Annotated in this window: 99 protein-coding genes and 2 tRNA genes; 51 read left to right on the plus strand and 50 right to left on the minus strand. The window is 36.2% G+C overall.

Annotated elements, in window-relative coordinates; genetic code table 11:
* Positions 1 to 118 precede the first annotated feature (118 nt).
* Positions 119 to 1,069, minus strand: a complete 951-nt coding sequence (locus H6W52_RS09785; RefSeq protein ID WP_116098379.1) for an isopenicillin N synthase family dioxygenase — start codon at positions 1,067 to 1,069, stop codon at positions 119 to 121.
* A gap of 85 nt (positions 1,070 to 1,154) precedes the next feature.
* Between H6W52_RS09785 and menD the strand changes: the two genes are divergently transcribed.
* Positions 1,155 to 2,831 carry a 2-succinyl-5-enolpyruvyl-6-hydroxy-3-cyclohexene-1-carboxylic-acid synthase gene (gene menD / locus H6W52_RS09790; RefSeq protein ID WP_116098377.1) on the plus strand — a complete coding sequence of 559 codons (1,677 nt, stop codon included), beginning with the start codon at positions 1,155 to 1,157 and terminating at the stop codon, positions 2,829 to 2,831.
* On the opposite strand, the gene H6W52_RS09795 is transcribed toward menD, so the two are convergent.
* Positions 2,828 to 3,454 carry an aminotransferase class IV gene (locus H6W52_RS09795; RefSeq protein WP_116098375.1) on the minus strand — a complete coding sequence of 209 codons (627 nt, stop codon included), beginning with the start codon at positions 3,452 to 3,454 and terminating at the stop codon, positions 2,828 to 2,830. The genes menD and H6W52_RS09795 overlap by 4 nt on opposite strands.
* Complete coding sequence (locus H6W52_RS09800; RefSeq protein ID WP_116098373.1) at positions 3,438 to 4,415, minus strand: aminodeoxychorismate synthase component I; 978 nt, start codon at positions 4,413 to 4,415, stop codon at positions 3,438 to 3,440. Before H6W52_RS09800 ends, H6W52_RS09795 begins: the two co-directional genes overlap by 17 nt.
* Positions 4,416 to 4,462: 47 nt before the next feature.
* On the opposite strand from H6W52_RS09800, the gene H6W52_RS09805 reads away from it, so the two are divergent.
* From H6W52_RS09805 to H6W52_RS09820, 4 genes are all read left to right on the plus strand, one after another.
* The gene (locus H6W52_RS09805) at positions 4,463 to 5,185 is read left to right on the plus strand and encodes a hypothetical protein (protein ID WP_116098371.1); all 723 of its coding nucleotides are present in this window, start codon (positions 4,463 to 4,465) and stop codon (positions 5,183 to 5,185) included.
* A gap of 74 nt (positions 5,186 to 5,259) precedes the next feature.
* Entirely contained in the window at positions 5,260 to 5,997 is a 738-nt protein-coding gene (locus H6W52_RS09810) for a beta-carotene 15,15'-monooxygenase (RefSeq protein ID WP_116098369.1), read from the plus strand.
* A complete protein-coding gene (locus tag H6W52_RS09815; protein WP_116098367.1) occupies positions 5,997 to 7,082 on the plus strand; it encodes an AI-2E family transporter in 1,086 nt (361 codons plus the stop codon). The genes H6W52_RS09810 and H6W52_RS09815 overlap by 1 nt, the downstream gene beginning before the upstream one ends.
* Before the next feature lie 13 nt (positions 7,083 to 7,095).
* A complete protein-coding gene (locus H6W52_RS09820; protein ID WP_185216661.1) occupies positions 7,096 to 7,350 on the plus strand; it encodes a DUF3820 family protein in 255 nt (84 codons plus the stop codon).
* A 52-nt stretch (positions 7,351 to 7,402) separates the two neighbouring features.
* Here H6W52_RS09820 and uvrB read toward each other — a convergent pair whose 3' ends face one another.
* From uvrB to H6W52_RS09860, 8 genes are all read right to left on the minus strand, one after another.
* The gene (gene uvrB / locus H6W52_RS09825; protein WP_116098365.1) at positions 7,403 to 9,394 is read right to left on the minus strand and encodes an excinuclease ABC subunit UvrB; all 1,992 of its coding nucleotides are present in this window, start codon (positions 9,392 to 9,394) and stop codon (positions 7,403 to 7,405) included.
* 163 nt (positions 9,395 to 9,557) lie between these two features.
* Positions 9,558 to 10,970: a M56 family metallopeptidase gene (locus H6W52_RS09830; protein ID WP_116098363.1), complete on the minus strand. Its 1,413-nt coding sequence runs from the start codon at positions 10,968 to 10,970 to the stop codon at positions 9,558 to 9,560.
* Positions 10,967 to 11,341 carry a BlaI/MecI/CopY family transcriptional regulator gene (locus tag H6W52_RS09835; protein ID WP_116098361.1) on the minus strand — a complete coding sequence of 125 codons (375 nt, stop codon included), beginning with the start codon at positions 11,339 to 11,341 and terminating at the stop codon, positions 10,967 to 10,969. The genes H6W52_RS09830 and H6W52_RS09835 overlap by 4 nt, the downstream gene beginning before the upstream one ends.
* 497 nt (positions 11,342 to 11,838) lie before the next feature.
* Entirely contained in the window at positions 11,839 to 14,274 is a 2,436-nt protein-coding gene (locus H6W52_RS09840; RefSeq protein WP_108411544.1) for a TonB-dependent receptor plug domain-containing protein, read from the minus strand.
* Between the two features lie 278 nt (positions 14,275 to 14,552).
* On the minus strand, positions 14,553 to 15,710 hold the full coding sequence (locus tag H6W52_RS09845) for a pyridoxal phosphate-dependent aminotransferase (RefSeq protein WP_116098357.1): 1,158 nt from the start codon (positions 15,708 to 15,710) through the stop codon (positions 14,553 to 14,555).
* A gap of 1 nt (position 15,711) precedes the next feature.
* Positions 15,712 to 16,797 carry an FAD-dependent oxidoreductase gene (locus H6W52_RS09850; RefSeq protein ID WP_116098389.1) on the minus strand — a complete coding sequence of 362 codons (1,086 nt, stop codon included), beginning with the start codon at positions 16,795 to 16,797 and terminating at the stop codon, positions 15,712 to 15,714.
* A 201-nt stretch (positions 16,798 to 16,998) separates the two neighbouring features.
* Positions 16,999 to 17,616 carry a DUF502 domain-containing protein gene (locus H6W52_RS09855; RefSeq protein WP_076391288.1) on the minus strand — a complete coding sequence of 206 codons (618 nt, stop codon included), beginning with the start codon at positions 17,614 to 17,616 and terminating at the stop codon, positions 16,999 to 17,001.
* 11 nt (positions 17,617 to 17,627) lie between these two features.
* Entirely contained in the window at positions 17,628 to 18,209 is a 582-nt protein-coding gene (locus H6W52_RS09860; RefSeq protein ID WP_076391290.1) for a tRNA-(ms[2]io[6]A)-hydroxylase, read from the minus strand.
* Positions 18,210 to 18,361: 152 nt separating this feature from the next.
* Here H6W52_RS09860 and H6W52_RS09865 point away from each other — a divergent pair, with 152 nt between their 5' ends.
* Positions 18,362 to 18,604 carry a hypothetical protein gene (locus tag H6W52_RS09865; protein WP_116098355.1) on the plus strand — a complete coding sequence of 81 codons (243 nt, stop codon included), beginning with the start codon at positions 18,362 to 18,364 and terminating at the stop codon, positions 18,602 to 18,604.
* On the opposite strand, the gene H6W52_RS09870 is transcribed toward H6W52_RS09865, so the two are convergent.
* Together H6W52_RS09870 and H6W52_RS09875 are read right to left on the minus strand one after the other, a co-directional pair.
* Entirely contained in the window at positions 18,601 to 19,692 is a 1,092-nt protein-coding gene (locus H6W52_RS09870; protein ID WP_116098353.1) for an acyltransferase family protein, read from the minus strand. The genes H6W52_RS09865 and H6W52_RS09870 overlap by 4 nt on opposite strands.
* A 110-nt stretch (positions 19,693 to 19,802) precedes the next feature.
* Positions 19,803 to 20,690, minus strand: a complete 888-nt coding sequence (locus tag H6W52_RS09875) for a metalloprotease (RefSeq protein WP_116098351.1) — start codon at positions 20,688 to 20,690, stop codon at positions 19,803 to 19,805.
* Positions 20,691 to 20,872: 182 nt separating this feature from the next.
* On the opposite strand from H6W52_RS09875, the gene rplU reads away from it, so the two are divergent.
* From rplU to H6W52_RS09890, 4 genes are all read left to right on the plus strand, one after another.
* Positions 20,873 to 21,262: a 50S ribosomal protein L21 gene (rplU, locus tag H6W52_RS09880; protein WP_076391298.1), complete on the plus strand. Its 390-nt coding sequence runs from the start codon at positions 20,873 to 20,875 to the stop codon at positions 21,260 to 21,262.
* Positions 21,263 to 21,291: 29 nt separating this feature from the next.
* Positions 21,292 to 21,549, plus strand: coding sequence for a 50S ribosomal protein L27 (gene rpmA, locus H6W52_RS09885; RefSeq protein ID WP_047399085.1), 258 nt, complete (start codon positions 21,292 to 21,294; stop codon positions 21,547 to 21,549).
* 199 nt (positions 21,550 to 21,748) lie between these two features.
* Positions 21,749 to 21,913 carry a bacteriocin-like protein gene (locus tag H6W52_RS21440; RefSeq protein WP_273137011.1) on the plus strand — a complete coding sequence of 55 codons (165 nt, stop codon included), beginning with the start codon at positions 21,749 to 21,751 and terminating at the stop codon, positions 21,911 to 21,913.
* 57 nt (positions 21,914 to 21,970) lie between these two features.
* Complete coding sequence (locus H6W52_RS09890) at positions 21,971 to 22,156, plus strand: bacteriocin-like protein (protein ID WP_116098349.1); 186 nt, start codon at positions 21,971 to 21,973, stop codon at positions 22,154 to 22,156.
* Positions 22,157 to 22,196: 40 nt separating this feature from the next.
* Here the strand turns inward: H6W52_RS09890 and H6W52_RS09895 are convergent, their stop codons facing one another.
* From H6W52_RS09895 to H6W52_RS09915, 5 genes are all read right to left on the minus strand, one after another.
* Positions 22,197 to 24,722, minus strand: coding sequence for a DUF5686 family protein (locus H6W52_RS09895; RefSeq protein WP_116098347.1), 2,526 nt, complete (start codon positions 24,720 to 24,722; stop codon positions 22,197 to 22,199).
* 247 nt (positions 24,723 to 24,969) lie between these two features.
* Positions 24,970 to 25,043, minus strand: a tRNA-Asn gene (locus tag H6W52_RS09900).
* 210 nt (positions 25,044 to 25,253) lie between these two features.
* Positions 25,254 to 25,327 (minus strand) — tRNA-Asn (locus H6W52_RS09905).
* Positions 25,328 to 25,407: 80 nt separating this feature from the next.
* Positions 25,408 to 26,757: an RIP metalloprotease RseP gene (gene rseP, locus H6W52_RS09910; protein WP_116098345.1), complete on the minus strand. Its 1,350-nt coding sequence runs from the start codon at positions 26,755 to 26,757 to the stop codon at positions 25,408 to 25,410.
* Positions 26,758 to 26,861: 104 nt separating this feature from the next.
* The gene (locus tag H6W52_RS09915) at positions 26,862 to 27,302 is read right to left on the minus strand and encodes a DUF6646 family protein (protein WP_116098343.1); all 441 of its coding nucleotides are present in this window, start codon (positions 27,300 to 27,302) and stop codon (positions 26,862 to 26,864) included.
* A gap of 294 nt (positions 27,303 to 27,596) precedes the next feature.
* Between H6W52_RS09915 and H6W52_RS09920 the strand changes: the two genes are divergently transcribed.
* Positions 27,597 to 28,349, plus strand: coding sequence for a nitrilase family protein (locus H6W52_RS09920; protein ID WP_116098330.1), 753 nt, complete (start codon positions 27,597 to 27,599; stop codon positions 28,347 to 28,349).
* 60 nt (positions 28,350 to 28,409) lie between these two features.
* Here H6W52_RS09920 and H6W52_RS09925 read toward each other — a convergent pair whose 3' ends face one another.
* The 3 genes from H6W52_RS09925 to H6W52_RS09935 form a co-directional block, all read right to left on the minus strand.
* Positions 28,410 to 28,709, minus strand: a complete 300-nt coding sequence (locus tag H6W52_RS09925; protein WP_116098328.1) for a thioredoxin family protein — start codon at positions 28,707 to 28,709, stop codon at positions 28,410 to 28,412.
* 181 nt (positions 28,710 to 28,890) lie between these two features.
* On the minus strand, positions 28,891 to 30,300 hold the full coding sequence (locus tag H6W52_RS09930) for an MBL fold metallo-hydrolase (RefSeq protein ID WP_116098326.1): 1,410 nt from the start codon (positions 30,298 to 30,300) through the stop codon (positions 28,891 to 28,893).
* A 119-nt stretch (positions 30,301 to 30,419) separates the two neighbouring features.
* Positions 30,420 to 31,472: a hypothetical protein gene (locus H6W52_RS09935; RefSeq protein WP_116098324.1), complete on the minus strand. Its 1,053-nt coding sequence runs from the start codon at positions 31,470 to 31,472 to the stop codon at positions 30,420 to 30,422.
* A gap of 131 nt (positions 31,473 to 31,603) precedes the next feature.
* Between H6W52_RS09935 and H6W52_RS09940 the strand changes: the two genes are divergently transcribed.
* From H6W52_RS09940 to H6W52_RS10010, 15 genes are all read left to right on the plus strand, one after another.
* Positions 31,604 to 33,136, plus strand: a complete 1,533-nt coding sequence (locus H6W52_RS09940) for a helicase HerA-like domain-containing protein (RefSeq protein ID WP_116098322.1) — start codon at positions 31,604 to 31,606, stop codon at positions 33,134 to 33,136.
* Between the two features lie 116 nt (positions 33,137 to 33,252).
* Positions 33,253 to 34,476 carry a PolC-type DNA polymerase III gene (locus H6W52_RS09945; RefSeq protein WP_116098320.1) on the plus strand — a complete coding sequence of 408 codons (1,224 nt, stop codon included), beginning with the start codon at positions 33,253 to 33,255 and terminating at the stop codon, positions 34,474 to 34,476.
* A gap of 247 nt (positions 34,477 to 34,723) precedes the next feature.
* Entirely contained in the window at positions 34,724 to 35,923 is a 1,200-nt protein-coding gene (gene lysA / locus H6W52_RS09950; RefSeq protein ID WP_185117447.1) for a diaminopimelate decarboxylase, read from the plus strand.
* Between the two features lie 158 nt (positions 35,924 to 36,081).
* Entirely contained in the window at positions 36,082 to 37,815 is a 1,734-nt protein-coding gene (locus H6W52_RS09955; protein ID WP_116098318.1) for a thiamine pyrophosphate-dependent enzyme, read from the plus strand.
* A gap of 83 nt (positions 37,816 to 37,898) precedes the next feature.
* Positions 37,899 to 38,387, plus strand: coding sequence for an energy transducer TonB (locus tag H6W52_RS09960; protein ID WP_116098387.1), 489 nt, complete (start codon positions 37,899 to 37,901; stop codon positions 38,385 to 38,387).
* Between the two features lie 17 nt (positions 38,388 to 38,404).
* A complete protein-coding gene (locus H6W52_RS09965) occupies positions 38,405 to 38,821 on the plus strand; it encodes an energy transducer TonB (protein WP_116098316.1) in 417 nt (138 codons plus the stop codon).
* A complete protein-coding gene (locus H6W52_RS09970; RefSeq protein WP_116098314.1) occupies positions 38,814 to 39,542 on the plus strand; it encodes a hypothetical protein in 729 nt (242 codons plus the stop codon). The genes H6W52_RS09965 and H6W52_RS09970 overlap by 8 nt, the downstream gene beginning before the upstream one ends.
* Positions 39,543 to 39,663: 121 nt before the next feature.
* Complete coding sequence (gene miaB / locus H6W52_RS09975) at positions 39,664 to 41,103, plus strand: tRNA (N6-isopentenyl adenosine(37)-C2)-methylthiotransferase MiaB (protein WP_116098312.1); 1,440 nt, start codon at positions 39,664 to 39,666, stop codon at positions 41,101 to 41,103.
* A 3-nt stretch (positions 41,104 to 41,106) separates the two neighbouring features.
* On the plus strand, positions 41,107 to 42,216 hold the full coding sequence (locus H6W52_RS09980) for a YhcG family protein (protein WP_116098310.1): 1,110 nt from the start codon (positions 41,107 to 41,109) through the stop codon (positions 42,214 to 42,216).
* Positions 42,200 to 42,631, plus strand: coding sequence for a hypothetical protein (locus tag H6W52_RS09985; RefSeq protein ID WP_116098308.1), 432 nt, complete (start codon positions 42,200 to 42,202; stop codon positions 42,629 to 42,631). The genes H6W52_RS09980 and H6W52_RS09985 overlap by 17 nt, the downstream gene beginning before the upstream one ends.
* An 88-nt stretch (positions 42,632 to 42,719) precedes the next feature.
* The gene (locus H6W52_RS09990; protein ID WP_116098306.1) at positions 42,720 to 44,012 is read left to right on the plus strand and encodes a sigma-54 interaction domain-containing protein; all 1,293 of its coding nucleotides are present in this window, start codon (positions 42,720 to 42,722) and stop codon (positions 44,010 to 44,012) included.
* Between the two features lie 18 nt (positions 44,013 to 44,030).
* The gene (locus tag H6W52_RS09995) at positions 44,031 to 44,720 is read left to right on the plus strand and encodes a hypothetical protein (RefSeq protein ID WP_116098304.1); all 690 of its coding nucleotides are present in this window, start codon (positions 44,031 to 44,033) and stop codon (positions 44,718 to 44,720) included.
* Entirely contained in the window at positions 44,710 to 45,258 is a 549-nt protein-coding gene (locus H6W52_RS10000; protein ID WP_116098385.1) for an LptE family protein, read from the plus strand. Before H6W52_RS09995 ends, H6W52_RS10000 begins: the two co-directional genes overlap by 11 nt.
* A gap of 1 nt (position 45,259) precedes the next feature.
* A complete protein-coding gene (locus tag H6W52_RS10005) occupies positions 45,260 to 47,608 on the plus strand; it encodes a hypothetical protein (protein ID WP_116098302.1) in 2,349 nt (782 codons plus the stop codon).
* A 16-nt stretch (positions 47,609 to 47,624) separates the two neighbouring features.
* Complete coding sequence (locus H6W52_RS10010; protein WP_116098300.1) at positions 47,625 to 47,816, plus strand: hypothetical protein; 192 nt, start codon at positions 47,625 to 47,627, stop codon at positions 47,814 to 47,816.
* Between the two features lie 35 nt (positions 47,817 to 47,851).
* Here the strand turns inward: H6W52_RS10010 and H6W52_RS10015 are convergent, their stop codons facing one another.
* The 4 genes from H6W52_RS10015 to H6W52_RS10030 form a co-directional block, all read right to left on the minus strand.
* A complete protein-coding gene (locus H6W52_RS10015; protein ID WP_116098298.1) occupies positions 47,852 to 48,460 on the minus strand; it encodes a DUF4126 domain-containing protein in 609 nt (202 codons plus the stop codon).
* A gap of 126 nt (positions 48,461 to 48,586) precedes the next feature.
* Positions 48,587 to 48,961 (minus strand): ribonuclease P protein component, encoded by a 375-nt coding sequence (rnpA, locus tag H6W52_RS10020; protein ID WP_116098383.1) that lies wholly within the window; start codon positions 48,959 to 48,961, stop codon positions 48,587 to 48,589.
* A 100-nt stretch (positions 48,962 to 49,061) separates the two neighbouring features.
* Entirely contained in the window at positions 49,062 to 49,787 is a 726-nt protein-coding gene (locus H6W52_RS10025; protein WP_116098296.1) for a ThiF family adenylyltransferase, read from the minus strand.
* Positions 49,780 to 50,406, minus strand: a complete 627-nt coding sequence (locus H6W52_RS10030; protein ID WP_116098294.1) for a TatD family hydrolase — start codon at positions 50,404 to 50,406, stop codon at positions 49,780 to 49,782. The genes H6W52_RS10025 and H6W52_RS10030 overlap by 8 nt, the downstream gene beginning before the upstream one ends.
* A 98-nt stretch (positions 50,407 to 50,504) precedes the next feature.
* On the opposite strand from H6W52_RS10030, the gene H6W52_RS10035 reads away from it, so the two are divergent.
* The 10 genes from H6W52_RS10035 (at position 50,505) to H6W52_RS10080 (ending at position 60,308) form a co-directional block, all read left to right on the plus strand.
* Complete coding sequence (locus tag H6W52_RS10035) at positions 50,505 to 51,134, plus strand: TetR/AcrR family transcriptional regulator (protein ID WP_087708520.1); 630 nt, start codon at positions 50,505 to 50,507, stop codon at positions 51,132 to 51,134.
* A gap of 103 nt (positions 51,135 to 51,237) precedes the next feature.
* The gene (locus H6W52_RS10040; RefSeq protein ID WP_087708522.1) at positions 51,238 to 52,233 is read left to right on the plus strand and encodes an outer membrane protein assembly factor BamD; all 996 of its coding nucleotides are present in this window, start codon (positions 51,238 to 51,240) and stop codon (positions 52,231 to 52,233) included.
* Positions 52,234 to 52,274: 41 nt separating this feature from the next.
* Entirely contained in the window at positions 52,275 to 52,598 is a 324-nt protein-coding gene (locus H6W52_RS10045) for a DNA-directed RNA polymerase subunit omega (protein WP_034681463.1), read from the plus strand.
* 123 nt (positions 52,599 to 52,721) lie between these two features.
* Positions 52,722 to 53,924, plus strand: coding sequence for a bifunctional phosphopantothenoylcysteine decarboxylase/phosphopantothenate--cysteine ligase CoaBC (gene coaBC / locus H6W52_RS10050; protein WP_116098292.1), 1,203 nt, complete (start codon positions 52,722 to 52,724; stop codon positions 53,922 to 53,924).
* Between the two features lie 36 nt (positions 53,925 to 53,960).
* A complete protein-coding gene (locus tag H6W52_RS10055; RefSeq protein ID WP_108409108.1) occupies positions 53,961 to 54,869 on the plus strand; it encodes a DUF4835 family protein in 909 nt (302 codons plus the stop codon).
* Positions 54,870 to 54,931: 62 nt separating this feature from the next.
* Positions 54,932 to 56,581, plus strand: a complete 1,650-nt coding sequence (locus tag H6W52_RS10060; RefSeq protein WP_116098290.1) for a DNA repair protein RecN — start codon at positions 54,932 to 54,934, stop codon at positions 56,579 to 56,581.
* A 301-nt stretch (positions 56,582 to 56,882) separates the two neighbouring features.
* Positions 56,883 to 57,323: a hypothetical protein gene (locus tag H6W52_RS10065; RefSeq protein ID WP_123891963.1), complete on the plus strand. Its 441-nt coding sequence runs from the start codon at positions 56,883 to 56,885 to the stop codon at positions 57,321 to 57,323.
* Positions 57,324 to 57,391: 68 nt separating this feature from the next.
* Positions 57,392 to 58,858, plus strand: coding sequence for a DUF5687 family protein (locus H6W52_RS10070; RefSeq protein WP_116098286.1), 1,467 nt, complete (start codon positions 57,392 to 57,394; stop codon positions 58,856 to 58,858).
* 1 nt (position 58,859) lies between these two features.
* Entirely contained in the window at positions 58,860 to 59,591 is a 732-nt protein-coding gene (locus H6W52_RS10075; protein WP_116098284.1) for an ABC transporter ATP-binding protein, read from the plus strand.
* 84 nt (positions 59,592 to 59,675) lie between these two features.
* Positions 59,676 to 60,308, plus strand: coding sequence for a nitroreductase family protein (locus H6W52_RS10080; protein ID WP_116098282.1), 633 nt, complete (start codon positions 59,676 to 59,678; stop codon positions 60,306 to 60,308).
* Between the two features lie 56 nt (positions 60,309 to 60,364).
* On the opposite strand, the gene H6W52_RS10085 is transcribed toward H6W52_RS10080, so the two are convergent.
* From H6W52_RS10085 to hemA, 8 genes are all read right to left on the minus strand, one after another.
* Positions 60,365 to 60,685, minus strand: a complete 321-nt coding sequence (locus tag H6W52_RS10085; RefSeq protein ID WP_116098280.1) for a type II toxin-antitoxin system RelE/ParE family toxin — start codon at positions 60,683 to 60,685, stop codon at positions 60,365 to 60,367.
* On the minus strand, positions 60,682 to 60,918 hold the full coding sequence (locus H6W52_RS10090; protein WP_116098278.1) for a hypothetical protein: 237 nt from the start codon (positions 60,916 to 60,918) through the stop codon (positions 60,682 to 60,684). The genes H6W52_RS10085 and H6W52_RS10090 overlap by 4 nt, the downstream gene beginning before the upstream one ends.
* Positions 60,919 to 61,024: 106 nt before the next feature.
* Positions 61,025 to 62,062 (minus strand): uroporphyrinogen decarboxylase, encoded by a 1,038-nt coding sequence (gene hemE, locus H6W52_RS10095; RefSeq protein WP_108408911.1) that lies wholly within the window; start codon positions 62,060 to 62,062, stop codon positions 61,025 to 61,027.
* A 40-nt stretch (positions 62,063 to 62,102) separates the two neighbouring features.
* Positions 62,103 to 62,786, minus strand: coding sequence for a uroporphyrinogen-III synthase (locus H6W52_RS10100; protein ID WP_116098276.1), 684 nt, complete (start codon positions 62,784 to 62,786; stop codon positions 62,103 to 62,105).
* On the minus strand, positions 62,786 to 63,445 hold the full coding sequence (locus H6W52_RS10105; RefSeq protein ID WP_116098274.1) for a peptidoglycan recognition family protein: 660 nt from the start codon (positions 63,443 to 63,445) through the stop codon (positions 62,786 to 62,788). Before H6W52_RS10105 ends, H6W52_RS10100 begins: the two co-directional genes overlap by 1 nt.
* The gene (locus tag H6W52_RS10110) at positions 63,445 to 64,026 is read right to left on the minus strand and encodes a DUF1287 domain-containing protein (protein ID WP_116098272.1); all 582 of its coding nucleotides are present in this window, start codon (positions 64,024 to 64,026) and stop codon (positions 63,445 to 63,447) included. Before H6W52_RS10110 ends, H6W52_RS10105 begins: the two co-directional genes overlap by 1 nt.
* A 42-nt stretch (positions 64,027 to 64,068) precedes the next feature.
* On the minus strand, positions 64,069 to 64,980 hold the full coding sequence (gene hemC / locus H6W52_RS10115; protein ID WP_116098270.1) for a hydroxymethylbilane synthase: 912 nt from the start codon (positions 64,978 to 64,980) through the stop codon (positions 64,069 to 64,071).
* On the minus strand, positions 64,967 to 66,241 hold the full coding sequence (hemA, locus tag H6W52_RS10120) for a glutamyl-tRNA reductase (RefSeq protein ID WP_087708547.1): 1,275 nt from the start codon (positions 66,239 to 66,241) through the stop codon (positions 64,967 to 64,969). The genes hemC and hemA overlap by 14 nt, the downstream gene beginning before the upstream one ends.
* Before the next feature lie 394 nt (positions 66,242 to 66,635).
* Here hemA and H6W52_RS10125 point away from each other — a divergent pair, with 394 nt between their 5' ends.
* From H6W52_RS10125 to H6W52_RS10150, 6 genes are all read left to right on the plus strand, one after another.
* Positions 66,636 to 67,661, plus strand: coding sequence for a rod shape-determining protein (locus H6W52_RS10125; RefSeq protein WP_027381028.1), 1,026 nt, complete (start codon positions 66,636 to 66,638; stop codon positions 67,659 to 67,661).
* A 27-nt stretch (positions 67,662 to 67,688) separates the two neighbouring features.
* Positions 67,689 to 68,543: a rod shape-determining protein MreC gene (mreC, locus tag H6W52_RS10130; RefSeq protein WP_076391391.1), complete on the plus strand. Its 855-nt coding sequence runs from the start codon at positions 67,689 to 67,691 to the stop codon at positions 68,541 to 68,543.
* The gene (locus H6W52_RS10135; RefSeq protein WP_116098268.1) at positions 68,536 to 69,042 is read left to right on the plus strand and encodes a rod shape-determining protein MreD; all 507 of its coding nucleotides are present in this window, start codon (positions 68,536 to 68,538) and stop codon (positions 69,040 to 69,042) included. Before mreC ends, H6W52_RS10135 begins: the two co-directional genes overlap by 8 nt.
* Positions 69,039 to 71,072, plus strand: coding sequence for a peptidoglycan D,D-transpeptidase FtsI family protein (locus H6W52_RS10140; protein WP_116098266.1), 2,034 nt, complete (start codon positions 69,039 to 69,041; stop codon positions 71,070 to 71,072). The genes H6W52_RS10135 and H6W52_RS10140 overlap by 4 nt, the downstream gene beginning before the upstream one ends.
* Positions 71,069 to 72,298, plus strand: coding sequence for a rod shape-determining protein RodA (gene rodA / locus H6W52_RS10145; RefSeq protein ID WP_116098264.1), 1,230 nt, complete (start codon positions 71,069 to 71,071; stop codon positions 72,296 to 72,298). The genes H6W52_RS10140 and rodA overlap by 4 nt, the downstream gene beginning before the upstream one ends.
* A gap of 116 nt (positions 72,299 to 72,414) precedes the next feature.
* Positions 72,415 to 72,993, plus strand: a complete 579-nt coding sequence (locus H6W52_RS10150; RefSeq protein ID WP_116098262.1) for a pentapeptide repeat-containing protein — start codon at positions 72,415 to 72,417, stop codon at positions 72,991 to 72,993.
* 360 nt (positions 72,994 to 73,353) lie between these two features.
* Here H6W52_RS10150 and H6W52_RS10155 read toward each other — a convergent pair whose 3' ends face one another.
* Positions 73,354 to 74,067 carry a C40 family peptidase gene (locus H6W52_RS10155; protein ID WP_116098260.1) on the minus strand — a complete coding sequence of 238 codons (714 nt, stop codon included), beginning with the start codon at positions 74,065 to 74,067 and terminating at the stop codon, positions 73,354 to 73,356.
* Between the two features lie 443 nt (positions 74,068 to 74,510).
* Complete coding sequence (locus H6W52_RS10160) at positions 74,511 to 76,706, minus strand: glutamine synthetase III (protein WP_076391403.1); 2,196 nt, start codon at positions 76,704 to 76,706, stop codon at positions 74,511 to 74,513.
* A gap of 387 nt (positions 76,707 to 77,093) precedes the next feature.
* Between H6W52_RS10160 and H6W52_RS10165 the strand changes: the two genes are divergently transcribed.
* The 4 genes from H6W52_RS10165 to H6W52_RS10180 all read left to right on the plus strand — a co-directional run bounded on the left by H6W52_RS10165 (position 77,094) and on the right by H6W52_RS10180 (position 82,058).
* Positions 77,094 to 78,785, plus strand: a complete 1,692-nt coding sequence (locus H6W52_RS10165; protein ID WP_116098258.1) for a DUF6909 family protein — start codon at positions 77,094 to 77,096, stop codon at positions 78,783 to 78,785.
* A gap of 198 nt (positions 78,786 to 78,983) precedes the next feature.
* Positions 78,984 to 79,451, plus strand: coding sequence for a DUF1572 domain-containing protein (locus H6W52_RS10170; protein ID WP_116098256.1), 468 nt, complete (start codon positions 78,984 to 78,986; stop codon positions 79,449 to 79,451).
* A gap of 14 nt (positions 79,452 to 79,465) precedes the next feature.
* A complete protein-coding gene (locus H6W52_RS10175) occupies positions 79,466 to 80,104 on the plus strand; it encodes a hypothetical protein (RefSeq protein WP_116098254.1) in 639 nt (212 codons plus the stop codon).
* A 112-nt stretch (positions 80,105 to 80,216) separates the two neighbouring features.
* Positions 80,217 to 82,058: a M1 family metallopeptidase gene (locus tag H6W52_RS10180; protein ID WP_116098252.1), complete on the plus strand. Its 1,842-nt coding sequence runs from the start codon at positions 80,217 to 80,219 to the stop codon at positions 82,056 to 82,058.
* 117 nt (positions 82,059 to 82,175) lie between these two features.
* On the opposite strand, the gene H6W52_RS21445 is transcribed toward H6W52_RS10180, so the two are convergent.
* Both H6W52_RS21445 and H6W52_RS10185 read right to left on the minus strand, forming a co-directional pair.
* Positions 82,176 to 82,376 carry a bacteriocin-like protein gene (locus tag H6W52_RS21445; RefSeq protein ID WP_410500324.1) on the minus strand — a complete coding sequence of 67 codons (201 nt, stop codon included), beginning with the start codon at positions 82,374 to 82,376 and terminating at the stop codon, positions 82,176 to 82,178.
* A gap of 152 nt (positions 82,377 to 82,528) precedes the next feature.
* Positions 82,529 to 83,131: a hypothetical protein gene (locus H6W52_RS10185; RefSeq protein ID WP_116098250.1), complete on the minus strand. Its 603-nt coding sequence runs from the start codon at positions 83,129 to 83,131 to the stop codon at positions 82,529 to 82,531.
* A 146-nt stretch (positions 83,132 to 83,277) separates the two neighbouring features.
* Between H6W52_RS10185 and H6W52_RS10190 the strand changes: the two genes are divergently transcribed.
* On the plus strand, positions 83,278 to 84,036 hold the full coding sequence (locus H6W52_RS10190; RefSeq protein WP_116098248.1) for a type III pantothenate kinase: 759 nt from the start codon (positions 83,278 to 83,280) through the stop codon (positions 84,034 to 84,036).
* Positions 84,037 to 84,106: 70 nt separating this feature from the next.
* Here the strand turns inward: H6W52_RS10190 and H6W52_RS10195 are convergent, their stop codons facing one another.
* From H6W52_RS10195 to H6W52_RS10240, 10 genes are all read right to left on the minus strand, one after another.
* Positions 84,107 to 84,538, minus strand: a complete 432-nt coding sequence (locus tag H6W52_RS10195; RefSeq protein WP_116098246.1) for a nucleoside deaminase — start codon at positions 84,536 to 84,538, stop codon at positions 84,107 to 84,109.
* A complete protein-coding gene (locus H6W52_RS10200) occupies positions 84,539 to 85,168 on the minus strand; it encodes an energy transducer TonB (protein ID WP_241277893.1) in 630 nt (209 codons plus the stop codon).
* Positions 85,169 to 85,222: 54 nt separating this feature from the next.
* Positions 85,223 to 86,143, minus strand: coding sequence for a helix-turn-helix transcriptional regulator (locus tag H6W52_RS10205; protein WP_116098244.1), 921 nt, complete (start codon positions 86,141 to 86,143; stop codon positions 85,223 to 85,225).
* 122 nt (positions 86,144 to 86,265) lie between these two features.
* Positions 86,266 to 87,999: a hypothetical protein gene (locus H6W52_RS10210; protein ID WP_116098242.1), complete on the minus strand. Its 1,734-nt coding sequence runs from the start codon at positions 87,997 to 87,999 to the stop codon at positions 86,266 to 86,268.
* 6 nt (positions 88,000 to 88,005) lie between these two features.
* Positions 88,006 to 88,233, minus strand: a complete 228-nt coding sequence (locus H6W52_RS10215) for a hypothetical protein (protein WP_116098240.1) — start codon at positions 88,231 to 88,233, stop codon at positions 88,006 to 88,008.
* Positions 88,234 to 88,248: 15 nt separating this feature from the next.
* The gene (locus tag H6W52_RS10220; protein WP_116098238.1) at positions 88,249 to 88,899 is read right to left on the minus strand and encodes a leucine-rich repeat domain-containing protein; all 651 of its coding nucleotides are present in this window, start codon (positions 88,897 to 88,899) and stop codon (positions 88,249 to 88,251) included.
* 163 nt (positions 88,900 to 89,062) lie between these two features.
* A complete protein-coding gene (locus tag H6W52_RS10225; protein ID WP_157967242.1) occupies positions 89,063 to 89,236 on the minus strand; it encodes a hypothetical protein in 174 nt (57 codons plus the stop codon).
* A gap of 162 nt (positions 89,237 to 89,398) precedes the next feature.
* Positions 89,399 to 89,617: a hypothetical protein gene (locus H6W52_RS10230; RefSeq protein ID WP_116098236.1), complete on the minus strand. Its 219-nt coding sequence runs from the start codon at positions 89,615 to 89,617 to the stop codon at positions 89,399 to 89,401.
* Positions 89,618 to 89,687: 70 nt separating this feature from the next.
* Entirely contained in the window at positions 89,688 to 90,725 is a 1,038-nt protein-coding gene (locus H6W52_RS10235) for a patatin-like phospholipase family protein (protein ID WP_108411628.1), read from the minus strand.
* Between the two features lie 191 nt (positions 90,726 to 90,916).
* A complete protein-coding gene (locus H6W52_RS10240) occupies positions 90,917 to 91,417 on the minus strand; it encodes a M15 family metallopeptidase (RefSeq protein WP_116098234.1) in 501 nt (166 codons plus the stop codon).
* A 268-nt stretch (positions 91,418 to 91,685) separates the two neighbouring features.
* Between H6W52_RS10240 and H6W52_RS10245 the strand changes: the two genes are divergently transcribed.
* Positions 91,686 to 91,988, plus strand: coding sequence for a hypothetical protein (locus H6W52_RS10245; protein WP_116098232.1), 303 nt, complete (start codon positions 91,686 to 91,688; stop codon positions 91,986 to 91,988).
* Between the two features lie 29 nt (positions 91,989 to 92,017).
* On the plus strand, positions 92,018 to 93,616 hold the full coding sequence (locus H6W52_RS10250; protein WP_116098230.1) for an IPT/TIG domain-containing protein: 1,599 nt from the start codon (positions 92,018 to 92,020) through the stop codon (positions 93,614 to 93,616).
* Between the two features lie 105 nt (positions 93,617 to 93,721).
* Here the strand turns inward: H6W52_RS10250 and H6W52_RS10255 are convergent, their stop codons facing one another.
* Entirely contained in the window at positions 93,722 to 94,468 is a 747-nt protein-coding gene (locus H6W52_RS10255) for an XRE family transcriptional regulator (protein ID WP_116098228.1), read from the minus strand.
* A 75-nt stretch (positions 94,469 to 94,543) separates the two neighbouring features.
* Between H6W52_RS10255 and H6W52_RS10260 the strand changes: the two genes are divergently transcribed.
* Positions 94,544 to 95,821, plus strand: coding sequence for a Y-family DNA polymerase (locus tag H6W52_RS10260; protein ID WP_116098226.1), 1,278 nt, complete (start codon positions 94,544 to 94,546; stop codon positions 95,819 to 95,821).
* 44 nt (positions 95,822 to 95,865) lie between these two features.
* Here H6W52_RS10260 and H6W52_RS10265 read toward each other — a convergent pair whose 3' ends face one another.
* On the minus strand, positions 95,866 to 96,441 hold the full coding sequence (locus H6W52_RS10265; RefSeq protein ID WP_116098224.1) for a YdeI/OmpD-associated family protein: 576 nt from the start codon (positions 96,439 to 96,441) through the stop codon (positions 95,866 to 95,868).
* 4 nt (positions 96,442 to 96,445) lie between these two features.
* Positions 96,446 to 97,579 carry a serine hydrolase domain-containing protein gene (locus H6W52_RS10270; protein WP_116098222.1) on the minus strand — a complete coding sequence of 378 codons (1,134 nt, stop codon included), beginning with the start codon at positions 97,577 to 97,579 and terminating at the stop codon, positions 96,446 to 96,448.
* Positions 97,580 to 97,661: 82 nt separating this feature from the next.
* Here H6W52_RS10270 and H6W52_RS10275 point away from each other — a divergent pair, with 82 nt between their 5' ends.
* The gene (locus tag H6W52_RS10275; protein WP_116098220.1) at positions 97,662 to 98,963 is read left to right on the plus strand and encodes a M48 family metalloprotease; all 1,302 of its coding nucleotides are present in this window, start codon (positions 97,662 to 97,664) and stop codon (positions 98,961 to 98,963) included.
* Positions 98,964 to 99,071 lie beyond the last annotated feature (108 nt).

Consider the following 99,071-nt stretch of genomic DNA (forward strand, 5'->3'; position numbering starts at 1 on the left):
TCTTAAATGCAGTGTTAATATACAAAGAAGGAGCGTAAAACTATACGTTTTACACTCCTTTTTTATTGGTTAATAAAAATTTAGTTTTTCAGTGACCTCCAAATTACCCGGTCTGTATTTATTTTTTAATTAATCCTAATTCAATTAATCTTTCGTGTAAAAATTCTCCTGCTGTTGTATCTTCATACAGTTTAGGATTGTTTTCGTCTACACAGTTTTCCAAAGCATTCAGTGACATTGAACTCACGGGATGCATAAAGAAAGGAATTGAATATCTTGAAGTTCCCCACAATTCTCTTGGCGGATTTACCACTCTGTGAATCGTAGACTTCAGTTTGTTGTTGGTATGTCTCGAAAGCATATCTCCAACGTTAATCATCAGTTCGTCCGGTTCTGCAATCGCATCGATCCATTCTCCCTTATGATTCTGAACCTGAAGACCTTTCCCCTGAGAACCCATTAAAAGAGTTATCAGATTAATGTCTCCATGAGCTGCAGCTCTTACTGCGTCGTTCGGCTCTTCCGTAATAGGCGGATAGTGAATTGGTCTTAAAATAGAGTTTCCTTCTGCAATTTTATCATCAAAATAAAATTCATCAAGACCAAGATAAAGCGCTAAAGCTCTCAGAACATACTGTCCTGTTTTTTCCAACATTTGGAAAGCTTCTTTCCCTACTTCGTTGAATTTTGGAAGTTCTTCAACGATTACATTATCAGGATACTCGCTTTTGTATTGGGAATCATCAGACACATATTGTCCGAAATGCCAAAACTCTTTCAGGTCTCCTTTTTTGAAGCCTTTTGCAGTCTCCTTACCGAATCCTACATAGCCTCTCTGTCCGCCAATTCCCGGAATCTCATACTTCTGTTTTGTTTCCGTTGGCAATTCAAAAAAGTTTTTTACCTCTCCATACAGTTCATCCACCAATTTGTCATCAAGAAAATGGCCTTTTAAGGCTACAAAACCAATTTCTTCATAAGCTTTTCCGATTTCATTTACAAATTTCTGTTTGCGTTCCGGGTCGCCCGAAAGGAAATCACGCAGGTCTACACTAGGTATTTTATCCATTTTTAGAAATTTACGAACTGCTAAATTACAGATTTTTAAATTAAAAACTATTTCGTGTTACGCATTTATAAATTAAATTTGTATTATGAAAAAATATTCTTCCAAAAGAAGTATTCAGATACTTGCACACCTTCTTCAGCAATACGGAATTTCAGATATCATTGTTTCCCCGGGATCCAGAAATGCACCTTTGGCGATTCATTTTTCAGAGATCGACAGTTTCAACTGTTACAGTATTGTGGACGAAAGAAGTGCGGCTTTTGTAGGAATGGGAATGGCGATGAGCGAGAAAAAACCGGTTGCAGTTACCTGTACAAGCGGTTCAGCCTCCGTAAATTATTATCCGGCGATCACGGAAGCTTTTTATTCCAATATTCCGCTTTTGGTGTTAACTGCTGACAGGCCAACGGATTATGTGGATATTTTCGACGGACAGACGATCCGGCAGAATAATCTTTTTCATCAGCATTCTTACGGAGATTTTCAGCTTTTGGAAGACGGAAAAGAAAATGCGGAAGACATTAATTTTGATATCATTAAAAAAGCCATTGAACTTTGTATTGAAAAACAAGGTCCGGTTCACATCAATATTCCTCTCGAAGAACCTTTGTATGAACTGATTTCTGAATTGCCGACTTTCCCGACGGTTGAAAGAACAATCAAACAAAAAGAATACGAAATTCCTTCTAACCTTGTGGCAGACTGGAATACTTCGCAAAGAATCATGATTCTTGTGGGAACCAAAGATCACAGTCCGGAATTGGAGAATCAGTTAACACAGTTGGTTAAAAATCATACGGTTGTGGTGTTGAGTGAAGCGAATTCAAATTTATACCACGAAAAATTTTTCAGGCATATAGACCGGTACGTTTTCAATTTCACGGAAGAAGATTTTAAAATATATGCGCCAGATTTGCTGATTACAGTGGGACAGAATGTTGTTTCCAAAAAGGTGAAACAGTTTTTAAGAAAAGCTAAACCCAAACAGCATTGGCATCTTGATCCTGTCTGGCAACCCGATACCTATTTTGCTCTGACTGAAAAAATTGAGGTAAAGCCGGAAATTTTCTTTTCTAAATTATTGAAATTCGTTAATCTCGAGCCTAAACCTTATTTTAACCTTTGGGATGTTTTAAGAGATAAAAAAGATGCAAAGCATGAAAAGTTCTTAAATTCCGTTGATTTTTCAGATTTTTATTTTTTCAATAAAACAGCACAGATTGTTCCTGAAAATTACAATATTCATTTCAGCAACAGTTCTGCAATACGCTATGCACAGCTTTTCGATTACGGCAAGAGAAGAATTTACTGCAACAGAGGAACGAGCGGAATCGATGGTTCCACTTCTACAGCAATGGGATTTGCAATCAAAAATTCTAATCCTACTTTGTTGATTACCGGAGATTTAAGTTTTTTCTATGACATTAACGGACTTTGGAATCAGTACATTCCTCCGTTTGTAAGAATCATGATTTTTAATAACGGCGAAGGAAATATCTTCAAAATTATTCCGGGACCGGGAAATGCCAATCCGAATACGTTAGACGAATTTATCGCTACAAAACATCATAAAAATGCCGAGTATTTAGCCAAACATTTCGGATTCTCCTACACAAGAGTAGATGAAGAGGTAACTTTAGACCGTGTTCTTGAAAATTTCTTTAAACCGGATGTTCAGCCTAAAATATTGGAAATCAATACGCAGGCTTTGCATAATGCAGATATACAAAAATCGTATTTTAACTTTCTGAAAGAAAATTAAAGATCTAAATATTCTTCATTTCCGGGTAAATTGATAATCCTGTCCAAAGGATAAATGAAATTTTCGTCAAAATCGTTCATCGCGTTAATGATTTGGAAATGAGAGAATTGCTTGATGTTCTGTAAAGTGATCTCGGCTTCTTTTACTTTTTTGTGTTTTAAAAGATTTTGTCTCTGTACACCATTCAGAAGGTACGTTGAAGGAGTAAACCAGTCTTTTCCTTTTAAAAATAAAAGGTTGGAGTAGGAAGTGTCTGTAATGTGATTGTTTTTAACGATGATGATTTCTTCGGCTTTGGATTTCATCTTCATTTTTTCGAGCTGTTTCCGGTCTTCAAATTTAAAAGAATAATCGTAGCTGTTGTTTTCAACCAACTGAAAATCGTCAATTTCAGGAATCGCATAAGGAATCATCTGAGTGCGGATTTTCTTATCGAGATCATACACGATTCTCAGCTTGAAAAGTCCGTCCTCATCATGCTCAAGATGTTTATAAATCTTGGCAATATCTATAGTACCTTCCTTTCCAAAATGGGCGAAAGTCTGGTCTACACGCTTTTGATGAAATTCCAATAAAAAAATTTCCTGATCTTCTACTTTAATGCTTTCAATGAATTGGGACATAGATTTTGTTTTTCATTTCCTGATATTCGTCTTCTAACCTGCTCATGTGTGTAATTCCGCCCCCGCTTTTAAAGAAAAGCTCTTCTCCTTCTTTTTCAATAAAACGGATCATCACACAACTGTCGACATTTTTTCCGTCAAACCAACCGCAAACTCCTGTATAATATCCTCTTTCATAACCTTCTGCATCCAGAATAATTTCCAGTGTTTTAGGTTTCGGAGCTCCCAAAATAGAACCTGCAGGAAGCAGTTTTTTCATGATGCTTCCCAGTTTTCCATTAAATTCAGGTTTTATGTTTCCTGAAATTTCGGAACTCATGGCATATAAATCTTTTTGCTTTGTTTTGATGAAATCGATGTATTGAAATTTGTCAACTTTCACATCATCTGCCACCATGCTCAGATCGTTTCGGAGCAAATCTACCACTGTGTAATGCTCGGCTTTCTCTTTTTTATCATTTTTAAGAATTTCCGCTGCATTATCCAGAGAGGCGTCAATAGTGCCTTTCATGGGATAGGTAAAAATTTTTCCGTCGTTGATCTTTACAAAAGTTTCAGGAGAAAAAAATACGAAAAAATCTTTATAAAAAACTTTATATTTCGCCGAAGAATGATAAAATATTTCTTTTAGTGTTAAATTCGTCTCAATTTTAGTTTTTCGGGTATAATTTACCAGATAAGAATTTCCGAAGCGAATATTTTTCTGAACTTTATCAAACCCTGTTTTAAAGCTTTCCAAAGTTTCAGGATAAGAAATCCATTCTAATTTTTTGTTTAAATGAGGCTCTGTTTGTACGGTTGAAAAGTTTTGAAAATCAATTAATAAGCCCGAATTTTCAATTTCATCTTCTTTAAAGATTTCAACATTCTCCGTAAGAAAATCAATGATAAAAAAGTAGGGAACTTTCTGTACTGAAAGTTTATCCATTTCTATAAATTTTTGATGATTCGCCGAAAACATTCCGCAAAAGTAATTATTGATGTTTACTTTTGCACAAAATTTTTTTAATGGAAAACAAATATCCACAGAAACCGGGATTAGATTTTATACTGAAGCAGGCATTTTTCTACTGGAATAAGACGCTGATTTTTCAGCTGATGTTTTCGGTGCTTTACTTTGCCATATTTTTCACCTCAATGTTTTTCTTTGCAGAAAAATTCGGAGTATTGGAGCAGCAACAGCAACTTATCGAAGCCTATCAAAACGGGATGGATGCTTATCTGGCAAAAGCGGCGGAACTTGGACAAACGGATAATTCTAGATATTTCAGCTATGCTTTACTGGGAACACTGGTTTTCCTTTACCCTTTAAATCTTGGATTTTTTCAGATTTTCAGAAAGATTGATTTAAAAGAAAAAATTGAGATCAGTGATTTACTGGCGGGTTACAACGGAACGAATTTTTTCAGATATATTTCGTACGGTCTGTTTTGGTTTTTGATCTATGCCATGATCTTCAATACCTTAATTTTGCCTGTTATCTGGGTTTGTATTACGGTTTTTGTAGCACCGATGATGTTTTTCATGAACCGAACCATCTTCGAATCGATTTCTTTAAATTTTAAAGCACTGAAGATGTATTTTCTGGAAATATTTGTGTGTGTGATGGTTGCAGTAATTTTTAAATACATAGGATTTGCCCTGTTTTTTGTAGGAGGTTTATTTACATTTCCTTTCTGGAATGCGATGATTTATTCGCTTTACAAAACCATTTTCTCCGAAAAGGAATAAATTTGGAGTGATTTTAATATTATTTCTGCCAAAAAAAGATTAATTTGGTAGTAACAACATTAAAAAATCACACCATGTCAGAATTTGATGAATTTGATCAGCAGGGTTCTGTTCCGGAAAGGAATACAGGATCTATTATTTCTCATGCTTTCGAAATCTATAAAGGAATTTTTCTTTATGCGATTGCTGCAATGATCGTTTATGTAATTGGCGATTTTGTATTACAGTCTGTTACAGGTTATAATTCCTGGGAAGGCTTTAGCGGTTTTAAAGATATTGAGGATGGCGATTTTTCTCAATATAATTATTTGACCCGACCGGGAGCTTCTTTGTATTATTCTGTTTCGAGTGTTTTTGGCATTCTGTTTTCTCCTATTTACGTAGGATTAATTTATATTGCCAATAAGTTTAATACTAAAAATACAATAGAATTTTCTGATCTATTTATCGGGTATCGTCAAAATTTAGGAAATATCCTTCTGTACTGCTTATGCACTACCATTATTTTTGGTATTTCCGCAGCACTGTGCGGGATCCCGTTCTTGTTTGTTTATCCACTTTTTCTTTTAGGTTATCCTATCCTTTTGTTTGAGAATGCAAATGCAATAGATGCAATCAGCAAGACTTTTAACATCGCAAAAGAAAATTACGGTACGTTTTTAGGTGCAGGTCTGTTGGGCGGATTAATTAGTATAAGCGGAATTGTTCTTTGCTGTATAGGCATCATAGCTACTTTTCCGTTTATCATGATCGTAATGTATTCTACTTACTGTGCCCATTTAGGAAAACCAAGACAAATAATAAACAACTAATGAATAAAAATGAACAAATAAGCAGCGTCAAAATAAAGCAGGTGTTTCTGCTGGCAATTATTTTGATATTGGCGGCATTAATCTGTTATAATCTTGCGCTTTTTATCCCTTCTGTATTGGGAGCAATCACCATATATGTGGTGTGCAGGAGATATAATTTTTATCTGCAGGAAGAAAAAAAGTGGAAACCGTGGCTTGCCTCATTAACGCTGATGTTTGCGAGTCTGGTTATTCTCATTCTCCCGATTTATTTTATAGGAGATCTTTTGATTGAAAAATTAGGAAATGCGCAGGCTTACATGGATAAGTTTAATGTATTTCTGGAAAAAATTCATACTTATATTTTCGATAAAGTAGGGTTTGATATCTTAAGCAAAGAAAATATGGATAAGCTGAAAAGCGGTGTAGGACAGTTTTCTACGAAAGCCCTCAGCGGAACTTTTAATACAATGACGGTTGTTATGTCGGTGTATTTTATTCTTTATTTTATGTTGGCAAAACCTCGTTTATTCGAAAGAATTCTATCCACTTCGGCTCCTCTGAAAAGATCCAATGTATCTATGATCGGAGAGAAAATGAGAAAGCTGATTATGGCAAATGCGATCGGAATTCCCGTTGTTGCTCTCGGACAGGGAGTTGTTGCTTTAGTAGGATACTTTATTTTTGGTGCGCCAAGTGCGGTTTTGCTTTTTGCATTAACGGCGGCAGCTTCTATGATTCCTGTTGTGGGAGCGGCAATTGTTTATGTTCCTGTCTGCGTTTATATGATTGCAGAGGGAAACACCGGAGCGGGACTGGGATTGGCTGCTTATTGTCTTATTGTGGTAGGATTAACGGATAATGTACTCCGTTTTACCCTGCTCAAAAAACTGGAAGACATTCATCCTTTAAATACGGTTTTCGGGATTATTATGGGAATGAATTTATTCGGTTTTATGGGGTTGGTTTTCGGTCCTATTTTAATTTCATTAACTTTGCTTCTGATTCAGGTATACAGAAACGAGTTTTCGGATGATGATACTCCTGAACTTAAGCTTCCGGGAAATGACAATGCTCTGGAGGATAAAATCGATTTAATGGTATAAAATGGAAGACGGAATAAACCCTGAAATTTTAAAAGAGATCTGTGTCGTAAAAATGCCTTTCGGGAAATACCAAGGAACGGTTCTCGCGGATCTGCCGATAAGCTATCTGGAATGGTTTGCCAGGACAGGAATGCCCAAAGGAAAACTGGGAATGCAGTTATCAACAGTTTACGAAATAAAATTAAACGGTTTAATGGTTTGCCTCACTCAAATGGGGGGAGAAAGTATGAATTTTGAAAAGCCTAAAAAAAAAACATATAATTTTTAGCAAAATGTTCCGGCGGCATCGAAGATCCCACCGAAACTTTTATTATCCTTTATTACTCCTTCAAAGCTGCAATTTCATCCCTTAATTTCGCGGCTTTAATAAAATCAAGATTTTTCGCAGCAGCTTCCATTTCCTTCTGTTTTTGCGCGATTACTTTTTCCATGTCTTCAGAAGTGTAGCTTGCTTTGGCTTCAGCAACTTTCTGTAAAATTTCTTTTTGGGTATATTTTTCATCCGGAAAATCTTTGCTTCTTCCCACGAGGCTTTCAGAAATCTTCTTATTTAAAGCTACCGGAACTTTGCCGTGTTCTTCGTTGTACTGCATTTGTTTTGCACGTCGGTATTCAGTCTCATCAAGCGTTGCCTGCATCGATTTTGTGATCTTATCGGCATACATAATGGCTCTTCCGTTAAGGTTTCTCGCGGCACGACCAACGGTTTGGATCATCGATCTTCGGCTTCTCAACATCCCTTCTTTATCCGCATCCAGAATCGCTACTAAAGATACTTCCGGTAAATCCAGACCTTCTCGCAAAAGATTTACCCCGATTAAAACATCAAAAAGTCCGACACGCAGATCCTGCATAATCTGGATACGTTCCAAAGTTTCTACATCGGAATGGATGTACCGTGTTCTGATCCCGAATTTGGTGAAATACTTTGTTAATTCTTCCGCCATTTTCTTGGTTAACGTCGTTACCAGAACCCTTTCATCAAGATCCGCTCTTTTCTGGATTTCTTCCATTAAATCATCAATCTGATTCTGGGTAGGACGAATTTCAATAATAGGGTCTAAAAGTCCGGTCGGACGAATAATCTGCTCAATATAGGCACCGCCTGTTTTTTCCAGTTCATAATCTGCCGGAGTTGCGGAAACATAAATAACCTGATTCTGAATCGCTTCAAATTCTTCAAATTTCAAAGGACGGTTATCCATTGCGGCAGGAAGCCTGAATCCGTATTCCACCAAAGCTTCTTTGCGGCTACGGTCGCCTCCGTACATCGCATGAACCTGCGGAACCGTAACGTGGCTCTCGTCAATCACCATCAAATAATCTTTAGGGAAATAATCCAATAAACAGAAAGGTCTTGTTCCCGGCAATCTTCCGTCGAGATACCTCGAATAATTTTCAATTCCGGAACAGTAACCTAGCTCTTTAATCATCTCCAAATCGAGTTCGGTTCTTTCCTGTAATCTTTTGGCTTCCAGTGGTTTTTCAATAGAATTGAAAAAATCAACCTGCTTTACCAGATCATCCTGAATATCACGGATTGCGCCGTTCAAGGTCTCTTTTGATGTTACAAAAAGATTGGCAGGATAAATCTGAATCTGTTCAAAAGCTCCCGTCACATTTCCCGAAACCGGATCAAAACTCTGGATTTTTTCAATCTCATCCCCGAAAAACTGAATTCTGATTGCGTTATCCGCATAAGCCGGGAAAACATCAATCACATCTCCCTTTACACGGAATGTACCTCTTTGGAACTCGTTTAATGTTCTGGAATATAGTGCATTAACTAACGAGTGGAGAAGTGCGGTTCTGGTCACTTTTTCCTCAATCGCAATGGAAATTAAAGATTTGTGAAATTCTGTCGGATTTCCGATACCATAAATACATGATACGGAAGCAACAATCAGAACGTCCCGTCTTCCGGAAAGTAAACTCGCAGTTGCGGAAAGTCTTAGTTTTTCAACTTCTTCGTTGATACTCAGGTCTTTTTCGATGTAAGTTCCGGTTGTGGCAATGTAAGCTTCCGGCTGATAATAATCGTAGTAACTTACAAAATATTCAACGGCATTTTCAGGAAAGAATTCTTTAAACTCCATGAAAAGCTGTGCCGCCAAAGTTTTGTTATGAGCTAAAACCAAAGTCGGTTTCTGTACATTCTGCACCACATTGGCAACGGTAAATGTTTTTCCGGATCCGGTAACTCCCAGAAGCGTTTGGTATTTTTCCCCGATTTCGATTCCTTCGGTGAGCTTTTCTATCGCTTGTGGCTGATCTCCTGTAGGTTTATATTCTGATTGAAGTTTAAAATTCATAAAAATTGTGATGTTATCCTAACAAAAATACGAAAGAAATATTTGACATCGGGAACTATTTCATACCACAGATTCAGCTTTAAATAAAAGTTCAAACAGATTTTATATGTAAAACAAAAACAGCACCCAATCTGAATGCTGTTTTATTTTAAAAAAATCGATCCTAATTTTGAAAAGACATCGTTAGTGGAATTCTCATTCTGTAACGAACTTGTTTTCCGTCTTTTTCAGCGGGTTTCCAAACGATGTTTTCATTGGCTTTTTTGAAAGAATTTATTGCTTCTGTATTAAATGCTTCATTGCTTCCTGATGCTTTTATATCCGCAATATTTCCGTCTTCCAGAACAGTGTAGTTGATTTCAGTTCTGTACGTTTCTTTGCTTACAAGAACTTTATTTCCGTCAAAAGATTTTGAAATATTATTCCTTAATTCATTAATCCCTCCCGGATATTGAGGAAGCAGTGTGGGCTCTTCTTTTACCGTTTCATTTGTTGTACTTTGTGAAGTTTCCTGCTTTACTATTGTGTTTTTACCCTCTTTTGGTCGGATGGTATCCTGAACTTCTTTTTCAGTATTTGCTTTTTTTAAAAGTTCTGCAACGTTCTCAGTTTCGTTATGTAAAGCATCATTTTTGAAAACATTACTATTTTCTTCATTATTTTCAATGATCTGATCTTTCACTGGTTCTGATATTGTTTCCTGTGTTTTTTCGATCATCTTTTCGATTGGAGTTGCATAGGTTCTCTGCACAAACAGTCCGAAAGCAATCATTAAAACAGGAATGCTGATTACTTTTTTTAAGTCTGCCAGCTTAGATTTTTTGGTGTTCATCATAATAAATCGTTTTTTGGTGTTTTTGAAATTGAATGTATGCGTAAGGTTATAGTTTTGGCTTGAAATAATTTCTTCCAGAATTAAATTCTGATAGTCTTTTATGGTAAAATCATTTTTTAAGACAGATTCGTCCGCCAGAAATTCATGATTGGTAATCATTGCTTTTTTGTAGAAATACACAGACGGATTGAACCACGTAAAAGCCTTTATGATTTCAACAATAATAATATCAATGCTGTGTTTCTGTTCCAGATGACTCTTTTCGTGAAGAAATATTCTGGAATCTATTTTGTTGTCAATCAGATAGTTTTTTCCTAAATAAATTGTATTCCAGAAGCTGAAAGGCGAAATAGGTTCATTTGTGATGATGATATTTTGATTCTGATAGATCATTTTTTCACCCTTCAGATTTTTAATTTTTAAATATGAAATAATAGTTCTTGTCAGGAAAATCAATGTTACGATTCCGTACAAAATCCAAATCAGATTCATCCAGTTAAAACTTTCCTGTTTCGGCGTAATGTCCATAACCTGCTGTGTTACTTCAATCGTTTTCTGCAAACGATTAAGAGGTTTTTGAGCTTCCGATTGAATGGAAATGAACGGAACGGTGTAAGAAAATACAAGAGAAAACAAAAGGTAAAACCTATTGAAGCCATACATTTTCTCCTTCTGCAAAAACACATAATATACGGTCAAAAGCAAGGAAGAACACAGAATTATTTTTAAAACAATCATCATTTTTCGTCGATTTGCTGGTCGATAATTTCACGGAGTTCTTTCAGTTGTTTTTGGGAAAGCTTTGCATTGGACGTAAAAAACGATGCAAACTGCGTTACGGAACTGTTGAAAAAACGGTCAATCATGGAAGACATTTCTTCTTTGAAATAGTCTCCTTTCGCGATCTTTGGATAATATTCGCGGGAATTTCCATACAATTTGTAGCCAACAAAATCTTTGTTCTGCATTCTTTTCAGAAGGGTAGCAATAGTGGTTGTGGCAGGTTTGGGTTCAGGGTAGGATTCTAAAATGTCCTTCATGAAAACTTTTTCTTTTTCCCAAAGAATTTCCATGAGATCTTTCTCAGAATCGGTGAGTTTTATTTCTTTCATATTCTACGAGTTGTTATTTGTTTCTACAAATGTAGAATAAAAATTTAAACAAACCAATTTTGTAATATAATTTTTTGATTTAAAGTTCTTTAATTATTTTAAATTATTGAATATAAGGTTATTAAGGTTTTTGTTTAACCGCAAAAGTCACAAAAGATGAACTAAACTTCTATTTAAAGTCAACAGTTATAAATCAAAAAGATTACAATAGTTTTTAAAAATCTTTGATTTTTATTCCTTTTGAGCGTTTTGGTTATTATAGAAATTTACTTTAACATTTTCTTTTGTGCCTTTGGTGGTTAATTGTGAAATAGTTTAAATAAGTTTTATCAATTGTTTTAATACTAGAGTGCATTGGTATAGCGAAAATTACCAAATTAATAGTTAAAATTTTAAGAATCAAAAGATTGGTTTTCTGTAAAAAATAAAAGCTCCTGAATTCAGAAGCCTTTTGTCAACAGTGGTTAAATAAAAGTTTAATGCGTTTATTATGCAGATTAAAATTTAAAATTAAATCTTGCAAAAACCTGTCTTCCTGCAAATCCCATCTGTACAGGATCAAAAATACCTCCCGATTCTGTATTTCCGGCTGAAGCCGCCTCTTTTTGCAATGTAGGATATCGGTTGAAGAGATTTTTGCTTCCGATCGTCAGATTAATATTTTTTGAAAATTCGTAGCCGAAAGAAAGATCCGCAGTTACTTTTGGATTGTATATTTGGTAATCATCCGGTCCGTTGTAGCCTACCAGAGTCACTTTATCAAATCTTACCAACTGTAAATTAGCATTGAATTTACTGATCTTATAATTCAGGTTTAAATTGATCTTCGTTTTTGGTGCAGAAGCTAAAATAAAAGCTCTTTCCCTAGGGCTGAGATAAATGTCTTCCTTTCCTTTCAGCCTGTCGGAAGTATTCACCTTTGTGATCTCCATTTCATTGTAGTTTCCGGCTAATGTTGCGGTCAGTTTTCCTTTTCCGATATTTTCGTTAAAACTTAAAATCACATCAACCCCTTTAGTTCTCGTGTCTATTGCATTGGTGAAAAACTGAGCCTGATCGATACGGTTTTCAATTAAAATATTCCCAATCGCATCATCATCCTGCGAGAAATTTCCTGTTAAAACAATTCTGTCTTTTACCTTGATGTAGTAGCCGTCAACTGTTGCTGTAAATTTTCCGGTGTTAAAGGTAAATCCTGCACTTCCATTCACAGAAGTCTCCTGTTTGAGCTGCGGAATTCCGACTGCTTTCGCCAGATTACTGTCATTAGATGCCAGTTGAATGGTTACAAGACTTCCTCCCTGAAAATTAGTAAACTGCAGACTGTAATATTTCTGAGCCAGAGACGGTGCTCTGAAGCCTGTAGAAAAAGATCCTCGGAATGCAAACTGTGGTGTTATTTTGTATCGTGTTGCCAGTTTTCCGTTCAAAGTGCTTCCAAAATCATTATAATTTTCGAATCTTCCGGCAACGCTTACCATCCAGTTTTTGGTAATATCGAGTTCAGTATCTACATACGCTGCAAAATTATTTCTGGACTTGTTAATTTCCTGAGAATATCCGGGAAAACCCTGAGAACCACCCGGTCTTACATCTCCGCTTAAAGGATTGATTACCAATAATGTTGAGGGAGTATTTGCCGTCACGACATTTCCATTCACATCATACATCGCGTAAGAAGCTTCTTCACCTTTGATAATATTGAATTTTTCGTATCTGAATTCTGAACCGAATGCCACATTCAGCCCTTCCAGAACCGAAAACTGTCGGGTTGCATTAAAACCTGTTGTATTCTGCAGCAGAGAATGTCCTCCCGCATCAAAACTCGTAGGTGATTTTACGCCTAATGTCGCATTGATGGTATGATCGATCTGATAGGTAAATCTGTTGCTTCCAAACGCATTATACGCATCCACTTCCCAGTCAGCTACTTTAAATTTTAAACCATTATCAAAAGTAAAATCTGAAATGCTTGTATCCTGAACGGGATTAAAACCATTAGGATAAACCTGCGGAATATTACCGTCTGCATCCGCGCTTCTTGTCCATGCATAAGCGTCTGTATTTCTGTGCGAAAAGCCCTGTCTGGAATAAAATTTTAAATTATCGGATATTGGAATCTCAATATTTCCGAAAAAATAAAAATTCTGTGATTTTGCATCCCCGAATCTTTGTCTCGGAGCATCATATTTTTCAGGATTGGCATTACGGATGGCATATTCTTTATTGACAAATTCTGCCGTAAAATTTCCGAACCCGCCTTTAGAGCCTATTTTTGTTCCGTAGTTTCCATAGAAATCAAAAGTATTTCCGTCTATTTTCCGGTCAGAAACCACATCTTTATCTCCCGGACTTTTAAAAAGATTCACTCCATAAAAAGCATTGCCTTCAAAACCATGATTACGGTCATTTAAAATAACGTTGATTACTCCTGCAATCGCATCCGAACCATATTGCGCCGATGCTCCGTCACGAAGAACTTCAATTCTCTTTATCGCACCTACAGGAATCGTATTCATATCCGATCCTGTATTTCCACGGCCTTTTGTACCAAAAAGATTGATTAATGAAGACTGATGGTATCTTTTTCCGTTGAGCAAAAGCAAAGTCTGATCGGGACCAAGTCCTCTTAATGTTGCAGGATCTACTGCATCCGCTCCGTCTGACCCGGATTGTTTATTGGAATTGAATGAAGGCGCTGAAAACTGTAAAAGCTGGTTAACTTCAATCTGCCCTGTTGACTGGCTTACCTGCTTAATGTCGATGATGTCAATCGGAACCGGAGTGTCTACAACTGTTCTTTTTTTATTCCGGCTTCCCGTAATGGCAACCTCATCAATTTTTCCTTCTTTTGATATGGTGTCATTAATCTGTTGAGAATACAGAACGGAAGATGCTCCAAGAAAAAAGGCACTTATGTATTTAATTTTCATATTGTATTAGATTTAAATTAGCAATTATATCAAAAATATTAATTTTTGTTTTTAAATCATTAATAAAATATGGTTTTGTTTGATAAATGTATTTAAATTAAATAAAAATTATGATATCATGGAAAAAATGAATGGTATTTTAAATAAAGAAAAAAAGTTTTCGGGAAAAAGTTTTAGCCTTTTTAATTAAATCGCAAAAGCAGTTAAGTCTGAAATTAGGGTAAGATATATTTGAAAAAAAACGGATTCAAGTTTTATTGAATCCGCTTCTGTATTTTTTAAAAACTATTGATTATTCTGTTCAGTCCTTCGGTGAGGATTTCCTGTGAGGTTGAAAAACATATTCTTACGTGTCCTTCAGCGCCTTTTCCGAACCATCGTTCCGAGCCGGGAACAATCGCTACTTTTCCTTCTTTTAAAACGTGTTGTGCAAATTCGTCACTCGACATACCGTTGTTGATTTTAGGAAAAATAACAAAAGTGGCTTCGGGAAGATTAGGAATTAAAACGCCCGAATTACTCAGCATACTATGGGCTAAATCTCTGTTGTGCTGTAAATGCGTAAGAAAATCATTAAACCACGGTTTTGCTTTATCAATGGCAACGCTTGCTGCAATCTGCGATAATGTAGAAACGCCTTCAATGGTAGAATTGAACATCGATTTTTCTGTGAAATCATGCATTAATTCCTGATCGTTACATAAAACCGCACCAATTCTCAATCCTGCAATTCCGAATGATTTTGAAAATCCGAAAACGGTAAAACTTTTCTTTTTAGCATTCTCGGAAACAGAAGAGTAGGTGTTGAATTCTTTTTTATCATACACAATATCGCTCCAGATTTCATCGCTCATCACCCAAAGATCATGAGCTGCCGCAATGTCTGCAATCTTCTGTAAAATTTCTCTGGAATATATTCTTCCGACTGGATTGTGAGGATTACAGATGCTGATGAGTTTTGTTTTCGGAGAAATTAAAGAGACCAACATTTCAAAGTCGATATCTCCGGTTTTGGAATCTACCGCGCACAATTTAATGTTTCCGCCAACCGAATCCACTGTCTTTTTGAAAAGGAAATCTACCGGATCGAAAATAATAGCTTCATCTCCGGGATTCAGTACATATTTGGCAACCATATACATTCCCATCGCGGCACTGTTTACAGCCAGCACATTTTCTGGCGTAAAGTGGCCTTTTTTACCCGTATTAAAATGCTCTGCAACACTTTTTTTGAACTCAGGAAGTCCGGAGAAAGGACCATAGCTTAAATAGCCGTCCTTAATGTATTCTATGATTCCGTTTTCTATTTCTTTAGACATTCTGAAGTCCGGATCTGCCGCTGTTAAAGGGATAATTCCTTCTTCCAGGGTTGCCCATCTTCCGTTGTAGGCTTTTCTTTTCAGTGCTTCAAAATTGATATCGTTGTTTGTAAACATTTTATTTGTATGAAATTGGTAAAGTGTTTTTAGGCTGTTCGTTCAGAGGTAAAAGGAATTGTTCCAGCAGGGCTCTTCCGTTTTTGATGTGGATTTCGATTTCAGATTTCCGGTCTTCTTCGTATTTGCTGAAGGTTTCCTGAAGATCATTTCCTTCAGCTAAAAGTTGGGTTAAAGTGAAAGAGTCTTTCAACGCTGAGGTAACTCCCTGACTTGTAAAAGGAATCAGCGGATGTGCTGCATCGCCGATGAAAACAACATTCTGATGATAAAAAGGATTTAATTTTTCCAGCTCGTAAACTCTCCAGATATGTGCGTTTTCATAGCCAGAACCTTCGATAATGGATGAAATCAGAGGATTCCAGTTGCCAAAATTATCCAACATAAACTGCTTGATGCAATCCGGAGTGTAATCTTCGTTGATGAAATGTTTGGTGATATCAAACTGGCAGTACCAAAGGATTTTTGAGGATGAAAGTTTTAAAACGCCAAAAGTAAGTCCGCCGTTTTCATGATGGAATTTCAGAAAATTGCTTTCGATTTTGCCTGCCAGTTCTTCGTTTTCAATGATGTTTACCACTTCATTTTCCAGAACAGCTTTCATGATTTCATCCTGAAAAATAGTTCTTCTGATGCGGCTTCTTGATCCGTCTGAAGCAACAACCACATCTGCTTCCAGAATAGTATTTTCGTCCAGTGTAATTTCTGCTTTTCCCTCCGAAAATCCATTCAGTGCCACAGTTGAATTGTAAGAAATTTTATCTGAAGGAATTTCTTTGGCAAGAATCTCAATCAGGGCGCTTCTGGAAACTACAAAAACATCATCCAGATCTTTTTCGGAAAGAATTTCTCCGCTTTGGTTATAATGGATGTATTTTTTCAGAAAACTTCCTTTCGCATAAAGGTCATTAATATCAATAATGGCTGAAAGATGTTCAATTCCTTCTTTGGGAAGGATAAATCCGTGTCCTTTCAGATCATTTGGGGTTCTTCTTTCGTAGAGATGATAGTCGATATTATTTTTTTCCAAATAATTTGCCATACTCAGACCGGATACACCGGCTCCTATGATTGCAACTTTGCCCATCTTTTTTATTGTTGTTAGTTTTGTTTTAATTTGTAAAATTTTCATTAAAAATGAATAATCTGCGAAAAAATTTTATTCTAAAAATCAGATGTATTCTTTTAATGAACAGGATAATGTTTTCTTTAATCTTGTAATTCAACAGATAAAGAAAATGATCTTTAAGAATATCTTTTGCGATATTTTTAAGTAAAAAAAGATAGACTATTCCGGAGCCTTGAAAATGTTATCATCGGAATGAAACCCTGCAACACCGCCGCTTACCGCAAATTTCATTGCCGAAGCCGCCGTCATCCCTACAACGGGTTTAATGTTTTTTTCTTCGGTAACGATTACCCATCCCGAAATAGCATAAGAATGGGGGAGGTATACCGCTACATAATTGTGTTTTTCAACGTCTGCCATTTCTTTTTGTGTTAAAAAACCAATTCTCCATATTTCAGGATTTTCGTTGGTTTTTACCCAGACAGGATCGTTGAATTTTTTTTTGTCTCCTACAAACGAGGACATTACATCTTTTGTTGGAGTATAAATGTGCTTTACACCGGGAGTTTTTTCAAGAAGACGATCCATAGAATCGAAAAAGAACTTTCCGACCACGAATTTGTTTCCTAAAAACCCAAGAAGTGCCGTAATTAAAATGGTGGAAATAAAAACCAGCCCCGGAATTTCCTTGGCAACAGAAGGAATAATATTATCAATAGACGTTACCACATACCAGATCACAAAGATTGTCAGTCCGATTGGACCGATAATCACGAGTCCCTGAAAGAAATTTTTCAGGAAAAAATTGGCAATATTTTCAAACGTCAGTTTTTTCAATGTATATTTTTTTATCCGTGGATGGTTTCGCCTTTTCCGTAAGACTGAATGACTTTGGCTTCATATTCCAGCCATTCTTCCCAGCGTTTGTTTACTTTTTCTTCGTCTCCGAGCTGTCTTGCAAACCCGATGAAAGTGGTGTAATGGTTGGCTTCCGAAATCATCAGTTCCCTGTAGAAGGTTTTAAGCTCTTCATCTTTAATATTTTCAGTCAGAACTTTAAATCTTTCGCAGCTTCTTGCTTCGATCATGGCTGCAAAAAGCATTTTATCGACAATAAGATCATCTCTGTTACCGCCTTTCTGGATAAAATTCACCAGTTCGTTTACATAATCGTCTTTTCGGGTGCGCCCGAAAGTATAGCCTCTTTTTTTAATAATCTCATGAACCTGACGAAAATGCTCCAACTCTTCCTGCGCAATCGCAAGAAGTTCCGTTACAATTTCCGGATATTCAGGAAGCATGGTAATTAATCCTATCGCGTTGGTAGCGGCTTTTTGCTCGCACCATGCATGATCCGTTAAAATTTCTTCGATGTTTCCTTCAGCAATATTTGCCCACCTTGGATCGGTAGGAAGTTTCAACTTAAACATGTTTTAAAATTTTCTGTAAAATTAAAATAATTTGCGATACGATTAAAGTTTATTTAAATATTCAGAACGTTTAAAAAATATTTTTCTTAATAATTTAAAAATCTTGGTATTTAATTTGTTTTAACTAAGAAACCAAATTAAAAATATAAACAATGGAAACTATTACCACTTTAAAATCTAAAGCAGGTGCTTTACTTTCAGCAATGCTTATTCTATTCATGTCGGCTTTCAGCTTTGCTCAGGAAACAGCAACGGGCGGCGGAACGGTAACTACTGAACAAACAACCACCACAACAACAGAATGGTACACCAATCCGACGTACATCATTATCGGAGCTGTTGTTTTAATCGTTATTGTTGCCCTTATTGCAAGAGGCGGAAGAAACAGAGATTAATGAGAAGCCGTTTTGCTTCTTAAAAACTCTAATATTTTCCAACCCCATTCATCAACTTTTTTCAAGCCGGCTGAAATGATGAATGCCAGAATAATATTGATCCCGTAAATTAAAATCATTAAAATCCACCAAGGCATATTTCCCTTCATTGGAACGACTAAAAAGTAAACCAGTGAAGAGCTTATCCCTTGTGCGAAATAGAAAAAGATCGCGTTTTTACCAATGTAGGTCACCACATTTTCTTTTGTGATCTTTAATCGGTTATAAAAAACAAAAAGCGTTACCAAAGAAAAGAAAGTCCAGATAATGTACGGGATTTGTGGCGGAAATTTATTTTTATTGATTTTGTAAAATATTTCCTGTCCGTAAAACCCGAACAGTCCTGCCAGTGCAACCGCAACCAATCCGTATAATACAGGAATCATCCTGTCGGGAATTTTCTTGCCTTTCATTCTGTTACCAATTAGGAATACAGTCATGTAAAAGGCAACATATCCTACCTGTCCCGAAGGATAAATTTCCGGAAAAATATTAAATAATAAGGTTAATCCGGCACAGAGTCCAATGAACCAGTTAACATGTTTCGGGAAGAATTTTAATATTAAAACTCCGAAAACCGTTAAAATATAATAGACTTTTAAATACCAGAAGCTTCCCATTACCACAGGAAAAGTATCTGCATTGATGTATTGGTGAAGATACCAGTTGCCCAAATTTTCCCATTGCGGAGCGGTAGAAATACTTGTGGTAGCATACTTCGATCCGAAGGTTGAATAAAAATTCTGCAGCCATTCCAGAGAAAAGAAAGTGAGTCCGAAAACTTTAAAGAAATAATCCAGAAAGAAGAGGAAGGTTACAAAAATCATATACGTGATCTGCAGTTTCAGCAGTCTGTACAATGTTTTTTCAATATTGGAACCGGATGTAATTCCACTTAAAGCATAAAACAGTGCAACATCGAAAACTAAAGAGAAAACCCTTACTTCCGGCTGAATATAAAACTGTCCCGACCAGAAAGCGGTATGGATAAAGATAATGGAAATGGTAGCCAGTCCTTTTGCGAAATCAATATAGAGGTCTCTGTTCATTTGTTACGTATGATGCTTCAAAAGTAAGAAACTTTACGAATATCCGGATAAAGAAAAAGAGACAGGAATAATGTCCTGCCTCCCGAGAAAGATATTTCAAAAATGATGATTTACTTTAAGTTTTTAAATTCTTCAGCAGAAATTTCGCCGGTCTGAATTTGTTTCAGCTCATCGAGATACTGCTTCATGTAAGCATCAAGTTCCGGATACTGGCTGTTTTTTGCCATTTTGTAGGTTCCGTTTAAAACTCCCTGATAATAATAGAAGAAGTTGTAATCGAAATCTGCTGCACTAAGGTTATACTGTCCTAATAAAAATCCTAAACGGACTGCGGATCTTCTCTGCGGAGGTGTTCCGTGGTGTCCCGGACTTGTGGTCTGATAATCTCCGATGCTCTGTGCAAATTCATAAGCGGCTGCAATCTGTGCAAAACTCGTCTGGTTGTATCCGTTGGGTCTTCTAAGGTAATATCCTGCAAAGCCGTCTGCTTCCAGTTCATTGGGTCTTGCTGTGGATTCTGTTACCGTAGGAAGTCCGAAAATATACTGTAACTGGTGACCATACTCATGAGCAAGAATCATCGCATTTACAATATCTCCGCCCTTTGCTTTCGCATCATAATAAATGGCATAGCCGTAATAAATTTTTCCTGTAGAATACGAAATGGCATTGTAGGTAGAGTTAAAATTTGAAGGATCATTCACAAACCTTAAAGTCGGGTTGCTTCTTCCCCACATACTGGCAATTTTTGTCATCTGAGAATTCATAAAGTTGGTATCCGTAGAATTCTGCAGCGAAGTAAGCAGTACAGATGAAGAACTCCAGTACTGATCTACGTAATAACAAACTTTTTCAAGAGCATTCGGCTGTTCCGGTTTCAGGTTTTCTGCCTGTTGTTCTGGTTGTACAGGCGTTTCTATGGTGTCGTCGTTACATGCTGACAAAGAAAGTGCAGCGATGGCTCCCAAAAGAATTGGGAATTGGATTTTTCTTTTCATATATATAAATATTTTGGTGAAAACGAAGATATAAATTTAAACGGAAATTCATATCACTTTATTGTGAAAAATTATTCAAAACATAGTTAAAATTTTATTTTAAAAAAGATTGAATTGAATTTGAACAGATTAGAAAATATTTCTTATATTTGCACCTCGAAATAACTAAAAATCTATAAACAATGTTTGCAATTGTAGAAATAGCAGGGCTTCAATACAAAGTTGAGCAAGACCAGAAGTTGTTTGTAAACCGTTTAAAAGGAGATAAAGGAGGAAAAGTATCTTTTGATAAAGTACTTCTTACTGTAAACGGAGCAATCACGGTAGGCGCCCCAGCTGTAAGCGGAATCACTGTAGAAGCAGAGATCCTGGATCATGTAAAAGCTGATAAAGTAATCGTTTTCAAAAAGAAAAGAAGAAAAGGTTACAAAGTGAAAAATGGTCACAGACAATCTTTAACTCAAATTCAGATTACTGGTATTACAGGATTTGAAGGAGCTAAAAAAGCAGAAAAACCTGCTAAAAAGACAACTAAAAAAGCTGACGCTGAGGCAACTGAAAGCGCAGAATAATTTTTTAAACCAAAAAACCTTAAAATAAAATGGCACACAAGAAAGGAGTTGGTAGTTCCAAAAACGGTAGAGAATCTCACTCTAAAAGATTAGGTGTAAAGATTTTCGGTGGTCAAGATGCTATTGCGGGTAACATCATCGTTAGACAAAGAGGTACGCAACATCACCCAGGTGCAAACGTGGGTATCGGTAAAGATCACACTTTGTTCGCATTAGTTGACGGAAAAGTAGTTTTCAGAAAGAAAGCAAACAACAGATCTTTCGTATCTGTAGAAGCAAACGCATAATTTCAGCGTTTTATAAAAATTAAAAGTCTTGGCAATTTTGCTGAGGCTTTTTTTGTGCCCTGAAATAAGGAAAAGTTAAAGTTTTTATATTTATTCAATTTAACGGGAAATATTTATATATTTGGTAACTGTCAAATAATTAATATATTGCGTAAGCCGAAAAGCAAACAGAGTAGGCGACAAATTAAACCAAACTAATATGAAAAATCTAAAAAAACTAACGAAAAAACAGCTTAAAGCCATTGCTGGAGGAGAAAGATGTCCGATTCCCGCAAATTGGTGTTACGAATGGTGTACGTGGACAGCATGGCAAAAACAACACTGTATTAATTCGGTTATTGATGTAATGCCTTGTGACTGCTAAATCTGAAACTCAAGCCTCATGTCGGGGCTTTTTGTCAACTTTATAAAATCTATTACTATGAAAAATTTTAAAAAAATCAAAAGACAGGATCTTAAAAATGTAATGGGAGGAGCTGCTCCGGATCAGGGATGTTTACCATGCGATGTGTATTGCAGCATTCCGGAAGGGCAGAGACCGCCGTGTAAAATTGTCTACATTGTAGCGCATTGCAATAGCTGCAAAGGTTATGGTGAAGAATCTTAACAAATAAAAAAACTCCTTCACGCTGAAGGAGTTTTGTATTTTAAAAACCGACCTGAAAACCCGCTTTAATTCCGAAAGTTGAAATATCCGGTCTGTTGAGGTAATTTCCGCGCCAGTTGAAATCTACCCTGAAAATTCTGAGGTTTCCGAAACCTATATTTTCAATCCCGAAACCGTATTCATAATAAACGTGTTCGCTTGGAGCAGAATATTTGAATCCTTCCACATTAATTGCTTTTGAAGCATCGCTTAATGTTCCGTAAGCTCCTCTGATGAAGGCAATTTCTCTTAATTTCAATTTCTTGATCAAAGGAATATAAGAAAGGATTTTTCCGTTAAAATGATGCTCTAAATGCAGCGTTGTATAAGTGTCTGCAACAAATTCATAATAATTAAGCTGTGCAAACGTATTCTGCGCCAGACTGTACGACTGGTTCCCCGGAATGACGTTCTGCAAAGCCAACGGAACCGTATCGAAGTTCTTTCCGGCTTCAAAGTTAATTAATGTTTTTCCCCAGCTTCCAATTAAGACGGGTTTATAGAACATGAACTGCAGTTTGTTATAATTAAAATCTGAACCGAATAATCCCTCAATTCCTCTTGTGTATTTTAAGACAATAGTCGGAGCCAAAGTTCCGTGCTCATATCGGTCGATTCCGGTTTGTGAGAATTTTGCACCCGGTCTTGCAATCAAACTTAAAGTAAAATGCGAATCGTTGGTTGTTTTTCTCAGATCTCCGTTTTTGTAATACATCAGATTAAATCCGCTCGGATTTGCCGATTTAATGCTTTGCATCGTTCCATCTAATCTGATCTGGAAGTTTTTCCATGGCTCAATAGACGTAAACAGGTTGGTTTGATTAACGGAGCTTAAAGAAGCATTTTCTCCCCTTGCGAAAAGCGTTGAAGAAGCAAACGTTCTTGCCATAATTCCGTCGTCATTTGTAAGCTGAACACCCAACTGTAAAATGTCTCTTCTTGTTCCGGCACCTACTGTAAAACGGTTTACTCTGTTAAACATGAATCTTGCTTCAGCACCATATTTCACCTGTTGGTCTTTAAAACCGTAAGCGGTGTAAAACTGAACTCTCCAAGGATCATTTCTTGTGAAATACGTTCTTGCTCCGATTCTGATTCGGTCTCCTTCCACATCATTTTTTCCGTAAACGGAGAAAATAGGACCTAAATCTATTCCTTTGGTAATGTTATAATATCCTGAACCCAATGTTTCGTAAAGTTTCACAATACGGTTGAATTTTGGGGTCTGCTGAAGCTTATCAAGCATGTCATAAATTCCCTGTTCGCTTTTTGAGAGAGAATCCGGTCTGGCTTTTACCCAATATGCATCGTCTTTTTCTACGAATTTATCATCATATTCTTCCTCGGTTCTTTTGAAAATCTTGTCTTCAAGAGGTTTGTTGAACTGATATTCCGAATAATCGACGGATCTTTTGGCAATAATGCTCTTTGAGGTTTTCTTCTTGGAAAAAGGAGTCATCTCGATCTCCGTTACAAATTTTCTTGGCAGAAAAGTGTTTTCATCGGGGTTGTCGTATTCCAGTTCTGTAGAAATCCCGTTGATGAAGTTTACGTTGATCTTTTGAGTCGATTTCAAAGTTGCCCCTAAAACTGCATAACTGTCGGTATCAATATAAAGATATCCCTGAAATGCCAAAACTTCCGTTCTTTTCGGCTGATAACGGATTTTGAAAGCGTTTTCTCCGCGCATGGAAATGGTATCAACCAAATTATAATCATACGTACTGAACCCTGTTTCTCCAACGGGACTTGGGAATCCGATGTCGAAATAATTTAACGTATTATCGTAAATATTGATATCGCGATAAAGGTTTTTTGCCGTTAAAGTAATGATCTGATTGTCCTGAAAGCCTGATGTTTTCTGAGCAGTCAAAAGCCTTTTTGATCTTTTTGAAGGTCTGTTTTCACCGTAATTTTCGTAGATCGCTTCATTGAGGAAAACAGGAAGTCCTATTTTTCCGCTTGCGGTAGAATCTTTATAATCGAAAATAAATTCGAGTTTATTAAAGATTTTTCTCTTCATAAATGCACTGTCCAGATTGTTGGCATCAAACTGAATTTTCTCGTATTCTTTATAGGTATAGGTATCGAATTTATCTAAACCGTTATTTCTTTTTCGTTCCCAGACTTTCTGCATAATGGCATAAGCGGGATTTTCTTTTTTGTTTTTATATTTCGGCTTTTCGTTGTGGATAACGACTTCCTGTATGCTGCTTACTTTTTCCTGAGCCAGTTTTACAAAAATATTGGTGGCATTTTGAGGAGTTACGTCTATACTTTCTAAGGAATAGTTTTTTCTTAAAAACCGAAGTTTATAGATTATGCTGTCCGACTGTACGGAAAAGTTTCCCGAAGTTGTGGTAATAGCAGCTTTTTCATTTTCATTGATGAAAATATCCACTCCGGAAACTTCTTTATTGGTTTTTGCATCTACAATTCTGCCGTTTGCCGAATTTTGTGAGTATACGAGATCCGCAAAAAATAGAAATAAAAAGAGGGAGTAATATTTGGAATTATTAATTAACATTTGTAGTTTCTTCAAGCTATTTGCATAAACAAAAATTATGCACTTTTATTATAAAAAAATAAATATTATTTAAACTTTTAATGGTTTAAATACAAAACTGCAAATGTAATGAAATAACACCATCTTTTTGATGGTGTTATAGTTATTGTTTTGTTAAAATATAACGATGTTTAAAATAATTATTTTTCAGTTGATCGCACTAAAAAAGGATAAATAAAAAAGACCTACATTTCTGTAAGTCTTTCTGCTCCTCCTGCTGGGCTCGAACCAGCGACCCTCTGATTAACAGTCAGATGCTCTAACCAACTGAGCTAAGGAGGAATTTCCTATTGTTTTAGTGGTGCAAATATAACAGGAATATTAATATCAAACAAATTTTTATTTTAAAAATATCTAAATTTTTCCTTTGATAATGGGTGTTTTGAAGCTATTTGACTATTTATCAGATAATTAAATTTAATGATAATTGCAAAAAAAATATTTGATGAGACCACATAAAAAAAAGACCTACATTTTTGTAAGTCTTTTTTGCTCCTCCTGCTGGGCTCGAACCAGCGACCCTCTGATTAACAGTCAGATGCTCTAACCAACTGAGCTAAGGAGGAATGTCCTTTGTTTTAAGTGGTGCAAATATAGGACGAATATTTATACCCTGCAAATATTTTTTTGAAATTTTGTAAAAATATTATAGTTTTCCGGCGAAGATCTTGAAGATGTCGCTTCCGAAGATCAGTAACATCAAGCCTAACAGGAAGATAACACCGATCATCTGTGCGTTTTCCAAAACTTTCTGAGGAACAGGTTTACCAACGATCATCTCATAAAGCGTGAAAAGAACGTGTCCTCCATCCAATCCCGGAATAGGGATCAGGTTTAGGAATGCAAGCCAAACCGAGAACATCGCAGTAAAGCCCCAAAACCATCCCCAGTCAATAGATAAACTTCCATCCTGAGCTTTAGTGACCTGCATATTTTTAATAATCGCAATCGGTCCTCCTACATTTTTGTATCCCTGAATCTTAGAATTAAACATAATTTTAAACTGCTTCACCTGCATGGTTAAAGACTCAATAGATCTTTCAAAACCTCTGGGAATAGATTCTCCGAAAGAATATTTTTTATCCGTAATAACGTTCGCTAATGCTTTCTGATCTACACCAACACCTAATTTTCCGTTTTTATCAACAGATGCAGTAATTGTTTCAGGTTTTCCGTTTCTTACAACTTCTATGTTTACTGTTTTTCCTTTATTTTCAGATAAGGAAGAACTTACTTCATCAAAATAAGGCGTCTGTTTTCCATTGATGGCAACAATTTGATCCCCTTTTTTCAGCCCTGAAGCCTGAGAAGCAGGAGTTGCCAGAGAATCGATAATCATTGGAAATCTCGGCGTAATATAAAGTTTAGCCTCTCTTTGTTTTAACACTTCTGCAACACCATCTTTATTAATAGGGAAAGTAACTTCTTTTCCGTTTCTAAGTACGGTTACTTCATCTCCCAAAAGAATATTAATAGACGCGTTTTCTAATCTTTCAGCAGGTTTTCCATCGATAGTAATGATCTTGTCACCATTCTGGAAGCCCATTTTTTTTCCGGCTTCCGTAACCCCGATTCCGTTGTTGAATTTGGTAAGATCTGTGTATGTTTCACCATTAAAAAGCGAAAGGCACGAGTAAATTAACCAGGCTAAGAAAAAGTTAACTGTAACTCCGCCCAACATGATAATCAGTCTTTGCCAAGCCGGTTTTGCACGGAATTCCCATGGTTGTGCAGGCTGTTTCAGCTGTTCGGTATCCATGCTTTCATCCACCATTCCGGCAATTTTTACATATCCTCCGAAAGGAAGCCATCCGATTCCGTATTCCGTTTCTCCAATTTTTTTCTTGGCTAAAGAAAACCACGGATCGAAGAACAAATAGAATTTTTCAACTTTGGTTTTAAAGTATTTGGCGGGTAAGAAATGCCCAAGTTCGTGTAGGATAACCAGGATAGAAATGCTCAATATAAATTGAAACAGTTTGATTGCTATTTCCATTAATGCTTTTTATGTTTAATTTGCAAAGGTAACAATTATCAAAACTATGCCAAATAAAAAAGCTCCCCGAAACGAGAAGCTTTGTCATATAATAGGATGATTTATTACAAATTAATCGAAACTCCGAGACTGCCATTGTTGCCGACTTCTGCAAAAACGCCGATTCTTTCAGTAAAAAAGTACCTCGCTCCGATATGAGCTCCCAACCCAAAATTGCTGCCTACAACTCCTACATCTGCTCCGGGATAAATATCAAGTTTTTCAGGAAGCTGTAGAGCGTCTTTCAGATGAAAATTAATTCTTCCGAACACAAAAGCACGGTTTTTATCGTCATTGTCTTTGTAATTATCAAAATAAATATTCAATCCGGCTCCTACAGAAATTAATTTATTCAATCCGTAATCATAGGTTCCTGTAATTCCTGTTCCGTAACCCCATGCGCTGAGTCCGGCATTGATTTTCTGATCTCCTTTTCCTGTCCACGCCTGAGCATTGGCAAATGTTCCCGCAAGCATGACAGCAAACATAAAAAACAACTTCTTCATAATTTTACTTTTTACTAATTATTAAAATGATTTTGCCTTTTCTTTAATTGTTGGTTAATCGCAGAGACGCAAAGTTTTTGACTATCATGACGTTTTAAGACGCAAGAAAATCATAGATTTTCACCAAGTTTACAGTGTCAAATTTTATCGAAGATAAAAACCTTGCGCCTTAAAACCATCAATTGAATAAAAATTTGCGTCTCTGCGATTAACCAACAGAAAAATATCCGCAACAAAAATAAAACCGAAATCATTGAAAAATTGTATTTTTAGGGAAGTTTTTTAACAAAGTTTATGAAGATTATAGGACTTAATTTAGATATCATCTGGAAAAACAAAGCAGAAAACTTTAACCTCATTGAAAAGGAATTACAGAATCAGGACGCGGATCTCTTTCTTTTGCCTGAAATGTTTTCCACAGGCTTTTGTATGGATGCTTCCGAAGTTTCCGATAGAAATCTGGAATCGCTGGAGTTTTTAAAAAAGATGGCTAAGGAAAAAAACGCTGCATTTTGCGGAAGTGCTCCGGTTGAAGAAAACGGAAAGTTCTACAACAGAATGTATTTTGTGCAGCCCGATTCTCAGATTGATTTTTATGATAAAAGACATCTTTTTTCTTTTTCGGGGGAAGATAAAGTGTATACTCCCGGAAAAGAAAGGGTGATTGTAAATTATCTGGGGTTCAGAATTCTTTTGCAGGTTTGCTATGATCTTCGTTTTCCGGTTTTTGCAAGAAATAATGACGATTATGATGCGGTCTTATATGTGGCAAACTGGCCCGAAAAAAGAGTAGGAGCATGGGAACATCTGTTAAAAGCGAGAGCTATTGAAAATCTGTCCTTCGTTTTTGGATTAAACAGAATCGGGACCGATGGAAATAACCTGTTTTATCAGGAAAGTTCACACTGTTTTTTTGCAGACGGAAAAGAAATTTCACAGAAAAACGGAAATCTTGTAACGACAGAATTAAATTTAGAAGAACTGAAAGATTTCAGAAGCCATTTTCAGTTTTTAAATGACCGCGATTCATTTTCAATTGAATTTTAAAGAAAATACATCAAAATTAAAGGCTAAAATTTTCTCAATCTTAGCCTTAATCTTAAATATTTAAGCATATTGTTTTAAAAGTTGCGTCAGTGTATTCACATCATGCACACCGCTCTCTTTCCACAGCATTTCTCCCTGTTTGAAGATCGCTAATGTCGGAACACCGCGAACGCCATACTGATTGGCAAGAGCGGGATACTGATCCACATCTACTTTAATAATTCTAGCTGCGGTTCCTATATTTTCCTTTACCGTATTTAAAACAGATGACTGTACTTTGCAAGGTTGACACCACGTTGCAAAAAAGTCGATAAGAACAGGTCTTTCGGAATCGATGATTTCCTGAAATGCTTGAGACATAGTTGTTGGTTTTTATTAAAAAAGAAACACTTTAGTTTAATAATCCGAAAAGCTTACTATCTAAAATCACTTAAAAAAATCGAAGGTTACCGAAAACTTTGTGCTGTTAAATGCTTTTCAGTCAATAAACTAAAGCGCTGTGACATTTATATTTAATGCAATAATTCTAAAAATCTTAATATTACATTGTTTTCGACTGACATACGAAATCCGAAGTCGGGAATTTTTCGGTTTTCTTAATTGCGCCGAAACCTCCTTCTATTTCAGTAAAGTTTCTGATTCCGTTAGAGTTAAGGATGCTTGCCGCAATCATGCTTCTGTAGCCTCCTGCACAATGAAGGAAAAAATGCTCAGAATCATCAATCGTGTGAACCCAGTCGCTGATTATATCCAAAGGTTTGTTGTAAGCATTATCAATATGTTCTGCAGAATATTCCGAGATCTTACGGACGTCAATTACTTTTGAGTTTTCATTATAAAGTTCTGCAAATTCTGCAGAAGAAATTCTTTTTACCTCATCTGTTTCTTTTCCGCTGTTTTTCCATGCTTCAAAACCTCCTTTAAGATAGCCAAGAACATTATCGAATCCAACACGGCTCAGTCTTGTGATGGCTTCTTCTTCCATGCCTTCGTCTACAATAAGCAGTAAAGGATGCTTTACATCCACAATCAGAGTTCCCACCCATGGTGCAAAATCTCCTTTTAATCCGATATTTACAGAATTCGGCACAAATCCTTTATAAAACTCTCCCGGACTTCTGGTATCTAAAATTAACGCGCCTGTTTCTTCTGCAAATGCTTCAAAGTCTTCAACGGAAACTGCCGTTAAACCTTTATCCATTACGGCATCAAGACTTTCATAACCGCCTTTGTTCATGGCAACATTCATCCCGAAATATTTCGGTGGAGCCGTTAAACCGTCTAAAACTTCGCGGATAAAAGATTCTTTATCAGGCTGATTCAAAGCATAATTTGTTCTTTTTTGATTTCCCAGAATATCAACTGTTTCCTTCTGCATATTTTTTCCACACGCAGAACCCGCTCCATGAGCCGGATAAACCGTGATGCTGTCATCCAAAGGCATAATTTTCGTGTGAAGGCTGTCATATAAAATTCCTGCAAGATCTTCCTGAGTAATACTTCCTGCTTTCTGGGCAAGATCGGGTCTTCCCACGTCTCCTAAAAATAAAGTATCTCCCGTGAAAATGGCTGTTTCAACTCCTTTTTCGTCGATCAGAAGGTAAGTGGTGCTTTCCATCGTGTGACCGGGAGTGTGAAGAGCTTTTATTTTTACTTTTCCGATTTCAAAAATCTGACTGTCTTCTGCAATAATGGCTTCAAACTCAGGCTGAGCGGTAGGTCCGTAAACAATAGGCGCTCCTGTCTTTTTGCTTAAATCCAAATGTCCCGAGACAAAGTCTGCATGGAAATGCGTTTCAAAAATATATTTTAAAGTTACACCGTCTTTTTCCAACCGATCCAGATAAGGTTTTACTTCCCTTAGCGGATCGATAATCGCTGCTTCATTCTCAGATACGATGTAGTACGCACCCTGAGCCAGACATCCCGTGTATATTTGTTCGACTTTCATTATGTGATTGTAACCGTTTTAATGTTTTATATTTGAAATACAAAAATCGTGTTTATTTTTCTAAATACCACCAAAATAAAAAATGGATGCTGATAGAATAAATCTATATAGTCTCCACATCACTGCAATCTGTAAAAAATTTTGTAGAAAATTTCATTGGTATCTTCAGAGATGTTTTTATCAATTTTAAACTGAATATAATCTGCTTTTCTGGCTTCTCCCTCCGGATAATCGATCACACCGTGATATTTTTCGTAGATATGGTCTTTCAGTCTGCCGTTTTCAGCAATTCTTGTCATTTCTTCAAAATACTTTTTTGTATCCGGATTCATCTTCCAGTCGTTCTCATGAGTTTTGTAAAATTCAAGCATTTTTTCGATAGAATAGATTTCTGAGTCTATTTTCATATCATGAAATCCTGTTAAGATTTCTTTTTTCTCAAGATTTTTAGATAACCATACAATTTTAGCCTGTGCCGCTTCAGTTATTGCTTTCGTCATCATAGAATCTCTTTTTACTGAAGACGATAAGATAATATCGGGAACTTTAAGAATGGGAAGAGTTTTTATAGAAGCCAAATCAAGGATTCCGAAATAATTTTCAACTTTGTCTTTAAGGTCTTTCAATTGATCTTTCGTCATATCATCACTGGAAACCCTTGTTTTGAAAGTCCAGCCGCCGCATTCATAAATAGAAAGAAGAGAATTTTTATTAACGTATTTTACACCGTTGAAAAAATCCTGTTGTCCCATTGCATTGTTAAATAAAGCATACACAAATCCCACTTTTAAATTTTCATTGGAAAGAGTTCCGAATAAAGGGTTTATTTCTACATGATCATTGGAGTTCTGGTTTAAAGCATAATCGTAGGTGTAAAATTCATCTCTCAGAAGCTGGTTGTCAATATATTTCTTGGGATAAATATAAATTGTGAGAACAGTTTTATTTTTTTTTGAAGTTTTCTGAATATAACTCACTCCGACATTAGTTTCGGCTGCATCATAAGAAGTAATACTTTCGCGCTGAAATCCGGACCACAGTTCAGGAAACAGAGTCTGGGTTGCTTCTTGTTTGTAATCTCCTTTTACTTTCAGCTCTAAAGGCTGTTGTCTTTTCTGTGAGAAAACAATTGTGATACTAAAAAATAAAAGCAGTTGTATGTATTTTATCATGGCTTTTTTTTAAGAATTAAACTCAGACAAAAGTATTTATAAATTATTGATAAAAGATCATGATGATATTATTAGTCTTACTAAAGAATATTTTACAAAAAACTTTATATTTATAGGTTAAAAAAGAGCAAATGGCAGACAAAACACAATTCATTGAAGAATTAAACGCGAGATACACTCCCAAAGGAGATCATATTATATTAGGAAAAGGAATGCTGGATGGCGAAGTCGTTCCGGAAGTTAATGTTACCATTCCGTTAAAAACCATCAACCGCCACGGATTAATTGCCGGAGCAACAGGAACCGGAAAAACAAAAACATTACAGGTTTTCGCAGAGCAGCTTTCGCATCAGGGAATTCCGTCTCTGGTTTTGGATATTAAAGGAGATTTTTCGGGGATCGCAGAAGCGGGAACTGAAAATCCTGCCATTCAGGAAAGATATGCCAAAACGCAGCTTCCATACAATCCGCAGGCTTTTCCTGTAGAATTAATGACCATTTCCGGCGAAAGAGGCGTGAAGCTGAGAGCTACCGTTACAGAATTCGGTCCGGTTTTATTAAGCAAAATCTTACAGTTGAATGATACCCAGCAAAGCATCATGTCGATTGTATTTAAATATTGTGATGATAAAGGTCTTCCTTTAATTGATCTGAATGACCTGAAAAAAGTTCTTCAGTACGTCACAGAAAATCCACAGGGAAAAGCTGAGCTTTCCTCTAATTACGGTTCGATAGCTTCTGCTTCTCTGGGCGCAATTTTAAGATCCATTGTTGCATTGGAACAGCAGGGAGCTTCCGGTTTCTTTGGAGAACTGAGTTTTGATGTTCACGATTTACTGGAAACAAGAGACGGAAAAGGAGTGGTAAACATTCTGAGAGTTGCAGACATTCAAAGCAAGCCGCAGTTGTTTTCAACATTTATGCTTTCCCTCTTTGCGGAAATTTACATGACCTTTCCTGAGGAAGGCGACAGCGGAAAACCGAAGCTGGTTTTGTTTATCGACGAAGCACATTTAATTTTTGATGAATCTTCAAAAGCTTTGGTTTCGCAAATTGAAACCATGGTAAAACTGATCCGTTCAAAAGGAGTCGGAATTTATTTTATTACCCAAATTCCGGGTGATGTTCCGGAATCGGTGCTTTCTCAGCTCGGTCTGAAAATTCAGCATGCATTACGAGGGTTTACCGCTAAAGATAAAAAGGAAATCTCCAAAGCAGTAGAAAATTATCCGACCACGGAATTTTACGATGCTCCAACGCTGATCCAGAATCTGGGAATCGGGGAAGCTTTTGTTACTGCTCTGGATGAAAAAGGAATTCCTACACCGCTGGTTCATACCTATCTTATTTCTCCCGAATCAAGAATGGACGTTCTGAATGACGCGGAAATTTCAGATTTAACAAAAAGATCAGCTTTAGTTGCCAAATATGATAAAGTAGTGGATAACGAATCTGCTTATGAGATTTTGGTCGGCAGAATGGAACAGGCTGCACAGGAAGCATCGCAGAGTTCTAACCAGAAGACAAAGCCGGTAAAAGAAGAACCCGGAATTTTCGAGCAGGTTTTACAGAGCAGGGCGGGAAGAACCTTCACCAGCACACTGATGCGTGAAGGAGCAAAAGCAATCCTGGGAATGCTTGGTCTGGGAGGAAGACGAAGATAAATATTTTTATTATTTTAGCAGAATTGCCTTATTTCTATTGATGTATTGGCATAAGTTATGTTTCCAGAAGTAAAGGAAATGAATCGTTAATCCAAAAGAAGTTGTAAAAAATTTAAATGTATTCAATAATAGACATAGAAAGTAATGGTGCAGGTTACAGGAAAGAATGCATTATCGATATTGCGGTTTACAGATATGACGGTCAGAAAATTGTGGACCAGTTTATTTCATTGGTAAACCCCGAAAGTGATATTACCCCTTTTGTGCAGAAATTAACCAATATTACCCCGAAAATGGTTAAAACTGCACCGAAATTCCATGAAATTGCGCGTAGAATTGTTGAAATTACGGCAAATACAACTTTAGTAGGTCATAACATAGATTTTGATTACAGAATGCTTCGCCAGTCGTTTCAAAGATTAGGCTACGAATTTAAAATCAATACTTTAGATACAATTCCTTTAGCTAAAAAACTGATTCCGGATGAGGTAAGCTATTCTCTCGGAAAACTGGTGAAATCTTTAGGAATTCCTCTAACCAATCATCACAGAGCAGAAGGCGATGCAAGAGCAACGTTGGAATTATTCAAACTTCTGATTTCAAAAGACACGGAAAATGAAATTATTCAGAAACAGCATGATGAAACCAATTCCAAGACTTACATCAACAAAATCAAGGAATTAACGCAGGATCTTCCCAATGAAAAAGGCTTTGTGTATTTTCAGAATGAAGCGGGAAAGATCATTTTTTCCGATCATGTTCAGGATATTAATAAATTTTCGAAAAAAGTTTTCAATTCCAAATCTAAAAAATGGGAAGCCATTCAGAAAGACGTTGAACAGATCAATTACGAACTCACAGGAACGGATATTATTGCCAAGCTGATTCTGAATTCAAAAGGAGTTAAAAAAAGAGAAATCCTTCCTTTCGGTCTGTATTGCAGAAACGGAAAATATGTGGTGGAAAAAAACAAGCTGAATAAACTGGAAAAACCGATTTTGAAATTCAGGTCTTTTACACAAGGCTCGAAAGCGGTACAGTTCATCGGAAAGTTCGAAGAATATAATGATATAGAAGTTTTTAAAAAGAAAATCGAATTCAGAAAACGAAATGAACTTTGGCTGGGACAAGGCAGAAAACTGGGAGAAAAACTGTTTTTGATTGTCGAAAACGGAAAAGTGGTTTCTTATGGTTTTTATGAACTTTTCACGCAGATTCAGACTTTAGGCAAGCTAAATAAATTAAAGATCGATCTGCTTTCACAGTCTGCAGACCTCGTTAATGAGCTGCAGCTGGCTTTGCTGAGAGGAGATTTTGAAACCCTGCCTTTACCGAAATAATAGAACACGACTGAATCTGAAAGGAATCATTTTAAAATCAGTTTTTTAAAAGTAAAAAAGAATTAGTATTTTTGTAAAAAATTAAAGAAAGCAATGCTAAATTTTAAACAACATAAAACCGGTAAAAAGGGAACTGTAAAGTTCTCTAAGGTTTGGAATGTATAAAAGAGTTGTATTGCATAAAAAATAATGTTAATGGCAGACTCTTTTTCCGAAGAATCTGCCTTTTTTATGCTAAAAAGAAATTATGAATTCAAAAGAATTATTAAAGATTGCCAATGAGTTTGGCACCCCGGTGTATGTTTACGATGCCGAATCCATTAAAACACAATACGAGAAACTTACCTCTTCTTTCCTAAAACACACAAAGTTTTTCTACGCAGCGAAAGCGCTTACCAATATCAACATCCTGAAGTACGTGAAAAATCTGGGAGCTTCATTAGATTGTGTATCCATCAATGAAGTAAAACTAGGTTTAAAAGCAGGTTTTCCAAAAGAAAAAATACTTTTTACACCCAATTGTGTGGATCTCGCCGAGATCGAAGAAGCGATGACTTTCGGGGTGCACATCAATATCGATAATATTTCTATTCTGGAGCAGTTCGGGAACAAATACGGAAACTCTTACCCGATTTTAGTAAGAATCAACCCGCATATTTTTGCCGGCGGAAACTATAAAATTTCTACAGGACATATCGACAGTAAATTCGGGATTTCCATCCATCAGGTTCGTCATATCGAAAGAGTGATGAAATCTACCAACCTTAATGTGGAAGGTCTTCATATGCACACCGGAAGCGAGATCAAAGATCCGGATGTTTTTCTTCAGGCTTTGGAGATCATGCTGGAATTATCCGAACATTTCCCGAATCTGAAATATCTGGATATGGGAAGTGGTTTCAAAATTCCTTATCAGGACACCGAAGAAGAAACCGACGTAAAAACATTAGGAAAAAAAGTGGAAAAAGTAATCTCCGAATTTTCAAAATCAACCGGAAAAAAATTCGAATTATGGTTCGAACCGGGAAAATTCCTTGTCGGAAAAAGCGGATATTTACTGGTGAAAGCCAACGTGATTAAACAAACAACGGCAACAGTTTTTGTCGGGGTGAATTCAGGATTCAACCATCTGATCCGTCCGATGTTCTACGATTCGTATCATGTGATCGAAAACTTATCGAACCCGAAAGGAGCGGAAAGAATTTATACCGTGGTAGGAAACATCTGCGAAACAGATACTTTTGCATGGGACAGAAAGCTTAATGAAGTAAGAGAAGGCGACATTCTGGCGTTCCACAATGCAGGAGCTTACGGTTTTGAGATGAGTTCCAACTTTAATTCAAGGTTAAAACCTGCCGAAGTTCTGTTTTTAGACGGAAAAGCACACCTTATCAGAAAAAGAGATGAATTCGAAGATCTTTTGAAAAATCAGATCGAGGTATTGTAGTTAATCCGGCTCGAAGATATATGGAAGCTCCGCAAAATGCGGAGCTTTTTTTATTGTTTTTTAATATTTATTTTACGCTCTTGGCATAATCTTTACATCTCTACATTACCAGTCCATTCCAAAATATTTCTGAAACATCAACACTAAAACATCAAAATATGGCTAAAAATATTGCAGAGCAAATTGTAGAAATGCTCGAAAACGCCAATGTGAAAAGAATTTATGCCGTTACAGGCGACAGTTTAAACCATTTAAATATAGCCGTTAAAAAAAGCAGCATCGAATGGATTCACGTAAGACACGAAGAAGCAGGAGCGTATGCCGCTGCTGCGGAAGCGGAACTGGATGGTTTTGCAGTTTGCGCCGGAAGCTGCGGACCGGGACACGTTCATTTAATCAATGGTGTTTATGAGGCACACCGTTCTCATGTTCCGATGCTGGTTATTGCTTCCACGATTCCAAGTGAAGAAATGGGGATGGATTATTTTCAGGAGACAAACACCATTAAGTTATTCGACGATTGTAGTCATTATAACCAAATGATTACAAGACCGGAACAGGTTCAGCGGACGGTACAGACGGCAATTCAGCATGCAATTTCCAAAAAAGGCGTTGCGGTAATCGGTCTTCCGGGAGACGTTTCGGAGCTGGATGCAGAAGAAGCGGTGACTTCCAATAAAATTTTCAGAACAAATCCTGTTATTCGTCCTTCAGATGAAGAATTAAAAGAACTCGCAGATTTAATCAACGACAGTAAAAAAGTAACGATCTATTGCGGAATCGGTGCGGAAAATGCCAATCCGGAAGTTGTGGAACTTTCAAAATATTTAAAAGCTCCGGTGGGATATTCTTTCCGCGGAAAAATGTCTATTCAGCCCAATAATCCCAATGAAGTAGGCTTAACCGGACTTCTGGGACTTCCTTCTGCTTATCATGCCATGCACGAAGCCGATCTTCTGATTCTTCTGGGGACAGATTTCCCTTACGAGAAATTTATGCCCGTCAAAAACAAAATTGTACAAATTGATGAAGCGCCCGAACGTTTGGGAAGAAGAGCTAAACTGGAACTGGGATTAACGGGCGATGTAAAAGAAACCATCAAAGCACTTTTACCATTATTGAAAGAAAAGACTGATGCCAATTTCCTTAAACAGCAGCTTGAGTTTTATGAAAAGGTTAAAGAAAATCAGCTTACGTATGTGAAAGATCCTGGAACCGAAAATGCCATTCAGCCGGAGTTTGTTACCCACACATTGGATAAACTGACAAAGAAAGATGCCATTTTTACGGTAGATACAGGAATGTGTTGTGTTTGGGGCGCAAGATACATCACAGGAACCGGAGAACGGAAAATGCTGGGTTCTTTCAATCACGGTTCGATGGCGAATGCGATGCCGATGGCGATTGGAGCTTCTTTAGCATATCCTGAAAGACAGGTTATTGCTATGTGCGGCGACGGAGGCTTATCCATGCTTTTGGGAGATATGGCAACGATTTTTCAGTATAAATTGCCGGTGAAAATTATTGTGTTCAATAACCGGTCTTTAGGAATGGTAAAACTGGAAATGGAAGTCGGGGGAATGCCGGACAACGAAACAGATATGGTGAATCCGGATTTTGCAATGATTGCTCATGCAATGGGATATCCCGGAAAAAATGTAAACAAACCTGAAAATGTGGAAGCTGCCATTAAAGAATGTCTTGATCATAACGGTTCTTATCTTTTAAATATTTTTACCAATCCGAATGCACTGGCTTTACCGCCGAAAATTGAAGCCGCTCAGGTTTTAGGAATGACAAAATCCATGGCTCAGCTTATGTTGGGAGGAAAAATGGAAGAAGCACTCGACACTGTGAAAAGCAATTACAAACACATTAAAGATCTATTGTAATATCCATCATCAGATAATGCTTTTCTCCCATTGGTTTAAGTATTATCTTTGTTTAAGTAAATTTAATTTTAATGAAAAATCCTATGAGAACGATACTAATACTTCTTACGTTTTTTGCATCAAATTTTGCTTTTGCCCAATTTAATGATGTAGAAGAAAGAGATGATAATTTTATGACGGAGAACAATAAAAATATTCTCAAAATAGATATAAAAGAGCCTCTGTTGCAGGTAGCCGTAAAAAACTGTAACGATTTTAAGGCGGCAAGTTTCGAAGGCGGAATTCCCGCTTACAAAGAAATGCTGAGAAAATATATGTACGATTACCTGAATACAGATTTTTATGTGCTGAACGGTGATTTCACATTTACCCTTACCGTAGACCAAAACGGAAAAGTCACCAATATCGAAGGAAGCCCGAAAGTTTCAAACAGTCATGTGTTTTTTGATGATATGAAATATGTCGTAAGAAGAATCAAGAAAAACTGGATTCCTGCAAGCTGCAACGGACAGCCTGTAACATCTCAGATCAAAATAAAAATGAATCTGTCTTCCATTGCAACAGATGTATAAGACAACTTTTAATAACCATGAAAAAATATCTTTTAATTTTACCTTTATTGCTTGTTGGCGGTAAAGGCTTTTCTCAGGAAAATACAACTCAGGTTCAGCAGACAGCGGAAAGTTACCAGAAAGCAGAATTTCCGGGAGGCGATCAGGCATTTCAGAAAGAATTCATGAATATGGTTCATGCCTATATTGATATGGCTCTGTATGCTATTCAGGGAAAAGTTACCTTTGTGTTTAATATTGATTCCAGAGGAAAAATCAGCCAGATCGATGTTCTTCCGAAATTCAAAAACAATGAAATGTTTATCGACGATATGAAATATGCGGCGAAAAAAGTAAAAGGAAAATGGACTCCCGCAAAGAAGAACGGCGTTCCGGTCGATTCAAAATTTGTTATGAAGGTGAATTTCAGTACCAATACTTACGACCATGATTAAAAAGTTTTTGATTTTTTCTGCAATCGTCATCTTTTTTGTATCGAATGCTCAGGTTTTAGATGAATATCCTAAAAATCAGGAATTTTATGAAGGCGGAATGGTGAATTTTTACAAAGAAGCTCATGATTATTTAGCAGCAGCTAACTTTAAAAAATGCAGTGATCAGGAAATTTATCAGCCAAGATTTGTGGTAACAAAAGATGCGGCTGTGAAACTGGTAAAAGACAACGACACTGCAAATATTGCAAAAAACAGATGCGCATACGATCTGTCGCTTGAACTTCTGAAAAATCTGAAACACTGGAAACCCGCGGAAGTGAAAGGTGGTAAATTCGGGGCTTTGGCAGAATTCATATTGTATCCGAATGATGTTATGGAAAATTATAAAGAAGGATATAACGCGAATAATTATGTTTTGTCTGCACAGTATCCAAAAGGGTACGAGAGATTTAGAAAGGATTTTCATGATGAGTTTATGAGTTTGTTCACAGACTATCACATTAATGGCAACGTTAATTTGGAGTTTTATATCAATCAAAAAGGAGAAATTACAAATCCCAGAATCTATCCTGAGATTTATGATCCAAAATTTAATATCGATTTTCTGAGAACTTTGTCTCGACTTAAAAAAGTCTGGAAACCGGCTTTATATTCTAATATTCCTATAAAAGATAAAATAGTTTACCCCAAGAATTTTTCTACAAATTTCTATGAAAGATAATCCTGACATTCTGTCACAATATTTTGTATCTTTGCAAATTCAATTGGTTCAAAGTTTTATGTTTTGAGTTCAAAGTGATGTGCTCTAAACCTTAAACCTAAAAACCTCAAATTCGATTATCGTGCAGGAAAAATATATAGACGAAACAAAACAGGGAGAAGCTTTTGCCATTGCGGAAAAAGCAGAAAACTCAAAGAAATTATTCTTGGAGAGCTACGGTTGTCAGATGAATTTCTCTGACTCTGAGATTGTTGCATCCATACTTAATGAACAGGGGTATAATACCACTTTAAAAGCGGAAGAAGCAGATTTAATTCTTTTAAACACCTGTTCCATCCGTGAAAAAGCAGAACAAACGGTAAGAATGCGTCTTTCTCAGTTCAAAAACCTGAAAAAAGAAAAACCGAACATGACGGTCGGTGTTTTGGGCTGCATGGCTGAAAGACTGAAAACCAAATTCTTAGAAGAAGAACAGTTGGTGGATCTTGTGGTTGGTCCCGATGCATACAGAGACTTGCCTAACCTTTTAAAAGAAACTGAAGACGGAAGAGATGCCATCAACGTAATTCTTTCAAAAGAAGAAACATATGCAGATATCAATCCGGTTCGTTTAGGCGGAAATGGGGTTACAGCGTTCGTTACGATTACAAGAGGTTGCGATAATATGTGTACGTTCTGCGTTGTTCCTTTCACGAGAGGAAGAGAAAGAAGCCGTGATCCACATTCTATTCTGGATGAGTGCAAAAGCCTTTGGGAAAGCGGGTATAAAGAAATTACCTTATTAGGACAAAACGTAGATTCTTACCTTTGGTATGGAGGCGGTCCTAAAAAAGATTTCGCCAAAGCATCTGAAATGCAGAAAGCTACAGCCGTAAATTTTGCCCAATTGCTTGATCTGGTTGCGAAAGCCGTTCCTGAAATGAGAATCCGTTTCTCTACTTCCAATCCGCAGGATATGAGTCTGGATGTATTCAGAATGATGGCAAAACACGATAACATCTGTAAATATGTTCACCTTCCGGTTCAGAGCGGAAGCAACAATATGCTGGAAGCCATGAACAGACAGCACACCCGCGAAGAATATTTAGATTTAATTAAAAAAGCAAAAGAAATCGTTCCCGAAGTTGCTTTTTCTCAGGATATGATCGTCGGTTTCTGCAACGAAACAGAAGAAGATCACCAAGATACATTAAGCTTGATGAGAGAAGTGGAATATGATTACGGTTATATGTTCGCTTACTCAGAAAGACCGGGAACTCCTGCTCACAAAAAGATGGAGGACAATATTCCGGCAGACGTTAAACAGAGACGTTTGGCAGAAATCATTGCTTTACAGGGAGAACTGTCTAGAAAAAGAATGAAATCTTATGTAGGAAGAGTTCACCAGATTTTAATTGAAGGAACTTCCAAAAAGAACGAAAACCAATGGAAAGGAAGAAATTCCCAGAATGCAGTTTGCGTTTTCGATAAACTGGAAGGTCAGAAAATTGGTGACATTGTGGACGTTTTTGTTTTTGACAATACACAGGGCACACTTTTAGGGGAAACGGTTTCAAAATAAAATATGTCTGACGATTTAACGACAAAGCAACTTTTAAATGATATTTCTGCGTTATTGGAAAATGCCAGAAATAAAGTTGTTGTTGCCGTTAATCAAACCATTGTTCTTACTTATTATGAAATAGGAAGAATGATTGTGGAAGATGAACAAAATGGGGAAGACAGAGCGGAATATGGAAAAGCTGTTCTTAAAGATTTGTCATTACATCTTACAGAGAAATTTGGTAAGGGGTTTTCTGTTTCAAATCTTAAACAAATTAGGCAATTTTATATTGTCTATTCAAAAGGACAAACACCGTCTGTCTTTTTGCAAGATTCGGATAAGCATAATGAAAAAGGACAAACACTGTCTGACGAATCGGGAGTAATAACAAATCAAAAACCAGCCCGGCAAGATTCTATAAAATTCAACCTTTCATGGTCTCATTATTTGAAGTTAATGAGAATCAATGATAGTAATGAAAGGAAGTTCTACGAAATTGAAAGTTATAAAAACAACTGGAGCCTAAGAGAATTGCAGAGACAGTATGATTCTGCTTTATATGCAAGACTGTCTTTAAGCAAAAATAAAGAAGAGATTCTTCAGCTAGCTGAAAAAGGACAAATTATAGAAAAGCCCAAAGACCTCATCAAAGATCCTTATGTTTTGGAATTTCTGGGACTGTCTGAAAAACCTCATTATTCTGAAAACGAATTAGAGTCCGAATTAATTGATAAACTGGAACATTTTCTTCTGGAATTAGGAACCGGATTTACCTTTGTTGCAAGACAGGACAGAATAACCTTTGATGAAAAGCAATTCCGTATAGATTTGGTGTTTTACAACAGAGTTTTGAGATGTTTTGTCTTAATAGATTTAAAAATCGGCGAACTCAAACATCAGGATATCGGGCAAATGCAGATGTACGTCAACTATTACGATAGAGAAAAACGCCTTGAAGGCGAAAATAAAACCATAGGCATTGTTCTTTGTCAGGATAAAAGTGAAGCTTTGGTAAGATATACTTTACCGGAAGATAACGAACAGATTTTTGCAAGTAAGTATTTTACCATATTGCCAAGTAAACAAGATTTTATTAACATTTTAAACTCAGACAATGGAAAAATTTCATAAATATTGCCTAAGTGTATTGTTGGTAATAATCTGCAGCAATATTTCGGCTCAAATTTCCAACGGAACAGCCGAAAGTGAAGACTGTAAACATCTTTATGAGCTTTATAACCGGATTTTAAATCAGGGTTATGAAGATTTGCCGGAAACCTGTACAAAAGAAAAACCTGTACAGAATATAACGATCAGCCAAAAGCATAACGCGATTGATCTTATCGGTAAAATTTTCCCATATAAGCAAAAGAACAATTTTCAACAAAATAAAACGGGAGGAGATTTTTCTGAAAAAGAAAAACATGATCAGCTCCTGAAAAATTTTGAAAAGAACCGCAGAGAAAATCTCTTTGCTGAAATTTTATATTTTAAAACCAGAGTTTCAAAAGTCAGAAATAAAGATTATTTGGACGTTGTAAGTTAAATTTAAATCCAATTATTTTTAAACTAAACAGCAGATTTACAGAGATTAATGTAAATCCTATTCAAATCAATAATCTAAAAATTTACTTATGAGCAACGAGCTTCAAAATATAAAAAACCGCTTCGGAATTATCGGAAACTTTCCGGCTTTAAACCGTGCTTTGGAAAAAGCCATACAGGTCGCACCAACCGACATTTCAGTCCTTGTGATGGGGGAAAGTGGAGTGGGGAAAGAATTTATTCCGAAAATTATCCATTCAGAATCCAAAAGGAAACATCAACCTTATATTGTCGTGAACTGTGGTGCAATTCCCGAAGGAACGATTGATTCCGAACTGTTCGGACACGAAAAAGGAGCATTTACAGGAGCTACAGCAACCAGAAAAGGATATTTCGAAGTTGCCGATGGCGGAACGATCTTTTTAGATGAGGTGGGAGAACTTCCTTTACAGACGCAGGTTCGTTTACTTCGTGTTTTGGAAAGCGGCGAATTTATGAAAGTAGGTTCTTCACAGGTTCAGAAAACCAATGTAAGAATTGTCGCTGCAACAAATGTGAACATGATGAAGGCAATTCAGGACGGAAGATTCCGTGAAGACCTTTATTATCGTCTCAATACAGTGCAGATTGATATGCCGCCCTTGCGCGAAAGAAAAGGGGATATTCATTTGCTTTTCAGAAAATTTGCCATCGATTTTGCTGAAAAATACAGAATGCCGGAACTTGAACTTGAGCCAAGTGCGGTACATTATATCGAAAATTATACGTTCCCCGGAAATATTCGTCAGTTAAGAAATTTAGTGGAACAAATGACGGTCGTAGAAAGGAACAGACACGTAGCCGTTGAAAAACTGGCGGAATATATTCCCATGGAATCACATCTTCCGATGGTTGTCAATACACCAAATACGCCAAAGCAGAACGATTTCGGAAGCGAAAGAGAAATCATGTACAAAATTCTATTTGACATGAGAAACGATATTAATGATTTAAAATCCTTAACTTCGGAATTGATAAAAAACAGAGGAACATCTGATCTGAGCAGTCACGAGAAAAATTTAATCAACAGAATTTATACTCCTGAAACACAGCAGAATGTGGCTCCCGGTTCTTTACTGTATTTTGAAAACAATAATAATCATAATCCGGTAGTTCAGAATCCGACAATTATTTCAGAGCCGGACAACAGCTACGAAGATATTGAAGATATTGAAATTGAAGAAAACAGACCCGAATCTTTATCCCTTCAGAATAACGAAAAAGATTTGATTATCAAAGCATTGGAAAAGCATAAAGGAAGAAGAAATAAGGCAGCGGATGAACTGGGAATTTCCCAAAGAACTTTGTACAGAAAAATAAAACAGTATAACTTAGAAGAATAATAAACTAAAAATTAAATCATGGTGAAAATTAATGCAAAACCGGTCAATTTCAAATTAGGAGATTACATCAGCGACGGATACGAATTCTACAAAGCAAATTTTGGAAATTTGTTGGGCGCTTTCTTCCTTGCAATGATTATGTCGATCATTCCTTTTTGCGGACTTTTGGCAGTGGGAAATTTTTATAAATATTGCCGTGATTTAAGAGCCGGAAGACAGGTAAGCGCAGGAGATATTTTCAATTTTGATAATTTCACGCCTTACTTTATGATTCAGCTTATTTTATTCGCAGGAATAATGGTTATTTATATTCCCATGTTTATCATGATGGTCGCAATGGGAGAACAGGATCCTTCCGCCGGACCGCCCGCATTTTTTTTCATTTATATGTTTTTTGTGTATGTTGGGATTTTATTTGTAGCCCTGAAAGGTTTTTATATGCCCGCTTTAATTTCACTTGCAGGAGTTACAGAGATTAAACAGGCATGGAAAATCTCTTCGGTGATGAGTAAAGGAAACCTTTGGTCCATCTTTTTATATTCACTGGCGGTAGGATTTTTATCTCAGTTAGGAGTTATAGCATGTTTTATTGGCTTGATTTTTACAATACCTTTTGCATACGCTTCTCATTATTTTGCATACGAAGATGCATTGAAGCAGGTTACTTATGACGAAATTCAGGAAATTGGAATTAAAAATGAATTTTAAAATTAAAAATATTAAAATCGTACAGCCGAAATTTTGGCTTTTGGTGCTGTGTTTATCAGTGCTGAACTCGTGTTACAGTTTTACGGGATCATCTCTTAAAGATGAAAAAACAATTCAGATCAATGAATTTCCCAACAATGCACCTTTGGTAAACCCTACATTGTCACAGCAGTTTTCTACGGATATCCAAAACAGGTTCCTGCAGAGAACGACTTTGAAAGGAACGAAGGAAAATCCGGACATTTTGGTAGAAGGTGAAATTACAGATTATTCTATTACACCCACAACCATCAGTTCCAATACGGTTTCTACCAATTCAGGAGGTGTAATACAGGAATCCCAGAATAAACTTACCATTACTGTAAAAGTTCATTACGAGAACAAACTTCATCCGGAGCTTAGTTTCGACAGAACATACAGTGATGAAGCGGTGTTCAACAGCAATCTTTCCCAGTCTGAGATAGAATCTTCTCAGGTGAAAATTGCAACAGACAGAATTATAAACAAGATATTTAACGATATTGTAGCGAACTGGTAAGATGAATCATAGAGTTTTAGAATTATTAAAGACCCCGAAAAACATTCAGTCAGAGGATCTCCATCTTCTGAAAGAAGAGATTAATTCTTTTCCCTATATTCAGAATATCAGAGCGTTGTATTTGTATGGGGTGCATCTGTATGATAAAGACAATTATCAGACAGTACTTTCTACAACAGCCGCTTATACCACAGATAAAAAAATCCTTTATCAGCTGATTAACGGTAAAATTCAGCAGAAACCAAAACCTGAAATAAAACTGGAAACGGTAAAGGAAAAAAATATTCCTTCAGAAAATCCGCTTAAAATTCTATATCAGAAAAAAGCGGGAAGTTTTCCACTTAAAAGAGAGAAAAATCCTGCAAGCGAAACTCAACCGCAAATTGTTGAGGAATCTCTACCAGCCGTTGCAGAAACTAAAGAAACAGATCGTATTCTTCCGCCTCCGAGAGAAGAAATTAAACATTTGTATGTAAACGGAGAGCGAAACAGAATTCTGTTCGAAGGAGAGGAAAATTTCCTTGAAGAAGATACTTTTGAAACTATTGATCTCGAATCCACACTGGAATCCGGTTCTATCGTAACCCAGAAAGCTGAGAAAAAAGAAGAGCCTGTTTCGGAAGAAAAACCGGCTGAAAATATTCTTCCGATTGCAGAAGAAAATGAGGAATCTGTTCCTAAAAATGCTACTGAAGAAGAAAAATCAGTTTCTGAAAATAAACCAACAGATAATTCAGAGCCGGAGTCTTATGAACAGGAAACTGTTTCTGACATTCAGGCTGATGAAGAAAATAAAACAGTAGAAGAAGAAAAACAAGAGACTTCTGAAAATGCCTTAAACGAATCTGAAAATTCAGAGGAAAAATCTTCTGAAGAAATTTCAGGTTTCACTCCTGAAACCATTATTGAAGAGGGAAATCTAAATACTGAAACTGAAAAAGAAGAAGTTTTAGACGAATCAGAATTAAGCTTCCATGAAACAGAAGCTTTCCTTCCGGAAGTACAGGTTTCTGCAAATGAATCTGTTGAAGAACCAAAAAATGAAGGCAGCCAGTCTGAAAATTCAGAAATAATTTCATCAGAAGAGTCCGCAGAATTTACGCCTGAAACGATTATTGATGAAGATGAAATTTCATCCGAGAAAGAAGAAAAGGTTGTTCAGAATGATGCTGAACTAAGTTTCCACGGAACAGAATCTTTCCTTCCGGAAGTGAAAATTCAGGCAAATACAGAAGATAAAATTGCAGAAGTACCTCAGCTTAACCTCAATAAACATGAAGATGAAATGCGCCGTCTGATTGAGGAAGTGGAGAAAAAGATGAAAGAAAAAGCGGCTGCGGAAGAACATAAAAAAGAAGAAGAGCCTGAAAATATCGGTCACGACATCAGTTTTGCCGAAACCCAAAGTTTTGAAGTAAAACCTGTTGAAACGGAAACTCAGGAAGAAATTAAAACGGAAAATCCAGTAGCAGAAAGTAATTCTGAACAGACAGAGGAACCAAAAGCCGAAGTCAGTGAAGAAAAAGAAGAAATTCCGGCAAAAGAACAAGAAGCGGAAGTTCAGTCTGCGTGGAAACCAATGTCTTTTGATTCCAATCTTCCGGATTCTCTGATCAGTAAATCTCCTGAAGTTGTTCAGCCTAAAACTGAAGAGCAGAAAGCAGATGAAGCAGCAGAAATTCTTCAATCAGAGATTGCAGAGCAGAAGCAAACAGCAGAAGCCGAAACTGAGCCGAATTCTGAGGAAGAAAGTGTAGTTTCTGAAATCTCTGAAGATGCCGTTGAACAAATCACGGATGAAAATATTTCTGAGAATTCAGAAGAAAATAAAGAGGAAGTTCCGGTAATGAACGTTTCGTTTTTCGGATCGGGATGGACGATTCCTCAACCAGAAAAAGAAAAAATGACAGAAGAACCCAAACAGGAAAGCAAAGAAGAAAAAACAGTTGAAATTCCTGTGGATAAACCTGCAAAAACAGCCAAACCGAATACCTTCGACAGCAATGTTCCGGGATTTATCAATACATGGCAGAGCTGGCTGAAAATCGACAGAACGGAAGAAAAACCTAAAGAGGAGAAACCCGATCTGAAAACAAAAGTGATTGAGACTTTTATCGAAAACAATCCGAGAATCAGTCAGTTAAAAGAAGAAAGCACTTTTGTCGTGAAAGAAAAAGGAGACGATATCTCGCATTTGATGACAGAAACACTGGCAAATCTTTATTTTGAACAGAAATTATATACCAAAGCCATAAAAGCATTTGAAATTCTGATCAAGAAAACCCCTGAAAAGAAAAAATATTACGAAGGTAAAATTCAGGAAATTAAAGATTTCAGAACCAAAGGATAACCTAAAAAACGAACCAATGAGCTTATTGTCTATTAACGCTTTTCATATCCTTTTTGGTGCGGTTGCGGTCATCATCTTATACATTGCGGCAATTGCTGTTCTGTTGAGAACAAAATCTGGAATTCTGCCTTATATGGCGTTAATCCTTTTTCCCGTCATAGGTCCTTTAGGAATTCTTCTTGGAAATTATAACAGGAAAGTAAAATAAACAAAAGAGCGGAAAAATTTTCCGCTCTTTATTTTTTATGTCTGTTGAGGAAGTTCTTTATTTTTCCTGAATTTCCGCCATAGTTTTCGCCCGAACATGATAACTCCTATCACAATTAAAATTGCACAGATTCCGGCAATAACAGGAGCTGCCATTGCCAGAAATGCCATGATTCCTGCTCCGGCTGTTTCTGCAGTTCCGACGACCGAATTTCCCAAACCTCCCGTTGTTGCCGTAGATGCAGCCCGAAGTCCCGCAAATCCCGAACTGATGGTGGCTGCAGTTCCCCCTCCCGCAATTAAAGCTAAAGCCCACTGTGGAAAAGTTCCCAGATCTGCAAACTGACTGGCAAACAGAACAGAACCCGCAATCGTCGCCATCGGAACAGAAATCGTGTCCAGCAAATGGTCTATAAAAGGAATGTAATAGGCTAAAATTTCTACAATGGTCGCAATTCCGGTTGTGATTAAAGTGGGAAGTCCGGAAAGCCATTCAAAATTTTCGTTCATGGGAATCCAGTGCATATAAGAAGCAAGACTTACGGCAAACATCGGAAGAAATACTCTGAATCCGCTTGCTGCAGCCAGTCCGATACCAATAAACGCACTCAGAAGATAGGGTAAATAAGGAACGTTGTCTAACATATTAATTTTCAGATTGATTGTTTTCCCGAAGGTACAAAAAAATAAATTCTGAGAAATTTTCTGATAAAAATACTGTGAATGAAATTCAACTTAAAAAATAAACGGAAAAATAAGCGATAGAAAAAATTAAGACTTCTTCTGAGCCTGACAAAGTTTGATAAACTGCGTTTCTACATCCTGAAATTTTTCAGGCATTTCCGGGGAAGCCCAAAACATCATTGCCATTGTTTTATCGCCGAAAGCTTCTTTAAAAAGATCTTTATTCAGACGGTAACATTCTCTTAAAAGTCTTTTGATGCGGTTTCTGTGAACCGCTTTTTTAAAATATTTTTTGGAAACCGAAACCGCAAATTTCGTGCTTTCAACAGGAGTTGTCGGTTTGTTTTTAAGGATAATGATTCTCAGATTCCCATTCGTTCTCCATTTACCTTTTTCGAAAAGTAAAGAGATCTCGGTATTTTTCTTGAGTTTTTCGGCTCTGGGATATCTGAAGTTTGTCATGTACGGACTGTAAAGATAGGATTTGTAAGATGGTTTTCCCACAGATTTTAAAAATTCAGGCAAAAAGATTTTTGATTGTCCTTAAAATCTGCGGGAAAAATTAATTTTTCTTGGTTAAATAATTGATGACTTCCGCTGCGGCATACAGTCCGAAAATTGCAGGAATAAAGCTGATGGTTCCGTAAAAAGATCTTTTATAATTCGTTCCGTCCGTCATTTTTAAACTGTCGTCTTTTTGCAGCTCATCAGAAAAAACACATTTAAATCCTTTGTTTATTTTTTCTTTTCGAAGTCTTTTTCTTACCTGTTTTGCGAGATAGCAGTTCTGGGTTTTGCTGATGTCTTTCACCATCACTTTGCTCGGATCGGTTTTTCCTCCCGCTCCCATGGAACTTACAAGTTTTATTTTTCTCTTTTTTGCTGCTTTTATCAGGCAAAGTTTAGGCGTTACACTGTCGATACAGTCCAGAACATAATCAAACTTTCCGTTGTCAAGAATTTCTTCCATTCTTTCAGGATTCAGGAATTCGTTGATTTTGATGAGGTTAAGTTTTGGGTTAATATCTAACAATCTTTCAGCAACTACTTCAACTTTATGTTTTCCTACTGTGGAATGTAGAGCAGGCAACTGTCTGTTAATGTTGGTGATATCTACCGTATCGCCGTCTACAATCGTCATGTTTCCGACTCCGGCTCTTGCAAGGAATTCTGCTGCAAAAGAACCGACACCACCCAAACCGACAACTAAAACTGTTGCTTTATTCAACTTTTCCAAACCTTCTTCTTTTAAGAGAAGTTCCGTTCTTTCCAACCAGTATTTATCCATTTTTTATTGTCTCTAAATTTTCCAAAATCTGTTTGTTTAAATTTTCCAGCGAAATTCCCTTTATTTCAGATACTTTCTCATACAATTCTTCGATGCTGAAATCGTCATTGTCGGTTTCCAGAAAGATTTTATCTAAAGGAGTAATTTTCAAAGTATTTTGCAAAGATAAATTATACAAAACGGCTTTTCCAAAACTCAGGTAAAAATTATTTTTCAGCAGATCTTCCGCTATCCTTTCTTTTTTATTAAAACCATGAATAATCATAGGCTGTTCAGCATATTTTTTAAAAGAAATCACTTCATAAAACTTCCGTACACAATGAATGATTATTGGCTTTTTAACCTCATTTGCAAACCTTATCTGTCTTAAAAAAACTTCTTCCTGAATTTTCTCTTCAGCTTCAGCAAAAGAATCCAGACCGCATTCACCAATTGCAAAACAGTTTTCAAAAATCATGTTTTTCATCCATTTAAACTGATTATCAAGATTATTTACATCAATATCTTTCGGATGAATGCCTATTGAATACGGAACATCCGGCGGAATCTGCTCAATATTCAGATTATAAATTCCGTTTGGTATATTTTTTTTATGATGATGAAAATCAAAAAAATCCATACCTCAAAAATAGTATTAATTTAGATTTAACGTAAATTTCTTAAACGAACGTTTATAAATCTGTTAAAAATTTCATAACTTTACTTAAACTACACTTCATGAAGAAAAAATTTACAGAAAAGCAAATACATATTTTAGATATCGCGGAAGAACTTATTGCAAAGAAAGGATATGAGGGAACCTCCGTGAGAGATATTTGTTCTAAGGCAAATATTAATGTGGCTATGATCTCCTATTATTTTGGCTCGAAGGAAAAGATGATGTCGTATCTTTATCAGTACAGGGTTTTAAAAACAAGAGAAACTTTTTCAGAGTTTGCAGATACCATTAAAGACGGGAAGCCGGAAATGCAGCTCAAAGAAATTATTAAATATATTGTTTCTCAGTTATTTAAGTATAATTATTTCCATGGGTTTGTTACACAGGAACTTCGTCATACAGAAAATTTAAAAGATGAACTGTTGGATTTTTATCAGCTTTTCGTTAAAAAATTAGACGAAGTCATTAAAAAAGGCGTAGCTTCGGGTGTTTTTACCTTCACTCCCAAACCTGAAGATATTTTAACCACCATTATTGGTTCTACTTTATTCGTAATTCGCAACCGGAATTTTTATGAACTCTATGTTCCTAACAAAAGTGAGGAAACCTACACAAAGGAAGCTGAGAAAAAAGTGAGAATGAATCTTTTAATGACCGTTTTTGCCATTTTGGGATACGCTGCAGACTAAATTTACGTTAAATAATCATAAAAAAAAATCTATTGGCAAAAAAGTTATATTTTTGCAAATTAGTAAATCGGCTGAATAATCCGAAAACTGTTGAACTTTTTATATGAAAAAATATATTTTAGGTATTTTTACTGTAGCAGTAGTAGCTTCGTGCGTAAGTAAGCAGGAAAGAGCAATGAAAAGTGCGGATAAAAATCTTATCTTAAAAACTGCCAATGAAAACTTTGCTAAAAAGAAGTGGAAAAACGCTTTAGCACTTTACGACAGACTTCCAAACCTTGTTGCAGGTACAGATGATGCTCCCAATGTGGTTTTTAATTCGGCGTATGCGAATTATTATGACAAAAATTACAGATTAGCGGGAAATCAGTTTAAAAATTTTGCAATCAGCTTTCCTCAGGATAAAAGAAGGGAAGAGGCGGCTTATATGTCTGCTCTGTGTTACTATGAAGGTTCAATGGATTATAATCTGGATCAGTCTACCACACAAACAGCAATTAACGAACTTCAGGATTTCTTAAATAATTATCCGAACTCCGAAAGATCTAAAAATATCAATACGCTTATTGACGAACTGTCTTATAAGCTTGAGTTCAAAGCGTACGAAAATGCAAGACAATACTACAAAATGGCAGAATACAAAGCTGCCAATGTAGCATTTGAAAACGTTCTGGAAGATTTCCCGAGTACAAAACTTCGTCCGCAGATTTATGATTATATCGTAAAGTCCCGTTACGAACTGGCTACAAAATCAGTATATGATCTTAAAGATGAACGTATAGAAAGCGCATTGGCCTTCACAAGACAGATCGAAAAGGAAATGCCGAACACTGAGGTTTCTAAAACTGCTTTGGAGATCAGAAGCAAGCTTGAAAAAGAAAAGAAAGAATTTGCTGTAGTTAAGAAAAATACAGAAGCAAGAATTGCCGTTCTAACGGAAAGACAGAAAAAGCTGGAAGCGAAGAATGCGGAACAGGCAAAAACCGTTCAGCAGGAGAAAGATCAGGTAGAAGCAGAAAAGAAAGCAATGCAGATCCAGAGGGACAGTGCAGCAATTAGCACACCTCCGCCGGCGGCGACTTTCAAAATTAAAAGATAATTCGTAAATTTGCGAACTTAAATAAAATTAATATTCTCAAAATGAGTGTAAAAGATACAAAAGCAGAAGTAAATACCATTACTTACGATAAGGATAAGATTGAAGACAAAGTAGGCTCAATCTACGAAGCGATTGTTATCATGGGAAAAAGAGCAGAGCAGATCAACGCTGAAATTCGTACAGAACTTCACAATAAGCTAGACGAGTTTGCTGTTCATAATTCTACATTGGAAGAAGTTTTCGAAAACAGAGAACAGATCGAGATCTCTAAACATTACGAAAAACTTCCAAAGCCGACTTCTATTGCAATTGAAGAATGGCTGAACGAAGATGTATACTTCAGAAAAACTGAAGAGAGAAAATAAAAATCAGTGTATTTTTTATATATGAAGGTCATAAGGAAATCTTTTTCTTTATGACCTTCGTTGTTTGAACAGGTTTATGAGAAAAAATAAGTAATTTAGTATTCTTAAAAAAATTAAAATTGAATGAGTCTTTCCGGTAAAAAAATTCTCATCGCGATTTCCGGAGGAATTGCAGCCTATAAAATTCATTTTCTGATCCGTGATTTTGTAAAAAAAGGAGCCGAAATTCAGGTGATTATGACGCCTGATGCAGAACATTTCGTTACGAAGCTCAGTATTTCCACTTTATCCAAAAATCCGGTGTACTCAGACTTTTACAGCGATAACGGTACTTGGAACAGTCACGTGGAAATGGCTTTGTGGGCAGACGTAATGATTGTTGCGCCATGCACGGCAAGTACATTGTCTAAAATGGTTCATGGGTTATGCGATAATCTTGTAATTGCAACGTATATGTCTGCAAAATGTACTGTTTTTATTGCTCCTGCAATGGATCTGGACATGTATGCGCATCCGTCCACAACAAAAAATCTGGAATTGGCAGAAAGTTTCGGACACCATATTATTCCGGCGGAAAGCGGTGAACTGGCAAGCGGATTAATCGGGCAGGGAAGAATGGCAGAACCGGAAACCATAGCACAAACAATCGAAGATTTTTTTGACTCCAAAACTGAAAAAACATTAGCAGGGAAAACGGTTTTAATTACAGCGGGACCAACGTATGAAGCCATTGATCCTGTGAGATTCATCGGAAACCATTCCTCTGGAAAGATGGGGTTTTCTCTGGCGGAAGCCGCCGCAAGAAGAGGTGCAAAAGTAATCTTAATTTCGGGGCCGAGCTCTCAGAAAATCAATAATAAAAATGTTGAATTACACAAAGTAACCTCAGCAAAAGAGATGCTATCGAAAGTTCTGGAGTATTACGATACAACAGACATCGGAATTGCAAGTGCTGCCGTTGCAGATTACGCTCCGAAAGAAGTGGCAAAGGAAAAGATCAAAAAGAATGATGAAAATTTAACGATCGAACTGGTTAAAAATCCTGACATTCTTAAAACAATGGGGGAAAAGAAAACCCATCAGTTTTTAGTCGGTTTTGCGTTGGAAACTCAGAATGAAGAGGAAAATGCCAAAGGAAAACTGGAAAAGAAAAATCTGGATATGATCGTTTTAAATTCGCTTCGTGATGAAGGAGCCGGTTTTAAAAATGATACCAATAAAATAAAGATATTTACCAAAACGGGAAAAACAGAATTTGATCTGAAATCTAAAGATGAAGTGGCAAAAGACATTTTGGATTTTGTTGAGTCTCAACTTTTAAAATAATTTTAATAAATTTCCGTTCTCAATTTTTAGTAGATAATGAAAAAATTTTTAAGCATATTTTTACTTCTGTTTTTATTCAGTCAGAGTTTTTCTCAGGAGTTACTGGCAACCGTACAGGTAAATTCCCAACAATTGGGAGGAAGTAACCAGTCTGCCTACAAAGCTCTGGAGAAAAGTCTGAGAGATTTCATCAACAATACAAGCTGGACAGGAAAAAGACTTCAGAATTTTGAAAAAATAAAATCCAACTTCGCGATTGTGATCAGCGAAAGAGACGGAAACCGTTTCAGAGGAAGTATTGTGGTACAGGCTGTTCGTCCGGTTTTCAACACAACGTATGAATCTCCCTTACTTAACCTTCAGGATACCAGATTCTCTTTTGATTATGTGGAAAACGAAAACCTTATCTTCAACGAAAGACAGTTTTCCGGAAAAAATTTAATTGATGTCATCAGTTTTTACGTTTATGTTATTTTGGGAATGGATGCAGACAGTTTTCAGTCGATGGCAGGAACACAATGGTATCAGAAAGCACAGCAGATTGCACAAAACGGAGAATCTCAGAATACCTACGACGGTTGGAAGCAGATTAACGAGCCGAGAAGCCGCTCTATTCTGATTAAAGAAATCATGAGCCCGAACTGGAGCCAGCTTCGCGCAACCATTTATTCTTATCACAGAGCGGGACTGGATAACCTGTTCAATCAGGATCAGAGTCAGGGCAAAAAAGTAATTTTTGATGCCTTAATGCAGCTGAAACAATACGAAAACTCATTCCAACAGGCATATTTCTTCAATCTTTTCATGGATTCGAAGGCAGATGAGATTTTCAACATCTTCAATTCCGGAAATAACGGAGGAATTGTTTTGGGAGATCTTAAGAATGAAATGATCATCCTTTCGCCAAAAAATACCGAAGCAAGATGGAATAAATGGAAACAGTAATTCTCTTGAATTCTGAAATCTAAAGTTCTATATTTGCAATAGCCAAATAATCGCTATTATCAATGCTTTCGAGAATTTACATTAAAAACTTTGCCCTTATTGATACCCTTGAAGTATCATTGCACAACGGTTTACAGGTGATTACCGGAGAAACCGGTGCGGGAAAATCTATCATTTTAGGTGCGCTCCGACTGATTCTGGGTGAAAGAGCAGATGTAAAATCGATCTCAAAAGCAGAAGAAAAAAGCATCGTAGAAACAGAATTTTCCCTGAACAATCAGTTCAAAAAATTCTTTATCGAAAATGATCTTGATTATGAACATCAAACGATCATCCGAAGAGAAATTTTACCTTCCGGAAAATCGAGAGCGTTTATTAATGATGTTCCTGTAACACTGGATATTTTAAAGGAACTGTCTTCTCAGTTGATCGACATTCACTCCCAGTTTGAAACGTCGAATCTTTTTACGGCAGAATATCAGTTTAAAATCATCGACGGACTTTCTGAAAACAAACAAATCATTCATGAGTATCAGAATGAATTTTCAGATTTTCAAAGCCTTAAAACACAGCTTAAAAAATTGCAGACTCAGCTTTCGGATTCCAATAAAGAAAGTGACTATAAAACATTTCTTCTGAACGAACTCGAGGAACTTCATCTGGATAATGTGGATTATGAAGAACTTCAGAATCAGCTTTCCATTCAGGAAAATGCGGAAATGATCTCCGATAATCTGGCTCAGGTTTTATCAAGATTTCATCAGGAAGAAGTAGGAATTTTGTCATTTTTTAATGAAGCGAAAAATAAACTTGCTAAAATTGCGGAAGTTTCCCAGAGTTTTGCGGAACTAGATGAAAGGCTTGAAATGTCTTTTGTAGAATTAAAAGACATTATCTCCGAGCTTGAAGATGAAGCGGAAAGCATAGAAGTAAATCCTGAAAATTTAGCCTTACTGGTTGAATTAAATAACAGAATCAATAATCTTTTTGTAAAACATAATGTTTCCGATCTTACAGAACTCATAGAAATCAGAGATCAGTTGGCCGGAGAACAACAGGGTGCGTCCGAACTGGAGGCTCAGATTGAGGAGGTAGAAGAAAATATTTCCAAAAAGGAAAAAACACTTCAGTCTTTGGCTGAAAAGCTTTCGAAAAACAGAAAGAAAAGCATTCCTGTTTTCATCAAAAAAGCAGAATCTTTACTGAAAAAACTAGGTCTTGAAAAAGCCAGAGTTGATATTGAACTGCACGATTCTTCGGATTTCAACCCATTTGGAAAAGAAAATATCCAGCTTTTGTTTCAGGCAAACTCAGGATTTCCGTTAAAGCCTATTCAAACGGCAATTTCCGGTGGTGAAAGATCAAGGGTAATGTTGGCGGTAAAAAAGATCATTGCAGAAAGTGATGAACTTCCAACCTTAATTTTAGACGAAATCGATACCGGGGTTTCCGGAAAAGTAGCCGAAGAAATCGGAAATCTGATGCGCGAAATGTCTGCCGATATGCAGCTCATCGTCATTTCTCACTTAGCACAGGTTGCCGCAAAAGGGAACAACAATTACAAAGTGCTGAAACAGGACATCGCCGGAAAAACCCAGTCTACCATTGTTCCTTTAAGTGACGAGGAAAAGCTGAACGAGATTGCCCAGTTGCTTTCCGGAAGTAAGATTACGGAAGCGGCTTTGGCGCAGGCAAAAGAGTTGATAGGGTAGGTTTTAACGAAATAAATGATATAGGACTTCTGGATTTTCAGAGGTCTTTTTTTATATTTGAATTTTATCCATATTCATGAAACAATTATTAATTCTCATATTCTCGCTCTTTTTACATTTAGTGTACAGTCAAAACTGTGGCTGTTCAAAAAAGCCGGAATTAAAAAGCTTAATTTCCTGTCAAGCGACAGTTTTTAAAAATAAAGCAAAAATATATTGGGAATACAACTGCAATGCTTCCTGGATTACGTTTCAAAAAGGGAAAATTCGGCGTAAAATATATTCGCTGGATAAAAAGAAAATGGAATTTACGACCAGATTAGGATACATTCAGTGGACTGAATATACAAATTCATTTTTAATAGAAAACAGCAGGGCTTCCGGATGTTGTGATCCTCATGAATACATTCTTTACAGCAAAGAAACAGGAAAAAAGATTGCTGAACTGGGAACTGCAATTTTTAGCGATGATTCTTCCAAGAATCCTTATGTATTGACGATGTCGGGAAATGATGAAGTATTATTTACTAATCTCAATACCAATCAATCTTGCAGAATAAAAGTTTCTCAAAAGAAAATTGAAAATACGCTGAAAAACTCGGATATTTTGTATGCAGAAGAATTGTTTGAAAATTTTCAGTTTAAAAAAGGAATATTATCCATGCAGCTAAAATATAAAGATTCCGGAAATTTCTGGAAAAAGGAAAAAATCTTTTTAGATACAGCCAAAGATTGTAATTAATTAAGCTCCTGTATATAATTTCTGTAACAATTCTATCTTTATACAAACTAATATAATAAAAGATAGCTATGTTTTTAAAATTCCTCAGGTTAGAAATCAAAAGCTTTTTTCGGGGCAGTTCTTTAGGAATCAATCTGGCAATGAAGATTCTTCGATTTATCGGGATTCTTTATTTTATGGCTTGTCTTGTAGGAGGAGCATTTGTCGCATTTTTTTATATTCAGGAAGAAATGCATCAGAATCCCTTTAAAGTGGTTTCAAAATTCATGATTGCAGCTTGGGCGGTCGACCTCATTGCCAAATATATTTGGCAGGAATTGCCGACGCAGAATATAAAGCCGTTTCTTACGCTCAATATTCCCAAAAAGACATTGGTGAATTATATGCTGGGAAAAACATTTCTGTCAGCTTTCAGTTGGTTCAATTCCCTGTTCCTGATTACTTTTTCCATCATTGCATTATTCAACGGATATGATGTTTTAGGCGTTGTTGGATGGCTGATTGGGATTTCGCTGTTATTTTACCTCAATAATTTTATCAACATTCTTTTTAACGATAAAGAAACCATTGCCATTGTTGTCGGATGTATTTTTGCGGCAGTTGCAGGATTGGCGTATTACAATATTGTTCCGGTTCTGGATTATTCTGAGCGGTTTTTTTATAATTTTTTTGAAAGACCTTATTTTGTAGTGATTTCAATCGGGTTGTTTTTCGGGTTGTGGAGAATCTGCTACAACCATATCCGGAAAATATTTTATCTGGATGAAGGTCTGGAAGCTAAAAAAGAGATTGGAAGAACCGAGAATATTACCTTTCTCAACAAATACGGAGCGATCGGAACGTTCATCAATAACGATATTAAAATGCTGAAACGCAATAAGGTAACGAAAGGAATTTTGTGGGGAAGCATTATGTTTCTTTTCTATGGATTGCTGATGTTTTCGTCACCGATTTACAAAACACCGGCGATGATGATGTTCATGGGATTATTTGTAACCGGAGGATTTCAGTTTATGTTCGGACAGCGGGTTCCCGCTTTCGACAGCTCTTACTATCCTTTGATGATGACGCTGAATGTTCCTTACAAAGAATACCTGAAAGCAAAATGGTGGCTGATGAATATTGTCACCGCTTTTTCCATGATTCTGGCGGTTTGCTATGCCTATTTCGGCTGGGAAATGTATCTTACCTTCTTCGCTGCCGGAATTTACAATATCGGAGTAAATTCCCAGTTTACACTTTGGTCGGGAGCTTTTAACAAAACGCAGATGGATCTTAATGCCAAAGAAAAAAGATTCGGACAGAAAAACAGCTTTAATGTAAAAGCGCTTCTGCTTTTAATTCCGAAGATGTTTCTTCCGATGCTTGTTTTCGCATTGATGCAGAAATTTTTCAGTATTACAGCGGGAGTTATCAGTATCGGAGTTCTGGGAGTAATCGGATTTTTCATCAGAGAAAAGATCTTCGATATTATCGTAAAACATTACAAGGTAGAAAAATACAGCACATTAGAAGCATTCAAAAACAAAGATTAATATGATCACCATTAATAATTTAACAAAAACATACGGTAAAGCAACCGTTTTAAATATAGAACATCTGGAAATCCCGAAAGGGGAAACATTCGGTCTTGTAGGAAACAACGGAGCCGGAAAAACCACTCTTTTCAGCTTAATGCTTGATCTTATTCAGGCTTCTACAGGATTTGTAAGCATAGACGGGATAAAAGTAAATGAATCTGAAGCATGGAAAAACAAAGTTTCCGCTTTTGTAGACGATTCTTTCCTCATCGGTTATCTTACACCGGAAGAATATTTCTATTTCATCGGGGAACTGAGAGGGCAGAACAAAGCTTCTGTTGATGCCTTTTTAAAACAGTTTCATGATCTTTTCAGCGGAGAAATTTTAAACTCCGGAAAATACGTCCGCGATCTTTCTAAAGGAAACCAGAAAAAAGTAGGAATTGTGGGCGCCATCATCGGAAATCCCGAAATCATTATTCTGGATGAACCTTTTGCCAATCTGGATCCTTCCACACAGATCAAGCTTAAAAACTTAATTAAAGAACTGTCTAAACAAGATGGGGTGACTTTCCTTATTTCCAGTCACGATCTTTCGCATACCACAGAAGTCTGCAACAGAATTGTAGTCGTAAACAAAGGGCAATTGGTAAAAGATATTCAGACCAATCCTGAAACTCTGAAAGATCTGGAACAGTATTTTGCCGATCAGATTTCAAGTCCGGCAGAAGAGGATTCTGCATTATAGATAATACCAATACATCAAATTTGAAAATCATGCATCAAAAATTGTGGTACATCATTTGATTTTGTGAAAGTTAAAATTTAATCTATGGAATTAATTGAAAAACTGAACTGGAGATACGCTACCAAAGCAATGAACGGTCAGAAAGTACCACAGGAAAAAGTGGATAAAATAGTAGAAGCTGCAAGACTGGCTCCTACATCAAGCGGTCTTCAGCCTTTTGAAATTATTGTGATTACCAATCAGGAAGTTAAAGAACAGATCAAGCCTCACGCGTGGAATCAGCCGCAGATTACAGATTGTTCGCATCTATTGGTTTTTGCAGCGTGGGATAATTACACAGAAGAAAGAATCAATGCAATGTTTGATCTTACCAATGAAGTAAGAGGATTTAAAAATGAAGGATGGGAAAATTACAGACAAATGTTGTTGAGTACTTATCCGCAAAGATCTGCAGAAGAGAACTTCACTCATGCCGCAAAACAGGCTTATATCGGATTTGGAGCAGCGATTATTGCAGCCGCTTTCGAAGAAGTAGATTCTACACCAATGGAAGGCTTTATTCCTGAAGAAGTTGATAAGATTTTAAACCTGCAGGAAAAAGGTTTAAAAAGCGTTCTTTTATTACCGATCGGCTACAGAGATGCTTCCAACGACTGGTTGGTAAATCTTACGAAAATAAGAAAACCCAAAGAAGAATTCATTACAGAAATCAAGTAATTATTGATTATTTTACTCATAGAAACACCCTTTCAGCAATTGAAAGGGTGTTTTATTTATTTTTCGCGATCTATCTTTTTAGGATTTTGTCTTGTATCAAAAACATCTGCAATTTTAATCAACTGATTTTCCTCGTCTACAGAGTAAATAATTTTATAGTTCGATTCTACAAGATAATGATATTTGATGATTCTGTTTTCAAGTAAAAATTCTGTCTGACCCATTTTGGGGTTGTCAATTAACTTATCCGGAGCTTTTAGAATTCTCGTAACAATTTTTAAAGCAACCTTATAGCTTCCTGATGTTAATTCATAGTAATTAAAAATATCATCAATCTGCTTTTCTGAAAATTCTGACCAAATGATTTTATATTTCACCTTTCGTATTTTAACAAAAGTTCAGAAGTGGTTTTGAATTTTTTATTGTTGAAGTCATCTTCAGATCTTGAAATTCTTTCATTCATTTCTTCTTTGGAGAAAGGCTTAAATTGATTTTCTTCATCCATATTTTTAGCTTTCTTCATGAGTTTTTCAAACTGACCAATTATTTCCTCACTCTGAAGGTTGAGAAAAGCCTGTATAAAAGCTAATTTTCTGCTTTGGATATCCATTTTTAGAAATATTTGATAATCAAATGTATAAAAATTATTTTAAAATTAAAATCCCTTTCAATTGGTTTTTTTGAAAGGGATTTTTTATTGTATGTGTATTTAAATACTAAAACTCAGCATTCGGTTTCCAATCCACCACCGCTCTGATGAATGCTTCTGCATTTTCCACAGGAATATTCGGTAAAATGCCGTGTCCTAAATTGGCAATGTAACGGTCTTTTCCGAAACGGTTGATCATTTCAGTAACCATTTTTTTAATTGTTTCAGGAGTTGAATGCAGTCTTGCAGGATCAAAATTTCCCTGAAGCGTCATTGTATGATTGGTTAAAGTTCTTGCAAACTCAGGTTTAATCGTCCAGTCAACACCCAAAGCAGAAACCGGAGACTGCGCCATATCTTCCAGAGCAAACCAGCATCCTTTTCCGAAAACCACAACGTGCGTTAAAGGACTTAAAGCTTCAACGATCTGGTTAATATATTTCCATGAAAATTCCTGATAATCTGCCGGAGAAAGCATTCCGCCCCATGAATCGAAAACCTGAACCGCAGAAACACCCTTTTCAACCTTTCTTTTCAGATAAGCAATCGTTGTATCGGTAATTTTTTGAAGTAATAAATGCGCCGCTTCCGGTTGTGTAAAGCAGAAAGATTTAGCAATATCAAAAGCCTTGCTTCCTTTTCCTTCCACACAATAGCAGAGTATCGTCCACGGAGAACCTGCAAAACCAATCAAAGGAATTTCATTATCTAATTTCTGTAAAGTCAGTTCAATAGCATCAAAAACATAACCTAAAGTATCATTCACATCAGGAACCACCACATTCTGCACATCTTCCATCGTTCTGATGGGATTATCCAACCATGGACCTACAGATTCCTTCATTTTAAAATCAATTCCCATCGCTTGAGGAACAACAAGAATATCAGAGAATAAAATCGCTGCATCCAAAGGAAATCTTCTGATCGGCTGTACGGTAATTTCGGAAGCCAGTTCCGGTGTCTGACATCTTGTGAAGAAGTCGTATTTGTCGCGTAATGCAATAAATTCCGGCAAATATCTTCCAGCCTGTCTCATCATCCAAACCGGTGGTCTTTCTACGGTTTCTCCGCGAAGTGCTTTTAAGTATAGGTCGTTTTTAATCATAATATACTAGACTTTATTGCCAAGAATGACAATTAAAATATCAATTTTTATTTAAAATTTCTTTTCGGATCAGCTTCAGAACAGACAGTAATGTGCTTCCTTCCGAAACCAAAACAGGCTTTGAAGTATGCTTTCTGAGTTCATTGGCAGTAGTTTCTCCAATGGAAACCAGAATCATATCCCCAAAAGAATTTCGATTTGCAAAACTACGAACTCCGCTCGGACTAAAAAACACTGCGGCATGATATTTTTCATTTATCAACGGATTGATTTCCTCCGTATTGTACACAGTGATTTTTCTGTAGCTGATGTTTTGAAGGGGAAGATTTTTGTCAAGCACGTCTAATGCGATATTTCCGCAGAAATGAAGAAATTTTTCCTGCTGACAGTGCATTATGATAAACCGTGAAAGTTCTTCCGCGTTTTTCAGGACTTTAAACGTTCCGAAACCGTTTTTTCTCAGCTCTTTTTTCGTCTTTTCACCGACGCAGTAGATTTTATTGTAGTTTTTCGCCGTAAAATCTTCGTTAGGTTTAAATCCGTTTTTAAAAAATGAACTTACTCCTTTTGCGCTGGTAAAAATCAATGAATAATCTTTGAGATCAAAAGCATCAGTTTTTATAGAACTTGTTTTAATTACCTCAACACAGTCAAACGAAACATCGTCTCCCAATTCTTTGGTTACAATCGCCGGATCTAGGTTTTTGGTAAATAAAATGTTCATTATGGTTTATCTTTTAAATGTAAATCGGCGGTCTGAAGTTTTACTTTGTTCATAAAATCCTTTCCCGGATCTTCTTTTCCTGTGAAATAATTCGGATCAGATTCTTTCCACAGTTTTGAATTTCTGAAGATTCCGTATTCCGAATGTCCGATGAGGTATTCTATTTTATATTTTTGGGTTAAATATCGTATCAGTTGTGCATTTGCGGAAACCTGTTTGTCCGTAAGCGGTTCTTTTTTACTTCCGATATTTTCAATTCCGATGGCGCAGTAATTCAAGCCAATCGTATGTCTGGCAAACTGATTCGGTTCCATCAACTGATAAACCGTTCCGTCTCTGTCAATGATGAATTGTGAAGAAACATTCAGCGTGCTTTGCTTTTTTAAAGTGTTTCTTGCGTTTTCAAGATGCGTTTTGTTAAAATATTTAAAATTACTTTCCACATTTCCGCCCGCTGTGTAATGAAGAACGATCATTTTCGGAACAATCGTTGGTGTTTTCTGAACCAGACCGTGATGCTCTTTCAGATATTCTAAACTTAAACGAACTCTTTCTTCAGAATAATTGATAGGCTTATTGATGATTTTCAGTTCATTTTTTTGAGCTGATGCAAAACCCATCAACATAAAAATCAAAAAGCAGATTACATTTCTCGTCATTATTTCTGATATTGATAATGTCCTGTAATGGTAAACTTAAACAAACAATCTTCCAAAACCTGTCCGCCTCCGATATTGTGTACAATTAAATACCTTTTCCCGTCCGCCGATTTTCTGTTCACTACAATTCCGATGTGCGTTAAATTTCCCGGAAGATCCCAGGTTACAATATCTCCGGGAACATATAATTCCGGTTTGGTTTCAATGGATTTTGATTTTCCAAATTTGGCAAAAAACACTCTCAGGTTGGGAACTCTACGATGGTCGATGTTCGTGTCGGGCTTTTTCAGTCCCCATTTTTTAGGATATTTTGAAAAATTTTTCGCCATATCTTCATGCACTTCTTTCTGAAGATCAATCTCCAGTTTTCGGTAAGCTCTGATCACAACATCGGTACAAACGCCTTTGTCCGCAGGAACGTCTCCGTTCGGATACTTGATGTTGAAATAGGCGGGATCGTAAGTTACCCTGTCTTTTGTAAGGCTCAAAGCCGCATCAGACAGTTTTTGGGTAAACTGATTCTGTGCTTTTCCAAAAAACACGCAAAGAACTACAATAAATATTGAGAAATATTTCTTCATAGAAGTCCGTAACCTTAAAAAGTTAAATGTAAAAAATGAATTTTAGATGTGGCTCTTAATTTCTGCCATCAATTCTTTTCCGCCGTTTTCAAGAACAGTTTTTGCAAATTTTTCCCCGAAATTTTCTTCATTATTATATGCAAAGCTTTCATCTGTTGCAATACAGTTTTTACCGTCCAGAGAACAAAGTGCCGCTTTAAAACGGATCTGATCTTCAAAAAGTTCTGCAAATGCTCCAATAGGTGCAGTACAGCCTCCTTCCAGCGTGCTCAGGAAATTTCTTTCCATTTCCACACAGATCTGCGTATTTTTATGATTGGTAAACTGTCTGATGATTTCATTGATTTCAGTTTTGTCTGAATGTCCTGCGACAGCAATCACTCCCTGCGACGGAGCCGGAATTAAAAACGGAATCATTTCATAATCAATATCCATTTTCATTCTCTTAATTCCTGCCAGAGACAGAATGGTCGCATCAAAATCTCCTTCTTCCAGCTTCTGAAGCCTTGTCTGAATATTTCCACGAATGTCCGAAAATTCAGCATTGGGGAAGTTTTTCAGCCAGAATGCTCTTCTTCTTAAACTGCTGGTTGCCAGCTTAAGCTCGTGAAGTTCTTTGTTTTTTGCAGATTCCTTTCGGATCAGGACATCCTGCGGAAAATCTCTTTCCAGATAAGAAACGATCTCAAGGTTTTCGGGAAGTTTTGTAGGAACATCCTTTAAAGAATGTACGGCAATATCAATTTCGTCATTTAATAAGGCAACATCAAGATCTCTTGTAAAAACGCCTGTAATTCCTAATGAATAAAGAGGCTGTGTAAGGTTTTTATCGCCTGAAGAGACAATAGGAACGATTTCCGTTAAATAATTGTTGTTCTGAAGATGCCTCGCAACTTCTCTAGCCTGCCAAAGTGCCAGTGCAGAATTTCTGGTTCCGATTCTAATGCTTTTCATTGAATTCGTTGTTTGGTTGTTCAACTAATATTTCGTGCATTAATTTACTAATTTCTTCGGCTTTTAAAGGATTATCGATGATATATTTTGCAAAACGGTTGGTAATTTTCTGGATCATTTTATCAGAAAGTTCCATATCCGTGATGTTTATGTATTTATTTTTTTTGTAAAAATTATGCATTTCATTGCGTTCCATATTCTTAAGAACCGCTTTGAAATGATGGATATTGGGTGCGAGTTTTCTCTTTTTTTCCCACTCAAGGAAGTCTTTCGTCATTTCCTTGATGATTTTTTCGGCTTTCGGGATCTCTTTTTCTCTCTGCTGAATGGTCTCCTGAATCTGTTTGGAAAGTTCATCCACGTCAATCAGCGTTACATTTTCATTCTCCTTTACGTTTTTATCCACATTATTCGGGATGGATAAATCAATTACCAAAGTTTCTTTTCCGTTCGGGAAATGAGATCTGTTCACGATGGGATGTCTTGCACCGGTCGCAACGATAAGAATGTCTGTATTGCCCAGTTCTTTATCAAAATCGGCGTAATCAATATGCGGAATATTGTACTTCTCGGAAATCTTAGCTGCCGTTTCCTGAGTTCTGTTGGCAATTTTTATTTTCGGCTGATAAACGTGTTTTACAAGATTTTCAACCGTATTCTGCCCGATTTCTCCTACGCCAAGCAGAAGAATATTTTTTTCGGTAATTCTTTTCTGGCTGTTTAAAATATAATGAACCGCCGCATAAGAAACAGAAGCTGCTCCGTTGGAAATTCCGGTCTCATTTTTTATTCTTTTCGAAATCTGAATGGCGGAATTGATGGCTCTTTCCAGATAAGGATTAGAGTTCTGTCTTTCTTTTTTGAAACGGTTGTAGGCTTTTTTAATCTGTCCGATGATCTCAAAATCTCCGATAATCTGGCTTTCAAGTCCGGCTGCAACTCTGAAAAGGTGAGTTAAAGCTTCTTCCTTCGTTAAAATATTCGCAAACTGAAGGAAATCCATCAGATTAACCCCGATTGTTTTACAATATTCTTCCGCAACCAGAAGATAATTGGGAGAAGTGGTATAGATTTCGGTTCTGTTACAAGTCGAAACGACAAATGAATCCCCTAAATCTTCATTATGGATCCGGGTAACGAAATTCTTAATGTTTTCATCAAAAAATGCAAATTTACCTCTTGTTTCTGCGTCAGCTTTTTCGAAACTAACGGAAAGCACAGCAAAATTAGACGTCTGATGTATGTTTGAATATTGTAACATAAGCGTGGCAAATTTACGTTTTTTTTAGCAAACCACTTTCTGAAAATGTATATGATAATTATCGTAAAAAACTATTTCGGAGATGGTAAAATAGGATATCTTGTTGTTAATAAACGTTAAAATTATTTTTCAAAAAAGATAAATTTTCATCATTTGGATACTCTGTAAAGATATTTCACAAAAAAGAAGAAGTTAAGGACTGCCGTTTTACCTGCATTAAGCCTGTGTTTATCTTAAATCCAGCTTAAAATAAATTCTGTAAATGCTTAGAGCAAAAGTTAATAGACGATTACAAATTTTAATAAAAATTTAACCAAATTATATGCCCGCGGAATTTCTTTGGTACTCTTAAATTTATATCTTTGTAACTCTTTAAAAAATCAGAAGTAAAAGTATGAGTTTATTCGATATGTTTACGCAAGAAATTGCGATAGACCTTGGTACTGCCAACACCCTTATCATCCATAATAATAAAATTGTTATAGACCAGCCGTCTATTGTCGCGATCGAGCGTTCGACAGGCAGACCGATTGCCGTGGGTGAACAGGCGAAACACATGCAGGGGAAAACTCATGAGGACATCAAAACAATCCGTCCGTTGAAAGACGGGGTAATTGCCGATTTCCACGCTTCTGAACACATGATTAAGGAATTCATCAAAAAAATTCCTGGAATTAAAGGGAAATTTATTCAGCCCGCATTAAGAATCGTAATCTGTATTCCTTCCGGAATTACAGAGGTTGAAAAAAGAGCGGTAAGAGATTCTGCCCAGAAAGTAAACGCTAAAGAAGTTCGTTTAATATACGAACCGATGGCTGCAGCAATAGGGGTTGGAATCGACGTACAGAAACCTGAAGGAAACATGATCATCGACATAGGTGGCGGTACTACAGAAATTGCTGTTGTAGCTTTGGGAGGTATCGTTTGCGATAAATCTGTAAAAATTGCGGGAGATGTATTTACGAATGACATCGCGTATTACTTAAGAACGCATCACAACTTATATATCGGAGAAAGAACAGCGGAGAGAATTAAAATCGAAGTTGGTTCTGCCGTTGAAGACTTAGACGTAGATATCGAAGATATTCCGGTACAGGGAAGAGACCTTATTACAGGAAAGCCAAAAGAAATTATGGTGGGTTATAAAGAGATTGCCAGAGCATTGGACAAATCGATCATCAGAATTGAAGATGCGGTAATGGAAACACTTTCTCTTACTCCTCCGGAATTGGCGGCAGATATTTATAAGACAGGAATTTATCTTGCCGGTGGCGGTGCATTATTAAGAGGTCTTGCAGACAGATTGCACAAAAAGACAGGTCTTCCTGTATTTGTAGCAGAAGATCCGTTGAGAGCGGTTGTTCGCGGAACAGGTATTGCACTTAAGAATATGGATAAATTCAATTTCTTAATTAAATAATTCTAACTTTTTACGAAACACATCTGAATGGGATTTTTGCTGAGATTATTTTCAAAGAATGCGCTATTTGTCTTCTTTATATTTCTGCAAATCATTGCTCTTGTTCTGATATTCTCTAAAAACGCCATGCAGCAATCATGGATTGCAGGGCAGTCTGCTGCTTTCAATTCTTGGGTTTCGGGATATATCGATGAAGGAGTTTCGTATCTTAAGCTGAAACAGATCAACGAAGATCTTGTGGCACAAAATAAAGCCTTGATGGTGGAACTTTACGGAAAACAGGGAGCAAAAAATCCAATGTTCAGAAAAGTTCATGATACGATCGGAGGCGGACAAATCTATACTTTTGTAGACGGAGAGATTGTTTTCAACAGCATCAACAGAAGAAATAACTACTTTACCATCAACAGAGGCAGGAGAGACGGTGTTTTTCCGCAAATGGGAGTGATGGCTCCGAAAGGGATTGCCGGAATTGTTATTAACTCTACAGACAGTTACGCTTTGGTTCAGTCGGTTTTAAGTGTTAATAAAATCAGAATCAATGCTGCTTTAAAAAACTCAGGATATTTCGGAACTTTAACATGGAACGGAGACAACTCCAGAGTAATGCATTTGGCGGATATTCCAAAATATGTTGCCCTGAAAATTGGCGATACTGTGGTTACCGACGGAAAATCAGCGATTTTCCCTAAAGGCGTACAGATCGGAACCATTGCAGGGTATTCTGTGGATAATAAAACCGGATTCTGGGATATTTCGGTGGAACTAAGTGAAAAAATGGGAGCTTTAAGCAAAGTTTATGTGGTGAAAAACCTCAAGAAAGCTGAAGTTCAGAAGATTCAGGATACCATGCAGGCTGTAATAAAAAAGGAAAATGATTAGCAGAACATTATTTACGGATATATTGATTATGATTTTTCTTGTTGCATTACAGATTTTTGTACTGAACAGGATCACCATTTTCGGAAAGTACACTCCGGTGCTCTATCCGGTATTCGTGATGTTTTATCCTTTTTTCAGAAATAAATTTCAGTTTTTAGCACAAAGTTTTCTTATCGGGCTTTCCATAGATGCATTTCTCGGAACCTGGGGAATGAATGCGTTTGCAACCACTTTGATTGCTTATTTCAGGACTTTGATTTTCCGAACTTCTACAGATACTTCTACAGATTTTTTCTCTTTTCAGTCCCTGCAGTGGGCGCAGTTTTTACTGTTTTTATTTTCAAGTATCTTTTTGCATCAGCTTTTAGTACAGTACATTGAATTCTTCAAGTTGAGCAGATTTTTTGAAATATTGCTTAATGTATTGGTAACTAGTTTAATTTCGTTTATATTTATAGTTATTTACGCATTAATCTTTAAAATCAAACAAAAAGTTTGAACACACGTTATTTAAAAATCTTTTCCGTTCTTATCGTTATCGCTCTGATTTTTGTGGCGAGAATTGCTTATTTACAGTTATTTACGGATCGTTATGCTTTAAATGCAGCGAATACTTCCATTAAAATTGAATACGTTATTCCGCAAAGAGGAGTCATTTTTGACCGCAACGGCAAAATTCTGGTGGGAAACCAGCCTGCCTACGAAATTTCCTTCACTCAGGCTTTGATGCGTCCTGATTTTGATACCGTAGGATTCTGCAACCTGATGAAGATTTCCAAAAATGATTTCGTCAGAACCATCGAAAATATTAAAAAAGAAAAATATTATTCCAAGCTGACTCCCATGACCTTCATGAAAAATCTAAGTCGTGAAGACATTGCGAGAGTTCAGGAAATTATATTCAAATATCCCGCTTTCAGTATTGTTTCAAGACCTCAGCGACAATATGAAGTTTCTACGTCGGGAAATCTTTTGGGATATACCAGTGAAGTTAACGAAAGAGAAATTAAAAAAGACTCTGCGTATTATTTACCTGGCGATTTCATCGGAAAAACAGGAGTTGAAAAAGCCTACGAAAAAGAACTTCGAGGAGTGAAAGGAATGAAATACATTCAGAAGGACATCAAACTGAGAAATGTAGGACCTTACAAAAACGGATCTTTAGACAAAGACGTTATCACAGGAAAAGACATTACACTTACCATAGACTACGATCTGCAGAGAATTGCTGAAGAAATGCTTGTCAATAAACACGGTGCCATTGTAGCGATTGATCCCAATAACGGAGAAGTTCTGGTCGCAGCAACGGGACCGGATATCGATCCGAATCTTTTTACCGGACCGAATAAATCTAAAAACCTCTACGCTTTATCCAAAGATACAATTTACGAGAACAAACCAACTTTCGACCGGTCTTTACAGGCGGCTTATCCTCCCGGTTCCACATTCAAATTATTAACCGCTTTGTCTGCGATGCAGATGGGCGTGATGGATGAAAATACAATCTTCCCTTGCGGTGGTGGATTTAATTACAGAGGCTTGAGAATTAAAGGTCACGGTGGAGCAGATCCGCTGATTCCTGCTATTCAGGTTTCCAGTAACTGTTACTTTTCCTACGCGTATTTGGCGATCATTAATAAATATCCGGGAAATCCTTCGAAAGGGGTTGACGAATGGAAAAAGATCATGAGCAGCTTCGGAGTAGGGGAATTTTTGAACAATGATTTTGCTGTAGGTGCAAAAGGAAGAATTCCGACTGGGGAATTCTACGAAAAAAGAATGGCTTCCATTTATAAAGCAAGCGGTTCTAAAAAAGATCCTAAAAATTGGGATCCTTTGGCAACCGGGGCTGTTTTCAACGGAATGGGACAGGGTGATGTTTTGGTAACTCCGCTTCAGCTTGCCAATTATGTGGCTGCAATTGCCAATAAAGGATGGTATTACACTCCGCATATCGTAAAATCGATCGACGGAAAGCCCAATCCGGATCCGAGATTCAAAAAGAAACATCAGACTTTAGTTGATAAAAAACATTTTGAACCGGTGCTGAAAGGAATGGAAGCCGTAGTTTTAAGAGGTACGGCACATGGCTTAAAATCCAACGATTTTACCCAGTTGGCAAAAACAGGGACTGCACAGGTTCCGCAGGGAAAAGATAATTCCATTTTTGTTTTGATTGCTCCGGCTGATAAACCTAAGATTGTGGTTGCAGCGGTAATGGAACACGCCGGATTTGGAGCGACTTGGGCAGGTCCAGCCTCAACGGTAATCGCCGAAAAATTTATTACAGGCGATCTGAAGCGTGAAAATCTCTACAAAAAAATGACTTCCTCAAGCTTTATGCCTGAATATAAAAGACAGTGGATTGCGGATCTGAAGCGTAAAGGATTGTACAAAGAACCGGTAGATTCTCTCAAGCAGAAAAGAATACAGGACAGTCTGAAATTTATAAAAGAGCAGAAAGCAAAACTGCAGAAACAAATAGACATCGAAACGAAAAATAATAAAACAAAACCTGCTAAACAATGAAATGGGCAGAAGGAATAGATAAATTAGGTCTTGGCTTATATTTCCTGCTTTGTGCTTTTGCCATCGCAAATATTTATAGTGTAGACCAAAAGTTAGGAGAAAAACAGCTTATTTTCTTCTGCATTTCCCTGTTCGTCGGATTGGTGATTTTCGTGGGACGAAGCAAGTTCTTCGAAAATATGTCAGGAATTATTTACATTGGAGGTGTTTTACTGCTGATCGGGCTTTTCCCTTTTGGAAAAGAAATTCTCGGGCAGAAAAACTGGTATAAATTCGGAAGTTTTACCATGCAGCCTGTTGAGTTTGCAAAAATTGGAACCGCTTTAATGCTCGCAAATTATGTTTCCGGACCGGAATTTAATCTGAAAAACAGAAAGTCATTACTAACCACTTTGGCTATTGTCGGAATTCCGGCTGTTGTGGTTCTCGCCATTCCCGATGTTGGTTCGATGTTGGTTTTCATCGCCTTTTTTATTGCCTTGTATCGTGAAGGATTGAGCGGAGTTCTGTTTGGAGTAGGATTTCTTTTTGCAGGGGTTTTCCTCGTCTCTTTGGCGATAGATCCGATCTGGGTTGCGATTACCATCATCCTGATTATCGGAGGATACATTGCAATGAATTATTACAAAATGTCGTGGAATATTATTTCCATCTCAAGTATTGCGGGTTCGGTGCTGCTTTTATGTGGTCTGTCTTTCGGTGCGCCTTATATTTTAGAAAAACTGCCGAAACACCAGAGAGAAAGAATTGAGGTTCTTTTTAAAGGTGAAAAAGCATTCAGGGATACTTCCGGATATAATTTGTTGTATTCTAAAACCGCTATCGGTTCCGGAGGACTTTGGGGAAAAGGATACCGTGAAGGTTCCGTTACACAGGGGAAATTTGTTCCGGAGCAGGAAACCGACTATATTTTCTGTACGGTAGGTGAAGAGTGGGGTTTTGTAGGAAGCGCTGTTCTTATTCTTTGTTACATGATCTACATCGGACGAATTTATTATCTCGCCGAGCAGCAGAAATCGGGCTTTAACCGCGTTTTCGGATATTGCTTTGCCTCGATTCTTTTAATGCACTTTACCATCAATTTAGGAATGGTTATGGGGCTTTTTCCAACCGTAGGTATTCCGTTGCCGTATTTCAGTTACGGAGGAAGTTCTTTACTGGCGTTCTCAATGATGACTTTTATTTTCTTTAAATTAAATTATTCGGATAAGAATAGTCTGGTTTAAAAGCTGGAGGATAGAAGTTGGATGATGGAAGCTTAAAATGGTATGTTTTAATTTTCATAATTGAGATCTGCGTAACCTGCCAAATTCGTGAGATAAAATAACTCTCAACAAAGTTTATGAAAGAATCCTATTTTTCAGATCAGAATTTCGAGAACAAAAATTTAACGCAGCCTTTATACAAAGGCGAATACGAAAACTGTACTTTCCGAAACTGTAATTTAGAATATGCCAATCTTTCAGGCTATAATTTTAACGACTGCGAATTTATTGGCTGCAACCTCAGCATGATGAATCTGGTTTCAACAGCTTTTCGCGAGGTGGTTTTTAAAGAGTGTAAAATGTTTGGACTGCATTTTAATGACTGCAACGAATTCGGATTATCGTTTACATTTGAAAGCTGTCTTCTCAACAATTCCATATTTTATAAAACATCAATCAAAAAAACACTATTCAGAAATTCAAAATTAATTGAGGTCGATTTTTCTGAATGCGATTTATCGAACGCAGTATTTTCCGGTTGCGATCTCTCCGGAGCTGTTTTCGACCATACCAACCTTGAAAAAGCGGATTTCCGTACATCGTTCAGCTATTCCATCAATCCGGCTTCAAACAGGCTTAAAAAGGCTAAATTTTCGCTTTCTGAAATTCATGGACTCCTTTATCAGTTCGATATTGAAATTGATAAAAATGGATAGATTACAGTTGATGGTTAATCGTTGATCGTTTGCTGCCTAATACCATTTTATCTTTGGATTTTCTGTACATAAATATTCCGTAGGAATTGTATCTGTACAGCAAAAATGAAGAATGCAGAATAAGAACTCCGCAGGAGTTCAATATTAGAGTAAATTTGAGAATTGATCTAAGCTCAATCTCAAAGCTTTTGCAGGTGAAACTATTCTCTGAAACTTTTATCCTCTTAGTATTAGAAAAAGTAATTCCCCTTCTCTGAAGGGGTGGATTTTGCGAAGCAAAAGACGGGGTAGTTAGAAACTAAACAATAAAAAAACCATCAAAATTTTGATGGTCTCATTATTTAAATCAATTATTTAAAATTAAAAACTTGCTGCGTTTGCTGCCGGAGTTGTTGTTGCAAGATTATTATAAGCTTCTCCGTTTTCGTTGATGATTCTCTTTCCGAATCTGTATTTTGGACCCCAATAAGAATCATTTAATGAAGAAATCATGACTCCTTTTGAAGTTGCGGCGTGAATAAATTTCACTTCCCCCTCTTCTGTTACGCTTTCTACGATTCCTACGTGAGAAATTCTTCTTCCGTGAGAAAAGAAAATCAAATCTCCTTTCTGAAGGTTTTCTTTCTCGATTCTTTCACCTTCTTCAGATTGCGAAGCTGCTACTCTTGGTAAGCTAAGACCTGCTGCTGCACCGAAAACTGAAAGTACAAAAGCTGAACAGTCAATCCCGTTTCTTGTCATTCCTCCGTAACGGTAAGGCGTTCCAAGATAAGTCTGTGCTTCGTTTAAGATGTTATCGATTGTTGCGTTATGTTTGATTGCTTTTGCAATCTCAGAATTTTTGATAGAATTTTTTGCGTTGGCTAAAGTAGCTGCCTTTTCTGCAAGAAATGAGTTGATTAATTTCTGCTTATCCTGCTCCATTTTGTTTGTTTCAAGAGAGGCAAGTTTGGCATCTGTTTTGTATTCTTTAGCGTAAGTTGCTGGTTTTGAAACTACGTAGTTTGTAACACAGGATTGTAACGATACAGTAGAGACGAAAGCAACTAGATAAAACAAAACTCTTTTCTTCATATATATTTGATTACCGTGTTAAAAAAAGGATAGTATATTTTCAAAAGCAATACAAAAATATAGAATCCAAGTAAAAGAGCCCCGATATGACAATTGTCAGGTTCTTTATTTAACACATTTTAACATAATTTTTACGTATGTTAAAAAAAAATAAACCGCAACCGCCTGTTTTTGGTAGGTGTGCGGTTTTTTTTATTAAGATTCTTTAACAAAATTATTGTAGATTATTGTAAAATAAAGGATAGGCAATCAAATTAATTCAAAATACCCCATTATAAAATTTGTTAATAAATGATTGGTTTCTCGGTAGTTTCAGGTTTTTAACTCTACTTTTTAATGCTTTTATAACACCTTTTGTATTCGATTTAAAAAAGAATTCATAACCCCATAAAAAAACTCCCCGATTAATAGGGGAGTTTCACTAATATGGAACTTTACAAATGTTACTTTGTAAATAACATTTCTCTGTATTTCGTCATTGGCCAAAGCTCGTCGTCTACCATCATTTCAAGATCGTCTGATGCATCTCTGATGGTGTCGAATAAAGGTTTTACCTTATTACAGTATTCTTCAGCCTGTTTTTGGCTCTCGGTAACTGCTTTTGCTGCTTCTCTTGCTTTGATAAGATCTTCAACGCCTACTTTAATTTTAGAAACATTCTCGGAAATGCTTGTAATTAAGCTCATCTGTTCTTTTGCCAAAGATTTGAACTCTTTGTCTCCGAAAATTTCTTTTAACCCTTTTACGTTCTCGATCAGTCTGTTCTGATAGTTTAACGCAGAAGGAATAATGTGGTTTCTTGCGATGTCACTTAATACTCTTGCTTCGATATCAATAACCGTAGAATATTTTTCTAATTTAATTTCGTTTCTTGCTTCAACTTCTCTGTGCGTGAAAATTCCCATCTCTTCGTAAAGCGCTAAGAATTTCTCATCCATTTCCTGCTTAAGAGCTTCCGGAGTTGTTTTTAAATTGTTTAAGCCTCTCTTTTCCGCTTCTTTAGCCCAGTCATCAGAATATCCGTCTCCTTCAAACATGATGTTTTTACACTGCTTGATGTATTCTCTTAATACATTGAAGATTGCTTCATCTTTCTTAAGACCAGTTTCAATTAAAGCATCTACTTCTTTTTTGAAGTCGTTTAATTGTTTTGCAGCAATCGTGTTCATTACCGTCATAGACTCTGCGCAGTTTGCAGAAGAACCTACCGCTCTGATCTCGAATTTATTTCCTGTAAATGCAAATGGAGATGTTCTGTTTCTGTCTGTGTTATCCAACAAAATTTCAGGAATTTTTCCAACTACATTTAGTTTTAAATCTGTTTTTTCGTCCGGAGAAAGTTTTCCTTCCGTTACTTTTTCAAGCTCTTCCAAAACTCTGAACAACTGGCTTCCGATGAATACGGAAATAATTGCCGGTGGAGCTTCGTTCGCGCCCAATCTGTGGTCGTTGCTTGCAGAAGCAATACTTGCTCTTAAAAGATCTGCATATTCGTGAACCGCCTTAATTGTATTGACGAAGAACGTTAAGAACTGTAGGTTTTTCTTAGGATTTTTTCCTGGGCTTAAAAGGTTTTCACCTGTATCGGTTGCTAAAGACCAGTTATTGTGCTTTCCGCTTCCGTTTACGCCAGCGAAAGGCTTTTCGTGGAACAAAATATGGAAATGATGTCTGTGAGCGATTCTTGCCATAACGTCCATCAACAAAGAGTTGTGGTCAACAGCAACGTTTACTTCTTCAAACATTGGAGCCAATTCGAATTGATTCGGAGCTACCTCATTGTGTCTCGTTGTAACCGGAATTCCTAATTTCATACATTCAATTTCCAATTCTTTCATGAAATTCATGACTCTTGTAGGAATTGAACCGAAATAGTGGTCATCCAACTGCTGCCCTTTTGCAGGAGAATGTCCTAATAAAGTTTTACCTGTTAAAACCAAATCAGGACGAGATTGATACAGTGCTGAATCTACCAAGAAATATTCTTGCTCCCAACCTAAAGTTGGGGTTACTTTTGTTACATTTTTGTCGAAATACTGCATTACATTGGTTGCAGCTTCGTCTACCGCGTTCAATGCTCTTAAAAGAGGTGCTTTATAATCTAAAGTTTCTCCTGTGTAAGAAATGAAGATCGAAGGAATACATAAAGTAGTTCCCATGATGAACGCAGGAGATGTAGGATCCCATGCGGTATAACCTCTTGCTTCAAAAGTGTTTCTGATACCTCCATTCGGGAAAGAAGATGCATCCGGTTCCTGCTGGATCAGTAAATTTCCGCTGAATCTTTCGATCGCTCTTCCACCTTCAATTGGTGTGAAGAATGAATCGTGCTTTTCTGCAGTAGAACCTGTTAAAGGCTGAAACCAGTGTGTGTAGTGTGTTACACCTTTGCTCATTGCCCAATCCTTCATAGCCACCGCAACCTGATCTGCAATGTGTCTTTGGATTTTGCTTCCTTTTTTTACTGCATCCATAATAGACTGGAATGCTTCTTTCGTTAAATATTCTCTCATCGTTTCTTCTGAGAAAACATTCTGACAGAATAATTCTGATAATTTCACGGGAACTTCTACAGAATTATCTCTTCTGAAGTCCTTGAATGGTAAAGTTTCTAACGCTTTGAATCTTAAAGTTGACATATTAGGTTAATTTTTACGGGGCAAATTTACGAAAAAATTGAATAGAAAAATATTTTACCCTAAAAATTCAAGGGGTGCTTTTGAAATTTAATAAAATTTTAAAATAAAGTGAGTTTTTCAAGGGGCTTGAATTCCCAAATTGAAATTTTTATACCTAATTAATATATATATGAGAAAATGAATCGAACTTTAAACTGTAACTTTTAATATTAAGAAAATTTATTGCTGATACTTTAAAAAAGAACACCTCAAAAATCTTAATTTTAAGACAGAAAAATAATTTTTGTTTGTTACACCAATTTTGTTAAAATGCTGGTTAGCAAATTAATAATATCATTTAAAATATTTTTCGTAACTTAGCAGACTTTTTATAAAAATTTTAAATATATGACAAATTCTAGAGCAAGAGAAACCACCGAGGCAATTGAAAGGCTATACATATCTATGAGACACCTGTTTTATAGAGGTTTTTTCAAGCCGAGCGGAGTTTCAGGAGAAAGCATTAGAAGTTTGTTGAAGACGATCAATCCGGAAATTTACGGTACCATGAGTATACCCAGCAAACTGGAACTCGATGGTTTGATGTATGTTTTAGACAGACTTCCAGAAGGAATCGAAGAATGCGCCTTCATTCATCTTACATCAGACGAAGGTTTTGATAAAGGAAGTTTTGAACCGATCGTTCCTAAAAAAAGAAGAAGAAACTGTTACAGAATCGATGAACACCAGATGAACATTGAAGTTCTTTTGGGGCGTTCGGAAATTTATGATATTCTTACCCACCTTACCTTTTTATTTATTGAGGCAGATAAAGTCCGCAATCTGGCTTTCATTCAGGATGAAAACTGGAAACCGACAAGAGCCTTCAAAATTATCGAAGAAGTGGTGAAAGGCGAGAAAAAATTCAGCAGAAGAGAAAAAGAAGTAGCCCTTATTCACCTTTCTTCTTTAATAGGAAGAACGTTTGATGAAACTTTAAAGGCTTACAATACGTTTGGCGATGATGAAAATCCTGACCGTTTATTCAAAATCATCTACAACCTTGCGAAAGTAAGTCTGGAAGATGCAAAACAGACCAGAGAAAGAGAAATTCATTTCAGTGCTATCTTAAAGGAAAGAGTAGGACATCACTATTTTGGTGAAAAGTGGGCGAATAAAGTAAAAGAAGTTTTGTTTGAAAATAATCTTCACATGAGACCGCTTCACATCATTTCTGCCAATATGCACTCAGTGAAAAATATGCTGTATGCCAACGAAGCATTGAAGAAAAAAGATCATAAAGAAGTAGATTACAAAATGTACGGAGAAATTTCCGACAAAAAAGAACTTCGCGATAAGGTTTCAAAATACGCTTTGGAACAGGGAATGATCTACATTAATGACAAAAGCGGAAGTAATATCGATGTGCAGATCATCGACCTCAGCAAAACAGATCTCAGAAATACACCTTTTCAGGATATTAAATTTGCAGGTGATGATGTTGTAATGGTTTTTGATTATGCATTCGGAGAACAGGCCTACGAAATAATGGACGAATTGCTGAGACCTTACGAACATAAAGGGGAAGTGTATATGATGAAGGTAAAATCTGTTTCCATCATGGGGAAAGCGGGAATTCTTGCCGGAGGAAAAGGAGACATCATGATCCCGACTTCACATATTTTTGAAGGAACAGCAGACAATTATCCGTTTGAAAATGCCCTTAAACTGGACGATTTTAAAGATGATGAATTAAAAGCTTTCGAAGGTCCGATGATTACCGTTTTGGGAACTTCACTTCAGAACAGGGACATTCTTTCGTATTTTATGAATACTTCATGGAAAGCGATCGGTCTTGAGATGGAAGGAGCGCATTATCAGAAAGCCATTCAGGTGGCATCTAAAATCAGACACCATATTTCTCCGGATCTGTTTGTAATGTATGCTTATTACGCATCGGATAATCCTTTGGAAACCGGAAGCACCCTTTCTTCCGGAGGTTTAGGATTAACAGGGGTAAAACCAACCTATCTTATCACCTTAAGAATCTTAGAAAAGATCTTACAGAGCGGAAAGAAAGAATCTTCAACGAAAAAATAACTTGATTAATTTCAATTACATATAAACCTCGGATGTTTTCATTTGAGGTTTTTTGTTGAGACATGAATTCAGTTTATTCAAACACGAATGGCGCAAATTTTCCACACGAATTTCACTAAGTTTATTTGTGCCTAAAATTGTGTTTTTTATTTGTGAAATTTGTGGTTAAGAACATATCTTTAAGAAAAATTAAAACAAATGAGTTCAGCAGCACAATTAGCCAAAAGATTCCGGGAGGTCACATTAGATGGTTTATGGATTGCCAATACCAACTTTAAAGATCAGCTTTCCGATGTTTCTTGGGAAAAGGCAACAGCCAAAGTAGGCTCCTTAAATACCATCGCAATGCTTACTTTTCATATTGATTATTATATTGCCGGTTTAATTAACGTTTTTGAAGGTGGCGATTTGGAAATCAGGGATCAATTCAGCTTCGACCTACCTCCGATTGAATCTCCGGAACAGTGGGAAAACCTGAAAAGTAAATTTTTAAGCGATGCCAAAAAGTTCGCGGATTTATTAGAGAAAATGCCCGAGTCAAAAATGAACGAGGCTTTTGTAGACGAAAAATACGGAACCTATCTCAGAAATATAGATGGCATGATCGAGCATTGCTATTATCATCTGGGACAGATTACTTTGATTAGAAAACTTTTATTGGATTAAGCTATTTCAAGAATATGAAGAATACTGGTCTTGTTTTTATGCTACTATTTCCGTTTTATTGTTTTTCTCAATTTACAATTCCCAAAGGATTTTCAGAATTTACAGAAAGTACTGCCAATGGGAAAGAAATGAAAAGGATTGTTGCGGATTTTGATAAGGATAAGAAAGATGATGTAATGACGGTAATTTATCAATCAAAATATAAAGAAGATTCTGCGATAAAAAAGTATTTAATCATTTATCTTTCTTCAAAAAAGAAAACGTTTTTTATTGATTTTGATTTATTTAATGGGGTTTATGTTGTACCACTAAAGTACAAAAATGATGTGTTGGATTTTCTTATTTATCAGGATGGAACCGGTGTTTATGGTCATGGTTTAAAATTGAGGTTTAACCAAAAAGTAAAAGAAATACAGCTTATTGGCTATGATTACAGTTACAGAACCACAACCGGACATTGCAACAAAACCTATAATTTATTAACGGGAGATTATATTGTAACGAATGATTATTATAACTGGGAAAAAGACAAAACAGAATTTGAAAATTTCAAAGGAAATAAGAAGCAGTCTAAAAGCATTTTTATTAAAGATTTTACTTTTAAGTTATTTGAAAAATTAAGTCTGATAGGAAAAGAATATGAAAGAGAATAAAATTTTTAACAATCTCTGTAAAAATTTATCCAATTCTATAGGAGTCTCAAAAATATCACATATTTGAGGCTTTTATTTTAAATACTTATCTTTAGAAAAAATAAAATTTTAAATGAAAAAATCGGTTGCAATCCTGTTTGCATTTATCATTTCACAGTTTCATGCTCAGCAGGGAGCTTATTATCAGCAGAGTGCGAAATACAAGATGGATATTGATGTGAATGCTGAAAAGTTTACCTACGAAGGAAAACAAACTTTAGATTACAAAAATAACTCTCCGGACGAATTGAATGTTGTCTATTTCCATTTGTACTGGAATGCTTTTAAGCCCAATTCGATGATGGATCAGAGAGTTGCAGGACAGGGAAAAAACGGAGATTCCAGACTGCAGAAAGACGGGGTTTCAAGATTGGCTTCGATCCCGAAAGATCAGGAAGGAGCGCAGAATATCCATTGGATCAAGCAAAACGGCAAAACACTTAAGTTTGAAGTTCAGGAAACGATAATGAAAGTTTACCTTGCAGAACCGATTAAACCTAATTCATCCACTACATTTACTTTAGAATGGGATGCGGTAATTCCGCAGCAAATCAGAAGAAGCGGAAGGAACAACAGGGAAGGAGTTGATATGACGATGACGCAATGGTATCCGAAAATCGCAGAATACGATTACGACGGCTGGGCGACATTTGATTATATCGGAAGAGAATTTCACGCGCCGTTCTCGGATTTTGATGTAACCATTAAAATCAATAAAGAGTATGTAATCGGAGCGGGAGGAATTCTGGAAAATCCTTCTGAAGTAAAAGGGTATGATGCTAATGCTAAAATTAAAGCAGATAAAAATAAAGCAACATGGAAGTGGAGCGCTAAAAACATCCTCGATTTTGCATGGGCTGCAGATAAAGACTATATCGTAAAAAGTTTTGACGTTCCGCAAGGTCCAAAGGTTTTTTTAGTATATCAGAATAACGATAAAACAAAAGTCTGGGAAGAAGCACAGCCTTACATCACAAAATATTATCAGTTGATGAATTCCCATTTCGGGAAATATGTGTATCCGACATATTCTTTCATTCAGGGAGGAGATGGAGGTATGGAATACGGAATGTGTACCATGATTTTAGGTGAAGCAAATGATATTGAAGGATTGATGGGATTAATGGCTCACGAAGGAGCGCATTCGTGGTATCAGCAAATTCTTGCGACCAATGAACCGATGCGTCCCTGGATGGATGAAGGATTTACAAGTTATGCGGAAGGATATGTAATGAATCAGTTGTTTCCTCCTGCAAAAGAACTTCCGAATCCTTTTGCCAATTCTTTAAATGCTTATAGAAATTTTGTAAAAAAAGGTATCGAAGAACCGGCAATCTGGTTTGGAGATCATCATGATAACGGAACTTCCTATACATATGCTTCTTATGTAAAAGGAGAATTGTATCTGGTTGAGCTGGGTTACATTATGGGGGAACAGAATCTTGCGGAAACATTGAAGCAGTATTACGATCAATGGGCGCTAAAACATCCTTCAGACAGAGACTTTTTACACATTGCCCAGAAGGTTTCGGGAATGGATCTGAAATGGTTTCAGAATTATTGGATCAATACCACAAAAACAATTGATTACGGAATCAAAGACGTAAAATACGATGCAAAATCCACAACCATTACTTTGGTGAATAACGGACAGGTTCCGATGCCGATTGATTTCAGTGTGATAACTACGGACAAAAAAATAATCAATTATCAGATTCCTATGAACATGACTCGTACGTGGAAGGAAAAAGATGCTTACGGAGAATTCAAAACAAAGCCTTACTGGCCTTGGACGCAGAAAGAATACTCCATCACTATTCCTTATACAAAATCACAGTTATCGGTTTTAGGAATAGATTTTAGCCAAAGACTTGCTGATGTGAATATGGCGGATAATTTCGTTGAGGTGAAATAATTTTTTAGAATAATATAAATCCTGCAGACAATTGACTGCAGGATTTTTTTGAAAGGTTCTAAATAAAAATTCTACACACAAATTATTGAGTAGAATGTACACTAAAATTTAAAACAATTATAAAAAGACACAGTATCTTTTTACACCGGGACAGTTAGGGACAGTCATATAAGTGAGTCCTGGCCCAGGCTCTAATTGGCATTCAAAAGATCTCATGCTTTCTAAACATTCTGGTGTGTAGCCTCCTTGTACTGCTCTTAGGTTCTCTCTTGAAAGCTTCTTTAAATTTTTCATAATTATTGATATTTTGTTTGTCATTTCCTACTCTTACTAAGCTTTTCGGATTCCGCTTTAAATTTTTCCTAAATTAGTGAATTTTCTAAATAAAGCAAGAATTATTTTTTGATTAAATTAAATATTTTCAATAAATACATTTATCTTAAATAAAAAAGAGTTCAGGAATAAATTCTTTACTGAATTCCAAATTGCTTTACCATCCAGTGGTTAGAGTGATTTTTAATCAAATCGTTTTTTAAAGCTTCATCTTTGGTGTTGAGGTAATGATAAACTTTTAAAGGAACAGAATCGGGATATTCTTTTAGTCCCTGAATAACTGCAGCTTTGGCTTCTTCTTTTTTATCGCCACTGTCGAATGATTCGTATTTGTAGATATAAATGATGGCAGGGATTTTTCCATAGATTTTTTTTGTTTCTTCTTCCAGCAGCCTCATTGTTTCGATCTGAAATTCGGGATTAGATTTTTTCCCGACAGCGGCAGTCTGGCTGATGTGCTGCTGATACATCAGGAAAAGCATAAGAATGTGGATGTTTTTATTATCGGGATCGGACATTAAATTCTGGATGTTTCCTATAGTTTCATCCGTCATTTCATCATTTTCCGCCTGCAAAGTTTTATTGTAAAACTCATCCAGAATATTATACACCGTTTTGTCGGTCCCATCAGTTTTGGATTCTTTTTTAAGCTTTTCAAATACTTCTTTTGCAGCGGCGGCAGTTTGAGAAAAGCTGTTTATTCCCCAAAGAAATAAGAATAGCAGGATCAGTTTTTTCATGAAAATTTGAGTTGAAGTGATTTTAGGTTTAAATATAAATAATTGTTTCTTAAATACAAGAAAATCTAAACCATAGTTTTACTAAAATCATTAAATTTAGTGCCTTAAAATTAATCGGAGATTTCCATCTTTTTGAAAATAAATAAATGAAGTCAATTGTAATAAACATAGGAAACAGCAATATCAGATTCGGACTTTTTAACGAAGACAACTGTGATATTTCCTGGGTAATTAATACAAAACCTTATCGAACAGCAGATGAACTTTATGTACAAATGCTGATGCTGTATCAGACCTATAAAATTGAGCCTGCAGAAATCAGTAAAGTCATTATCGGATCTGTTGTACCTCAGCTTACAAAAGTGATGAGTGCAGCGATAAAAAAGATTCATGATATTCATCCTGTGATTGTTGACAGAAATACGTCTTCCGGAGTTCAGGCAAAATCTAAACAGATGGGAACAGATATTTATGCAAATCTTGTTGCTGCACACAATATGTATCCCGACAGGAAAAAAATTGTATTGGATTTCGGGACTGCACTTACAGCGAGCTGTGTTGCAGAAAGTGGGGAAACTTTGGGAGTAATTATCGCTCCGGGAATCGTTACTGCACTTAATTCTCTGATCAGCCAGACTGCTCAGCTTCCTGAAATTGAACTGGTAAAGCCAAAAACCGTTTTGGGTTTAGATACCGTAACCTGTATGCAGAGCGGAATGGTCTACGGATTTCTGGGAATGGTAGAAGGATTTATAGACAGAATAAACGATGAGGTAAACGATGATTGTTTTGTGGTGGCAACCGGCGGAGTCTCTCATGTCTACAAACCTCTAACGGATAAGATTCACGTGATGGACAGATTGCATACTTTGAAAGGGTTATATTTTTTGGGTAAAAATTTATAGTAAAAGGTTGAGGTTCAGATTTAAAAAGCGATTGATAAATAATATCCTAACCTTAACCTCAACTTTTATATCATCTTTTAGATTTAAAGAATTCTTTCACAATTAAAGAACATTCATTTTCTAAAATTCCAGTAATTATTTCTGTTTTGGGGTGAAGAGAAAGGTTCTTATTGATGAACCCCCGGTGTTCATCTCTTGCTCCGATGACAACTTTTGAGATTTGTGACCAGGACAATGCGCCGGAGCACATTACACAAGGTTCCATTGTGACATAGAGAGTACAGTCTCTTAAATATTTTCCGCCCAGAAAATTGGCAGCAGAAGTTATTGCCTGCATTTCTGCGTGAGCCGTTACATCGTTTAAGGTTTCAGTAAGATTATGGGCTCTTGCAATCACTCTGTTACTGGAGATTATTACGCATCCGATAGGAACTTCATCTTTTTCTAACGCGGTTTCAGCTTCATGAAGAGCCATTTTCATGAAATATTCGTCGGTAAACATTTATGGTTCAATATTCATGGTTAAAGGAAGCCGGAAACGATATCGTACCGGACCACCGTTGATGATCGCAGGCGAAAACTTTTGTGAAACAGAATAAAGAGCAATTTCTGCCTGTCTGTTGAACGTGAAATTATCTCCCTCCGCCTGAACGTTGCTGATGCTGCCATCTTTCTCTACAATAAAAGCCACATTAGTTTTTACGGTTTTTACTTCGGAATATACACCACCGAGGTAAAAAAGATCAGCCACTTCTTTTCGAAGCTGATTTATTCCCCCCGGATAATCTGCCATTTTATCTGTAACTACCGAAGGAGCCGCAGAAAGCTCAGGAGACAAAGTTTTCAGTAATTTTAATTTGCTGAGATCTTCAAGATTTTTGGTTTTTAACAAAGCTCCTGTAAGCGCGACATTTTCTACACTGTCCATTTTCTGCATGAAAAGCATATAATCTAGCTTTATGGATGCTTTATGATAATTATCGGTCTCCGCATCAAATTTTTTCTTAAACTCTTTGCCAAGCATCGAACGATGCTGATTATAATAATTCTTAATGAGTTTAAATTCCTCTGTCTGCTGCGAAAAGCAGACAGAAAAAACACCGCAAAAAAGAAGCACAAAAAAAGATTTCACTTTGGTATATTTATGTAAAAGTAATCAAAAAAACGTATCGAAATGATAAGTTTTTTAGCTTTCAAGATACCTGTTTAAAGACTCCTGAAGATTTTTGCGGATATCATCAACTAAAACTTTAGGTTCGAGTACCTGAACTTCTTTTCCAAAGGAAAGAATTTCCTGCATAAAATCGTAAGTAGGATGCAGGAAAAACTCAAAAAATATTTCTTCCGGTGTTTCTTTGGTTTCTTTCTGAGACTGATGGAGAGGAAAACTTCTGATGTATTCTCCCTGATGCCTGCTGCATTTCAGAACAATTTTTTGCGGGTTTTGCTCTGCAAGATTCATCACACCAAAGGCGTTTTTAAAGTGTTCTCTGAAATTGTATTTGTATTTTTCCCTGAAATTATTTTTAGAAACATCCAGATAATTAATTCTGTCTAGTCCGAAAGATTTCAGCATTTTGTCTTTCGTATCAATAGCAATAAGATACCATCTGTCTTTAGATTCCTTCAAAGCCAACGGATGAACTTTCCTGGAAGTCATCAGCTTATTTTTATAGTTGTAGTGCTCAAAGGAAACAATTCTTTTGTTACGGATAGCAAAGAAAAGATCATAAAAATGCTCAACACCTGTCGGCTTTCTGCTTTCGAAAAAGATAAGGTTAGAAAAATCAGGATGAAGATTCAGAGCGTTGCTTACCTGAAAAGACTCCAGTAATTTCTGGTTGTATTCATCCACTTCCATAATCGGGCGGCTCTCAATATAATAACGGTTGTCTCCCTTCTTTTTATTATGAATGGAGAGATTGAAAAGATCTGAAATTTCCCGGATATCTCTTTGCAAAGTACGGATAGAGTAGCCTTTAATCCCTGCATCCTGAAATTCAAAGGAGTTAAGCAGATACTCTTCCAGCTGCGAATAGGTAGCCGGAGAACTTTCCAATCTTTTTATAATTAAAGCGTATCTTGTAAGATAAAAATCTTTTTTCATTGCTAAAAGTTTCTACCACAAATATATGCGGTTAAGGCGACAAAACTTGTCGTGTTTTATTTTTTTATGAAATAAATTCTGAATCTAATTTGTGATTCGCATAAATTTGAATCAGTATTTTGTTAATCAGTTAATTTAGTGTATTCTAAAGTAAGAGTAAATGAATCAATTTTAGAATAATCAGAATTTGGAATCTTCACATTTAGTATTCTTACTAGCATTTGATTTATGCTTATGAAAAGTTCTCCATTCCATTGGTTTCCTGCAAAAGCAATTTCGTTTGCCCACCATTCTGTAAACATTTGATTGGAAATTATTGTTTCTATATTCTCAAAATCTTTATAAATTTCTATAATACCGTTTTGGGGAATTTCATCATAAAATACCGTTTTTGTATAAATTGTTTTTCCATTAATCCATTTACCGTTTGTTTTGATTTCTGTTTTAGAGTAAGATGATTTTTTGTCAATATATTTCTTTTGTACATAATCTAGCTCGTCTATATTATCGGTGTAATCATAATATCCAATGAGCCCTCTTGATTTTGGTTTGTTACAAGTAATGGTAAATGATTCTCCTTGAGTTACAATACCTGATTTTGATATGCTCGCAACATCTGAACCGATTTCAATAAATTTTATACCATCAGAACCGAGTAGACTTCCAGTGTCAGAATTATCTGCGCTAAAAATATATTGTGAGGTAAGTTGCGTATAATTAGAAGAGTCTTTTATAAAAATATCTCCGGTAACAGGTTTTGTAGAATCTGCTCCAGTAAAGGGTATATATTCCGTTTTGTTTTCCCATCCAAAAGTACCGTCTGGTTTTGCTACGATGTTTTTGGAAAACTCGGAACTTCCCTGAGCATTTGGCATGTATTGAGAGGGGATTGTTAAAGGCGCATTAATTGATAGTCTGTTATTGGGCAGCTCTCCATATATAATTGCTTCCGATGAATTAATCCTGCGCGATTTATTTGAACCAATTACCAAAGCATCTACCTGATTAGGTAAATTAATGCAGTTACCAATGATGATTGAATTATTCATCGCAGAGTTTGCTGTCCTCATATAATTTCCGGCACCAATTACGATATTATTAAAATTTCTGTATAACGTATTATTTAAAGTTGACGCTCCGATAATAGTTGACATGGCTGCTCTTACAGGAGTACTTCCGTTACTATTGATAACCCCACCCACATAAGTGTTTAAAGAAGAATTAAATGATGTACCGTTGTATCCTGATAACGCAACTTGTTCTTTCATATAAGCTGCTGCTGCGGGAGAAATATTTGCTAAATCCGATTCTAATATTTCTGATCTCAAATTAAATCCTGTATAATGCCCAATGAATACATTTGTAGATGATCTATTTAGCTGATATGCAGTAGCGTATCCAAGGGTTGTGTTATTGCTTCCTTCTGAGACTTCAGAAAGACTGTAACAGCCGACAGAGGTATTATAGGATCCTGAGCTTAACTTTTTTAAAGTACTAATCCCGAAACCTAAATTATTACTTCCGGTATGCTCAGGATTCATGTCACCAAAATAATATCCGGATGTTTTTTCATTAAATCCAAGTGCGGCAGATCTTCCTTTTGCAGAAGCCAAAACGATTTCATTCTTGGTTGTAGAGTTTCCTCTATTGGTTATATTATCAAATGTATCGTTGCTGTCAGCAGATTGTTTGGAAATAATTCCATTATTATCGGTAACAAAACGTTCGTGTGATCCTTCTTTTCTCGGAACCAGATATATTTCAAGGGGCTCAAAAGATTTAATTTCGTCCTGATTATTAGTATAATTGCCTTCTGCAATATTTATACTTTTTACTATAATTTCTCTAAATTTCATAATTGATTATTTTGAATTATCCGGAAAGATCCAGACTCCGCCGTCATCTGCTCCAATTTTTTCGTTCACGTAAGTTAAGGTTGCAAATTCAGAGGTATCAATTATATCTGGCAGAGAATCCAAAGCTATTTTCTCTTCTTTATGCCAATAAGAATCCATCCATTCCCAGAAATGCTCTTGTTTAGGCTGGTCTCCCTTCTCAAAATAAAGTTTTAATTCTTCTTTTGTTGTCATTTTTTAATTTTAAAGTTATTCTGGTAAGTCTCTGTATGTAATTACTGCTGTTGCAGGAATTCCTGCGGTGCTAAGATCTAAACCGGCAGGTGCAGAGACGGTTTGTAATGAAGGAATGAAAAAAGCGTTTTGTCCTACTGATTGTACTGTGTTGGGAATATACAGATTCTTAATTGTTGGCGATTTAGACATTTCAACTGTAAAAGCATAGTCCTCTATAATTTCCAACCCTTCATTTAAAATAATTTCTTCTAGAGAGTCATTACCATTGATATTGTTACTTTGATTTGCAAAAGCTGAATTTTTAATTATCTTCAATGTAGAAGGAGTATCTATACTTTTAATATTTTGTGAATGAAAACTTGCGCTTCCTATTATTTCTAGTCCCTCATTAAAAATAACTTTTGTTATTTGATAGTTGAATCCTCCGTAAATATATGCGGAATTATATATTTGTTTGATGTTTTTAGGAATTGTAAGAGCGATACTGGATCCCATCAACTTATCTCCATCAAAAAAAGGAATTACTTTTTCAAATGTCTCAACAGCGTCCTGCGGAATTTTCTCTTCTTTGTGCCAGTAAGAATCCATCCACTCCCAGAACTGTTCCTGTGTAGGTTGATCCCCTTTTTCAAAGTAAAGTTTTAATGCTTCTTTTGTTTTCATAATATATTGTAATTTTGTTGATTGATATTAAATGTTTTGATGATGATTTTTAAACACAGTTCCGGCTGTTCAACATTTGAAAAATGAAGAATTTAGAAAAACGAAACAAGGATAGTAGTATACCAGACTGCTGAACAGCGGCAGAACTTGATGTGTTTAAAAATTAATTGATATATATTTTCTTAAAGGTCATCATTTTTAAAAATCCGTCGTAAGAGGTTTGGATGTCATTAAGATAATTGTCGTAATCTGTTTCGGCATTTTCAATATCGCTCCATTCAATGGTGTAACGGGTTCTGTCGAAGATAATGTCAGAATGATGATGTTGTGTTTTCATTTTGTTTTTTTTATTTGGTGTTAAAAATTGAATATGTATTTATCGTAAATGTTGAATTCAAAATTTATTTTAATTGTTCTTCTGCTCTGTTTTATTTTATATTTCAAATGTAGGAGCAGCAAACGTCAAAACTTGACGTATTATTTATTATTTTCAAAAAAATTAAAATTTTTCTGCAATGTACTTTCTGATCAGGATGAAAAGCAAGATGGTTAGTACAAAAGAAGTAACGACTGAGTATATTGCATTTCCTATCGGCATCACCGGATGACCGTCTTCCGTAACTGGCGGATTGAAATAATCAAATACAAAATAGGAAATAAAGCAGCCGACAGTAAAGAATACTATATTGATAATAATAAATGCAAATAGTGTTTTCATGGTTAATAAGGTATGATGTTTTTAAATATAATTAAAAAAGCTTATATTGATTTATTATAAGTCTTATAGCTTATATTTTGTTTTTAATAAGTTTTTGTACTATCTGGTTTAAAGTTTCTCTGTTTTCGTCGATATAACATAATCCTGCCTGTATAAGATTTTCAATATTCGATCTTTTTACATTATCCATTGCAGGAGAAGCATTTTTTAATGAAGGATTAAGCCGGTAATAATTTTTCTGATTTCTCAATCCTAAAGTCTGAAACATCTGAGAAAGCTGATAATCTACTGTTTCGGCATTGGCAGACATCAAAATATCGATTATTGGGTTCACCCAGCCAATTTTTCCGGATTTTTCCAGTTTTTTGAAAGAATAAGATCTTGCCTCGATGCCTGTTCCGATGGAAACAACAATCATATCATTTACGCTCGGATGATTGGCTTTCTGATGATTTTTCAAAACTTCTGCAAAAGGAATTTTTCTTGCTTCTGCGTACGCGCACAAAGCCGGATTATTCGCAAACATTCCGCCGTCGATTAAGCTGAAAATCTGTCCGTACATGGATTTTATCTGAACCGGACTAAAATATGTAGGTGCTGCCGAAGTGGCTCTGCACACATCTTTTACATAAAAATTATCTGTACTCAGATTGGCTTTCCAGGAATTGAAAAGCTTTGCTCTTCTGTTTTCTATATCGTAACTGGTTATTAAACAGGGTTTTATTAATTCTTTTAATTCTAAATTTCCAAAAAAATCATTCAGATTTTTTTCCAGCGCTTCCTGAGAGATTTTTTCGTTCAAAAGTCCGAAAGGATTTACCAAACGTTCCCAAAAAGAAACCTGAAAGATGTCGCCACCTTTTTCAGCATACAATTCTAATCCTTTCTGGATAGAATATTTTGCTTTTCGGTGTTCGTCGGGACAAAGAATAATAGAAGCAATCAGTCCGCCGGTGCTGCTTCCCGCAACAAAGTCGAAATAATCACCAAGTCTGGCGCCTGGCTTATCATAAAACTGAAGCTGCTCTTCGATGTAACGCAGAATAATACAGGTGATAATTCCCCTGATTCCGCCACCGTCCAAAGAAAGAATGGTTGTCTTTTTCATATGATTTTCACTTTTTTTTAAAAGAAACATCTAACAACTTTAGACAAGTAAAACCAATAGATTTCAGGGAAATGACTATTGGTTTTAGCTTGATATAATAATTGCTTTGATGTTATCTTACTGAAGCAAAGATAGATGGGGGTAGCGACAAAACGCGACGTATTAAAAAATAATTTTCAAATAAAAGAGAATTAAAATACAGGATAATTTTCTTTGTCTCTGGGCATTTTATAGAGCGTTCTCCAGCTTGTTTTTACCAACCCTTTTTTTGTAGGAATATTCTTTTTCTCAAAATGGGGAAGGTCTTTAAAGGTCTTCCAGTTTCCACCCCAGTCCCAGCCGTATTTTGCGAAAATCTTTACACATTCGTACCAATCGGCAACCTTGTCGTTATCCCAATCTTTTACAGTATCCCAGCTTGCTGTTTTTCCATCAATCATTAAGCAGATATCAACAGCCAATCCGTAATTATGGATGCTTTGTCCTGCTTTTGCATTAGTTACTTTTTTTCCTGAAGTAATTCTTCCGATGGCGTAAAGTTTTTCCTGTTCTTCAAAACTTCTTAAGCCTTGTGTAATTCTTATTTTTGCTTTTCCGGTTAATGCTTCATCGCATTCCTTCACAATCTGTTTTACCTCTTCCCTTACATGGGGATGAAGTTTTTCAATTCTCTGTAAACTTACTTTATCCATTATTTAAAATTTTATGATTTTGAAATACAAATCTATAACTCGGAAACGCCAAAAGGTGACGTATTTTTTATGAATTTTTAAGTTGTTGATAATGATCAATTCAAGAAGATCATATTCAGTTGCTTTTCAAAATATTAAATCTTTTTGTCTGAAATTTTAGACTTTTAGTTTTCCTGTACTGAAAAAATAATTTTTAATACGTCGAGTTTTGGCGTTTCGCATCTCAATCTTTGCAATAAATAAATTTTAATATTTCAAATCAAAAAATATGGAAAATATTGTCAGCTACGAAAATTCTGCACTTGCTTTAGACAGTATTTACAATGTCTTAAGCTGGTACGACAGGGTGTCTCTTCATTCTTATATGCAGGGAGGGAGTTTAGTAACGAAAAAGGCGACACAACTTTTAAAGTTTGTAAAAACATACGAATGGTATCCTCCTAAAATGCGATATACTCAAAATAATGTATTGGAGTATTATGAACCAAAACAGGAAAGCTGGTTAAAAATTGCACAATACATGAAAAATCACCCTAAACTGACGGTTCAGATTCAGGAATATCTTAATTAAAAATAGACACAAAAAACAAATTATTTATTATGAGTACAGACAAAAAAGAATTAAAAAGTTGGTTTTCAGAAGGTTTAAAACCTACTCAGGAGCAGTTTTGGGAATGGATAGACAGCTATTATCACAAAAACGAGTCTTTATCTATACATACTGTTAATGGATTAGAGAATGCTTTATTAATTAAAGCAAATAAAGATGCTTCAGACTTCTCTCCGGAAGATATTGAATCTTGGAAAAGAATTCTTGGAGTAAATGACATTCCTGAAAATATTGCCACTAATGACATTAAATTAGGGAATGGAGAATTAATTTCAGGAACTTCTTATACTAAGGAGCAAAGTGATGCTAAATATTACAAGAAAGTAGATATGGGATATTTTAATTCTAATTATGTGCTTCTTGCAGATGGTACACCCAAAGCAGCTGGAGATTTGGGGAAAAATATTGCGAACTCTTCCCTAACTTCTGTAGCCGGAGCCGGTTTAACGTTGGGAGCAGACTGGACAGTAAATACTTCAGGACTAAAATATTCAATCACAGGATTAAATGATGTTACCAATGATGCGACATTCACTACATTTTTATCTCAAAACCCAGCAGGAATAATTGGACGGTCAAATGGAGTAAAACCTTTTCTGAATATTCCGACAATAATGTCTGAAGCTGAGAAAACAGCATGGAAGACATCTATGAATGGAGGATGGACGACTAATGCGATGAATGTGGGGCTGATTTATCCTTCAGTCGTTCCAAAAGCAACTAATTCTAATAATTTGACATTTATTACTTTAATTGGCTCTAATCTTAATTTAAATCCAAGCAATTTCAGTATTAAAATTATCAATTCATCAGGAGTTGTAACAGAAACTATTAATAACTCCAGAGTTACTTTAGTGAATGCAAATATGATCAGTTTTTCATTTAATACCCAGACTTATGAATTAGGAGATTATACTATAAGATTATGGAATGGAGTTGCAGATTATAACACATCTGTAAAATTGACAGTGTTTGATAATAGCTCGGCAAATGAAGTTGATATCAGCCGAAATGTATGGTCTAGAGTTACAATAGGAAATCTTCCGTTTGATAATGAACTGGTAAAAACTCCAAATGAACTGAATATAGGATATGATGCCGATTTATTTAATGCTGCAGGACAAAATGACAATGTTGTTCTCTTAGCGTATTACATGCAGTCTTTTCTTTCTGCAACCGATGATTTTGTAATTGAAGGAGTTATTACAAAAGTAGGAACAAACTACAATCCTTTTGGTGGTGCAATAGGATTCGGAATTACAACATCTCCTAACGATACCCTTACATCTGAAAAAAATTCTGGTGCGGTTACTGTAGGTAATAATTCTCCTCATTATGCTTATTTTACAACAGGAGGATATGGCGGAGTAAATGTGGGAATCAATGATAATATGAAGTTTATTATCTCTAAAAAAGGAAATTTTGCAACCACATCTATCTATAAAGACGATGGTAGTTTCAGTGTTGCTACAAATATTATTGATAATAACCAGCCCACACCTGTAAGATTTAAAATTTTTGCCACCTCATTTCAATATACGACAAATGCCACTTTAGGTGTTAAAATATCAAGCATAAGAAAAATATAATTGAAAAATTTCGTCATGAGTTTGTTCTCATAAATAAATAAATAACATTTCTAATACATCAAAAAATGGTGTATTGGAATGTTATTAAATGAGTCTGTCATTCAGCTATTTAATATCTTTTTTCAGCTCCAGAAACATATCTTTAAGATGATAATGCTCAAAATGATCAGGTTCAAAATCTTCCGGAAAAATTCCAGATGCATATTGCCAGATTTCAACAATTTCTCCCAAAGGAATATCATAAGGTTTATAGAATGAATTGTCTGAAGCTACTGTTATTGCTTTTTTCTTTTTGGTTTTAAATCTTTTGTAAGAAATGCCGTCATTCAAAGTCACGAAAACATAACTTTTATTCGGTTTTAGATCTTCAATATTTTCAACATATTTCCCGATGATATAAGAGCCGTCTTTAAAAGGAGGCATTGAATCTCCTTTTGAGGGAAATGCCCTATACTTACCGTTAATTAAAAAAGGTAAGGAAATCCTTTGTAAACTCTCAATATATTCCGGATCGCTGTAACCGGATAAATAACCCATTGATGCTTTTTGAGGAACAATTTCAATGCTGTTGTTGCCTAATTTATCAACGACAACCGGAAGAACAATTCTGTTATCCGGAAGCTTTAATACATCTTCGAGAGGATACTTCCGGATATCCACAGTAAGCAGTAAATCAATACTGATATTGAAATACTTCGAAATCCGGATAAGTAGTTCATAAGGCGGTTCAGAGCGTCCGCCCTCATATTTAGAATAACGCACCCGGCTCATTAAAATTTGATCAGCAAGTTCCTGCTGCGATAAATTTTTCTGAGTTCTTAAAAACCTGATGTTATCTGAAAAAATCGACATTGATACAAATTGTATCAACAAATATACTAAAATGATACAAATAGTATCTAATTTTGTGTTGCAGAATCAACTATTATGTATGCTTTGGTAGATTGCAATAATTTCTTTGTTTCCTGCGAAAGAACGCTTGATCCGAAACTAGAAAATAAACCCGTTGTGGTACTTTCCAACAACGATGGCTGTGTAGTGTCCAGAAGTAAAGAAGCTAAAGATCTGGGAATTCCGATGGCAGCTCCGGCTTTTAAGTATAAGGAATTATTTAAAGAGCATGATGTACAATGTTTTTCCGCAAAATTCGAATTGTATAATTTTAAAAGCCAGCGTGTTATAGAGATATCCACAGCATATGTGGATAAGTCTGATTATGAGGTCTATTCGATTGATGAGCTTTTTCTTGATCTGAAAAGCTTTAAATATATCGATATTTACGAGTATTGTCTTAAAATCAAAAATGAGATTGATGAGCAGGAAAAGATTCCGGTAAGTATAGGAGTTGCCGCTACAAAAACACTTTGTAAGGTGGCGAACCGCATTGTCAAACAATTTCCCGAAAAGGTTAACGGAATTTATATTTTAGATACCTCTGAAAAAATAGAAAAAGCCTTAAAATGGTTGAAAATTGATGATGTTTGGGGAATCGGAAGACGTCTTGCTGTAAAAATGCATGATAATGGAGTGCATAAAGCATGGGATCTTCTTCAAAAGCCTGAAATGTGGGTTCGGAAGATCATGGGAATTCACGGAGTAAGAATGGTGAACGAACTGAAAGGAATCCGTCAGTTAGAACTGGATGCTCCGTCCCCAAAAAAATCCATTGCCGTCACCAGAAGTTTCATGGAAATGCTTACCAAAAAAGAAGATGTTCGCGAGCGTTTGGAAACTTTCGGGATGTACTGTTCAGAAAGACTCAGAAAACAAAATACCTGCTGCAAAATGGTAACGGTTTTTGTACAGACCAACCGCTTCAGGAAGGATCTTCCGGAGTACCGGAATGCGGTAACCAGAATTCTTCCCAATCCCACCAACTCATCAATTTTAATCGGCAGAGTCGTAAATGAACTGTTTGAAGATATCTTTAAAGAAGGATTTCATTATAAGAAAGCAGGCGTTATTGTGAACGATTTTGTGCCGGAAGATCAAAGATTGATTAATCTTTTTGAAGAAGATACCCAGAATCTGCATTTGCCGGTGATGAAAGCAATGGATGCCATGAACAGAAAATACGGCAAAGATAAAGTGCGTCTCGGAAGCATGAGCGGCGAAAATACTTTCGGACGAAAACAGATGTCTCCCGAATATGAAGCTTTTTTAAAAAACAATACACTCAAAGAGGCTAATTTCAGATTTCATTAGATATAAAACTACCTTTTTTCATACTTCCAGTTTCTGCCTTTTCCTTAAGAGATCCACTCTAAAGCCTGATCCATTCTTTTGTTTCTGGTTGATTCCGTTTTAGCTTCCGTAATCCAGTTGATATATTCTTTACGGAAAGAGGGTGAAGCTTTTTTAAAAATTTCCAGAGCTTTTTCATTTTCATTCAAAGCATTTTGAAAATAATCAGGAACCTCTGTTTCTGTTTTCGATGGAGCTGCTTTTTTCAAAGTAACGCCCATATCTGTCAGTTCCATCGCTTCAGTAATCATCTTTTTAAGCTGAGGTTTTGAAGGAAGATTTTCTGTTTCTGTAATTTTACCCAGGCTGAACATATTCGTTTTTTCGGTATCTGTTTCAAACTCTTTCAGAGATGTCATCTCATCATGAAGCCAGAATCCCATGCTGCAATACTGTTTAAAAGAAACCATTGAACAAAGAATCTTCCCTTTATACAGGAATGTGGGAAACTTCCACTTTATCGCTTCTTCTGCATCAGGACAGAATTCGTGAACGGTTTCTCGGATATAATTCAGAATAGGTTTTGCAAAATCCTGCGATTTTTCAATGTATTCATCAACTTTCGGGCTGTATTTTTCCATATTTTTATTGAAATAATTTTACCGTTTCATTCACCAGAAATTTCACCTGATCCGGTCTTCCTCTGTCGTTTTTCGGAAGATTATTATAGCTTCCTGTCCTTACAATCACCATATCATGTTCCGGAATCATAATGATGTATTGTCCCTGAAGTCCCAAAAAATAATAATGCTTTATAGGATTGTCGTGGTTGATCCAGAATCCCATTCCGTAAATTTCCTCAGAATTTTTAGTCGGAGTCCGCATTGTATTGATGAAGTCCGGATTTAAAATCTGCTTATCCTCAACTTTTCCGTCGTTAAGAAATAACTGCCCCAGTTTTGCAAAATCTCTGGAATTGGAATGAATGCAGCAGTATGTTTTTTCCATTCCGTTTTCGTCCGTGCTCCATGTTGCATTTTGTTCCATCCCCATCGGAATCCAGAATTTTTCGGATAAATAACTTGCCAAGGACTGTCCGACAGCTTTTTTAATGGCAAACCCTAAAAGTTGCGTAGAACCGCTCTGATATTCAAATCTTTCTCCCGGATTTTCTTTAAATTTCCTTGAAAAAGTGGCGTTCATTAAATTTTTTCCGTAATAAGCTTTCGCATTGGGAAGGAAAGGATTTTTGTAATTTTCATCCCAGTCCAGTCCCGATTCCATCTGAGCCAGATTTTTTAATGTTAAATTTTTAGCAAAATCTTTATTATTAAATTCCTCAAAATAATCCGAAAACTTATCATCAAGACTTTTAATTTTTCCCTCTTCCAATGCTTTGCCCAAAAGCATTACCGTAACGGCTTTTGCCATAGAGAAAGAATTGGTTTTTGATAGCTGATTGTAGCCGTTCCAATACTCTTCGTGAAGCAGTTTTCCGTTTTTCACCACAATAAAAGATGCGGTATTGGATTGTGTTAAATCTTCAACGATATTTTTCGGTAATTGTTTTTTGTTGTATTCGGGAGATTCCTCCCAAAGTTCAGGAGATTCTGTAGCGATGAGGTTGCCGGAAAACAAGGTGCCGTCATCAATATTGGCACTGAGTTTTCCCCTTAAATAGGTTTTGGATATTCCGTTGAAAATATAACCATATCCCAAAACATAAAAGAGAAGTACGGCAATGACAATAAATGTCACAAAATAAATAAGAATTGTCATAGCAATTGATCTTAAACAAATTTAAAATAAATTTGAAAACATGAAACGAAATGATTTATTTTTGTGATTATTGATGTAAAAGATGATGAAAAAACTAATTTCCTTATTGCTTATCCATTTCGTTATCACCGCTTTCGGACAGATGTATAAACCTCTCGATACGGCAGATTATGCCCAGAGAAAAGAATTTCTGAGAAATTTCACGGCGAATACCGAAAGTTTAAGTAAAAAAAGCAGATCCGATTATCCCGGAAAGACGGGCAATGAGCTTTCTAAAATTTATAAAGAATTCGACAAAGAATTTGAAAAAAAAGTGAAGGAAAAAGATTTTGCTTTCAATTCTGTATTTGATGCAAAGGTTAAAAATCTTATCGAACGGTTAAGAAAAAACAATTCCCAGATTCCGCAAAATTTAAAAATCCTTATCGCCAAAGACAACACTCCGAATGCATACTGTTTTGCAGACGGCACTTTTGTGATCAATATGGGGCTTTTCAACTGGCTGAATAATGACGATCAGCTTGCTGCCGTAATTTCCCATGAATTAGGACATAAAATTTCCGAGCATACGCTGAAAACTTTTCTGAGTATGATCGAACAGGATAAAATGGACAAAATGGTGGTTCAGGATATTAAATCGACAAAGGAAAACCGTAATCAGAGGGCTTTTGATGTGATGAAAAACAGAATCTACAGAAAAGGGGCTGAAAACAGAAAGCAGGAAATGCAGGCTGATTCTTTAGGGTATGTGGTTTTTAAAAACAGCGATTTTAAAAAAGCTGAATACGTTAATGCCCTGAAAAGACTGGAAGATTTTGATACCATTTCGCCAAGAGAGCTGAAAGTGGAAACTTACAAAAAATATTTCAATCTTCCGAAGCAGGAATTTAAAGACAAATGGCTGAAAAAAGAAGATTTTTCTCTGTATAATTACAATCATTTTAAGGAAAAGCTGAATAAAGATTCTCTGAGATCGCATCCTGAAATGGTTTTAAGAATCAATAACCTCAAAAAAGTATTTCCTGAACTTAAAAATGATGTTCCGGATGAAAAACCTTCCGATTCTTATTCTGCGGTAGAAAAAATCGCAAGAATGGAAACCTTGCCTAATTTTTATCATTCTGAAGATTACGGAGTCGGAATTTATGCAAGTCTTCAGTTTTTGCAGGATAACGAAGAGGAAAAGTATTACAAAAACTGGCTCGGAAAATGTTTCGCCAAGATTTATGAAGCGAGAAAAAACTACAATTTAAATCGATATTTAGATCGGGTAGATCCCAAAAATCAAAGTGAAAGTTATCAGCAGTTCCTGAACTTTATGTGGAACCTGAGTCTCGATGAAATTAAAAATATTGCAGATTATTATCAAACGACAGAATCCTGACCGAAGGTCAGGATTCTTATTGAGTATAAAATTGGTAGTGTCCTACTAACTGTGTAAGTAGAAAAGTTATTCTGAAAAATTTTGAGCCCTCAAAGCTCAAAAAATTTT

Origin of the sequence: Chryseobacterium sp. C2(2020), assembly GCF_014218915.1 — a bacterium.
GTDB classification, from domain to species: Bacteria; Bacteroidota; Bacteroidia; order Flavobacteriales; family Weeksellaceae; genus Chryseobacterium; species Chryseobacterium mucoviscidosis.

Coding starts and splice junctions, on each gene's coding strand:
- H6W52_RS09785 (WP_116098379.1), bottom strand. CDS start 1,069: ATGGATAAAATACCTAGTGTAGACCTGCGTGATTTCCTTTCGGGCGAC.
- menD (WP_116098377.1), top strand. CDS start 1,155: ATGAAAAAATATTCTTCCAAAAGAAGTATTCAGATACTTGCACACCTT.
- H6W52_RS09795 (WP_116098375.1), bottom strand. CDS start 3,454: ATGTCCCAATTCATTGAAAGCATTAAAGTAGAAGATCAGGAAATTTTT.
- H6W52_RS09800 (WP_116098373.1), bottom strand. CDS start 4,415: ATGTTTTCGGCGAATCATCAAAAATTTATAGAAATGGATAAACTTTCA.
- H6W52_RS09805 (WP_116098371.1), top strand. CDS start 4,463: ATGGAAAACAAATATCCACAGAAACCGGGATTAGATTTTATACTGAAG.
- H6W52_RS09810 (WP_116098369.1), top strand. CDS start 5,260: ATGTCAGAATTTGATGAATTTGATCAGCAGGGTTCTGTTCCGGAAAGG.
- H6W52_RS09815 (WP_116098367.1), top strand. CDS start 5,997: ATGAATAAAAATGAACAAATAAGCAGCGTCAAAATAAAGCAGGTGTTT.
- uvrB (WP_116098365.1), bottom strand. CDS start 9,394: ATGAATTTTAAACTTCAATCAGAATATAAACCTACAGGAGATCAGCCA.
- H6W52_RS09830 (WP_116098363.1), bottom strand. CDS start 10,970: ATGATGATTGTTTTAAAAATAATTCTGTGTTCTTCCTTGCTTTTGACC.
- H6W52_RS09835 (WP_116098361.1), bottom strand. CDS start 11,341: ATGAAAGAAATAAAACTCACCGATTCTGAGAAAGATCTCATGGAAATT.
- H6W52_RS09840 (WP_108411544.1), bottom strand. CDS start 14,274: ATGAAAATTAAATACATAAGTGCCTTTTTTCTTGGAGCATCTTCCGTT.
- H6W52_RS09845 (WP_116098357.1), bottom strand. CDS start 15,710: ATGTTTACAAACAACGATATCAATTTTGAAGCACTGAAAAGAAAAGCC.
- H6W52_RS09850 (WP_116098389.1), bottom strand. CDS start 16,797: ATGGGCAAAGTTGCAATCATAGGAGCCGGTGTATCCGGTCTGAGTATG.
- H6W52_RS09860 (WP_076391290.1), bottom strand. CDS start 18,209: ATGTTTAAGTTGAAACTTCCTACCGATCCAAGGTGGGCAAATATTGCT.
- H6W52_RS09865 (WP_116098355.1), top strand. CDS start 18,362: ATGGAAACTATTACCACTTTAAAATCTAAAGCAGGTGCTTTACTTTCA.
- H6W52_RS09870 (WP_116098353.1), bottom strand. CDS start 19,692: ATGAACAGAGACCTCTATATTGATTTCGCAAAAGGACTGGCTACCATT.
- H6W52_RS09875 (WP_116098351.1), bottom strand. CDS start 20,690: ATGAAAAGAAAAATCCAATTCCCAATTCTTTTGGGAGCCATCGCTGCA.
- rplU (WP_076391298.1), top strand. CDS start 20,873: ATGTTTGCAATTGTAGAAATAGCAGGGCTTCAATACAAAGTTGAGCAA.
- rpmA (WP_047399085.1), top strand. CDS start 21,292: ATGGCACACAAGAAAGGAGTTGGTAGTTCCAAAAACGGTAGAGAATCT.
- H6W52_RS21440 (WP_273137011.1), top strand. CDS start 21,749: ATGAAAAATCTAAAAAAACTAACGAAAAAACAGCTTAAAGCCATTGCT.
- H6W52_RS09890 (WP_116098349.1), top strand. CDS start 21,971: ATGAAAAATTTTAAAAAAATCAAAAGACAGGATCTTAAAAATGTAATG.
- H6W52_RS09895 (WP_116098347.1), bottom strand. CDS start 24,722: ATGTTAATTAATAATTCCAAATATTACTCCCTCTTTTTATTTCTATTT.
- rseP (WP_116098345.1), bottom strand. CDS start 26,757: ATGGAAATAGCAATCAAACTGTTTCAATTTATATTGAGCATTTCTATC.
- H6W52_RS09915 (WP_116098343.1), bottom strand. CDS start 27,302: ATGAAGAAGTTGTTTTTTATGTTTGCTGTCATGCTTGCGGGAACATTT.
- H6W52_RS09920 (WP_116098330.1), top strand. CDS start 27,597: ATGAAGATTATAGGACTTAATTTAGATATCATCTGGAAAAACAAAGCA.
- H6W52_RS09925 (WP_116098328.1), bottom strand. CDS start 28,709: ATGTCTCAAGCATTTCAGGAAATCATCGATTCCGAAAGACCTGTTCTT.
- H6W52_RS09930 (WP_116098326.1), bottom strand. CDS start 30,300: ATGAAAGTCGAACAAATATACACGGGATGTCTGGCTCAGGGTGCGTAC.
- H6W52_RS09935 (WP_116098324.1), bottom strand. CDS start 31,472: ATGATAAAATACATACAACTGCTTTTATTTTTTAGTATCACAATTGTT.
- H6W52_RS09940 (WP_116098322.1), top strand. CDS start 31,604: ATGGCAGACAAAACACAATTCATTGAAGAATTAAACGCGAGATACACT.
- H6W52_RS09945 (WP_116098320.1), top strand. CDS start 33,253: ATGTATTCAATAATAGACATAGAAAGTAATGGTGCAGGTTACAGGAAA.
- lysA (WP_185117447.1), top strand. CDS start 34,724: ATGAATTCAAAAGAATTATTAAAGATTGCCAATGAGTTTGGCACCCCG.
- H6W52_RS09955 (WP_116098318.1), top strand. CDS start 36,082: ATGGCTAAAAATATTGCAGAGCAAATTGTAGAAATGCTCGAAAACGCC.
- H6W52_RS09960 (WP_116098387.1), top strand. CDS start 37,899: ATGAGAACGATACTAATACTTCTTACGTTTTTTGCATCAAATTTTGCT.
- H6W52_RS09965 (WP_116098316.1), top strand. CDS start 38,405: ATGAAAAAATATCTTTTAATTTTACCTTTATTGCTTGTTGGCGGTAAA.
- H6W52_RS09970 (WP_116098314.1), top strand. CDS start 38,814: ATGATTAAAAAGTTTTTGATTTTTTCTGCAATCGTCATCTTTTTTGTA.
- H6W52_RS09980 (WP_116098310.1), top strand. CDS start 41,107: ATGTCTGACGATTTAACGACAAAGCAACTTTTAAATGATATTTCTGCG.
- H6W52_RS09985 (WP_116098308.1), top strand. CDS start 42,200: ATGGAAAAATTTCATAAATATTGCCTAAGTGTATTGTTGGTAATAATC.
- H6W52_RS09990 (WP_116098306.1), top strand. CDS start 42,720: ATGAGCAACGAGCTTCAAAATATAAAAAACCGCTTCGGAATTATCGGA.
- H6W52_RS09995 (WP_116098304.1), top strand. CDS start 44,031: ATGGTGAAAATTAATGCAAAACCGGTCAATTTCAAATTAGGAGATTAC.
- H6W52_RS10000 (WP_116098385.1), top strand. CDS start 44,710: ATGAATTTTAAAATTAAAAATATTAAAATCGTACAGCCGAAATTTTGG.
- H6W52_RS10005 (WP_116098302.1), top strand. CDS start 45,260: ATGAATCATAGAGTTTTAGAATTATTAAAGACCCCGAAAAACATTCAG.
- H6W52_RS10010 (WP_116098300.1), top strand. CDS start 47,625: ATGAGCTTATTGTCTATTAACGCTTTTCATATCCTTTTTGGTGCGGTT.
- H6W52_RS10015 (WP_116098298.1), bottom strand. CDS start 48,460: ATGTTAGACAACGTTCCTTATTTACCCTATCTTCTGAGTGCGTTTATT.
- rnpA (WP_116098383.1), bottom strand. CDS start 48,961: ATGACAAACTTCAGATATCCCAGAGCCGAAAAACTCAAGAAAAATACC.
- H6W52_RS10025 (WP_116098296.1), bottom strand. CDS start 49,787: ATGGATAAATACTGGTTGGAAAGAACGGAACTTCTCTTAAAAGAAGAA.
- H6W52_RS10030 (WP_116098294.1), bottom strand. CDS start 50,406: ATGGATTTTTTTGATTTTCATCATCATAAAAAAAATATACCAAACGGA.
- H6W52_RS10035 (WP_087708520.1), top strand. CDS start 50,505: ATGAAGAAAAAATTTACAGAAAAGCAAATACATATTTTAGATATCGCG.
- H6W52_RS10040 (WP_087708522.1), top strand. CDS start 51,238: ATGAAAAAATATATTTTAGGTATTTTTACTGTAGCAGTAGTAGCTTCG.
- H6W52_RS10045 (WP_034681463.1), top strand. CDS start 52,275: ATGAGTGTAAAAGATACAAAAGCAGAAGTAAATACCATTACTTACGAT.
- coaBC (WP_116098292.1), top strand. CDS start 52,722: ATGAGTCTTTCCGGTAAAAAAATTCTCATCGCGATTTCCGGAGGAATT.
- H6W52_RS10055 (WP_108409108.1), top strand. CDS start 53,961: ATGAAAAAATTTTTAAGCATATTTTTACTTCTGTTTTTATTCAGTCAG.
- H6W52_RS10060 (WP_116098290.1), top strand. CDS start 54,932: ATGCTTTCGAGAATTTACATTAAAAACTTTGCCCTTATTGATACCCTT.
- H6W52_RS10065 (WP_123891963.1), top strand. CDS start 56,883: ATGGAATTTACGACCAGATTAGGATACATTCAGTGGACTGAATATACA.
- H6W52_RS10070 (WP_116098286.1), top strand. CDS start 57,392: ATGTTTTTAAAATTCCTCAGGTTAGAAATCAAAAGCTTTTTTCGGGGC.
- H6W52_RS10075 (WP_116098284.1), top strand. CDS start 58,860: ATGATCACCATTAATAATTTAACAAAAACATACGGTAAAGCAACCGTT.
- H6W52_RS10080 (WP_116098282.1), top strand. CDS start 59,676: ATGGAATTAATTGAAAAACTGAACTGGAGATACGCTACCAAAGCAATG.
- H6W52_RS10090 (WP_116098278.1), bottom strand. CDS start 60,918: ATGGATATCCAAAGCAGAAAATTAGCTTTTATACAGGCTTTTCTCAAC.
- hemE (WP_108408911.1), bottom strand. CDS start 62,062: ATGATTAAAAACGACCTATACTTAAAAGCACTTCGCGGAGAAACCGTA.
- H6W52_RS10100 (WP_116098276.1), bottom strand. CDS start 62,786: ATGAACATTTTATTTACCAAAAACCTAGATCCGGCGATTGTAACCAAA.
- H6W52_RS10105 (WP_116098274.1), bottom strand. CDS start 63,445: ATGACGAGAAATGTAATCTGCTTTTTGATTTTTATGTTGATGGGTTTT.
- H6W52_RS10110 (WP_116098272.1), bottom strand. CDS start 64,026: ATGAAGAAATATTTCTCAATATTTATTGTAGTTCTTTGCGTGTTTTTT.
- hemC (WP_116098270.1), bottom strand. CDS start 64,980: ATGAAAAGCATTAGAATCGGAACCAGAAATTCTGCACTGGCACTTTGG.
- hemA (WP_087708547.1), bottom strand. CDS start 66,241: ATGTTACAATATTCAAACATACATCAGACGTCTAATTTTGCTGTGCTT.
- H6W52_RS10125 (WP_027381028.1), top strand. CDS start 66,636: ATGAGTTTATTCGATATGTTTACGCAAGAAATTGCGATAGACCTTGGT.
- mreC (WP_076391391.1), top strand. CDS start 67,689: ATGGGATTTTTGCTGAGATTATTTTCAAAGAATGCGCTATTTGTCTTC.
- H6W52_RS10135 (WP_116098268.1), top strand. CDS start 68,536: ATGATTAGCAGAACATTATTTACGGATATATTGATTATGATTTTTCTT.
- rodA (WP_116098264.1), top strand. CDS start 71,069: ATGAAATGGGCAGAAGGAATAGATAAATTAGGTCTTGGCTTATATTTC.
- H6W52_RS10150 (WP_116098262.1), top strand. CDS start 72,415: ATGAAAGAATCCTATTTTTCAGATCAGAATTTCGAGAACAAAAATTTA.
- H6W52_RS10155 (WP_116098260.1), bottom strand. CDS start 74,067: ATGAAGAAAAGAGTTTTGTTTTATCTAGTTGCTTTCGTCTCTACTGTA.
- H6W52_RS10160 (WP_076391403.1), bottom strand. CDS start 76,706: ATGTCAACTTTAAGATTCAAAGCGTTAGAAACTTTACCATTCAAGGAC.
- H6W52_RS10165 (WP_116098258.1), top strand. CDS start 77,094: ATGACAAATTCTAGAGCAAGAGAAACCACCGAGGCAATTGAAAGGCTA.
- H6W52_RS10170 (WP_116098256.1), top strand. CDS start 78,984: ATGAGTTCAGCAGCACAATTAGCCAAAAGATTCCGGGAGGTCACATTA.
- H6W52_RS10175 (WP_116098254.1), top strand. CDS start 79,466: ATGAAGAATACTGGTCTTGTTTTTATGCTACTATTTCCGTTTTATTGT.
- H6W52_RS10180 (WP_116098252.1), top strand. CDS start 80,217: ATGAAAAAATCGGTTGCAATCCTGTTTGCATTTATCATTTCACAGTTT.
- H6W52_RS21445 (WP_410500324.1), bottom strand. CDS start 82,376: ATGACAAACAAAATATCAATAATTATGAAAAATTTAAAGAAGCTTTCA.
- H6W52_RS10185 (WP_116098250.1), bottom strand. CDS start 83,131: ATGAAAAAACTGATCCTGCTATTCTTATTTCTTTGGGGAATAAACAGC.
- H6W52_RS10190 (WP_116098248.1), top strand. CDS start 83,278: ATGAAGTCAATTGTAATAAACATAGGAAACAGCAATATCAGATTCGGA.
- H6W52_RS10195 (WP_116098246.1), bottom strand. CDS start 84,538: ATGTTTACCGACGAATATTTCATGAAAATGGCTCTTCATGAAGCTGAA.
- H6W52_RS10205 (WP_116098244.1), bottom strand. CDS start 86,143: ATGAAAAAAGATTTTTATCTTACAAGATACGCTTTAATTATAAAAAGA.
- H6W52_RS10210 (WP_116098242.1), bottom strand. CDS start 87,999: ATGAAATTTAGAGAAATTATAGTAAAAAGTATAAATATTGCAGAAGGC.
- H6W52_RS10215 (WP_116098240.1), bottom strand. CDS start 88,233: ATGACAACAAAAGAAGAATTAAAACTTTATTTTGAGAAGGGAGACCAG.
- H6W52_RS10220 (WP_116098238.1), bottom strand. CDS start 88,899: ATGAAAACAAAAGAAGCATTAAAACTTTACTTTGAAAAAGGGGATCAA.
- H6W52_RS10225 (WP_157967242.1), bottom strand. CDS start 89,236: ATGAAAACACAACATCATCATTCTGACATTATCTTCGACAGAACCCGT.
- H6W52_RS10230 (WP_116098236.1), bottom strand. CDS start 89,617: ATGAAAACACTATTTGCATTTATTATTATCAATATAGTATTCTTTACT.
- H6W52_RS10235 (WP_108411628.1), bottom strand. CDS start 90,725: ATGAAAAAGACAACCATTCTTTCTTTGGACGGTGGCGGAATCAGGGGA.
- H6W52_RS10240 (WP_116098234.1), bottom strand. CDS start 91,417: ATGGATAAAGTAAGTTTACAGAGAATTGAAAAACTTCATCCCCATGTA.
- H6W52_RS10245 (WP_116098232.1), top strand. CDS start 91,686: ATGGAAAATATTGTCAGCTACGAAAATTCTGCACTTGCTTTAGACAGT.
- H6W52_RS10250 (WP_116098230.1), top strand. CDS start 92,018: ATGAGTACAGACAAAAAAGAATTAAAAAGTTGGTTTTCAGAAGGTTTA.
- H6W52_RS10255 (WP_116098228.1), bottom strand. CDS start 94,468: ATGTCGATTTTTTCAGATAACATCAGGTTTTTAAGAACTCAGAAAAAT.
- H6W52_RS10260 (WP_116098226.1), top strand. CDS start 94,544: ATGTATGCTTTGGTAGATTGCAATAATTTCTTTGTTTCCTGCGAAAGA.
- H6W52_RS10265 (WP_116098224.1), bottom strand. CDS start 96,441: ATGGAAAAATACAGCCCGAAAGTTGATGAATACATTGAAAAATCGCAG.
- H6W52_RS10270 (WP_116098222.1), bottom strand. CDS start 97,579: ATGACAATTCTTATTTATTTTGTGACATTTATTGTCATTGCCGTACTT.
- H6W52_RS10275 (WP_116098220.1), top strand. CDS start 97,662: ATGATGAAAAAACTAATTTCCTTATTGCTTATCCATTTCGTTATCACC.